At 31.9% G+C, this 115,343-nt stretch carries 125 protein-coding genes, 1 pseudogene and 2 riboswitches (2 of these 128 cut by a window edge); of the genes and pseudogenes, 42 read left to right on the forward strand and 84 right to left on the reverse strand.

What is annotated here, in order from left to right; translation table 11 throughout:
• Positions 1-528, reverse strand: partial view of an AAA family ATPase gene (locus C7U54_RS01830; protein WP_107029108.1) — the 5' portion only. Its footprint begins 84 nt before the window's first position; only the first 528 of its 612 coding nucleotides appear in the window; its start codon is at positions 526-528; its stop codon lies off the left edge, out of view.
• A gap of 51 nt (positions 529-579) precedes the next feature.
• On the opposite strand from C7U54_RS01830, the gene C7U54_RS01835 reads away from it, so the two are divergent.
• On the forward strand, positions 580-1,266 hold the full coding sequence (locus C7U54_RS01835; RefSeq protein WP_107029109.1) for a MurR/RpiR family transcriptional regulator: 687 nt from the start codon (positions 580-582) through the stop codon (positions 1,264-1,266).
• Positions 1,267-1,341: 75 nt separating this feature from the next.
• On the opposite strand, the gene C7U54_RS01840 is transcribed toward C7U54_RS01835, so the two are convergent.
• The 7 genes from C7U54_RS01840 to C7U54_RS01870 form a co-directional block, all read right to left on the reverse strand.
• Positions 1,342-1,956, reverse strand: coding sequence for a YczE/YyaS/YitT family protein (locus C7U54_RS01840; protein WP_107029110.1), 615 nt, complete (start codon positions 1,954-1,956; stop codon positions 1,342-1,344).
• A 2-nt stretch (positions 1,957-1,958) separates the two neighbouring features.
• Positions 1,959-3,290, reverse strand: a complete 1,332-nt coding sequence (locus C7U54_RS01845) for a 6-phospho-alpha-glucosidase (protein ID WP_107029111.1) — start codon at positions 3,288-3,290, stop codon at positions 1,959-1,961.
• A gap of 81 nt (positions 3,291-3,371) precedes the next feature.
• Positions 3,372-3,974, reverse strand: coding sequence for a hypothetical protein (locus C7U54_RS01850; RefSeq protein WP_107029112.1), 603 nt, complete (start codon positions 3,972-3,974; stop codon positions 3,372-3,374).
• A 14-nt stretch (positions 3,975-3,988) separates the two neighbouring features.
• A complete protein-coding gene (locus tag C7U54_RS01855; RefSeq protein ID WP_162297480.1) occupies positions 3,989-5,908 on the reverse strand; it encodes a BglG family transcription antiterminator in 1,920 nt (639 codons plus the stop codon).
• A 12-nt stretch (positions 5,909-5,920) separates the two neighbouring features.
• Entirely contained in the window at positions 5,921-7,183 is a 1,263-nt protein-coding gene (locus C7U54_RS01860; RefSeq protein WP_107029114.1) for a PTS sugar transporter subunit IIC, read from the reverse strand.
• Positions 7,184-7,353: 170 nt separating this feature from the next.
• Positions 7,354-8,772, reverse strand: coding sequence for an NAD(P)/FAD-dependent oxidoreductase (locus tag C7U54_RS01865; RefSeq protein WP_107029115.1), 1,419 nt, complete (start codon positions 8,770-8,772; stop codon positions 7,354-7,356).
• A gap of 104 nt (positions 8,773-8,876) precedes the next feature.
• Positions 8,877-9,701 carry a histidinol-phosphatase HisJ family protein gene (locus tag C7U54_RS01870; protein WP_107029116.1) on the reverse strand — a complete coding sequence of 275 codons (825 nt, stop codon included), beginning with the start codon at positions 9,699-9,701 and terminating at the stop codon, positions 8,877-8,879.
• Positions 9,702-9,957: 256 nt separating this feature from the next.
• On the opposite strand from C7U54_RS01870, the gene ahpC reads away from it, so the two are divergent.
• From ahpC to C7U54_RS01885, 3 genes are all read left to right on the forward strand, one after another.
• Positions 9,958-10,518, forward strand: coding sequence for an alkyl hydroperoxide reductase subunit C (gene ahpC, locus C7U54_RS01875; protein ID WP_107029117.1), 561 nt, complete (start codon positions 9,958-9,960; stop codon positions 10,516-10,518).
• A gap of 40 nt (positions 10,519-10,558) precedes the next feature.
• Positions 10,559-11,293 (forward strand): MurR/RpiR family transcriptional regulator, encoded by a 735-nt coding sequence (locus C7U54_RS01880; RefSeq protein WP_107029118.1) that lies wholly within the window; start codon positions 10,559-10,561, stop codon positions 11,291-11,293.
• An 84-nt stretch (positions 11,294-11,377) separates the two neighbouring features.
• Positions 11,378-12,802: a 6-phospho-beta-glucosidase gene (locus C7U54_RS01885; RefSeq protein WP_107029119.1), complete on the forward strand. Its 1,425-nt coding sequence runs from the start codon at positions 11,378-11,380 to the stop codon at positions 12,800-12,802.
• Between the two features lie 8 nt (positions 12,803-12,810).
• Here C7U54_RS01885 and C7U54_RS01890 read toward each other — a convergent pair whose 3' ends face one another.
• The 11 genes from C7U54_RS01890 to C7U54_RS01935 form a co-directional block, all read right to left on the reverse strand.
• Complete coding sequence (locus tag C7U54_RS01890) at positions 12,811-13,296, reverse strand: NAD(+) diphosphatase (RefSeq protein ID WP_107029120.1); 486 nt, start codon at positions 13,294-13,296, stop codon at positions 12,811-12,813.
• Positions 13,296-14,477 (reverse strand): MFS transporter, encoded by a 1,182-nt coding sequence (locus tag C7U54_RS01895; protein ID WP_107029121.1) that lies wholly within the window; start codon positions 14,475-14,477, stop codon positions 13,296-13,298. The genes C7U54_RS01890 and C7U54_RS01895 overlap by 1 nt, the downstream gene beginning before the upstream one ends.
• A 119-nt stretch (positions 14,478-14,596) precedes the next feature.
• Positions 14,597-15,361 carry a MurR/RpiR family transcriptional regulator gene (locus tag C7U54_RS01900; protein ID WP_107029122.1) on the reverse strand — a complete coding sequence of 255 codons (765 nt, stop codon included), beginning with the start codon at positions 15,359-15,361 and terminating at the stop codon, positions 14,597-14,599.
• An 8-nt stretch (positions 15,362-15,369) separates the two neighbouring features.
• Positions 15,370-15,921: a DJ-1 family glyoxalase III gene (locus C7U54_RS01905; RefSeq protein WP_107029123.1), complete on the reverse strand. Its 552-nt coding sequence runs from the start codon at positions 15,919-15,921 to the stop codon at positions 15,370-15,372.
• A 1-nt stretch (position 15,922) separates the two neighbouring features.
• The gene (locus C7U54_RS01910; protein ID WP_241522555.1) at positions 15,923-16,486 is read right to left on the reverse strand and encodes a DJ-1 family glyoxalase III; all 564 of its coding nucleotides are present in this window, start codon (positions 16,484-16,486) and stop codon (positions 15,923-15,925) included.
• A gap of 89 nt (positions 16,487-16,575) precedes the next feature.
• Positions 16,576-16,710 carry a hypothetical protein gene (locus C7U54_RS15355; RefSeq protein WP_267905636.1) on the reverse strand — a complete coding sequence of 45 codons (135 nt, stop codon included), beginning with the start codon at positions 16,708-16,710 and terminating at the stop codon, positions 16,576-16,578.
• Between the two features lie 214 nt (positions 16,711-16,924).
• Complete coding sequence (locus tag C7U54_RS01915; protein ID WP_107029125.1) at positions 16,925-17,440, reverse strand: hypothetical protein; 516 nt, start codon at positions 17,438-17,440, stop codon at positions 16,925-16,927.
• A gap of 166 nt (positions 17,441-17,606) precedes the next feature.
• Complete coding sequence (locus C7U54_RS01920) at positions 17,607-17,858, reverse strand: hypothetical protein (RefSeq protein ID WP_022000739.1); 252 nt, start codon at positions 17,856-17,858, stop codon at positions 17,607-17,609.
• Positions 17,859-18,174: 316 nt separating this feature from the next.
• Positions 18,175-19,707 (reverse strand): hypothetical protein, encoded by a 1,533-nt coding sequence (locus C7U54_RS01925; RefSeq protein ID WP_107029126.1) that lies wholly within the window; start codon positions 19,705-19,707, stop codon positions 18,175-18,177.
• Positions 19,697-20,149, reverse strand: coding sequence for an RNA polymerase sigma factor (locus C7U54_RS01930; protein WP_022000737.1), 453 nt, complete (start codon positions 20,147-20,149; stop codon positions 19,697-19,699). Before C7U54_RS01930 ends, C7U54_RS01925 begins: the two co-directional genes overlap by 11 nt.
• An 89-nt stretch (positions 20,150-20,238) precedes the next feature.
• Positions 20,239-20,976, reverse strand: coding sequence for a helix-turn-helix domain-containing protein (locus tag C7U54_RS01935; RefSeq protein WP_107029127.1), 738 nt, complete (start codon positions 20,974-20,976; stop codon positions 20,239-20,241).
• Positions 20,977-21,133: 157 nt separating this feature from the next.
• Between C7U54_RS01935 and C7U54_RS01940 the strand changes: the two genes are divergently transcribed.
• A complete protein-coding gene (locus C7U54_RS01940) occupies positions 21,134-21,814 on the forward strand; it encodes a DUF6198 family protein (protein ID WP_022002478.1) in 681 nt (226 codons plus the stop codon).
• 47 nt (positions 21,815-21,861) lie between these two features.
• Here the strand turns inward: C7U54_RS01940 and C7U54_RS01945 are convergent, their stop codons facing one another.
• Genes C7U54_RS01945 through C7U54_RS01965 form a run of 6 tightly spaced genes read right to left on the reverse strand, consistent with a single transcriptional unit; the run spans position 21,862 to position 25,343 of the window.
• Positions 21,862-22,278, reverse strand: coding sequence for a flavodoxin family protein (locus tag C7U54_RS01945; protein WP_107029128.1), 417 nt, complete (start codon positions 22,276-22,278; stop codon positions 21,862-21,864).
• A 2-nt stretch (positions 22,279-22,280) separates the two neighbouring features.
• Positions 22,281-22,502: a hypothetical protein gene (locus tag C7U54_RS01950; RefSeq protein WP_106987508.1), complete on the reverse strand. Its 222-nt coding sequence runs from the start codon at positions 22,500-22,502 to the stop codon at positions 22,281-22,283.
• Positions 22,503-22,515: 13 nt separating this feature from the next.
• Positions 22,516-23,199 carry an acetylxylan esterase gene (locus C7U54_RS01955; RefSeq protein WP_206603565.1) on the reverse strand — a complete coding sequence of 228 codons (684 nt, stop codon included), beginning with the start codon at positions 23,197-23,199 and terminating at the stop codon, positions 22,516-22,518.
• On the reverse strand, positions 23,163-23,519 hold the full coding sequence (locus C7U54_RS14815; protein ID WP_206603566.1) for an alpha/beta hydrolase family protein: 357 nt from the start codon (positions 23,517-23,519) through the stop codon (positions 23,163-23,165). The genes C7U54_RS01955 and C7U54_RS14815 overlap by 37 nt, the downstream gene beginning before the upstream one ends.
• Complete coding sequence (locus C7U54_RS01960; RefSeq protein WP_107029129.1) at positions 23,519-24,499, reverse strand: aldo/keto reductase; 981 nt, start codon at positions 24,497-24,499, stop codon at positions 23,519-23,521. Before C7U54_RS01960 ends, C7U54_RS14815 begins: the two co-directional genes overlap by 1 nt.
• 4 nt (positions 24,500-24,503) lie before the next feature.
• Positions 24,504-25,343: an oxidoreductase gene (locus C7U54_RS01965; RefSeq protein ID WP_107029130.1), complete on the reverse strand. Its 840-nt coding sequence runs from the start codon at positions 25,341-25,343 to the stop codon at positions 24,504-24,506.
• A gap of 108 nt (positions 25,344-25,451) precedes the next feature.
• On the opposite strand from C7U54_RS01965, the gene C7U54_RS01970 reads away from it, so the two are divergent.
• A complete protein-coding gene (locus C7U54_RS01970) occupies positions 25,452-26,309 on the forward strand; it encodes a LysR family transcriptional regulator (protein WP_107029131.1) in 858 nt (285 codons plus the stop codon).
• A 17-nt stretch (positions 26,310-26,326) separates the two neighbouring features.
• On the opposite strand, the gene C7U54_RS01975 is transcribed toward C7U54_RS01970, so the two are convergent.
• The 6 genes and pseudogenes from C7U54_RS01975 to C7U54_RS02000 all read right to left on the reverse strand — a co-directional run bounded on the left by C7U54_RS01975 (position 26,327) and on the right by C7U54_RS02000 (position 32,865).
• On the reverse strand, positions 26,327-26,632 hold the full coding sequence (locus C7U54_RS01975) for a PTS sugar transporter subunit IIB (protein WP_022002470.1): 306 nt from the start codon (positions 26,630-26,632) through the stop codon (positions 26,327-26,329).
• Positions 26,625-27,887, reverse strand: a complete 1,263-nt coding sequence (locus tag C7U54_RS01980) for an apiosidase-like domain-containing protein (RefSeq protein ID WP_022002469.1) — start codon at positions 27,885-27,887, stop codon at positions 26,625-26,627. Before C7U54_RS01980 ends, C7U54_RS01975 begins: the two co-directional genes overlap by 8 nt.
• A 33-nt stretch (positions 27,888-27,920) precedes the next feature.
• The gene (locus C7U54_RS01985; protein WP_022002468.1) at positions 27,921-29,186 is read right to left on the reverse strand and encodes a PTS sugar transporter subunit IIC; all 1,266 of its coding nucleotides are present in this window, start codon (positions 29,184-29,186) and stop codon (positions 27,921-27,923) included.
• A 136-nt stretch (positions 29,187-29,322) separates the two neighbouring features.
• Positions 29,323-30,315 (reverse strand): LacI family DNA-binding transcriptional regulator, encoded by a 993-nt coding sequence (locus C7U54_RS01990; RefSeq protein ID WP_022002467.1) that lies wholly within the window; start codon positions 30,313-30,315, stop codon positions 29,323-29,325.
• A 136-nt stretch (positions 30,316-30,451) separates the two neighbouring features.
• The gene (locus tag C7U54_RS01995) at positions 30,452-31,936 is read right to left on the reverse strand and encodes a glycoside hydrolase family 1 protein (protein ID WP_107029132.1); all 1,485 of its coding nucleotides are present in this window, start codon (positions 31,934-31,936) and stop codon (positions 30,452-30,454) included.
• Positions 31,937-32,019: 83 nt separating this feature from the next.
• Positions 32,020-32,865: pseudogene (locus C7U54_RS02000) on the reverse strand (aldo/keto reductase).
• 82 nt (positions 32,866-32,947) lie between these two features.
• Between C7U54_RS02000 and C7U54_RS02010 the strand changes: the two are divergent.
• Entirely contained in the window at positions 32,948-33,355 is a 408-nt protein-coding gene (locus C7U54_RS02010; protein WP_107029135.1) for a MerR family transcriptional regulator, read from the forward strand.
• 178 nt (positions 33,356-33,533) lie between these two features.
• Here C7U54_RS02010 and C7U54_RS02015 read toward each other — a convergent pair whose 3' ends face one another.
• Genes C7U54_RS02015 through C7U54_RS02030 form a run of 4 tightly spaced genes read right to left on the reverse strand, consistent with a single transcriptional unit; the run spans position 33,534 to position 36,575 of the window.
• Positions 33,534-33,872, reverse strand: a complete 339-nt coding sequence (locus C7U54_RS02015) for an MFS transporter (RefSeq protein ID WP_370807448.1) — start codon at positions 33,870-33,872, stop codon at positions 33,534-33,536.
• 59 nt (positions 33,873-33,931) lie between these two features.
• Positions 33,932-34,747: an aldo/keto reductase gene (locus tag C7U54_RS02020; RefSeq protein WP_107029137.1), complete on the reverse strand. Its 816-nt coding sequence runs from the start codon at positions 34,745-34,747 to the stop codon at positions 33,932-33,934.
• Entirely contained in the window at positions 34,740-35,459 is a 720-nt protein-coding gene (locus C7U54_RS02025; protein WP_107029138.1) for an SDR family oxidoreductase, read from the reverse strand. The genes C7U54_RS02020 and C7U54_RS02025 overlap by 8 nt, the downstream gene beginning before the upstream one ends.
• A 9-nt stretch (positions 35,460-35,468) precedes the next feature.
• Positions 35,469-36,575 carry an aldo/keto reductase gene (locus C7U54_RS02030; protein WP_107029139.1) on the reverse strand — a complete coding sequence of 369 codons (1,107 nt, stop codon included), beginning with the start codon at positions 36,573-36,575 and terminating at the stop codon, positions 35,469-35,471.
• Positions 36,576-36,904: 329 nt separating this feature from the next.
• On the opposite strand from C7U54_RS02030, the gene C7U54_RS02035 reads away from it, so the two are divergent.
• Positions 36,905-37,213 carry a transposase gene (locus C7U54_RS02035; RefSeq protein WP_107029140.1) on the forward strand — a complete coding sequence of 103 codons (309 nt, stop codon included), beginning with the start codon at positions 36,905-36,907 and terminating at the stop codon, positions 37,211-37,213.
• Positions 37,176-37,328 (forward strand): transposase, encoded by a 153-nt coding sequence (locus tag C7U54_RS15480; protein WP_107029141.1) that lies wholly within the window; start codon positions 37,176-37,178, stop codon positions 37,326-37,328. Before C7U54_RS02035 ends, C7U54_RS15480 begins: the two co-directional genes overlap by 38 nt.
• A gap of 162 nt (positions 37,329-37,490) precedes the next feature.
• Here the strand turns inward: C7U54_RS15480 and C7U54_RS02045 are convergent, their stop codons facing one another.
• Positions 37,491-38,615 carry an MFS transporter gene (locus tag C7U54_RS02045; protein WP_107029142.1) on the reverse strand — a complete coding sequence of 375 codons (1,125 nt, stop codon included), beginning with the start codon at positions 38,613-38,615 and terminating at the stop codon, positions 37,491-37,493.
• A 95-nt stretch (positions 38,616-38,710) separates the two neighbouring features.
• On the opposite strand from C7U54_RS02045, the gene C7U54_RS02050 reads away from it, so the two are divergent.
• Entirely contained in the window at positions 38,711-39,718 is a 1,008-nt protein-coding gene (locus tag C7U54_RS02050; RefSeq protein WP_241522556.1) for an AraC family transcriptional regulator, read from the forward strand.
• A 32-nt stretch (positions 39,719-39,750) separates the two neighbouring features.
• Here the strand turns inward: C7U54_RS02050 and C7U54_RS02055 are convergent, their stop codons facing one another.
• The 3 genes from C7U54_RS02055 to C7U54_RS02065 all read right to left on the reverse strand — a co-directional run bounded on the left by C7U54_RS02055 (position 39,751) and on the right by C7U54_RS02065 (position 41,287).
• Positions 39,751-40,125: a desulfoferrodoxin family protein gene (locus C7U54_RS02055; protein ID WP_107029143.1), complete on the reverse strand. Its 375-nt coding sequence runs from the start codon at positions 40,123-40,125 to the stop codon at positions 39,751-39,753.
• A gap of 109 nt (positions 40,126-40,234) precedes the next feature.
• Entirely contained in the window at positions 40,235-40,678 is a 444-nt protein-coding gene (locus C7U54_RS02060) for an Rrf2 family transcriptional regulator (protein WP_107029144.1), read from the reverse strand.
• Positions 40,679-40,771: 93 nt separating this feature from the next.
• Positions 40,772-41,287, reverse strand: a complete 516-nt coding sequence (locus C7U54_RS02065; RefSeq protein WP_107029145.1) for an SDR family NAD(P)-dependent oxidoreductase — start codon at positions 41,285-41,287, stop codon at positions 40,772-40,774.
• A gap of 708 nt (positions 41,288-41,995) precedes the next feature.
• On the opposite strand from C7U54_RS02065, the gene C7U54_RS15655 reads away from it, so the two are divergent.
• From C7U54_RS15655 to C7U54_RS02085, 5 genes are all read left to right on the forward strand, one after another.
• On the forward strand, positions 41,996-42,691 hold the full coding sequence (locus C7U54_RS15655) for a recombinase family protein (protein ID WP_455550745.1): 696 nt from the start codon (positions 41,996-41,998) through the stop codon (positions 42,689-42,691).
• A gap of 30 nt (positions 42,692-42,721) precedes the next feature.
• Positions 42,722-43,345, forward strand: a complete 624-nt coding sequence (locus tag C7U54_RS15660) for a zinc ribbon domain-containing protein (RefSeq protein WP_442345806.1) — start codon at positions 42,722-42,724, stop codon at positions 43,343-43,345.
• 98 nt (positions 43,346-43,443) lie between these two features.
• Positions 43,444-43,881, forward strand: coding sequence for a radical SAM mobile pair system MarR family transcriptional regulator (locus tag C7U54_RS02075; protein WP_107029146.1), 438 nt, complete (start codon positions 43,444-43,446; stop codon positions 43,879-43,881).
• Positions 43,866-44,567: a radical SAM mobile pair protein A gene (locus tag C7U54_RS02080; RefSeq protein WP_233550201.1), complete on the forward strand. Its 702-nt coding sequence runs from the start codon at positions 43,866-43,868 to the stop codon at positions 44,565-44,567. The genes C7U54_RS02075 and C7U54_RS02080 overlap by 16 nt, the downstream gene beginning before the upstream one ends.
• Positions 44,555-45,463 carry a radical SAM mobile pair protein B gene (locus C7U54_RS02085; protein WP_107029148.1) on the forward strand — a complete coding sequence of 303 codons (909 nt, stop codon included), beginning with the start codon at positions 44,555-44,557 and terminating at the stop codon, positions 45,461-45,463. Before C7U54_RS02080 ends, C7U54_RS02085 begins: the two co-directional genes overlap by 13 nt.
• A 166-nt stretch (positions 45,464-45,629) precedes the next feature.
• On the opposite strand, the gene C7U54_RS02090 is transcribed toward C7U54_RS02085, so the two are convergent.
• On the reverse strand, positions 45,630-45,983 hold the full coding sequence (locus C7U54_RS02090; RefSeq protein WP_107029149.1) for a cupin domain-containing protein: 354 nt from the start codon (positions 45,981-45,983) through the stop codon (positions 45,630-45,632).
• A gap of 142 nt (positions 45,984-46,125) precedes the next feature.
• On the opposite strand from C7U54_RS02090, the gene C7U54_RS02095 reads away from it, so the two are divergent.
• Positions 46,126-46,458 carry a winged helix-turn-helix transcriptional regulator gene (locus tag C7U54_RS02095; RefSeq protein ID WP_107029150.1) on the forward strand — a complete coding sequence of 111 codons (333 nt, stop codon included), beginning with the start codon at positions 46,126-46,128 and terminating at the stop codon, positions 46,456-46,458.
• Positions 46,459-46,624: 166 nt separating this feature from the next.
• Here the strand turns inward: C7U54_RS02095 and C7U54_RS02100 are convergent, their stop codons facing one another.
• Both C7U54_RS02100 and C7U54_RS02105 read right to left on the reverse strand, forming a co-directional pair.
• On the reverse strand, positions 46,625-47,920 hold the full coding sequence (locus C7U54_RS02100) for a tyrosine-type recombinase/integrase (protein WP_009321335.1): 1,296 nt from the start codon (positions 47,918-47,920) through the stop codon (positions 46,625-46,627).
• Between the two features lie 160 nt (positions 47,921-48,080).
• Positions 48,081-48,710: a helix-turn-helix domain-containing protein gene (locus C7U54_RS02105; RefSeq protein WP_009243739.1), complete on the reverse strand. Its 630-nt coding sequence runs from the start codon at positions 48,708-48,710 to the stop codon at positions 48,081-48,083.
• Positions 48,711-48,885: 175 nt separating this feature from the next.
• Here C7U54_RS02105 and C7U54_RS02110 point away from each other — a divergent pair, with 175 nt between their 5' ends.
• From C7U54_RS02110 to C7U54_RS02140, 6 genes are all read left to right on the forward strand, one after another.
• Complete coding sequence (locus C7U54_RS02110; protein WP_002578307.1) at positions 48,886-49,116, forward strand: helix-turn-helix domain-containing protein; 231 nt, start codon at positions 48,886-48,888, stop codon at positions 49,114-49,116.
• 144 nt (positions 49,117-49,260) lie between these two features.
• The gene (locus C7U54_RS02115) at positions 49,261-49,575 is read left to right on the forward strand and encodes a DUF3847 domain-containing protein (RefSeq protein ID WP_002578306.1); all 315 of its coding nucleotides are present in this window, start codon (positions 49,261-49,263) and stop codon (positions 49,573-49,575) included.
• Positions 49,576-49,903: 328 nt separating this feature from the next.
• Positions 49,904-51,625, forward strand: coding sequence for a MobA/MobL family protein (locus tag C7U54_RS02125; RefSeq protein ID WP_107029151.1), 1,722 nt, complete (start codon positions 49,904-49,906; stop codon positions 51,623-51,625).
• A complete protein-coding gene (locus C7U54_RS02130) occupies positions 51,564-52,313 on the forward strand; it encodes a DUF6040 family protein (protein WP_009243742.1) in 750 nt (249 codons plus the stop codon). The genes C7U54_RS02125 and C7U54_RS02130 overlap by 62 nt, the downstream gene beginning before the upstream one ends.
• A 155-nt stretch (positions 52,314-52,468) precedes the next feature.
• Positions 52,469-52,927: a MarR family transcriptional regulator gene (locus C7U54_RS02135; RefSeq protein WP_009243743.1), complete on the forward strand. Its 459-nt coding sequence runs from the start codon at positions 52,469-52,471 to the stop codon at positions 52,925-52,927.
• On the forward strand, positions 52,917-54,236 hold the full coding sequence (locus C7U54_RS02140; RefSeq protein ID WP_002595210.1) for an MATE family efflux transporter: 1,320 nt from the start codon (positions 52,917-52,919) through the stop codon (positions 54,234-54,236). The genes C7U54_RS02135 and C7U54_RS02140 overlap by 11 nt, the downstream gene beginning before the upstream one ends.
• Before the next feature lie 133 nt (positions 54,237-54,369).
• On the opposite strand, the gene C7U54_RS02145 is transcribed toward C7U54_RS02140, so the two are convergent.
• A complete protein-coding gene (locus C7U54_RS02145; RefSeq protein ID WP_002578301.1) occupies positions 54,370-54,606 on the reverse strand; it encodes a DUF6061 family protein in 237 nt (78 codons plus the stop codon).
• A gap of 638 nt (positions 54,607-55,244) precedes the next feature.
• Between C7U54_RS02145 and C7U54_RS02155 the strand changes: the two genes are divergently transcribed.
• The 6 genes from C7U54_RS02155 to C7U54_RS02180 all read left to right on the forward strand — a co-directional run bounded on the left by C7U54_RS02155 (position 55,245) and on the right by C7U54_RS02180 (position 61,356).
• Entirely contained in the window at positions 55,245-55,685 is a 441-nt protein-coding gene (locus C7U54_RS02155; protein WP_107029153.1) for a helix-turn-helix domain-containing protein, read from the forward strand.
• Between the two features lie 305 nt (positions 55,686-55,990).
• The gene (locus C7U54_RS02160) at positions 55,991-56,230 is read left to right on the forward strand and encodes a DUF6061 family protein (protein ID WP_006859036.1); all 240 of its coding nucleotides are present in this window, start codon (positions 55,991-55,993) and stop codon (positions 56,228-56,230) included.
• Positions 56,231-56,479: 249 nt separating this feature from the next.
• The gene (locus C7U54_RS02165; RefSeq protein WP_009265522.1) at positions 56,480-57,169 is read left to right on the forward strand and encodes a response regulator transcription factor; all 690 of its coding nucleotides are present in this window, start codon (positions 56,480-56,482) and stop codon (positions 57,167-57,169) included.
• A complete protein-coding gene (locus C7U54_RS02170) occupies positions 57,166-58,197 on the forward strand; it encodes a sensor histidine kinase (RefSeq protein ID WP_006859034.1) in 1,032 nt (343 codons plus the stop codon). Before C7U54_RS02165 ends, C7U54_RS02170 begins: the two co-directional genes overlap by 4 nt.
• 151 nt (positions 58,198-58,348) lie before the next feature.
• Positions 58,349-59,014 carry an ABC transporter ATP-binding protein gene (locus tag C7U54_RS02175; protein ID WP_006859033.1) on the forward strand — a complete coding sequence of 222 codons (666 nt, stop codon included), beginning with the start codon at positions 58,349-58,351 and terminating at the stop codon, positions 59,012-59,014.
• Positions 59,015-59,028: 14 nt separating this feature from the next.
• Entirely contained in the window at positions 59,029-61,356 is a 2,328-nt protein-coding gene (locus tag C7U54_RS02180) for an ABC transporter permease (RefSeq protein WP_006859032.1), read from the forward strand.
• 195 nt (positions 61,357-61,551) lie between these two features.
• On the opposite strand, the gene C7U54_RS02185 is transcribed toward C7U54_RS02180, so the two are convergent.
• From C7U54_RS02185 to C7U54_RS02205, 4 genes are all read right to left on the reverse strand, one after another.
• Positions 61,552-62,259, reverse strand: a complete 708-nt coding sequence (locus tag C7U54_RS02185) for a DUF6040 family protein (protein WP_008394183.1) — start codon at positions 62,257-62,259, stop codon at positions 61,552-61,554.
• Positions 62,237-63,958 (reverse strand): MobA/MobL family protein, encoded by a 1,722-nt coding sequence (locus C7U54_RS02190; RefSeq protein WP_107029154.1) that lies wholly within the window; start codon positions 63,956-63,958, stop codon positions 62,237-62,239. The genes C7U54_RS02185 and C7U54_RS02190 overlap by 23 nt, the downstream gene beginning before the upstream one ends.
• 327 nt (positions 63,959-64,285) lie before the next feature.
• A complete protein-coding gene (locus tag C7U54_RS02200) occupies positions 64,286-64,600 on the reverse strand; it encodes a relaxasome subunit MobC (RefSeq protein ID WP_072522126.1) in 315 nt (104 codons plus the stop codon).
• A 140-nt stretch (positions 64,601-64,740) separates the two neighbouring features.
• On the reverse strand, positions 64,741-64,971 hold the full coding sequence (locus tag C7U54_RS02205) for a helix-turn-helix domain-containing protein (RefSeq protein WP_004843519.1): 231 nt from the start codon (positions 64,969-64,971) through the stop codon (positions 64,741-64,743).
• 171 nt (positions 64,972-65,142) lie between these two features.
• Between C7U54_RS02205 and C7U54_RS02210 the strand changes: the two genes are divergently transcribed.
• From C7U54_RS02210 to C7U54_RS02220, 3 genes are all read left to right on the forward strand, one after another.
• On the forward strand, positions 65,143-65,772 hold the full coding sequence (locus C7U54_RS02210) for a helix-turn-helix domain-containing protein (RefSeq protein WP_008369918.1): 630 nt from the start codon (positions 65,143-65,145) through the stop codon (positions 65,770-65,772).
• 86 nt (positions 65,773-65,858) lie between these two features.
• Positions 65,859-67,154, forward strand: coding sequence for a tyrosine-type recombinase/integrase (locus C7U54_RS02215; protein WP_107029155.1), 1,296 nt, complete (start codon positions 65,859-65,861; stop codon positions 67,152-67,154).
• Positions 67,155-67,377: 223 nt separating this feature from the next.
• The gene (locus C7U54_RS02220) at positions 67,378-67,770 is read left to right on the forward strand and encodes a hypothetical protein (RefSeq protein WP_146137612.1); all 393 of its coding nucleotides are present in this window, start codon (positions 67,378-67,380) and stop codon (positions 67,768-67,770) included.
• 266 nt (positions 67,771-68,036) lie between these two features.
• On the opposite strand, the gene rpsR is transcribed toward C7U54_RS02220, so the two are convergent.
• Genes rpsR through rpsF form a run of 3 tightly spaced genes read right to left on the reverse strand, consistent with a single transcriptional unit; the run spans position 68,037 to position 69,066 of the window.
• Complete coding sequence (gene rpsR / locus C7U54_RS02225; protein ID WP_022001180.1) at positions 68,037-68,267, reverse strand: 30S ribosomal protein S18; 231 nt, start codon at positions 68,265-68,267, stop codon at positions 68,037-68,039.
• A 17-nt stretch (positions 68,268-68,284) separates the two neighbouring features.
• A complete protein-coding gene (gene ssb / locus C7U54_RS02230) occupies positions 68,285-68,767 on the reverse strand; it encodes a single-stranded DNA-binding protein (RefSeq protein WP_022001179.1) in 483 nt (160 codons plus the stop codon).
• A 17-nt stretch (positions 68,768-68,784) separates the two neighbouring features.
• Complete coding sequence (gene rpsF / locus C7U54_RS02235; RefSeq protein ID WP_022001178.1) at positions 68,785-69,066, reverse strand: 30S ribosomal protein S6; 282 nt, start codon at positions 69,064-69,066, stop codon at positions 68,785-68,787.
• A 179-nt stretch (positions 69,067-69,245) separates the two neighbouring features.
• Between rpsF and C7U54_RS02240 the strand changes: the two genes are divergently transcribed.
• Positions 69,246-69,590, forward strand: a complete 345-nt coding sequence (locus C7U54_RS02240; protein WP_022001177.1) for a hypothetical protein — start codon at positions 69,246-69,248, stop codon at positions 69,588-69,590.
• On the opposite strand, the gene C7U54_RS02245 is transcribed toward C7U54_RS02240, so the two are convergent.
• Both C7U54_RS02245 and ispD read right to left on the reverse strand, forming a co-directional pair.
• Positions 69,570-69,920: a hypothetical protein gene (locus C7U54_RS02245; protein ID WP_107029157.1), complete on the reverse strand. Its 351-nt coding sequence runs from the start codon at positions 69,918-69,920 to the stop codon at positions 69,570-69,572. The two genes, C7U54_RS02240 and C7U54_RS02245, sit on opposite strands and share 21 nt — an antisense overlap.
• Entirely contained in the window at positions 69,917-70,555 is a 639-nt protein-coding gene (gene ispD, locus C7U54_RS02250) for a 2-C-methyl-D-erythritol 4-phosphate cytidylyltransferase (RefSeq protein ID WP_107029158.1), read from the reverse strand. The genes C7U54_RS02245 and ispD overlap by 4 nt, the downstream gene beginning before the upstream one ends.
• 105 nt (positions 70,556-70,660) lie before the next feature.
• Between ispD and C7U54_RS02255 the strand changes: the two genes are divergently transcribed.
• Entirely contained in the window at positions 70,661-71,578 is a 918-nt protein-coding gene (locus C7U54_RS02255) for a nucleotidyltransferase family protein (RefSeq protein WP_107029159.1), read from the forward strand.
• A 16-nt stretch (positions 71,579-71,594) separates the two neighbouring features.
• Here C7U54_RS02255 and C7U54_RS02260 read toward each other — a convergent pair whose 3' ends face one another.
• From C7U54_RS02260 to C7U54_RS02285, 6 genes are all read right to left on the reverse strand, one after another.
• Complete coding sequence (locus tag C7U54_RS02260; protein ID WP_107029160.1) at positions 71,595-72,665, reverse strand: hypothetical protein; 1,071 nt, start codon at positions 72,663-72,665, stop codon at positions 71,595-71,597.
• Positions 72,666-72,866: 201 nt separating this feature from the next.
• On the reverse strand, positions 72,867-73,673 hold the full coding sequence (locus tag C7U54_RS02265; protein WP_107029161.1) for a Cof-type HAD-IIB family hydrolase: 807 nt from the start codon (positions 73,671-73,673) through the stop codon (positions 72,867-72,869).
• Between the two features lie 218 nt (positions 73,674-73,891).
• Complete coding sequence (locus tag C7U54_RS02270; protein WP_107029162.1) at positions 73,892-74,749, reverse strand: MurR/RpiR family transcriptional regulator; 858 nt, start codon at positions 74,747-74,749, stop codon at positions 73,892-73,894.
• 116 nt (positions 74,750-74,865) lie between these two features.
• Entirely contained in the window at positions 74,866-76,266 is a 1,401-nt protein-coding gene (locus C7U54_RS02275; protein ID WP_022000674.1) for a glycoside hydrolase family 1 protein, read from the reverse strand.
• A 140-nt stretch (positions 76,267-76,406) separates the two neighbouring features.
• Positions 76,407-78,332, reverse strand: coding sequence for an AAA family ATPase (locus C7U54_RS02280; RefSeq protein WP_162297481.1), 1,926 nt, complete (start codon positions 78,330-78,332; stop codon positions 76,407-76,409).
• Between the two features lie 60 nt (positions 78,333-78,392).
• Positions 78,393-78,755 (reverse strand): hypothetical protein, encoded by a 363-nt coding sequence (locus C7U54_RS02285; RefSeq protein WP_032091018.1) that lies wholly within the window; start codon positions 78,753-78,755, stop codon positions 78,393-78,395.
• Positions 78,756-78,818: 63 nt separating this feature from the next.
• Here C7U54_RS02285 and C7U54_RS02290 point away from each other — a divergent pair, with 63 nt between their 5' ends.
• Both C7U54_RS02290 and rhuM read left to right on the forward strand, forming a co-directional pair.
• On the forward strand, positions 78,819-79,499 hold the full coding sequence (locus C7U54_RS02290) for a GTP pyrophosphokinase (protein ID WP_022000677.1): 681 nt from the start codon (positions 78,819-78,821) through the stop codon (positions 79,497-79,499).
• Positions 79,500-79,718: 219 nt separating this feature from the next.
• Entirely contained in the window at positions 79,719-80,699 is a 981-nt protein-coding gene (rhuM, locus tag C7U54_RS02295) for a RhuM family protein (RefSeq protein ID WP_107029164.1), read from the forward strand.
• A 25-nt stretch (positions 80,700-80,724) separates the two neighbouring features.
• On the opposite strand, the gene C7U54_RS02300 is transcribed toward rhuM, so the two are convergent.
• From C7U54_RS02300 to C7U54_RS02355, 12 genes are all read right to left on the reverse strand, one after another.
• Positions 80,725-81,165, reverse strand: coding sequence for an Hsp20/alpha crystallin family protein (locus C7U54_RS02300; RefSeq protein WP_107029165.1), 441 nt, complete (start codon positions 81,163-81,165; stop codon positions 80,725-80,727).
• Positions 81,166-81,481: 316 nt separating this feature from the next.
• Complete coding sequence (locus C7U54_RS02305; protein WP_206603567.1) at positions 81,482-81,946, reverse strand: tyrosine-type recombinase/integrase; 465 nt, start codon at positions 81,944-81,946, stop codon at positions 81,482-81,484.
• 241 nt (positions 81,947-82,187) lie between these two features.
• Positions 82,188-82,469 carry a pyridoxamine 5'-phosphate oxidase family protein gene (locus tag C7U54_RS02310; RefSeq protein ID WP_230308199.1) on the reverse strand — a complete coding sequence of 94 codons (282 nt, stop codon included), beginning with the start codon at positions 82,467-82,469 and terminating at the stop codon, positions 82,188-82,190.
• A 228-nt stretch (positions 82,470-82,697) separates the two neighbouring features.
• Complete coding sequence (locus C7U54_RS02315) at positions 82,698-84,206, reverse strand: response regulator (RefSeq protein WP_200764977.1); 1,509 nt, start codon at positions 84,204-84,206, stop codon at positions 82,698-82,700.
• Complete coding sequence (locus tag C7U54_RS02320; RefSeq protein WP_206603568.1) at positions 84,206-86,362, reverse strand: ATP-binding response regulator; 2,157 nt, start codon at positions 86,360-86,362, stop codon at positions 84,206-84,208. Before C7U54_RS02320 ends, C7U54_RS02315 begins: the two co-directional genes overlap by 1 nt.
• Complete coding sequence (locus C7U54_RS02325) at positions 86,352-87,167, reverse strand: substrate-binding periplasmic protein (RefSeq protein ID WP_107029167.1); 816 nt, start codon at positions 87,165-87,167, stop codon at positions 86,352-86,354. The genes C7U54_RS02320 and C7U54_RS02325 overlap by 11 nt, the downstream gene beginning before the upstream one ends.
• 13 nt (positions 87,168-87,180) lie before the next feature.
• A complete protein-coding gene (locus C7U54_RS02330) occupies positions 87,181-89,370 on the reverse strand; it encodes an ATP-binding protein (RefSeq protein WP_107029266.1) in 2,190 nt (729 codons plus the stop codon).
• Positions 89,371-89,516: 146 nt separating this feature from the next.
• The gene (locus C7U54_RS02335) at positions 89,517-91,361 is read right to left on the reverse strand and encodes an ABC transporter substrate-binding protein (protein WP_107029168.1); all 1,845 of its coding nucleotides are present in this window, start codon (positions 91,359-91,361) and stop codon (positions 89,517-89,519) included.
• 99 nt (positions 91,362-91,460) lie between these two features.
• Positions 91,461-91,536: riboswitch (cyclic di-GMP riboswitch) on the reverse strand.
• A gap of 279 nt (positions 91,537-91,815) precedes the next feature.
• Entirely contained in the window at positions 91,816-92,091 is a 276-nt protein-coding gene (locus tag C7U54_RS02340) for a hypothetical protein (RefSeq protein ID WP_206603569.1), read from the reverse strand.
• The gene (locus tag C7U54_RS02345) at positions 92,091-92,489 is read right to left on the reverse strand and encodes a TnpV protein (RefSeq protein WP_206603570.1); all 399 of its coding nucleotides are present in this window, start codon (positions 92,487-92,489) and stop codon (positions 92,091-92,093) included. Before C7U54_RS02345 ends, C7U54_RS02340 begins: the two co-directional genes overlap by 1 nt.
• A gap of 217 nt (positions 92,490-92,706) precedes the next feature.
• Positions 92,707-94,170 (reverse strand): family 1 glycosylhydrolase, encoded by a 1,464-nt coding sequence (locus C7U54_RS02350; protein WP_107029169.1) that lies wholly within the window; start codon positions 94,168-94,170, stop codon positions 92,707-92,709.
• Positions 94,171-94,236: 66 nt separating this feature from the next.
• Positions 94,237-95,172, reverse strand: coding sequence for an AEC family transporter (locus C7U54_RS02355; RefSeq protein ID WP_107029170.1), 936 nt, complete (start codon positions 95,170-95,172; stop codon positions 94,237-94,239).
• 125 nt (positions 95,173-95,297) lie between these two features.
• Here C7U54_RS02355 and C7U54_RS02360 point away from each other — a divergent pair, with 125 nt between their 5' ends.
• Positions 95,298-96,185 (forward strand): LysR family transcriptional regulator, encoded by an 888-nt coding sequence (locus C7U54_RS02360; RefSeq protein WP_107029171.1) that lies wholly within the window; start codon positions 95,298-95,300, stop codon positions 96,183-96,185.
• Between the two features lie 15 nt (positions 96,186-96,200).
• Here C7U54_RS02360 and hypB (C7U54_RS02365) read toward each other — a convergent pair whose 3' ends face one another.
• The 5 genes from hypB (C7U54_RS02365) to C7U54_RS02385 form a co-directional block, all read right to left on the reverse strand.
• Positions 96,201-96,863, reverse strand: coding sequence for a hydrogenase nickel incorporation protein HypB (gene hypB, locus C7U54_RS02365; RefSeq protein ID WP_107029172.1), 663 nt, complete (start codon positions 96,861-96,863; stop codon positions 96,201-96,203).
• On the reverse strand, positions 96,856-97,518 hold the full coding sequence (gene hypB, locus C7U54_RS02370; protein WP_206603571.1) for a hydrogenase nickel incorporation protein HypB: 663 nt from the start codon (positions 97,516-97,518) through the stop codon (positions 96,856-96,858). The genes hypB (C7U54_RS02365) and hypB (C7U54_RS02370) overlap by 8 nt, the downstream gene beginning before the upstream one ends.
• Positions 97,505-97,858 carry a hydrogenase maturation nickel metallochaperone HypA gene (locus C7U54_RS02375; RefSeq protein WP_107029174.1) on the reverse strand — a complete coding sequence of 118 codons (354 nt, stop codon included), beginning with the start codon at positions 97,856-97,858 and terminating at the stop codon, positions 97,505-97,507. Before C7U54_RS02375 ends, hypB (C7U54_RS02370) begins: the two co-directional genes overlap by 14 nt.
• Before the next feature lies 1 nt (position 97,859).
• Complete coding sequence (locus tag C7U54_RS02380; protein ID WP_206603572.1) at positions 97,860-100,664, reverse strand: FAD-dependent oxidoreductase; 2,805 nt, start codon at positions 100,662-100,664, stop codon at positions 97,860-97,862.
• A 173-nt stretch (positions 100,665-100,837) separates the two neighbouring features.
• Positions 100,838-101,434, reverse strand: a complete 597-nt coding sequence (locus C7U54_RS02385) for a pyridoxamine 5'-phosphate oxidase family protein (protein ID WP_193448599.1) — start codon at positions 101,432-101,434, stop codon at positions 100,838-100,840.
• Between the two features lie 95 nt (positions 101,435-101,529).
• Here C7U54_RS02385 and C7U54_RS02390 point away from each other — a divergent pair, with 95 nt between their 5' ends.
• Positions 101,530-101,838, forward strand: coding sequence for a hypothetical protein (locus C7U54_RS02390; protein ID WP_107029175.1), 309 nt, complete (start codon positions 101,530-101,532; stop codon positions 101,836-101,838).
• A gap of 1 nt (position 101,839) precedes the next feature.
• A complete protein-coding gene (locus C7U54_RS02395) occupies positions 101,840-102,043 on the forward strand; it encodes a hypothetical protein (protein ID WP_107029176.1) in 204 nt (67 codons plus the stop codon).
• Positions 102,044-102,112: 69 nt separating this feature from the next.
• Here the strand turns inward: C7U54_RS02395 and C7U54_RS14820 are convergent, their stop codons facing one another.
• The 7 genes from C7U54_RS14820 to C7U54_RS02425 all read right to left on the reverse strand — a co-directional run bounded on the left by C7U54_RS14820 (position 102,113) and on the right by C7U54_RS02425 (position 110,306).
• Positions 102,113-103,000, reverse strand: a complete 888-nt coding sequence (locus tag C7U54_RS14820) for a phospholipase D-like domain-containing protein (protein ID WP_396129914.1) — start codon at positions 102,998-103,000, stop codon at positions 102,113-102,115.
• A complete protein-coding gene (locus C7U54_RS02400; RefSeq protein ID WP_206603574.1) occupies positions 102,984-105,050 on the reverse strand; it encodes a TOTE conflict system archaeo-eukaryotic primase domain-containing protein in 2,067 nt (688 codons plus the stop codon). The genes C7U54_RS14820 and C7U54_RS02400 overlap by 17 nt, the downstream gene beginning before the upstream one ends.
• A gap of 232 nt (positions 105,051-105,282) precedes the next feature.
• Positions 105,283-106,680, reverse strand: coding sequence for an ATP-binding protein (locus tag C7U54_RS02405; protein WP_022002438.1), 1,398 nt, complete (start codon positions 106,678-106,680; stop codon positions 105,283-105,285).
• Between the two features lie 198 nt (positions 106,681-106,878).
• Positions 106,879-108,177, reverse strand: a complete 1,299-nt coding sequence (gene lysA / locus C7U54_RS02410; protein ID WP_107029177.1) for a diaminopimelate decarboxylase — start codon at positions 108,175-108,177, stop codon at positions 106,879-106,881.
• Positions 108,178-108,188: 11 nt separating this feature from the next.
• Positions 108,189-108,932: a 4-hydroxy-tetrahydrodipicolinate reductase gene (dapB, locus tag C7U54_RS02415; RefSeq protein ID WP_107029178.1), complete on the reverse strand. Its 744-nt coding sequence runs from the start codon at positions 108,930-108,932 to the stop codon at positions 108,189-108,191.
• A 1-nt stretch (position 108,933) separates the two neighbouring features.
• Positions 108,934-109,827, reverse strand: coding sequence for a 4-hydroxy-tetrahydrodipicolinate synthase (gene dapA, locus C7U54_RS02420; RefSeq protein WP_107029179.1), 894 nt, complete (start codon positions 109,825-109,827; stop codon positions 108,934-108,936).
• A 2-nt stretch (positions 109,828-109,829) separates the two neighbouring features.
• Positions 109,830-110,306 (reverse strand): ACT domain-containing protein, encoded by a 477-nt coding sequence (locus C7U54_RS02425; RefSeq protein WP_022002442.1) that lies wholly within the window; start codon positions 110,304-110,306, stop codon positions 109,830-109,832.
• Between the two features lie 87 nt (positions 110,307-110,393).
• Positions 110,394-110,567, reverse strand: a riboswitch (Lysine riboswitch).
• 100 nt (positions 110,568-110,667) lie between these two features.
• Here C7U54_RS02425 and C7U54_RS02430 point away from each other — a divergent pair.
• A complete protein-coding gene (locus C7U54_RS02430; protein WP_107029180.1) occupies positions 110,668-111,015 on the forward strand; it encodes an arsenate reductase family protein in 348 nt (115 codons plus the stop codon).
• Complete coding sequence (locus C7U54_RS02435) at positions 111,015-111,779, forward strand: zinc dependent phospholipase C family protein (protein WP_107029181.1); 765 nt, start codon at positions 111,015-111,017, stop codon at positions 111,777-111,779. The genes C7U54_RS02430 and C7U54_RS02435 overlap by 1 nt, the downstream gene beginning before the upstream one ends.
• Positions 111,780-111,802: 23 nt before the next feature.
• Here C7U54_RS02435 and C7U54_RS02440 read toward each other — a convergent pair whose 3' ends face one another.
• A complete protein-coding gene (locus tag C7U54_RS02440; protein ID WP_022002445.1) occupies positions 111,803-112,348 on the reverse strand; it encodes a flavin reductase family protein in 546 nt (181 codons plus the stop codon).
• 53 nt (positions 112,349-112,401) lie between these two features.
• Positions 112,402-113,334, reverse strand: coding sequence for a PD-(D/E)XK nuclease family transposase (locus tag C7U54_RS02445; RefSeq protein ID WP_107029182.1), 933 nt, complete (start codon positions 113,332-113,334; stop codon positions 112,402-112,404).
• A gap of 188 nt (positions 113,335-113,522) precedes the next feature.
• Between C7U54_RS02445 and C7U54_RS02450 the strand changes: the two genes are divergently transcribed.
• Together C7U54_RS02450 and cas10 are read left to right on the forward strand one after the other, a co-directional pair.
• On the forward strand, positions 113,523-114,734 hold the full coding sequence (locus C7U54_RS02450) for a CRISPR-associated DxTHG motif protein (protein ID WP_022002447.1): 1,212 nt from the start codon (positions 113,523-113,525) through the stop codon (positions 114,732-114,734).
• Between the two features lies 1 nt (position 114,735).
• Positions 114,736-115,343 carry the beginning of a type III-A CRISPR-associated protein Cas10/Csm1 gene (gene cas10, locus C7U54_RS02455; RefSeq protein WP_022002448.1) on the forward strand. The gene runs 1,720 nt beyond the window's last position, so 608 of the gene's 2,328 nt are visible here — the first part of the coding sequence; its start codon is at positions 114,736-114,738; its stop codon lies off the right edge, out of view.

Genomic DNA, 115,343 nt, shown 5'->3' on the forward strand with positions numbered 1-115,343 from the left:
TTTATAATCGTTATCTACTTCCATTTGAGGAATAACTTTACTTGCTTCATGTAAGAAATGGAATGAATCACGTCCCATTGCTTTTCCTCTTACTGTATGTTTATCTAAAGCAACATCTGGAATTTCTGGGAATTTACCCATTGCAAATGATTTAATACAAATATTTTTTAATAAATCACTTGAACGATCTTTTTGACAACTGCATAAATAACGAATTGCATGAATGAAATACATTGGTTGATCTCCATCTGCATAATCAAAGTTTTTAGACATTTGATATAAGTTATTAACTAATACAGCAGCCATAGGATCTCCCATCCCAATATCTTCTACTGAAATAGTTAATAAACGTCTCCACATCTTTTCTAATAATTGTGGTGAAGAGATATACATTTCATATGCAAACATACATGCATCTTCTTCTTTTGCTCTTCTAATTGATTTTTGTAATGCAGAAATAACTTCATCTCCTGCATAACCGTTTTTTGTAACGATTTTTGACCATGGGTCATACATTGCTTTTGCCATTACTCTTGCTCCTTTATTTTTTCTGTGACATAATTGTGGCGAGGTGATTTTATGAACATTGATCATTTAAAAGATAAATTTGATTTAAATGAATTAGAAGTTTCTATATTAACTTATATTAAAAAAAATCAAAAAAATTTAAAAAATATTACCATTAGACAAATGGCAAAAGATAATTTTACATCAACTTCTGCCATCTATCGTTTATGTAATAAATTAGAATTTAGTGGTTATAGTGATATGATTTATCATCTATCTAGTAATACTCAGAATAATGCTCCTGCTCAAAAATACGAAAACTATTTACCTCATTTTATTCAATTATTAAATAAACATAAAAATAGTAAAATCGTTGTTTTTGGTATGGGATTTTCAGCTCCAATTGCTGATTACATTTGTCAAAGACTTACACTTAATGGCTTTTATGCCATGAGTGTCATTCATACCGAAATGCTTGATGAAAATTTCCAAGATGATACCTTATTGATTATCATTTCTAATTCAGGTATTACCAATAGATTAATTGATTTTGTTGAATTAGCACATAAGCAACATATTGATACACTTTGTTTTTTAGCTAATAAAAATTCTAAAACTTATCAATATGCAACTTTACCAATTATTGTTGGTACATATAATCCTTTTAGTCATGATAACCTTGTACCTAATACCTTTTTTGGACAAGTTCTCATTGTTTTTGAGTCACTTCTTTATTCATATTTATCCTCAAAAAAATAATATACTTCTTACAAATTTATTAAAATAATTTGTCGATATAAAAAAACATGTTTCTATTTTCGAAACATGTTTTTATTAATCTAATTTCATATTTATTCTATCAACTTCACAAAAAATTCTTTTTATCATGAATTCATTAGAGAATTGAATAATCTTTCCTACAAACAATACTGCCATAATAGTTGCTATACCAAAATGAGCATTCATCGTTAATCCGATAACAAGCGATAGCAAATCAAATAAGCTGCGTACAAAGAAAAGCTTTTTATTGAAGCGATGAGCAGTCCCAAATACTATAGCATCATATGCACCTTTTCCTAAATCACTTGAAGTATAAATACCTACTCCAATTGCCATAATAAACACTCCTAAAATAGACTGCATCATTTGGAGTCCTTCTATAGAAAACGGTCTTATTATTTGCATAAATAAATCAGTTGATATACTCATAACAAGAGGATTAATAATTGTACCTATTGATATTTGCTTTTTATCAACAAATAATGTCATTACAATAAATATAGATGAAACAATTAAATTAGCAATTCCTAACGATATAGGAAAGCGAATCGTTAGACCTTCCCATACCATTGATAACGGATCACATCCATAGCCACCCTTAACAGCTAATGTGACACCTAAAGCCATGATTACCGTTCCTATAACAAGTAAACTATATCTTTTTTTCATAATTATCTCAATTCAGGCCAATAATCTTTATTAACTTCTATAAAGTCATCTAAAATTTTTTTAGCAATTGTTGCACTCGGTACCGTTTTTGATAACGTTAACGCTTGCCATAATTTTTGGTAAGAATGTTCAGCCCATGCTTCTACAACTAATTTTTCTACTGCCAATTGTTGTTCAATTAAACCTTTTTGGAATAAAGGAATATTCCCAATCGATAACGGTTCATATCCATCTTTACCAACAATACATGGAATTTCAACCATTGCATCATCTTGTAAATTAGCTATTGCTCCATTATTTTCAACAATCAATAACATTCTTTCATGAGTGTTATAAGCAAGAGCTATAGCTAAATCAACAATAAATTCTGCATGAATACCAATTTTTAATGTAGTACCATTTGAATGACCTGCTTCAGCAATTTTTTTACATTCACTAAATACTTCTTTCTCTCTTGTATCCATTACTTCATTCGCTCTTGTATATTCAATGTTAGAATTATTTACAACATGATCTTGAAATAAATAGTATTTTAGATAACTGCTTGGTATAGTTGTTGGATCCGTTTTTATAATTTCTCTAGTAAATAAATTGGTTTCAAACCAACTGTCACGTTTTGCATGTTCATATTCATATTGACTAGGTACATAACCATATTGTTTTACATGTTCACTAATTTTTGGTAATAATTCATATCCTGATTTATCTTTAATTGACGTATACCAACCAAAATGATTTAAACCATAATATCTAACATCCATATCTTTTCGACTTGATAAACCTGCGATTTTAGCCATATTATTCTCCATACCAATTGGCATATCACAAATATTAATAATACGAGAGTGAGGACGGAATCTTCTTGTTGCTTCTGCAACAATAGCTGCTGGATTAGAATAATTCAACATCCAGCAATTAGGCGAATATTTTTCCATATAGTCAATATTTTCTAAAACTCCTGCAATAGAACGCATTCCATAAGCAATGCCTCCTGGACCACATGTTTCTTGTCCTACAACACTATATTTTAAAGGAATTTTTTCATCTAATTCACGCATCGGTAACTGTCCAACACGAATGTGTGCTAAACAAAAATCAACATCAGTATAAGCAATTTGGGGATTAGTTGTCGCAACAAATGAAATACTTGGATCTTTTTCTTTTATCAAAATTTCACAAGCTTTAGCTAATTTATTTTGTCGATTCTCATCGTTATCATAAAGTTTTATTGTTCTTAATGGAAATCTATCTAAGTTATCTAATAACATTAATATAATTTCTGGAGTATATGTGCTTCCTCCTCCAGCAATTACAATTGAAAATTTATTCTTCATTTTTTTGTCTCCTATTGTATATTATTTTTAAAATCATACATTGGTAGACTTATCTTTGATTATATGATTTAGTTATTTTAATTAAAATTGTTCACTACTATAAACAAATGCATTTTCAATAGCATTTTTTGGATCATATGTTTCTAAAATTTTTCCATATCTTTCTCTATAATCATTATCAATTTCTAATTGTGGAACAACAATTGTTGCTTCTTCAAAGAAGTGTTTTGATCCTCTTCCCATTTCTCTTCCACGTTTAGTGTGTTTATCTAAAGCTAAATCAATAATTGTTGGCGTTTTTCCCATGGCAAAACCTTTAATAATAATATTTTTTAAATAGTCACTTGATCTATCTTTTGTACTTTCACATAAAATTCTAATTGCATGAATGAAATACATTGGTTGATCACCATCATCATATGGAAAATTTTTTCTCATTTCATTTAAAGCATGCACATGATCTGCAGCGTTTAAATTTCCAAATCCAATATCTTCTACTGAAATTGTTAATAAACGACGCCATAATTTATCTAACATTTGTGGAGAAGTAATATACATTTCATACGCACATTCACATGCTTCTTCCACCTTACTTCTACGAATTGATTTTTGTAATGTCGAAATGATTTCATCAGCAGCAAAACCATTTCTTGTTTTTATTTCTGTCCAGTATGTATAAGCCATATTTCTATCCTCTTTTATTGTATATTTTTTGATAAATAAACAATTTTTTGTAAAAATTGTTTAGAATTATTAGAAGATGTTAATTCTATAGAATTTTCCTTATTTAAAGATATTCTTCTGATAAAATCTAATAAATAACACATTTCAATATCATCTTCTTTATTAAATGCAAGTAAAAATACAAGTTTTACATCTTTGTTATTAAGTGAAATTGGATTTTTTAATATACCAACAGCTACTCCTGATTTCTTTTCCTTATTTATAAGTGGATGTGGTAAAGCAATTTTACTATTAATAACTGTTGAATAGAGGGTTTCACGTTCAATCACTCTTTGTGAAAAATCCTCTACATTTTCAATATAGCCATTTTGATAGAGTTGTTTCGATAATTGTAATATAACATCATTAAAATCTTCATTATGATTAAAGTATTGAATTATTTCAGGTGAAAACAATTCTTTTACAATTTCTTCAAATTGATTATTGTCACTTATACGATGAACTAAGCTAGTTAATAGTTCAAAATCCCTTTTATTAGGAATTCCTTCAATAACATAATAAGGAATCTTCATAGATTGTGTAATTCTTCTTGATGATATAACAATATCTATATGATTATTTTTTATAAATGTATCAAGATCGTGAAGTGTCACAAATCCATAGAAGTTCATTCTATATGAAAAGTTGTTTTTTAACCAACTTTCAATCATATAATTGAGTCCTGGACGTGCTTCACTTACAATAACTACTCTTAATTTTCTATTATAATTGTGTAAAAAATTTTCAATATATAATGTAATATAAGATAATTCATCATCATTAGGATAACATTTGACATGTTTATAAATGACATCTGATAAAACGATTGCTATTTCATATGACACAGGATACATTTTTTTAATTTCGTATATGATTGGATTTTTTAGCTCGTATTTTGTTTCAATGCGTCTAATCATATATTCGATATGTGTACTTAAATATTGAATGGTTTCTGTTGATTCTAAAAAATATACGTGGAAACGATCTGCAACCTTTTGACAAAACTCACTCAATACTTCATAACATTGGGAGGAAATATTGATTTGATCATTCGCACAAGACATTTTAATTCCCCAACAAAAATCATTAAGCAATAAACCATCATTTTCATTAATTTCAAAATCACAATTACTTAATTCTTCAATCATCAAATCAACAAAAGAATAGGCTGCTTTATTTGAAATAGGGTTCTCTATATAGAACTGACTTCTATTTCTCACAATCATCATATAGAAAGCTAAAGCTATCATATCAAGGCTTTGTCCTTCAATCACCATATAAATTGATTCAGCTTTTTCTTTAATAATATTTAAGATTTTTTGATATTCATTGTCAAAAAAATTATCATTTAATAACAATTCAATTTGTATTAAATAATCACTACGTTTTGACATAATAAGCTCTATCGTCAATTGTAATAATAATTGTCTTACTTCCTCTTCTTTACAATTGATATCAATATATTCACTTTTAATAACAAAATAATTAAAATTGTATTGTCTTACAAAATAATTTTTTATTTTTTGACAAACTTTATATAAAGTTTGTTCACTTAAATCTAATTCCTCTGATAAATCTAAGAAATATTGTTTACCATCAAACAATACTCTTCCTACAATAGCATACATCCTATTTTTATCATCTAATGACTTAGATAAATAGGGTCTGATAAAAGAGCACATATCCTGATACTTTTCATTATCTATGTAATATCCTTTTTTACTAGAAGACTTAATCATAAAATCATATTCTTTCAAAATTGTATTAATCACTACAATATCACTTCTAATAGTGCGTGATGAAACAGATAATACTTCAGCCATTCTTGAGCCAGTAATGCCATAAGAATTTCTAATTATAAGTTCAAGTATTCTGAGTTGTCTTTTGGTAAACATATTTTTCATCTCTTATTCTTTATCTAAATTTTCTTTTTTTAATTCTTCTAATTCCATTATCTTAAAAAATGGGTAATAAATCAATGTCATTACAGCAAGGCAAACAAATACTACAATAATTGATCTATAATCTAAAGTTGCTAAGAAAGCACCTACACCTGGTGGTAAAAAACCTGGTGGATTTGTAATTGGTAATCCACATAATCCTAATTTCATTGATAAGTAAACAATTATAGTAGGAATTAAAGGTCCAAATACAAATGGAATAAACATAATCGGATTTAAAATGATTGGTGTTCCAAAAATAATTGGTTCATTAATTCCAAATAAAGAAGGAATAATTCCCAACTTACCAATCGAATTTAAACTTTTTGCTTTTGATCTCATCATTAAGATAACTAAACCAATTGTTAAACCTGAGCCTGTAACTTGTAACATGTTATAGTAAGCATCATATGTAAAAACGTGTGTTACTGTTTTTCCTGCTGCATAATTTGCTATGTTTTCTGCAGCATATTGAATTGCAAATGGAGCCCATACTGCAGAAGTAATTGCTGGTCCATGCAATCCAAAGAACCACAATAATTGTGTAATAAGAATCACTAATAACAACATTGGTAATGTATCCATAGAGGAAATTGCAGGAGCCAGTAAGCTCATAATAAGTGCTGGTAACAATTTTCCACTCATACCCAAACAAATATTAGCAATAGCTGTAAAAACAATTACATTAATAACAAATGGTAATAAACTTGAAAAACTCTTTCCTACCATTTCTGGAACACTACCTGGAAGTGTAATTGTGATATTATGTTCTACCATAAATCTTGAAATTTCCACTACTAGAATTGCTGTAACGATAGCTGTAAATAAGCCTTCAGCTCCTAAGTAAGTAGTGCTTATTCCATTTTCAATAGAAGAACCACAAACAATTAAATGACATACAGCTGCCATAATCCCAATAAATCCTAAATCGAGATTATATTTTTCTTTTAAGGCCTCTGCAATAAAATAAGCAGCATAAAGTGATAGTAATCCATTAGTAAATTTATCAGGATAAGTAAAAACACTAAGATTATTAGCAATAAAATCATGAATTGTACCTGAACCTAATAAGTTCATAATCCCCATCGGTAATATACATAACGAACCGATAATGATAATAGGTATAATAGCGATCATACCGTCTTTGATAGCCTGTAAGTGTTTTTGCTCTTCAACTTTATTGGCAATAGGCATCAACCATTTTGACAGTATATCTTGTAACTTAGACATATTCGTTTCTCCTTTTTTTATTTAATTTCTGCTAGCTAGTTGAAATACAACTGTATAATACCAATCGTTAAAATAAATTACTAATCACAAATTTCCTAGTCAATAGGAAACACATTAAAATTAACAAACAAAAAAGAGTTAGTCATGAAAACCAACTCTTTTCTATCTTTTTATTTAATATTTTCAACAATATGTCGTGCGACTAAAATACCATTTGCACCCGCTTGGGCAAGCCCTCTTGTAAGTCCTGCTCCATCCCCAGCAACATATAAATCATCAATTTCAGATTCAAAACCATCTCTTACTTTTGGTCTTGCTGAATAGAATTTTGCTTCTACACCATATAATAAAGTATGTTCATTCGCAATTCCTGGTGTTACATTATCTAACGCTTCAATCATTTCAATAATTGATTTCATTGTATTGTATGGTAACACAAGCCCTAAGTCTCCAGGTACTGCTTCTGGTAAAGTAGGATCTGTATATCCTTCTTTTAATCTCTTATATGTTGTTCTTCTTCCACGTTTGATATCTCCATATCTTTGAACAATAACTGAACCATTTGATAATTTATTCGCTAATCTTGATATTTCATGGGCAAATTCATTTGGTTCATTGAATGGTTCACTAAATGTATGAGATACAAGTAAAGCAAAGTTTGTATTTTTACTTCCAAGTTTTGGATCATGATAAGCATGACCATTAGCAAGCATTGTTCCACTATGGTTTTCAATAACAACATGACCACTAGGATTTGAACAGAAAGTTCTTACTTTTGTTCCTACTGAAGTATTGTAAACAAATTTACCTTCATATAAGTTCTTATTAATTTCTTCCATAACAATATTGCTTGTTTCTACACGAACACCAATATCTACTTGATTATTATAAAGTTTTAATCCTTGATTTGATAAAACTTTTGTAAGCCATGCTGAACCATCTCTACCTGGCGCTAAAACAACTTTTTTAGCGTGAATCGTTTGTCCATTTTCTAAAACAATTCCTGTTGCATGATGGTCTTCTACAAGAATATCTTGAACAGATGTTTTAAATTGTAAATCCATATGTTGTTTTAATTCATTAGACATTTCTGTCATAATTCTTAAGTTTTCTTCCGTACCTAAATGTCTTACTTTTGCTCTTAAAAGTTTTAACCCAACAGCATATCCACGGTGTTCAATTTCTTTAACTTTATCTGTAGTAGGATCTGTAATTTCTTTAGTAGCTCCATGTTTTAAATAAAGATTATCTACATAATGAATCACATCTTCAACTTCATCATTATTTAAATAGTCAGTTAACCAACCACCAAACTCACTTGTAATATTAAACTTACCATCAGAATAAGCTCCCGCTCCACCAAAACCATCAGTAATAGAACACGCTGGGATACATCCAGGTTCACGATCTTTATGAACTGGACATTGTTTGATCTTTTTATCTTTAATAGGACAATGTCTATTCATAACGTCATGTCCTTTATCTATAAGTAATACTTCTAATTCAGGATTTTTTAAATATAATTCGTAACATGTCATAATTCCTGCTGGACCTGCACCAACAACGATTACATCATAATTTTCTTTCACTTTTTTCTCCTTCAATTTCCAAAAATATCCAAACCTTTCACATTATAGACGACTCTTTCTTATATCGCAAGTATTTACATGTTTTTTTATTTTGCAAAATGTTTTTATAGTTGATGAAAGATTGGTTTCATTTTTTCAAATGTACAAAAAGAATCAAAACCTATTTCTTTTAATAATTCTTTTGCTTCATCAATATAAGCTCCTAAATGTTCTGGCTTATGACTATCACTACCAATCGTAATAATCTTTCCACCTAATTCTTTATAAAGCTTTAAAATATCTCTCGAAGGTGTTGAATCCTTTAAACCATAACGATGACTTGAAGTATTAATTTCAATACCTTTACCATCTTGAATCACAGTTTTTAATATTTCTGTAATTATTGATTTTACTTTTTCAAAAGGATAATTGCCAATTTCATCATAACGTGTCATCAAATCCAAATGACCTAACACACTATAATTTTTATACTTTTTAACCACATTCAACATTTCTTGATAATAACCTTCTATATATTCTTGTTGTGATTTTTCTTTTTGATAATCTTGTGTCCAAAATTCTTGATCATTGACTTGATGTATAGATAAAATGATAAAATCAAAATCATATTGTTCATAAAGTTTTTGATAACGTGGTATTGTATGAACTTGCACACCAAATTCCATACCTTGTCTAATTGTAATTTTAGGATATTTTTTTCTTAAACTTTCAATTTCTTTAAAATACTTTGGATAATCTACATTTACTTGCGGTTGTCCGTAAAGGTACTCTATCGGACCTTCATCCCAATCTTTTTTGATTCCATAATCCACATGATCTGTAAAACAAATCTCGTCCATCTTCATCTTAATCGCATCTTTAATGACATCTTCCATTAAATAAGTGCTATCATCACTATAATTTGTATGTACATGATAATCACTATACATTTTCATCACCCTATCTCATTTTATCAAGTTTATAAACACAAAAAAAGCCTCTCGGCTCTCTTTGATATATAATTGGGAAGGGAATATGAAAAACTATTCATATTGTAAAAGATTGTTTTATCTTTTACATGTTTAATATACCCAGCTTTTGTGAACTCTATGCAACTTTTTTGTGTCAAACATGTAAAGAATTATTGTGAATTATGTGATGATAATCTTAAGTTTTTATTCACATACTTTAGATGGAGGTGATTTTGTGTCTTTACTTTATAAAGAAGTAGATGATTTTGAAGCTTATGCTTATCATCAAAAACAATTTAAGAAAATCACAAAGAAGGATTTACTAGGAAAATGGACTTTATTTTTCTTTTATCCTGCTGACTTTACTTTTGTCTGTCCTACTGAATTAGAAGATCTACAAGAAAAATATCAAGAATTTAAGAAAGTGAACTGTGAAATTTATGCCATTTCTACAGATACCCATTTTGCTCATAAGACATGGCATGATATTTCTGAAAACATTTCTAAAATAGAATATCCAATGATTGGCGATCCTACACATTCACTTACCTATGATTTTGATGTCTTTGATGAAAATGATGGTTTAGCTCAAAGAGGAAGTTTTATTATTGATCCTGAAGGTAAAATCGTTGTCTATGAAGTCAATGCTGGAAATGTTGGTAGAAATGCTGATGAACTTTTAAGACGTTTACATGCCTGTCAATTTGTATATGAACACGGGGATAATGTTTGTCCTGCTAAATGGAAATTAGGTGAAAAGACAATTCAAACAACTATTGAAAATATTGGTAAATAGAAATAATATGATAAAATGATATTGAGGGGAGGAAATAAGGATGCTTATTGATAAGTTAAATATTATTTTAAATTCTAACGATGAATTTTCTCCTAAATATATTATTAGTTCATTTGTTAAAAATAACTTAAATGATATTCCAACTATGTCTATTGATGCAATTGCTCTTTCCTGTCATACATCGAAAAGTCAAATTTCTAAATATGTAAAATCTTTAGGTTATGAAACTATGAAAGATTTTAAAGATGCTTGTTTAGATAACATTTCTAGTATGGAAAGAACCAATAAAACCTTATTTTCATTACAGAATAGTATAGAAAAACAATTTTCATCTTTTACAAATCACATCATTGATGAATTACATTACACAATGAATCAAATTGATGAAATCAATTTATTAAAATTAGTAAATGATATAAAGAAAAGTAAACGTATCTTTGTTTATGGTCATGGTCATGCAAGAACTCTTTGTACCTATATTCAAAATGAACTTTCCGCAAAACAAAAAGAAACTATTATCTGTGATGTTGATTTTGAAAAAGAATATAATTTTCAAGATGGTGATCTTCTTTTACTCATTAGTATCAATGGAAATACGTTTTACTTTGATAAAAGAGTGGTGCATCATATTTTAAAGTGTTCAGTTAACACATGGCTGATTAGTTGTAAAGATAATATAAACTTTTCAAAGAACTATTTATATATTCCAACATTAAATGATAAATATAATGATTATTTATTAAGACATATTCTTGATTTTATCTTGATGTATTAAGTTTCCATTTTGGAAACTTTTTTATTTAATTTCTATATATTTTCTATAATACCTTTGTAATTAAAAGTAAAGGAGAAACAACAAATGGGATTTAGAAAAGATTTTTTATGGGGTGGTGCGACAGCTGCCAATCAATGTGAAGGTGGAGCAAATGAAGGAAACAGAGGTGTTGCTAATGTAGATCTTATGCCTTTAGGTGAAGATCGTTATTTAGTTGGTACTGGTAAAATGAAAATGTATGATTTTGATGATCAACATTTTTATCCAGCTTTAACTGCTGTTGATTTTTATCATCATTATAAAGAAGATATTGCTTTATTTGGTGAAATGGGATTTAAAACTTTTCGTTTATCTATTGCTTGGACACGTATTTTCCCAAATGGTAATGAAGAAAAACCAAATGAAGTAGGATTAAAATATTATGAAGATATTTTTAAAGAATGCCATAAATATGGTATTGAACCTCTTGTTACTATTAATCATTTTGATTGTCCAATGTATTTAATTAAAAAAATCGGTGGTTGGCGAAGTAGAGAAATGATTAATTATTTCTACAAGCTTTGTAAAACTTTATTTATTAGATACAAAGGATTAGTTAAATATTGGTTGACTTTTAATGAAATCAATATGATTTTACATTTTCCTTTTGTCGCTGCTGGTCTTTGTTTTGAAGAAGATGAAAATGAAACGCAAGCTATGATTACAGCTGTTCATCATCAACTTCTAGCAAGTGCCATGGCCACAAAACTTGCTCATGAAATAGATTCAAATAATCAAATTGGTTGTATGTTAGCTGCTGGTTCTTATTATCCTGAAACATGTAAACCAGAGGATTATTGGAAAGCAATTTGTGATAATCGAGAAGTCTATATGTTTGCAGATGTTCAAGCAAGAGGTTATTATCATAATTATGCATTAAAATGGCTTGAAGAAAGAAATGCATCTATTCCTTTTGTAAAAGGAGATAAAGAACTATTAAAAGAAAATACCGTGGATTTTGTAAGTTTCTCATATTATTCATCAAGAGTAAGTAGTAGTGATTTATCTAAAGGAAAACAATCAGAAAGTAATATTTTTTCTTCTGCTAAAAATCCTTATTTAAAAGAAAGTGATTGGGGTTGGGCTATTGATCCTTTAGGATTTAGAAGTACTCTTAATGAACTCTATGATCGTTATCAAAAACCATTATTTGTTGTAGAAAATGGTTTAGGGGCCAACGATGTTTTAGAAAATGGATCAATTCATGATGATTATAGAATAGATTATTTAAGACAACATATTCAAGCAATGAAAGATGCTGTAGAAAAAGATGGTGTTAATTTATTAGGTTATACAACTTGGGGATGTATCGATTTAGTTTCTAATGGTACAGGCGAAGTTAAGAAAAGATATGGTTTTATTTATGTAGATCGAGATAATTTAGGAAATGGAACGTATCAAAGAATTAAAAAAGATTCATTCTATTGGTATAAAAAAGTTATTGAAACAAATGGAGAAGATTTGTATTAAAAAAACAGCTACTGCTGTTTTTTTAAATATCTTTCTAAAAATGAATGTGCAAGCGATCCTTGTTTAATTTCTTTTCTTGATTCTTCAATTGAATACCAATGAGCTTCATCGACTTCATTTGTCAGTTTAAAATCTTCACTATCAACAATAACGGCATAATTATGCATTAATGTATTAGATGGTTGATAATATTCATTATCATTATATGTATAATCAATTACATTTAAATTAACTTCTTCTTTAATTTCTCTAATCAATGTTTCTTTCGCATTTTCACCTTTTGTAATATATCCAGCTACTAATACATTAAAATCTTTTCCATATTGTTTAATAAGCAAAATCTTATCTTTTGTAGGATTAAAGATAATTGTTGAAATAGCACTATTAAACATTGGAAAACGAAATTGTTTACAAGTTGGACAATAAGGTACAAGCCCATCTATCCCACATTCTTTTTCTATAAGTTTAGTTCCACATTCACTACAATATTTCATTATTTATCACCTACGCCATTATAACGTAAACAAATAATAACTAACAATATTAAATTTATAAGATGAAAACATAAAGCGATAATAAAAACAATTTGATAACTTTGTGTAAAATCATATAAATAACCAATTAATGTTAATGAACTGGCACTTCCTACATTTGTAAGAAAACCAATAAAAGAATAAGTTCTTGCATAATTTTCATTTCCAAAGAAATAACGTGTTAACATTGGAATTCCTACAGCACCAACTGAATAAATAGAACCAAACATGAATGAACCGATATAAAGTAACATGATTTCTTGATGAATTACACCTAAAAACAATAATCCTAAAGAAAAACAATTTGCTAGAATCATAATAATAACTGCTTTTATAGGATTTAATAAATCACTTAAAAAACCAATTAATAATTTTGTACTGATATTACCAATCATTGTAAGCGACATAAGTATTGCTCCGCTAGTAGCTGATAAATGAATACTCAAAGCAATACCTGATAAATGTTGAGAAATACCTGTAATGGATGTATGTAAAAGTGTGAATATACACATACATATAAAACTGATTGTTATTAAATTGACTTTTTTATTTTGTATTTTAATAGTATCTTTTTTTTCTTGATATCCATAAGGTAGCATTCCTTCTTCTTGAGGATTAATTTTCCAAGGAACAATTAATACTGGAAGAACTAAAATAAGGATACAACTAGCCATTAATCGATATGTCATTTGCCAACCATAACTTATAATCCATGAACTTAATAATGGGGAAAAGATAGCTCCTGCAAGACCACTAAAACTTAAAGCTAAGCTCGTTGCTAATCCGTGTTTTTCATCAAACCAATTTGTAATAATTACTGTAATAGGAACCATTCCTCCAATACCAACACCTATTCCTCGTAAAATACCTAATATATAAAATAAATACACTGATCGACTATAAGACATCATCCAAGTTGAAACACTTGATAAAAGAACTCCTATAAGAAGAATCTTTTTATAGTTATATTTTCTTATTAACTTTGACATTTTTAATGATGTCAAAGCCGTTATCAATGTGGATAATGTTGCATGCATTGCAAACGTTCCTTTTAAAACATGTAAACTTTTTGATACTGGTGTATAAAACATACCTATGGCATTTGTACATAAACCTATAGAACTTGCTGCTAAACAACACATCAAAAAAAACAATCATCCAATGTTTATAACCTTTATTAATCATCATTTTTACCTCCAATAAAAATATATATGATGTACTTCTATAAAACATTAGATTTCCTAAATTAAGAAAAGGAGGATTAACCCCTCCTTGCATACTCTTGTGCTATTAAACTTGCTATAAATTGTAATTGATAAGGGTGACTATTTTGATCTTGTTTAGAATCAAAGGTAATCACATGATCAATAAAATCTGGATAACTTTCTTGTTTACTTGAAATCAACCAAATCTGTGGTTTCTTTAATCTATTCTTTAAAGTTCTAATATCAGGATAATCAAAATAACTTCCTGTATAAGAAAAGATAATTAATAAATCATCTTCATTGGTTGATGAAATATATTGTAATTGTTGCTTATAGGAAATATTTGAATAAGTTTGTTTTCCTAACATCAATAAATCACTTTGTAAATTAAAAGCAACTGCTCCTGCTTTTAATAAACCAAAGATACCTACTTGTTCATATTTTTGGATTTCTTTGCATAATGCATCTATTTGTTGTATATCTATTGATTTTTCTACCATTGTAATACTTTCTTTTACTTTTGAACTATATTCTTTTAATCTATCTTTAGCTTTAGAAGATGTAGAATATTGTTCAAAAGTCATATTTGTAGTAATCAACAATTCTCTTAGTTCATTAAAATCATTTAACCCTATTTCCTTACAAAAACGAGATATAGAACTCATTGCTACAGAACATTCCTTAGCCATCTCTTGAATACCAATATCCTTAATATCATCTAAATGATTTAATAAATACGTTGCAATTTGACTATTCGTTGAATCTTTCTTTTCACTCGCTAAAGTACTTAAAAAAACAATCGGTAACTTTCCATAAGGCATATCATCATCTACTTTCCACCAGCAAAATTATACATTAATCCTTCTTTCATTTCAGTAACATCCTTACCAAAGACTTCTAAAATTTTAAAAGAAAAAGGATAAGGTGTTGCTGGTCCTTGACTCGTTACAATATTTTGATCAAAAACAGCGACTTCATTTACAAAATCTCCACTTACAAGTTTATCTTGATAACCTGTATATCCTGTTACTTTTTTACCTTTAATGACATTGGCTTTTTCTAAGACAACTGTTCCTGAACACATCGCTGCTATATATTGATGATGCTCATTAAAATATTGAACAAGTGAAATCACATCTTGATTTTCTAATAAATTTTGACCACCAGGTCTTCCTCCAGGTAAAACAAGCATATCATAGTTTTTAATTTCATCATTAAAATACTTATCTGCTTTAATATACATATCATGCATTCCTCTAACAAATTCATTATTAAAACTAAATGTCTGACATTCTAATCCCCCTCGACGAAGTAAATCCACAATTGTTAATGTTTCTCCTTCTTCATATCCTTCAGCCATTAATACTGCAACACGTCCCATTTTATTCATCCTCCTTGACATCAAATGCATTAAAATAAACCATTCTCTTTTTAACTGCTAAAGCATCTCCACCTAATAATTCTACAAGTTTATAAGCAAAAGCATAAGCTGTTGCTGGTCCTCTACTTGTAACAATATTGCCATCAATGACCACTTTATCATTTAAATAAGTCCCTTGTTTTATTTTTTGATCATAGCCTTGATAAGCTGTAAATTTTTTATCAACTAATAAATTTGCTTTTTCTAAAACAATAGGTGCTGCACACATAGCACAAACATATTTACCTTTTTCATTCATTTGTTGTAAATATGAAATAAGTGTTGGGTTATTTTTCATCGCTTCTGCTCCACCATAACCCCCTGGTAAAATAACCATGTCATAATCAAGAAGTGTCTCATTTAAGATGTGATCACTTCTTACAATGATTTCATGTCCTCCTTTAACCTCTTGTTCAAAACCTACTAAATCACATTGAAGATGTGCTCTTTTTATAATATCTGCAATTGTTAGAGCTTCACCTTCTTCAAAACCTGACGCTATTATAATTGCTGCTTTTTTCATCATTATTCCTCCATTTCATCTTTACAATAATCTTTACAATGAAATGAAACAATGGATTTCCTAAATTAAGAAAAAAGCCTAAGAATTTCTTCTTAAGCTTTAAGATATTCAATAACATCTTTAGCATCTTTGGCTTCTAATAAAACTTGCATGGCTTTTTTATTATCCATAACTGCATAAAGATCTTTTAAAGTATTTTTAGTTACTTGAGGTTCTTTCATATTCATAGCAATTATAAATCATTGTTTCTTTATCTCCTGTTAAATCTAGTAAGATAAGATCTTTATCAATCACCATTTTCTATTCATCCGTTCCTTACACCTATATATTAGCAAACCCCTCTATTCTTGAATATAACAAAGAATCGCAAAAAACATGCCTCTCTTGGTATACTATTTTTGCAAAAAAATTGCACATAAACCTGTAAAAAAAAAGACTTCACTACTCAGCAAATCCTTCTTCTAATAATTCTTTTTCAATCTTTTCTTCCTCAACACCATTTGTAGAAGAAAATAAAACTCTAAATAAATATTTCGCCATGGCTCCTACAATAAACAGTTGAACAGGTAAAGCCATCATAAAACTACGACAATATGTTATCAAATAATGAGGAATAAATTGACTATCAAAACCATAACTATGATATACACCTAAAATACTAGCAAGTGCCACTTGACTGATAACCGTAAATACTTGAATCATTAAAACAATAACAATTCCTCGATCTATTGGCTGCACAACTTTAAAAGCAAAATACTTAGCAACTTTACTTGAAATAAAATAAGCACATAAAAAAATAATCACAAACTCGATCCACATACTTTTTAAAACAATTAAAAAAGTACTATTGGTAAAAGATGATGTTGCAAGTACTGTATTGTAGAGTGTCATCACATAAACTATCATCCAAGCTGTAATAGCTGTAAAAACAATAGCTTCAAATTTTGTTTTGGGCATTTTTATTTTTTTTTCATAAATTTCCTCCTAAAAAAATAAATGCCACCTCGCCCTCTGACAGTAGCAAGGTGACATTTAGTGTCTAGGTGTATTTTGGAGATATTTTATTTTAAAGACAAGAAAAAATATTTTTCTTGTGCATCTATCACAAAAAAATAATCAAGCTTTATTTATGCTCTATGCACAACAGTGCCTTTTTTAATTGTTTCTTCAAAGAGATGATCTTTATAACTTTATAAACCAAAATTCCTAAAATAATCAAGCATAAACAACTTAATTGATTATATCCACCCAAATAATATTCATCAGTATTTCTAACAGGATAAATATCAATTTCTATACAAATCCAAATAAGTGCTAATACTCCTCCTGATAAATAATGCCAAAATAATTTATTTTCTATTTTCTCTTTCGTCATCATCTTTCTCCTTTATTTTAAATCTTCCAATTTATGAATTATTTCTTGGGAAATAATTTGTTAAAAAGGAATTATATTATTATACTGATTCATTTTTTCAAACTAAAATAACATAATAAATAATAAAAAACTTATTATCAAAATAACTATTTTTTCTATTTTATACTCTTCTATCAATGGATTATGTGAAAATTAATTTTTTTAATTATTTTGTTTTATTTATTCAATAAAATAGTTTATAATAACCATGTTGGAAGTGTAGTGTTTGTATAGAGATTGAGCATCCTTGATGGATGCTCATCTTTTTTATACCATTTTAATAACCATGATCTACATGTTTCCATTCACCCTGTTTATTTCTTACAAGTAACCAAATCCAATCTTTATAAGTACTATTAGGATTTAAAGAACCATCTCCACCACTTCCATCAACATCAAATGTTGATGTTAAAACAATAGCTTCATCTCCACCATATTGTTGTAGTATTTCTTTAAAATAATTTTCATTATCTCCCGCATAATAAATTTCTTTTAATGTACAGCCTTTAAAATTTTCATTAAAATACTCAATAACTGTATTAATTGCTGAAGTAATATCATCATAGCTATAAATATTTGAAGTGACTTCTTTTTCTACAATATCATTTTCTTCTCTTTTTTCTATACGAACAAGCATATTGATATCTGTTTGAATAACATATTGATAAAAATCATCAATATATGCTTTATAGTTTCCTCCACTATAATGACTAGGAAGGATGACTTCTGTAAGAGGAAGTTGTTGATTCATCAAAATATCTTGTGCATGTTTAATAATTTCTATTGGGTCTTTTTCAAGAGTTGATGTAATGCTATCTGTAAAACCATATTCTTTTGAAACATATTGAATGATTTTGTTATTTTTATCATAACTAACATCAAGTCTTAAAGTTGGTTCATCTTTATCATTACTGAAATTAAAATAATTTTCTTTTTTATCTTCATAAACATAACCATTTTTCATCAATTCATCTATAACTTCTTGAGGAAGGAGTTCTTTTAATTCTTTGATTGTTTCTGATTCACTTAAAGTACTAAAACGTAAGTATTTATGTTTTGATTGCTTTAATTCGGTATTGATTTCTGTACGTTTTGTTTTTCTTTTTTGAACAAACATTTGTCCTTTTTGATTAAAAGAAAGTTCTACTTCAAAAAGTTTACTTGCTTTTGATTTATAGTTCACTTCAATTCTAAAATTATCAGAAATATCTTTTATCTTAGAGTTAAAAAGATAATCTTCTGGTTTCCAAATAACTTTTAAACCTTTTTTTGTATGATAATATTTTTTATAAAGATCATAAGAAATCGTAGTATCACTTTGATAGACTTTTCCACCTAGATGAATCTCTAAAGGATTTCCTCCTTGAACAATACGAATTGATTCTATTTTGTCACTTTGTACATCTACTGTAAAATAACTTGTTGTAAGATACCCATCTAAATAATATTTTCCATCATAATTTTTTAAATCTAATTGCGATTGTTTAAAATCTGTTTTTTTAGAAAAATACTTTTCTTCATATTTCTTTTTCAATTGCACTTTATCCATTATATCGACCTGATCATGAATTAAATAATAATCCATAGGTGTTGCTTGAGTAGTAATAGAATTATAGGTTTGATTATAAGCAAGAATTTCAAATGTATCTTTTGTTTCTTTGTTTTGAATACCTAATACAAATAAAAGAACTACACAAGAAATAATCAAAATAGGTTTATAGTAATGATGTTTTTTTATAGGAATTTGTTGAAGAAGATTTTCATCAACTTGAATTTCATCATAATAATTTTTAAATGATTTATTTTTCATCAGCCTCTATCTCCTTTCTTAATTGATTTCTTGCTCGGTTTAATAAAACACGAACATTATTTTCTTTGATATGTAATAATTCTGCCATTTCTTTTGTTGAATATCCTTCATAATAAAATAAATAAAGAACTACATTATACTTTTTAGAAAGCTTATTTAAATAAGGGGTCAAATCAATTTCTTGCTTTTCAAAAATATAAGTTTGTTCATCGATTTCATCTACTTTATTATGCCAAAAAGACTTCAAAGATGTTTTACTACAATTAAGTGTTACCCTTATAAACCAAGCTTTTTCATGTTCTAAAGATTCAAAAACAGGTTTTCTTTTCATATAACGATACATCACATTTTGAAAGATATCATCTGCTTGATCTTTTTGATGACATTGGCTAAAAGCAAGACGATAAACCAGATCTTTTTCACGTTGAATGACTTCTTCCATATTTAAAACCTCCCTTCATTAGTAATACTTTTTAAAGGTATCATATGTTACAAAAATTATAACATTTTCATAAAAAAAATACCTTGGTATTACCAAGGTAAATGATCTATATTAAGTTTTTCATAATTTATATTTTGACTTTGATAATAATGAACTTGATGATTCTCATCATCAAGGATTTTAATGATATTATTTTTAAGTATGACAATCGTTACTTTTATATCACCTTTTTGACTCATAATATAAAATTCATATTGTTTTTCTTGATTATCTTGATTAATATAAGAAATTGTAGGATTATTTGAAAATTCTGTTTTAATTGTTTTAATCTTTTTAAAATCATTAATATTTAAATAATCACAAAATTGAATAACTTTCTTTTGTGTCAAACCACCAGAATACATAACCACTAACGAAGCAGGTTCACGATAAGCTAAAGCCAATTGGTCACCTACATAATAATCACTGCATAATCTTTGGATGATATTATTATAATTATTTTCATATTTTTGTTGTTTTTGGACTTTATACATACCAATTAATGTAATTGCAAAAATAAAACAAACAATACTGATGATAAAAATATCTTTTCTTTTTTTCTTTCTTTTTTGAATAATATATTCATTGCTTTGAAGAAGTTCTTCATAGTCTAGTTTTAAAATAGATGTTATCTTAGCAAGTAAGGTAATATCAGGATAACCTCTTCCTGTTTCCCATTTACTAATTGTTTTGTTGCTGACTTTTAGTAAATCAGCAAGTTGACTTTGAGTGTACCCTTTTTTAAGTCTTGCATTTTTTATTGTTCTAGCAAATCTATCATTATCCATATACCTTACCTCCTACTTTAACTATACATGAACCTCATTGAAATAGAAAGAAAATGACTATCTACCAATTGTAGACATGTTTAGAAATGTTTCCAATTTGGAAACATTTTTAATTTTATAGATAAATGCTTCTATAATGCGTGGTGAGGTGATTAAAATGAAAAAAAGAAGAATAAATAGTGAGATATTGTATTTAATTGCAATATTAGTTTTATCATTTTCAATAGACTTACTGACTATTGCAAACATGGGGTTATCTGCTATAAATGGACCCGCTTATATTTTAAGTGAAAAAGTTTATTCACTTACTTATGGGCAAGCAGAATATATTGTTGAAGGGATTATTTTTATCATTTTTTGTATTTTAATGAAGAAATTTAAAATGACATATTTGAGTTCTTTTATCACAGGTGTTTTATATGCAACAATGGCAGATATTTGGAAAATAATTATTCCTTTCTTTCAAACTCAAAATGAAATATGTTTTCAATTTCGTATTGTTTATTTTTTTATAGGTTTTATACTTTCAGCAATGGCTGTCGCTATGTTTTATAAATCTTATTTATATCCTCAAATCTATGATTTTTTTGTTCAAGAAATATCAAAAAAATATCATATTACTTTAAAAATATTTAAAACTTGCTTTGATTGTACATTCCTTATTTTATCTTTTATCATGTCTTTATTCTTATTTCATGGAATTGTTGGTATTGGTATAGGAACTATTATTGTTGCTTTGTTTAATGGAACATTCATCAGTTTTTTCAAGAATTTTCTTGATAAACATTTTATATGTATTCCAAAATTCACCAAACTTGAAAAATATTTAAAGCTATAAAAAAGGCTATAATGAAAACCTAAAAGCTAGGTTTCTTTATAGTCTTTTTATTCAGCAATCATCCCTTTATAGTTCATACCATAAAGTTTAGCAAAACGACTCATTGTATATTCACCAGCCGCTAATTGTTCCTTTGTAGGTGCATATCCTTGGAAAACAAAATACATATCTTTTCCTTGTAATAAACATTCATCTACATAACCATAAAAACGATCTAAAACATTACGAATAGCTCCTGACATACTATGCCAATAAAGTGGTGAACCAATAACAATTGTATCTGCTTGTTTCATTTGTTCAATAACTTCATCTAATTGATCATCTTCAAAGTTTTGACCATAACTGCAGATTTTATAATCAACTAGATTTAATGTTTTAAATTCTTGATCTTTTAAGAATTTTTTAGTAAGTCTTACAGTATTTCCATTTTTATTAGGACTTCCATTAATAAATAAAATACTCATTTTTATATCTCCCTATAACTTATATATAATTGTGTTTCATTTCTAATAATTTTATAGTGTTTAATAATATTAATTAATAAATTAATTTGATATTCTTCGATATCACCTATCAAATAAAGTTGTTCATTTGACAATAAGGGTTCAAAAGAATAATCATTAAGTTGTAATAGATTTATGATTTCATCTTTTTGTTTGCTTAGACAAACAATAATTGCTTTTTGCATTTTTTCACCAACTTTATTTATAAAATATATCTAATTTTTCAATTGCTTCTTTTACAACACTTTCTTTGTAATACGTTTGTATATGGGTTGCATCTTTAAGATAATAAAGTTCTTTTTCTTTTGTCGTAATCGCTAGTTCAAAAGCTTGTTCACTCATATAATTTGTATCAGCATGATCTCCAACCATCATTAATAATGGTTGATCAAGAAGATACATAAATTGAACTGGATCATAAACCATCAAATCCATCAAGTTTCTTTGTAAAAAACATGAATGACTATTAGGATGAAAATGTGTTTCTACATAATATTCATAACCTTCTCGATACATTTCAATTGGTAATTGATGCCCTACTTCTGGTTTCATCTCTGTCATATTCGCATTATAAATCAAAGTATCTTCATTTAATTCTTTTTCTCGAATAGAAGCAACCTCATGAAGTCTTTTTAACACGGTATCAACTTGACTGTTTTGAAAGCCTTCACGTCTAACCACTCCCATATTAAACATAGAGACAGTAGCTATTTTCTTTAAACGTTTATCCATTTGTCCACATGAAAGCAGATAGCCTCCACCACCGCAAATACCTAAACCATAGATACGTTGTGAATCAACACCAGGAAATGAGAAGATAACATCAATCATCCCTCTAATATCTTCTATGCGATAATAAGGAATATCTTGTTGTCTTGGCATTCCTTCACTTTCACCAAAAAAATAGGATCACTTACAATTGTTATATATCCTTTTTCTGCCAATCTTTGTGCATATAAGCCCGCAGTTTGTTCTTTGACTGCTCCATTAGGAACAGCGATAACAATAGCAGGATATCGTTTATCTTTACTATAGTTTTTTGGTGTATAGATATTAGAAGCAATTTTTATGCCATTTAATTGATAAGTAATTGGATATATTTGAACTTCATTTTCTTTATTTTCAGTTATAGCATTTTCATAAACCAATCCAAAAGGATTAGAAGAAAAGGGAAAAGCTTCCCTTTTATCTAATTGAATCATTAATGACCTCCAAACACTTTAAATTCCATTGTATTTAATTTATCATCAATTGTTTTAACTTCTTCTTGACTTAATTCAACATTACCTGCTTCAAAGTTAGATTGAAGTCTATCAAGTTTTCTTGATCCTGGAATTGGAATAATGAAATCATATTTATTAATCATCCAAGCAAGTGACATTTGTGCATTTGTAGCATGATGTTTTTCACCAATTTTAGATACGACTTCTAATAATTCATTTGTCTTTTTAATTCCTTCTTCGCTATATTGTGGCATATCAGGTCTAAAGTCTTGTTCCCCACTACCGAAATCTTTTTTTGATTGATAAGCTCCTGTAAGTGCTCCATTAGCTAAAGGAGAGAAAGCAACATAAGTAATACCTAATTCTTTACATACAGGCATTAAGTTTTCATGCCATCTTGCCATCATTGAATATCTATTTTCAATAACAGTTACTGGACATATAGCATGTGCTCTTCTTAAGTATTCTTCATTTACTTCTGAAATACCCCATGCTTTAATCTTTCCTTCTTCCATTAATTCTTTCATCACACCAGCAACAACTTCTGGTTCTACATTAGGATCAATTCTATGTTGATAGTAAATATCTACATAATCTGTTTGTAATCTTTTTAATGATCCTTCAATTGATTGTCTAATTTTTTCAGGTGTACTATCAAATTCAAGATGATCTCCTTTATGTGTTACTCCAAATTTAGTACATAAAACAACATCTTTTCTAAATGGTTTAATAGCTTCACCTACCACTTCTTCATTATAAGCAATGCTTCCATCAGGATTAATTCCTGTATAACATTCAGCTGTATCATAGAAATCATACCCCATTTCATGCGCTTTTCTTAAAATTTCTACAGCTTCATCTTTTGGTGTTGGTACACCACTAGCATGAGATAACCCCATACATCCTAGCCCAATCGCATTTACATACATATCTGTCTTTCCAAGTCTTACTCTTTTCATCTTTCTACTTTCCTTCCTCATAATCACATGAAGCTGATACTTCAGCCCATTTATCTAATTCTGCAATTTTTGCTTCTAATGTTGATTTAACAGCTGTTACAGCAGCTTTACCTAATGTTAAGATTTCAGGTAAATCATCATTATGAACCACTTCTACAATCACTTTACCTGCTTTATCTGGATCTCCAGCTTGTTGATGTTTATTTTCAAAGTTACCAGGTCTTGATTTACCTACTGTTGCTTCATAATCACCAATTTGAGCTTTTGTTCCTTGTAAAGATTTCCCATCATAGAATCTTGTTCTAAAAGCACCTGGTTGAACAACCATTGCTTTAATTCCTAATGGAGCAAGTTCTTTCATTAAACCATTTGTAAGTAATTCTAAGGCTGCTTTACTTGAAGCATAATATCCTGAACCTACAGCGGATCTTGCTGCTGCAATCGAAGTTACATTTAGAATATAGCCTGATTTTTGTTCTCTCATTTTAGGAAGAACGGCTTTAATTAATTCAATTGGTCCAAATAAATTAGTTTGATATAAAGTTTGAACTGCTTCGATTTCTCCTTCTTCTACAGCACTACGATAACCATATCCTGCATTATTAACAAGAACATCAATTGTTCCAAATTTATCGTATGCTTCTTTTACAGCGTTTTTAATACTATCTTGACTACATACATCTAAAGAAACAGCTAAAGCCGTTTCTGGATAAGCTTCTACAATATCCATCACTTTATCTTTATTTCTTGCCGTAACAATTGCTTGATCCCCACTTTCTAAAACAGCTTTCGCAATTCCTTTTCCAATACCACTTGAACATCCTGTAATTAACCATGTTTTCATTTTTTAGTTTCTCCTTTTTACACACATATTTTATTTTTTTATTACTTAAAAGTACAATACCAATAAAGAAATGTGCTATAATTTAAACGCATAGTAGGAGGTCATTATATGATAGAACTTAATCAACTTGAACAACTTATTTATATTGCTGAGAATAAAACAATTTCTAAAGCTGCCAAAGAATTATTAATTTCACAACCAGCCCTTTCACGCTCTATGCAAAGATTAGAAAGTGATTTAGGAGTAGAACTCTTTGATCATTATAAAAATAAAATTGTTCTTAATAAAAATGGTGAATTAGCTGTTAAGCATGCTCAAAAAATCATTAAAAGTATTCAAACAATGATAAATGATGTACAAGATTATGATCAATCATTTCATCGTATTTCTATTGCAACTTGTTCTCCTGCACCCATGTGGGATATTGAACCTTTAATTAAAGAACTTTATCCACAAATAACAATTCAAACAGCCGTTATTAACAAAAAAGATTTACTTACAAAATTAAAAGAAAAAGAGTATCACCTTGTGATTACTCCTGAATATATTGATGATTCTCAATATTTTTGTATTCCTTATGTTGAAGAAGATCTTTTATTATCATTACCATTAAATCATCCTCTTGCAAGTAAAAAAGAAATTAAATTTCATGATTTAGATGGTCAAACCATGCTTCTTTATTCAAATATTGGTTTTTGGCATGATTTACATATGCAAAAAACCCCAAAAACTAAATATCTCTTACAAGAAGAACGCCTTACTTTTAATGAAATTGTCAAAGCATCAACACTTCCTTCTTATACTTCTAATCTTTCTATTAAAAGAGAGGGTAAGATGTCTGATCGTGTAATTCTTCCCATTAATGAAGAAGAAGCCCATGTCACTTATTATGTTGTGATGCTTAAAAAAAATAAGAAAAAATATAAAGATCTCATTGATAAAATTGATCATTATTATGATTATTAAAAAAGAGCAGTGTATTTTTATTTCTTACACTGTTCTTTGCTTTCTATAATAACATCTAACAAATCATTTATATGATTAATTTGTTCATTTGTAATTACTTTTGTTTCAATAGGTTTCAATAATTTACTTATATTTTTAAAATTATATCTAATTTGCGGCATAAGTAAAACTAAGTCATAATTACCTATTACTTTACTACAATCTTCTGTATGAAATGCTTCAACTTCTATGTTCAACTGCTTTTTTTCAATTTCTTCTTGCAAAACATGACAGATATTTTTTGCTGAAATTGAAAACGAACAAATTATCGCAACTCTATACATCTTTTTCTAAAATATATAATGCATCTCTATTAAAATATGTCATTTTAATAATGCTTGTCTTTCCATTAATTGTTTGAAGTGGTGAAACATATCTTCTTGTTAAATCAATTGCAATTGCTTTATAGTTTGATAAATCTAAATTTAATTCAATGTCAATATTGTGTGGAACATATAACACAATTTTATCATCTTTTCTAGCAATTCTAATTTCTGGATTTTCTTTTACAAGTAGTTCTTGTATAGCTTTTAACCCATATAAATCATAAGTTTCAAATATATATTTTATATAACCATAATCCCAAGCACCATCAAAGCATAAAGCTTGTTGCCAACATTTAGGAGTCGCAAATCCTTCTCCCAACGAAGCTTCAAATCCTTTATTTGTAGTATGCCAACTATAGATTCCTGCCGCTCCATAAGTAATTCCAGCACTGGCTCCAGAAAGTAAAGACATCCATGCAGCTCTAATGATATCTTCTTTACTCCATCTTCCATACATTTGTCTAGAATATCCCATATCTTCATAACATGGTTCACTATTTATTACTGGTTTACCTTTATATTTATCTGCCATTTCTTCTGCAAGTAAGTAAGGCATTCCTAAGTTTTGAGCATTATGACCACTTTGATAAAAACATAAATCCAAATATGAATAAAGATTATCTGGTATATATGTATATCTTCCTTTTATGTGTGTTGTATATAAACAATTAGGTGCTAATTCTTTTATTTGTTTAGCACATTTAACATAATATTCAATACATTGTTCTGTATTAAAATCAGTATCTCCACTAATAATATAAAGTGGTTCATACTTTGTAAATGTTTCATGAATAATATTTATATAATTGTCAATACAATCTATTGGCATAATACCTTTTGAATAAAATTGACTTGCCCATGTATCAGGAACAAAATTACACCACATTATAACAAGCGCTAATTCAAAGCCTTTTTCTTTAGCACGTGCGCACATTTTATCTGCATGCTCAAAATAAGATAAATTTAATTTTTTATAATTATATTTTCCATCAATAACTTCAAAAGGTTCATAACATAAATCTGTGGCGGATGCGTCCCATTGAGGGAGGATGTTGATTTGTAATGTGTTAAAACCTTGTGATTTACGATAATCTAAATAATAATCCCAATCATTATCTTTAATATTTGTAAATGCAGACCAGCATGTATCTGCTAGGTAAAAAAATGGTTTCCCATTTTTCATTAGAATATTGTTTTCTATTGTAAGTGACATAATTTTCCTCCTATTTATTTTCTGTTGTAAATGCTATTCTACGGTAGCTTCTAAACTTTGTTCTTGTTCATATCTTTGTTTATCAGAAACTTTAAAGAATGGATACCAAATTAAACATCCAATGAAAATACATACAACTTGTAAAATTGCAGCTTGCCAACCCCCAGCAAGTAATGGTTTTAAGATAATTGGCATACACCATGGTACTTGTACACCTGTAAATCTTGGTACTAAACCTATGTACATACTGAAATAAGCAACTAATGTTTGTACAATTGGTGTTAGAATAAATGGTATTGCCATTAATGGGTTCATAATTAAAGGATAACCAAATACAACTGGTTCATTAATTGTGAATAACCCAGGAATAATACCTAATTTCCCCATTGTCTTATTTTGTTTTGATTTAGCAAATAATAAGATAACGATACATAATGATAAAGTACCTCCTGCACCACCAATTCCACTAAAAGTATCATAGAATGTATTACATAAAATATTTGGTAAAGCTTTACCAGCAGCATATGCTTCTAAGTTAGCTGTTGCCATAGGTAAATATACAGCAGTAATTACACCACTAATAACATTTGATCCATGAATTCCAAAGAACCATAAAAGCATTTGTACTAAAATTAAAACCACTAAAGACCATACACTTCCACCTAAAGAATTTAAAGGTGTCACAATAACTGTATAAACTAACTGTGTAAATGAACCATAAGGAGTAAATGAGAATATTGTAGCCACAGCAATGAAAATTAATCCTACTAAGATTGCTGGAATTAATGCTGTAAATGTATTAGCAATCATTGGTGGTACACCATCTGGCATTTTAATTTTTAATTTATCAACATTCATAAATGCACAATAGATTCTTGTAGCTATCAATGCAGCAATCATTGCACCGAATAAACCTTTAGCACCCATAAATTCCATCATCAATCCACTATCTTTTGTTAGTGGTGTAGTAATAAAAAATGCAAAAACTGAAATTAATCCTGCTGGAATTTGATCACATTTAAAACTTCCAGCTAAACGATATCCAATTAAGAATGCTGCATAAATTGATAAACAGCTTGTTGTTACTGTTGATGCAGCTAAGAAATAAGTTTTAACTCCTATTTTTTCAATAAATTGTAAATAAGGATCAAATGGGAATACCCCTAAAAGACATCCAATTGAACCAATAATCAAGATAGGTAATGTCCCCATCAATCCTTTAGAAATAGCATCTAGATAAACATTTGATGCAACCTTAGATGATAGTTCCAAAGCTTTATTAACATATTTGTTATCCATTTTATTTTTCCTTCCATCTCATACATATTCTAGTAGTGTTGCAACTCTCTACAACCAAAAGTATAATGAAAGTGGTTTCATCGGTCAATACTCAAACTAAATTTTTATTTAAGTTTTAACTAAATATTTTACTTATTTATTTAGTGCTATCACGTTCTATTATTTCAGTACTTACCATTATTTTTAATGTATTTTCATTTTCAGAAAATTTCTCTATCAATCTTTTTACTGCAACTTCCCCTAGATATCTTTTATTTACTCTGACAGTTGTTAATGATGGTGTTGAATAACTTGCAAATGAAATATCATCAAATCCTGTTATTGGGACATTGACATTAAGCTCTTGCATAGCTCTTATAGCCCCCAATGCAATATAATCATTAACTGCAGCGAAGGCATCTGGCATCTCATCTTCTCCATTTATAAGTTCTACTAAGTAGTCCTTAAAATCTCTATAACTATCATCTATCGTTGGTTGAACAAAGGCTTCTAATTCTGGAACTACATTTAATCCATTATCCATCATAGCTTGTAAATAACCCATTTTTCTTTCTTTAAAGTTATTTATTTGATTAATAGAATTAATCAATCCAATTCTTTTATACCCTTTTTTAACTAAATAATTTGTTATTTCATACATCCCATCTCTATTATTAATAGATAAAAAATCACATTTTTGATTTGTATAAGCATTATCGATAATAATATATGGTATTCTAAAATTTTCAAATCTTTCAACATCTTCTAACTGCATTTCTGTTCCTAAAAGAATTAATCCGTCACTTTTTGAAACATCATCAAGTTGTTGTATTTCTCCTATCTGATCACTATCTATATATATAATATTTAATCTATAATCTTGTTTCGTTGCCTCATTTTCTAAACCTCTAATCAATTCAGAAAAAAAAGGTGTGTCACCAACAACTCGCTCTTTTTTACTATAAATAACAAGTGTCAAAATACCTGTCCTTTTTCCAGTTTTAAAATATCCTAATTTTTCTGCCACTTCTATAATATGATCTCTTTTTTCTTTACTAATAGATCCTTTTCTATTATTAAGTGCATTGCTTACTGTTCCAGGAGAAACTCCTGCTTCTTTTGCAATTGCAGCTACTGTTACTTTTTTCAATATAATCACCTCTTCTTTGATTATATCACAATAAACAAATAACTAAATATTTATTATCTTTATTTACCTTTAAAATAAAAAAAGATATGATATTTTTAAGATTTCACTTTTTAAAAATTATCATATCCATTATTTCCTAATCTAAATCATTTCCATGAGATTCGATTACTTTTTTATACCAATAGAATGAATCTTTTCTTCTTCTTGATAAATCTCCAGTACCATCATCGTATTTATCAACATGGACAAATCCATAACGTTTTGCTGTTTCACCTGTAGATGCTGAAACTAAATCAATACATCCCCACATAGTGTATCCCATTAAGTCTACACCATCTTCATTGACAGCTGCATCCATAGCTTTAATATGATCTCTTAAATAATTAATTCGATAAGTGTCATGGATTGAACCATCTTCTTCAATTTTATCAAATGCTCCTAAACCATTTTCCACAACAAATAATGGCATTTGATAACGATCATATAATCTATTTAATGCATTTCTAAGTCCTGTTGGATCAATTTGCCATCCCCAATCAGAAGCACTTAAATAAGGATTCTTTAATCCAAGTGATAAGTTTCCTCCACCTGCTCCTTGATATTGTTCAGGATTATATGCTGCAACTTGTGACATATAATAAGAGAATGATAAGAAATCAACTGTTCCTTCTTTAATGATTTCTAAATCACCATCTTCAATTGGAAGAATAATTCCTTCTCTTTCAAATTCTTTTAATCTATAACTTGGATAGTATCCTCTACATTGTACATCTGTATAGAAAATATTATTATGAGTATTTTTCCATGCAGCTAATGTATCTTCTGGATGACATGTCATTGGATAAGTTAAAGTATAAGCTAACATACATCCAATTTTAAAATCAGGATTGATTTGATGTCCTAATTTAACAACTTTAGCACTTGCGACAAATTGATAGTGTGCCATATTGATCATTGTTTGTTTATCTTTTGTAAGCACACCACCTTCCATCCATGGTGACATTTCAATACAGTTAATTTCATTAAATGTAAGCCAATATTTAACTTTATCTTTATATCTATTAAAAACAACTTCACAATATCTTACATAACAATCAATTGTTCTTCTATCAGCCCATGAATTCCAAGCTTCAGTTAAAGCAAGTGGTGTTTCATAGTGTGATAATGTAACTAATGGTTCAATACCATATTTTAAACATTCATCAAAAACATTATCATAAAATTTTAATCCTTCTTCTAATGGTTGTTCACCTTCCGTACCTCCATTAGCGAAAATTCTAGACCAGGCAATAGATAATCTAAAACATTTAAATCCCATTTCTGCCATTAAAGCAATATCTTCTTTATAATGATGATAAAAATCAGTAGCTTCATGATTAGGATATAAACAATCATCAAAGCATTCAAAATGATCTACATCTTCATAATTAGCCCCAACAAACATAGGTGCTTTTACTTTTTCACCTGCTTTATTAACAAAAGTAATACAACGAGGTTCTGTATGTGTTCCATTAGTAATAACATCATCACTCGATTTACCACGTCCTCCTTCATTCCATCCACCTTCATATTGATTTGCAGCTGTTGCTCCACCCCATAAGAAATCTTTTGGTAAACTCATTAATATTTCCTCCTTTAGTTTGTATTTATACTATATCATAAGATAAATAATTATTGTTGTATGTTCATTATTAGAAAATACTTTTACATATTTTCTAACATACTTTTTGTTCTTTGATAATCCTGTGAAGGTTTTGTATTATACTCTAATAAGTCGAATGATGATAAATATGACATTTCTTCTTCATTTAATTGAAAGTCAAATAAATTTAAATTATCTTTCATATATTGTTTTTCCATCGGACGTGTAATAACACTTATTCTATTTTGTACAAGATATTTCATCGCAATTTGTCTTGTTGTTTTATTATACTTTAATGCTATACTTTTTACTTTATCATCTTCATAAATAGGCAAAGTTTCTTCTTTACCAAAGACTTGATATCCTTGTAAGACTGTTCCTTTTTCATTCATAACTTCTAACATTTGTTTTCTTTGACATCTTAAAGTAACCTTTATTTGATTAACAACCGGAATAATTTTATTAAAATGAACTAAATCAAGATATTGACTCTCTTGATAATTAGATATACCAATACTTTTAATGAATCCTTCTTCATACATCTTTTCAAGTTCACGATAAGCATGATATGTATTCCCATAAGGCCAATGAATAAAAACAAGATCAAAATAATCTGTTTGTAGTTTTCTCATTGATTCTAATAAAGACTTTCTAACTTATTCTCCTTCAAAGTTTGTAAACCATACTTTTGTCGTTAAAAAGATTTCATCTCTTGGAATTCCAGCTTTTCTTAAAGCACTGCCTACAATTTGTTCATTTCCATATATTTGAGCACAATCAAACAAACGATAACCTTCTTCATAAGCTTCTTTTAATATTTTTGTACACTCCTCTTCATCAAAAATATTCATTGTTCCAAAGCCTAATAATGGCATTTTTAAACCATTATTTAATATAATATAATCCATATAATTCTCCTTTACATCTATTATTTTTTTACTACAATAGAATTGTAATACCCTCGTGTAACTCGAGGTCAAGGAGAAAACAATGTATACATTAAAACAAGCATGTCAAATATTAAATTTAACTGAACATACTATCCGCTATTATACAGATATCGGTATTGTAGAAGTAAAAAGAGATAAAAATAATCATCGTTTATTTGATGAGCAAGCACTCGATTGGCTTAAAGGAACTAAATATCTAAGAGAACTTGGAATGTCTATTCAAGATATCAAACTTTTTCATGAATTATGTAAAAAAGAAGGCGATCAAGCAATTCAAGAGCGTCTTGATATTTTAATAAAACAAAAAGAAAAAGCTGAAGAAGAACTTGAAGCGGCAAAACAACGTCTCCAATTTTTGAATCATAAAATCGAAAAAGAAAAAAGGATTCTGAATCATCTTATTGATGATAATCAAAATCCAAGTAAAAAAATATATACTAAAGATTAATACTTACTTTACTTATGAACAATTGCGTTCCATTGTGAATAAAAAATTATTTCTTTATATATCTAGTTGCTGTACTTTTTCCTATCATTCCAAGTAATCCTTCTTTTCTCATTTTGCTTGTTTTTCTATTGTTTTTACATCTTTTGTACCAAATACTCCTAAAGCACATATAAGAATACTAACAACAAAGAATAAAACCATACTTATGTTTTGATACAGTTACCATTCTTTCAATAATTGGATTAATACCATTTAAAAGAGCTAAAACAACACTATAAACAATAGCAATCAAATAAATATTATGAACCAAAATAAAACTAAAACCAAAAATAGATGAAATAACTAATAAAATCATATTTACTTTCTTTTTATCATATCGATCACATAAATCACTAATAAATGGTCGGGTTATCATAGATAAAATATAAGAACATGATACAACAAAACTTACTTCACTTGCTTTATCTTTATCCATTAAATATACTGAAATAAGTCCAGAAAAAACAAAGCCATAGATAAATAATAAAACATATACATCAAAAAATAACTACCTTCGTATTTTTTTATGATTGTCTCCTAAAAATCAAAATTATCTGGATCAGGTCCTGTTCTTTTATGTTGATTTAATTGATTAATTAATTCAACATCTTCATTTTCTAGTACAAAATTAAAGAGATCTATATTTTCTTTAATTCTATTTTCATGAACTGATTTAGGTAATATAACAATACCTTTTTGTAATAACCATCTTAAAATAATTTGTGCCGATGATTTTTGATATTTATTAGCAATTTCTTGAATTTTTGGATTGTTTAAACAAGCTCCACTTCCTAGTGGTGACCATGCTTCAACACCAATTTTATTTTCTTTACAATATTGAATTGTTTCTTCATCAACCATTTGCGGATTAGTTTCTATTTGATTAATACTAGGAACAATGTGAACCTTTGATAATAGATTTTGAAGATGTGATTTTCTAAAGTTAGAAACTCCTATACTTCTAGTTAATCCTTCTTTTTGTAATTTTTCCATTTCTAAATATGCTTCTACATAACCTTCAGCTGGCCAATGAATCAAATAAAGATCAACATAATCTAATCCTAAGTTTTCCAAACTTTTCTTTAAAGCTTCTCTCGTGTTACCACTACGAACATCATCATTCCATAATTTTGTTGTAACAAAAATTTCATTTCTTGGTATACCACTTTCTTTGATTGCTTCACCAACAGCTTTTTCATTATGATAAACTGCAGCTGTATCGATATGGCGATAACCATTTTTTAATGCTGTCAAAACTGCATTTTTTGTACCTTCATGACTTTGCCACACACCTAACGCCACTACTGGCATTGTTAAACCATCATTTAATTTAATTCTTGTATTTTTATTCATAATCTTCATCTCCTAATTTCCATCCATAATCGTTGTGATATATCATTAATTTTGTCATTCCACCATCAACACAAATATTTTCACCTGTAATAAATCCAGCTTCTTCACTACATAAAAAAAGTACTAAATGAGCAATATCATCAACTTTACCCACTCTTTTTACAAGATGTTGATTAACATCACTTCCTTGATATTCTTTATTTTCTGTATCGATCCATCCAGGAGAAATACTATTAACTCTTGCCTTTTTAGAAAGCGAAACAGCCAAGGCATGAGTTAGTGCTGAAAGACCACCTTTAGCTGCACTATAGCTTTCACTTTGTGGTTGTGACATACGATCTCTCGTTGATGAGATATTAATGACGCATGCATCTTCATTTAAATAATCTTTTAATAATTTTACTAACATAAAAGGACCTGTAACTCCTACTTGTAATGCTTCATTGAATTCTTCATAGCTACAACTATCAATTCCTTTAAATATAGGCTTAGCATTATTAATAATATAATCTACATGTCCATAGTCTTTGATAACCTTATTTGTAAAACATATTAGATCCTCTTTATTCCCTATACTCCCTACAAAATAGCCATTATCTAAAACATCAATTATACAAACATGCGCCCCTTGTTTTTCAAACGTCTCTTTAATACACCTTCCAATTCCTTTTACACCACCAGTTAATACAACAACTTTATTTTCAAATTTCATTTTCATTCCTTATTTATCAAAAACATTTGATACTTCTTTTAATAAAGAAATAATTTTAAGATGTTGTGGACAAACACCTTCACATTGACCGCATTTAAGACATTGATTCGCCTTTGCATGATCATCACTTGTATGATCTTGATACCATGTTTGATAACGTGAACTTTCACCATAAAGTATTTGACTGTTATAAGCTGTAAATAGATCTGGAATTTGTATATTTAAAGGACATCCTGGTGTACAATAACGACATCCTGTACATGGAATAGTTGGTTTAGATAAAACTGTTTTTGTTACTTGATCTACAAGTTTATATTCTTCATTATTTAAGGGCACAAAGTTTGACATTGTTGCTAAATTATCATTCATTTGTTCAAGCGTTGACATTCCTGATAAAATCGTCATTACACCTTCCTTAGATGCTATAAATCTTAAGGCCCATGAGGCAATTGATTTTGAAGAATCATAATTTTTATAGATTTGTTCAATATCCTCACTAAAACTTGCAAGTGTTCCACCTTTAATTGGTTCCATGACCACAACTGGTTTATGATGTTTTCTAGCAATCTCTAAATTTTTTTTAGATTGAATAACCCCATTATTCCAGTCTAAATAATTGAGTTGTAATTGAACAAAGTCTACTTCTGGATGTTCTGTTAGTACTTGATCTAAAAATTCAGGTGTATCATGAAAAGAAAAACCAATATTTTTAATTTTGCCTTGCTTTTTCATTTCTTTAATAAAATCAAAACAATGATATTTTTCATAGGTAAGATAGTGTTTCTTTTCTATACTGTGTAATAAATAAAAATCAAAATAATCAACACCACTTAACGACAATGATTCTTCAAAGATTCTTTGAACATCATTTTCATCTTTTAATTTCCATGCAGGTAGCTTATCAGCTATCGTATATGCTTCTCTTGGATAGCGTTCAACTAAAGCTTTTTTCATAGCTTTTTCACTACCAGCATAAGCATAAGCTGTATCAAAATAAGTAAAGCCTGATTTCATAAAAGCATCTACCATAGTATTTACTTTTTCTTGAATAATTGTTCCATTTTTATCTTTTGGTAATCTCATTAAACCAAAACCTAATTTTGAATTTGATAACATTTTTCTCTCCTCTTTCCTTAATCCACTTATAGTTTAAAAAAGAACTCTTTTCCTTACAATATTTCATCATTCAATTAAAATGCCATTTTAGAAAACACATCTTAAAATTATTATTTTTGTAAATAAAATTTACATTTCCTAATTATGATAATGATTATTTTATAAATACCTTTTTAAACTTCTTATGATATCTTTTCTTCAAAATAAAAAAAGATATCATAGGAGTGAGGTGAAAAGATGAAACATATTTATTTGGAAACATTATTTAATAAAAGAAAAAAGATTCAAGGATGGTATAATTCTTAAAAAAATAGATTAAAAAAAACAAAATGAAAAGGACACAAGGAGAAAGAATTATCTATCCAGTGGGAGAGGAATTCGATGTAGAGAAAGTAGTAAAAGATACAAGAAGTGAATATGAACGTATCAATATAACATTTATAAATCATCATTGTGAAAGATGCTCACTGAGAGGAAAATATACAAAATCAAAATTTGGAAGAGAAATAACACATATTTTCCAGATGGAAGAATATCAAAAAGAAGCAAGAAGAAATGTGAAAAGCGGTGAAGAATTAAAGCTGATGTTTCAAAGAAACAATGAAACAGAAGGAACATTTGGAGACTGGAAAAGCTAACCAAAAATATGACAGATTGTATCGTCGAGGAGAAAATGGTGTAAAATTGGAGATATATCTGGTGGCAATAGGTCATAATATAAGGAAATATCATAGCCAAAAGAAAATAAAATGAATTAAAAAAGCGGTAGTTCTTTTTAAGTACATCAAAAAAACAAGTTCACATTGAAAAAAGTGAATACGATGATTTTGATATTTCTTTAAGAAAATAAAAAGAAAGGCTGTAACCTTTCGAAAGTTGTTAAAAATCTACTTACTCGTTACAACACCCCCCCCTTTATTTTTTTATTACTCTTTTCGAGATACCAAAAATAAGAATAAGAATAATATATAAAATCCCAGTAATAATAAATTGACTATTTAACGAAGAGGTAAAATGATTTAAAAGCACACCATAATAAGGTGTAATAAAAGACCCTAAACTTTGTAATATTAAAAGTGCTGTTGTTCCAACACTACCATAGATTGCTACTTTTTCCTGTAAAAAGGGAACAAAAGCCATATAACCATAACCAAGCAAGAATGCTGATATATAAACAATCCATAAATTATGAATACATCCTGCTAAAATAAATGATACTGCACAAATAATATAGAATAAAATAAGGGAATGATCTTTTAATCTATTATAAATAGTGCCATACATAGCGCCTGCAAGAAGTGATCCAATAGAAATCAACATAATAACAGTAGAGCCATCTCTAACACTTCCATAATGATTAATTGTAATTAAAGAAGAGCCTTTAATTACAAAGAAAGTTGCAAAATTAACAGACATAAAAGACAAGATTGAATAAAAAATTATTCTTTTATAATTCACTTCTTGCTGAACTTCTTTTGAATTTTGGCTATCTTTTGCATTAGGAACATATTTTAAAACAAAAAAGAAAATCAAAAATGCAATAACATATACCAGAAAAGAAACATGCCACCCATAAGCAAGTAACATTCCTGCTACATAAGTCGTTAAAAAACTACCTAATCCTCCAATTGATCCTTGTAGTCCAATCATTTGACTTCTTTCTTTTCCATCAAATAAACTTGCAATCATAATTAATAAATTAGAATTAATCATTCCTACCCCAAAACCAAAAATAGCTCTTGAAATAAGCATGATATATACTTCTTTAATAAAATAAGGAATAATTCCACCTATTCCACAAATAAGCAATCCTATTAAAAGTGATGTCTTATGATTCATTCTTTTTGCTAAAAAACCATTTAATAAAATAGCAAGCATTACAAATAACGAAGGAATTGTTGTCATTAGCTCAATCGTAGATAAAGCAACATTTTTAAAATTATCTGCTATAGCTGGAATATTTCCAGCAATTGCATTTTGACTTGCTGTTACTAAGCAACAACTCAATATAGCTATTTTTAATATCATTTTTTTATTCATATTTTCACCTCACTAGCATTATATCAAGAACCTAATGATTAAAATTAATCATTTAAATAGACTATTTTTAATATATAATAGATATGGTGATAAAAATGATAAATAAACTAATACAATTTGATTTAGATGAAAAACTCTTTAGAGAATATTACTATTTAGATAAAACATCTAAAAACATTCAAGACTTCAAACTAAAGTATCAAGATGATGCTTATAATTTAAATATTGTTCTAAATCCTGAAATTCTTCAAACCCATAGTTTAGAAGAAGATTATTTTGAAAAAAATCAAGATATAATTATTTTAAAACATCCCCGTTACATTCCTTTTTTTATTCATGATCATGATTATTTTGAAATCATATATATCCTAAAAGGAAATGCCATTCAAACGATAGAAGATAAAGTAGTTGAATTACAAGCTGGTCATCTTTTCTTACTAGCCCCTCAAATAAAACACGGTATTAAAGTTTTTAATGATGAAACAGTCCTATTAAATATTTTAATTAGAAAAAGTACATTTCTAGATACATTTTCTGATTACATGAAAGAATATGATATAACTTTTGATTTCTTTTTAAGTCATTACTATGCAAAAGATAAAATCAGTTATCTTCATTTTCATAGTAAGCAAGATATACAAATACAAAATATTATTTTACAAATGTACGAAGAAAATAACATGCAAGATTCTTATTCGAATACAATTTTATGCCATTTATTTTCTTTATTGCTTGCTTACATACAAAGAAAAACTCAAGAAAACACTGAAATCACAACAAATATCGAAAAGAATGAAAACTTAAAAATCATTCAATATATAAACGATCATTATAAAACAATTTCTTTAGAAAAAATAAGTCAACATTTTCATTATTCAATTCCTTATTGTTCTAAATGGATAAAAGAAAAGACTGGTTATTCTTATTATGAATTATTAACACACATTAAATTACAAAAAGGCAAACAATTATTACTTAATACAACTTTATCAATTTCTCAAATTTCTAAACAACTCAGTTACAAAAATCCCGAATCTTTTATTCGTACCTTTAAAAAATACGAAGCCATAACTCCTCAAGCATATAGAAAAAATGAACAATAAAACCTATTGTTCATTTTTTCAAACATCGAATATTAAGCTTTCCATAATCCATGTAGATTACAATATGCATAAACTTCTTCCACTGTTTCATTATCACAAAGTTTAAAATCAACCGCTGGTTTTTCACCAGGTTTTAAATATTTTCTTTGAATGCCTTGATCTGTTTTTAAAGAAATCCATTCAATCCAATGTTCTGCAAACATTGGATGTTCAACTTCTCCTACTTCAACATGTACAAGATCACCTTCTACTGTATAAACTGGTACATGTTTTTCAACAGCTCCATCTTCAATACCAGCTTGGAGTTCTTGCATCACTTCACCACAACATACAACTGGTACTCCTTTGTCTTCAACTTTTTCAATAATGTTTCCACAATGTTTACAAATATAAAATTTTTGTTCCATAGCCTTTTCCTTCTTTCATTATCTAGTAATTATTCCTATTTATAATATACTCCATTATTCACTAAATAACAAGAAAAGTACATATTTTTACAAAAAAAAGTAGTTTGCACTACTTCATTTCCTGTTGAACATAAAATCTTGTATCTTCAATAACATCTTTTAAAGTAATGGAAGATAATTCATCTTCCATTGCTTTTTGTACTCTCATTAATTTATTATCTAAGATATTATGTATATTCTTTCCTACTGGACAATTATTATTGGGATTTTCATGAAAATGGAATAATTCACCATTTTCTACACATTCTACTGATTGATAAATATCAAATAACGTAATTTGATCTAATGGTTTAGCAATCGTAGTACCTCCTGTTCCTCTTTGAACATTTAATAAATGACTTTTCTTTAAAGAAGAAAGTATTTTTCTAATGATTACTGGATTGACATTAATACTTGTAGAAAGAAAATCACTTGTTATCTTTTGATCTTTTCCAAAGGTATCGATACACGCAAATATATGAACAGCTATTGTAAATCTACTTGAAATTTGCATAACATATTCCCCTTTCGTTTTTATCTTACAAAACACAAATTGTAATGTCAATCATTACATTTGAATCTTATTCATCAAAGTTTGTTTGATCACTTATATCTTTCCATTTTTTATTTCATTAATTTGATCAGATAAAATTTTTACTACTAAATTTGTTGTACCTTTACCTAAAAGAATCATTTTAGGATAATCTTCTTTTTCAATTGTTGAAACAATGACTTGAGCTGCTTTATAAGGATCTCCTTTTTGACCAAATGGATCTTGAGCTAATCTTTGACGTGCTTCCTTAATTTTCGCATAATCATCTATACCTCTATCTTCACTAGGAATATGTGAAACCCTAAAATTTGTTCTAAAAGGGCCTGGTTCAACAATCATTACCTTTATTTCTAAAGATTCTACTTCATCCCTTAAAGAAATACTCATCTTTTCTAATGCCGATTTGCTTGCTGAATAATAACCACTTCCACCATTACATGTCAATGCTCCTAATGATGAAATATTGATAATTGCGCTAGATTTTCGTTTTCTCATTTCTGATAAAACTTCTTTAATTAGACAAACTGGTCCTAAAAAATTAGTATTAAATAATTCTTTTACACCCTCCAATTCGCCCTCTTAATGATCTTTATCAGTTAATTAATCAAGAATTTTCTAATATTCATTATGAATCAAAAGTCTGTTCATCTGAAGAAGACTTAATAAAAGGATTATATAATGAGGCGTTTCAACTCATTATTCTCGATGAAAATGTTATTTGCCACTCATGGTGTAGTAAGTTTGAAGAGACTTCTTAATCACTCAATTTTAGAGAATGGGAGCTCCAAATTGATTAAAAAGTCTCTTGAGGCTTATTTTTTTACCTCAAAGGGCAAAATTGTACTTTTTTAAAAACATTTCAAAGCAATACGACTTTTTGTGTATAGTGTAAGAAACTTTTTTACCGACACGAAATCCAGGAAAATGAGAAAAGTTATGTTGCGATCCTGTAAAAAGGCGTCTGAGCAATGGGTTATGTGTAAGGAATTTTTTTCGGTTTCTTACACGAACCTTGGAAACAGAATAGCCTGCCCATAGGGATACCAGATTTTTTCTGGAAATACGTCCCGGAAACATCAGAACCCGGTACAGGAACGGATATGGGGTGAGAACAGGAGCCAAATTAGAGAAAGGGGGGGCGTCAGAGGATGGCACAGACACAGGGATTCATGACAGCGTTGTATGAGCGTCTTAGTCGTGATGACGAATTAAACGGAGAGTCCCAATCAGAAAAAGCTTCTGGAGCAGTATGCAAAGGAACATGGCTTTACAAATCTGATTCATTTTACGGATGATGGAATTTGCGGCACAAGATTTGACCGCCCCGGCTTTCTTGCCATGATGAAAGAAGTGGAGTCCGGGAAAGTTGGGACGATCCTGATTAAAGATATGAGCCGAATGGGAAGGGATTATCTGAAGGTTGGGCAATATATGGAACTGCTTAGACAGAAGAATGTGCGTCTGATTGCAATGAATGAGAATGTAGATAGTTTTCGGAAGGATGATGATTTCACCCCATTCCGAAATATTATGAATGAATGGTATGCAAGGGATACCAGCAAGAAGATTAAATTAACCTTTAAGGCAAAGGGAAAATCCGGCAAGCATGTAGCCAGCACAACACCATACGGTTACTTAAAATATCCGGAGAACCCTGACCACTGGATTGTTGATGAAGAAGCAGCGAAGATTGTACAGCGAATTTTTCATATGACCATGGACGGGCGTGGACCGTATCAGATTGCAAGGATTCTGAAAGAGGAACAGGTGGAGATTCCGGCAGTGCATATGGCGAAAAAGGATGCAGGGTTATGGAAAGGCAGGGTGGATGAAATCAAAGATCCTTATGGATGGGGTTCCTCCACTGTTGTAGGGATTTTGAAGAAACGAGAGTACCTTGGTCATACGGTGAACTTTAAAACCAGAAAACATTTCAAGGATAAGAAAAGTCATTATGTCGGGGAAGATCGGTGAACAGTATTCGAGGACACACAGGAACCTATCATGGATCAGGAAACCTTTGATAACGTCCAGAGGATCAGAAGCAATGTAAGAAGATACCCAGATGGATGGAGAGAAGCACATCCTTTGACCGGACTGATGTATTGTGCGGATTGTGGAGCGAAAATGTATGTTCACCGGGTAAACAATGGAAAGAGAGTTCCACAGTATACCTGTTCAGCATACTCAAAGATTCCGGTTGGAACACTCTGCCCGACACAGCACAGGATCAACGCTGATGTGGTCATGGAGCTTATCAAGGAGCTTTTAAAAGCGATTGCAGAATATTCCCAGCTGAACCGGGAAGAGTTCATAGAGACGGTGAGAAAGGCACAGACCTCACAGCAGTCCAGTGAGATTACAAGGCTGAAAAGCAGGCTGTCAGAAGCACAGAAGCGTGTACAGGATCTGGAAAAACTGCTCTGCCGGATTTATGAAGATAACATTCTTGGCAAGTTGCCGGATGAACGTTATGCAGTTCTGGACGGGCAGTATTCTAAAGAGCAGAAAGAACTGTCAGCAGAGATTGCAGAGATGGAAGCAGAATTATCCGGTTATGAGGAAGAAAAGCAGTGGCTTAAAAAACAGAATTTCAAAAATACTGCTGAAGATGCATATACGGGATAAATACAAATCGGAATTTACTTCTACTTAGACATACAAACTGTTGACAGTAAAACTCCTATATAGTATTATTTGATAAAATACTATATAGGAGTTTTTGTATGAAAATGAATGGCGGATTTCTTGTTACCAAAATAAAACAACTTGGAGATCGAATCTTTGAGAAGATTCTCAGCGAAAAGAATATTGATGCGTTTAACGGAGCCCAGGGGCGTATTCTTTATGTACTGTGGCAGGAAGATGGAATCTCAATCAGGTCACTCTCGATTAAATGTGGATTAGCGATAACTTCTCTTACTACGATGCTGGAAAGAATGGAAAATCGAGGGCTGATAAGACGCGTTCAGTCTGAAACAGACAAAAGGAAAACACTCCTGTTTCTGACTGAAAAAGCACATGCCTTAAAGGACGAATACGATTCTGTATCTGATAAAATGGGCAGTATTTACTACAAAGGTTTTTCGAAGGAAGAAATTACCCAGTTTGAGGAATACCTCGACCGTATCAGAAAGAATCTTGAGGAGTGGCAGAAATCATGAGTATTTGTATCAAAGATCAGATTCAAAACATGAATATCGTCATCGGATGTACAGTGGGGTGTGCATATTGCTATGCCCGCAATAATGTGAAACGCTGGCATATGATTGATGACTTTGCTAACCCTGAATTCTTTCCGGGTAAGCTCAAGATGATGGAAAAAAAACGTCCGCAGAACTTTCTTCTTACCGGCATGAGCGATCTTTCCGGCTGGAAGTCAGAATGGAGAGACGAGGTATTTGAAAAAATCCGTGAAAATCCACAGCATCAGTTCCTGTTCCTTACAAAGCGACCAGATCTGCTGGATTTTGATACAGATTTAGAAAACGCATGGTTTGGTGTTACGGTGACGAGAAAAGCAGAACTGTGGCGTATTGACGCACTACGGGAAAATGTCAGAGCAAAACACTATCATGTTACCTTTGAGCCGCTATTCAACAATCCAGGTTCAGTTGATCTTTCCGGGATCAACTGGATCGTTGTCGGCACCATGACTGGAGTTCAGAGCAGAAAGGTTCATACGGAGCAGGAGTGGGCATGGTCTCTGACAGATCAGGCGCATATGCTTGACATTCCGGTATTTATGAAGGAAGATCTTGCCCCTATCATAGGGAATGAAAATATGATTCAGGAAATGCCGGATGAATTCAATAAAGTGTTGGAGGTACAGAGATCATGGCAGAAGTAATAAATGGAATCCTCATTAATGAGGCGGAAACAAAGAACATCATGACCAAGTCCAGTCTGCCTGTAGGCGGTTACTCGGTCAATCCATATGTAGGCTGTACACACGCCTGCAAGTATTGCTATGCTTCTTTTATGAAGCGCTTTACCGGACACAAGGAGGAATGGGGCACTTTCCTTGATGTGAAACATTGGCCGGAAATTAAGAATCCGAAGAAATATGCCAGACAGCGGGTGGTCATCGGTTCTGTGACAGATGGCTACAATCCACAGGAGGAGCAATTCGGGAATACCAGAAAACTTCTGGAGCAGCTGATCGGCAGTGACGCAGATATTCTAATCTGCACAAAGTCGGATCTTGTGGTACGAGATATTGATCTGCTGAAGAAGCTTGGACGAGTAACCGTTTCATGGTCGATCAACACACTAGATGAAAATTTCAAGAACGATATGGACTCTGCTTCTAGCATTGAGCGCCGTATCGCTGCTATGAAGCAGGTATATGAAGCAGGTATCCGTACAGTCTGTTTCGTATCTCCGGTATTCCCCGGTATCACGAATTTTGAAGCAATCTTTGAGCGGGTAAAGGATCAGTGCGATCTGTTCTGGCTCGAAAATCTCAATCTTCGAGGCGGTTTCAAAAAGACAATTATGGATTATATCGCCGGAAAATATCCTGATCTTGTACCACTTTACGACGAGATCTATAACAAGCATAACCGCAGCTACTTTGAAGCACTTGAAGTAAAAGCTGAGGAAATGGCTAAGAAGTATGATTGCCCATTTGTGGATAATGAAATGCCTTATGGTAGAGTCCCGCAGGGACATCCGGTGATCGTAGATTATTTCTATCATGAGGAAATCCGAGGGACAGAGAATACAGGAAAAAGAAATCGTTAATCTAAATGAAAATTAAACTGATGATGGTGGAGAGATTTATTTATCGCCATTTGAAATCGAAAAGTTCTTGTTTGAAAAATAGAGAAATTGTAAAATTGAAGAAAAAAGAAATGCACAGTTCTTAGCTTATCGAGAGCTGTGCATTTTTGTAAATAAATACTTTTAATTAGCCGATTACGGCGTCCTCTGCTGTAAAATGTTCCAGAGAATTTTCTTTTACCTGAATGCAGATATAAGTAATTCCGGAAATATCGGATGCAAAAAACTGACGCTTTGCAGCAGGTGCGATTTTTAGCCAGTCTCCAGTTGAAAGGCTGATTTCTTCTCCATCAATTATTGCTTTGCCGTTACCTGAAAGAATTCCATAGATTTCTTCATTTTCTTTATGAGAATGAACAAATGGGACATTTGCTCCTGCAGGTAGTTCGTTTAAACTGATTTCTGAACCTGTTAAAGACAACTTTTCATGCAGCTCAATTCGGTTTTCCTTTCCAATAGTTGTTTTTGTGTAATTTGTCATAATAATACCTCCATAGTTGATTTGTAGTTTCTAATTACATGGCATTAGTATAGTGTGAGACACATACAAAAACAAGTACGCACCTTTTTGTAACTGCACACTCAAAATTGAATGTGTTACAATAGACTCGGAGGTGAGAATTATGCGAGCAAAAGAAGAATTACCGGAATGCCCAGTTGCAACAGCAGTATCTCTCATCGGAGGAAAATGGAAACTGCTGATTTTGCGTAACTTGAAAGAGCGCCCATGGAGATTCAATGAGCTACAACGAAGTATAGATGGTATTTCACAAAAGGTTTTGACAGATAGTTTAAGACAAATGATGAGTGATGGACTGGCATATCGCCACGATTACCATGAGCAGCCACCGAGAGTTGAATACGGATTAACGGAACTCGGAACAAAAATGCTTCCAATTGTTAATTCACTTGCTGACTTTGGTAACTACTATAAATCACTTTTTGAACAAAATTAAGTACGTTAGTATTTGAAAAGCTCGAACAATCGGAATTTGTGGAGAGATTTCCTGAACTTTCCTTATTTTACAGGCTTTTCAGCCCATTAAATAGTGAAATGATATGTATTTTCCCTTATTTTTGCCCTTATGCGGAATCCGCAAGGGAAATAAGGGAAATTTTTAGTTAAGCATTGCTCGCTACTTTATCAAGAAGTCTTGCGGAATCCCGTTTTGCTTTTCTTGTTGAGTGAGCGTAAATATTCATTGTGGTACTGACATCAGAGTGTCCTAACAGTTCCTGTACATCTTTCGGTGCAGCTCCATTGGAAAGCAGATTGCTGGTATAAGTGTGACGCAACTGGTGAAAATGGAAATCTTCAAATCCTTCCAGCTTCTTTGCCACTGATCTGCATACAATGCTGAGTGTACTCGGCAGTTCCAAAGAGCCATCTGGTCGCAGGCAGACAAAGGAGATTTCTTTGTAATCTGTCGGGACTTCCTGTGTTCCGTCAAGATGATAGTATTCATAATATACCCTGTTTTTCACATGCACTTCTTTGTAGTAATTGCGGTGATATAATTCGCCATACTGCATCCGGTTTTTGAGCTGTTCTTTTCTGGCAGCTTTCAGTATTTCAGTCAGCGTATCTCCAAAATCAACAATCCTTACTTTTTTCCGTTTCGTTGGTCCGATAATATTTTTGTGTTTCATGCCGTCGTAGCGGATACTGCGTTTTATGGTCAGGCATTGTTCCTCAAGGTTAATGTCCTGCCATGTAAGACCACAGGTTTCCCCGATACGGAGCCCGGCATAATACGCAATTTGAATCGGAAGAATAGCAGGTGGATTTTTCTTTTCCAGATATTGGATAAGCCGTTCATAATCCTCATGTGAAATCGGCTGTGTACCTTCTTCCACTTCATCATCGGAAAAGAGGTCAACTTCCTCTGCCTGCTTTTTCAGCTTAATATACTGCATCGGATTGAAACTGATTAACTGTTTTGGAAATACTGCAAAACGGAATGACTGCTGTAACACTGCGGAAAAAGAATGGATATAATCTTTGCTGTATCCCTTTTTTACTTTCCCGTCTGGAAACTCACCACCGAATGTAAGCAGATCAAGAAATGCCTGTAAATGTTCGGCAGTAACTGTTTTCAGTTTGCGGTCTGCAATCGGGTGTTTTTTGATACATCGGATTGCACCAAGATAATTTTCCACTGTACCGTTGCTGAGTGTCCCAGTTTTCAGTTCTTCTTCTGCCCACATATCCAGAAGTTCCCCTACGGTAAGATTATCTGCCTTTGCAACAAACTTCTTATCTTCGTAGTCTTCCAGTGCCTTGCGGAGAAGCTTTTCCGTCTCACTTTTACTTTCGGTTCCGGCGTATTCTTTCTGAACCATTTTACCGCTTGCATCTTCTACATAGAAACGATAGTACCATTTTTTTCCTTTTTTTCTAACAGATCCTTTTGCCATAATCGTATGTCTCCTTTCGATATCAGACAATCGGAACTGCTGAAATGCTTCTTGCGTGTAGGCATCTTATGGACAAGTCCATAAGCCAATTCGCCGCTCGTCAAATCTGTAAACAGCTTGACTCGCTTGCGCTCATTGTATCATAACTCCGATTATCTTACTATACCGATTCAGAATCGTCATACATAACTTCGGATAAAAGATTTGCAAGCCTTTGTTCTGCCGCTTCCGGTTTCTTTGAATAGAGCCTTACAACATCTGCCATATCATTAAATGCGTTGACAGTATGTGTGATCTCCCTGAGAAACATAATCTCATTATATTCATCTTTCGATTCAAATCCCATTACTTTGGCAATGTCCGCATCTTTGGTACTGCCTTTGTAATTTTTACAGGCGAACTGAAACGAATCCAGAAACAGTTCATATTGCTTTAACATTAACAGCAGTAAGTCTTTAGAAAAAGCGTCTTCTGTTTTATTGAGGTCAAGAGGAAACTGTTTGAGAATGTCGCCCATCGCATCACGAATCTGCAATTCTTTCTTATCCGTAATATCAGTTTCATATTCATCGGTTTCCCCTTTGAGCCATTCAATCGATACATGAAGTGCTTCCGAAAGACCTTCCAGTACCATCTTTTTGGTATTGTCAATCGAACCATTCTCATAACGCAGGATTGTGGAAGCGGTAACTCCCATCTTCTCTGCGACATAAGGCTGTGTCAGATTTAATTCCAGACGGCGCTGTTTTGCCCTGCTGCCGATCAGCTTGCGTAGTTCTTTATCTTTCATGCTGATGTGCCTCCTTTTTCGGTATGTCATTACTATACCACGCAACAAAATATATTGCAATATGCAATTTTAAGAAAAGCAGCAAAATTTCATAATGCTTGACAAAGCAATATAAACACGCTATACTGACAGCACAAATAAAATTGCATAATGCAATTCGAAAGGAGGTGGTCATATGACGCAAAGAAAGATTGCCTTATCTATTGAGGAAGCTGCTGATTATACGGGAATTGGCAGGAACACCCTGCGAAAGTTGGTAGAGTGGAAGAAACTTCCGGTATTGAAGGTTGGGAGAAAAGTCCTGATCAAAACGGATATGCTGGAACTTTTTATGGAAGCCAACGAGGGCAGGGACTTGAGGGATAAGGGAAATGTGAAAGCAGTCACAAGAAACGGTTCAACTTAAAAAAGCGGTTCCCGAAGAAACCGCCAAAGGTTCTATCAGACCGGAGTCATGATATACCTACACGCAAGCAGATTATACCATGTACTTCGTCTGACAGACAACAGGAAACTTATGTTTGGAAAAAAAGAAAGGACGATGATATTTATGGCAAGATCAACAAAGAGTTATGAGGAGCGTATGCTCCAGTTGGAAAAGAAAGAACAGGAAAGCCTTGAGAAAGCAAAACAGTATGCAGCACAGAAACGGGAACTGAAGAAACGTCAGAAAGATGTGGAAACCAAAAAACGGACACACAGGCTCTGCCAGATTGGCGGTGCAGTGGAATCGGTACTGGGTTCTGCGATTGAGGAAGATGATATCCCAAAGCTGATCGGCTTCTTAAAAAGGCAGGAAGCAAATGGGAAATTCTTCTCAAAGGCAATGCAGAAAGAGCCAGTTGCAAATACGGAGGAAGTGTAATGCCGGAGGGAGTGGAGTTTCCATTCCCTTCATTGCTTTTTTATGAAGGGCGCACTTATGGACAACCAGAGGTCGTCCGTATAAGTTTGCCACAGGTGGCAACCGGTCTGCGCTTACGCTTGCCGGGCTCGTTCCGTCGGCGGGGCTTTCAGCCAGACCTGCTCATGCCGCAGGAGGCACTCTTCGCCAGAGGGGCACATTCCATGCAGGCTGTTATGCACAGGGCACTCTTACGCAGAGGGTGCTCCGGCAGATACCATTTTCTTTTAGGAAAAACGTTACCTGCCGGAAATCAAAGCCGGATACGGCAGAATGGGGGAAACGGAGCATGGCGATTTTTCATTATACAGTAAAGATTGTTGGACGCAGCAAAGGAAAATCCATCATATCGGCGTCTGCTTATCTCAATGGCGATGTGATGAAAAATGAAGAAACAGGCAGGATCAGCTACTATACTTCAAAAAAAGAAGTCGTTTATACCAGCCTGCTGATGTGTGAAAATGCACCACAGGAATGGCAGAATGTACCTGCTGAAAATATCAGACGGTTCCAGAAATCTGTCCGATATAAAAGGGCAGATAACCAAAATGCTGCACTGGAAAAATTCAAACTTACTTTTCAGAAGCAGCGTTTATGGAATGAAGTCTTGAGGATAGAAAAAAGTTCAGATGCACAACTCGGCAGGTCATTTGAGTTCTCACTTCCGAAAGAATGGAGCCGACAGGAACAGATTGATTATACAACTGAATATATTCAAAAGACCTTTGTAGATAAGGGAATGTGTGCGGATTGGAGTATCCACGATAAAGGAGATGGTAATCCCCATGTGCATTTACTGGTGACGATGCGACCATTCAATTCAGACCACTCATGGGGTAACAAAGAAATCAAGGATTGGGAGTTTGTCAGAGATGAAAATGGAAATATTGTGGTGGATGAATCCCATCCGGACTGGTGGCAGGATAAAAAGAACCCTGACCGTCATGGAATCCGAATCCCCGTACTTGATGAAAATGGAGTCCAGAAAGTCGGGACAAGGAACCGCAAACAGTGGAAACGTGTATTAACCGATGCTACCGGGTGGAACAATCCGAAAAATTGTGAGCTATGGCGGAGCGAATGGGCAAACGTCTGTAATGCACATTTGAAAACGGAAAATCACATTGACCATCGTTCTTATGCAAGGCAGGGAAAATTAGAGATACCGACGATCCATGAGGGCGCAGATGCCAGAAAAATTGACGAGAAATTTCAAAACGGACAGACATCCTCTACTTCATGGAAAGTAGAGGAAAACCAGATCATAAAAAGACAAAATGCACTGCTGGATAAAATACAGATTTCTTTTGGAAAAGTATCCAGTGCATTAACACAATGGAAGGAGCGATTGCGTGACATTAGAAGAAAGCCGGGAAGTCATTTCCATGATGGAGACAATGATAAACCAGATCGAGGAACAGCAGAATCTTATGGCAGAGATGGTACAGGAATTGCAGGAACGGGACAGGCAGCTCCTGTCTTTTCAGGAGCAGAACCAGAGTTTAAAAAGCTTAAACAGCGAATTATCCAGGCTGCTAAATCTTTTGCCAGATACAGAAGAACTGCTCTCACAGATCGAGCAACAGAAAACCAGAATCGAACAGTTGGAAAACGAGAATCAGCAATGGCAGGAATTAACGCAGAAGCTGAACAACGAGAACAGCTTATTGCAGAAACAGAACAGCGAATTGCTGACCTTAAACAGCAGATAGAGAAAGCGAGGGAGATCGATGAGCGAATGCAGAAACTTAGAGAACGTCGGGCAGGTGGAAGAACTTCTGCTGATGACCGAACAGATGCAGGACGAACTGGATCAGAAAGACCAGACAATCCAGGAACTAAACAGGCAGCTAAGCGAATCGCTGACCTTGAACGAGAAATTGAACAGCGAAAACAGAGCCGAGAATATCGAAGCATTGCGGACAAGATTAAGGCAAACAGAGGAACGATTGACCAGCGAGACAGACAGCAGGAAAAGAGCCGACGCAGAAGCCGTGGCATGGAAATTTAAGTATGAAAAAGCAGAGCAGGAAAAACTTTATGCACAGACACACCAAAAGACGGTAGAGGTAGCTGTTGAGAAAAAAGTGCCTTATGAGAAATGTGAAAAATGTGACCGTACTGCTTACCGGAAAGCAAAAGAAAAATGCGATAGCCGTAAAAGCCAGTTAGAAAAGAAATATAAAAATATGACGATTGGTTATGAAAGTATCTTGTTTCTACTGGCATGGTACAGCATAACAACAACACTGTTTACTGCGATTCTTTCGCCGGTTTTCCTTAACGACTGTATCGTCTTTTTCGGTGCGTTAGGAAAAGGAATGGGAAGTTTATTTCGGGAGTTTGTGACAGGTGCAGACTCTTTCGGACAGTTAAGCAGTGGAATACCTAACAGTATTCTTTCCGGGATTGTGTACTGGCTGATTGCCGGTACTGTCATGGCAATTTTATTCGTAATAACCGGGTGGCTGATAATCGGGATTGGTTATCAGGTAGGAAAAATCTACCGGAAATATTGTTGGGATATCATCAGTATCGTGGTAGCGATAACGAGTACAGCTGTTGTAATTTACTTTGGAGAATGGATTAAAAACGCTAATCCGATAAATCTTATTGTATTGCTATTACTGTCGCATATTATTTATATTGGAATCAGATGTTATGTGAAAGACTGGATGGAAGAACGAGGATATTATTAAAAGAGGACAGGGAAATTTCATAATCTTCCTGTCCTTAGTAAGGGACTATTGATTGTTTATATAAAGAAAAAGTATATAAATAAATCTTGACAATTAGTACGAACTTGGACTATAATACAAAAGTCCGGATTCGTACTAATTTAAGGAGGAAAAAGATGAGAAAAGATAATAATATGATAATACAGTTGCAACGATATTATGCTTTATGGAAAGAATGTACAGCAATGTATGAGGAATGGTCAAAGGATCAGGGACTGTCTTCAAATGGAGTTTTTGCTTTGCATTCATTTTATGAAAGTAATGGAAGATGCACGCAGAAAATGATAAGTGAAAAATGGAATATACCTAAGCAAACGGTAAATACGATACTAAAAGATTTTCAGAAAAAAGGATACATCAATATGGTATCTGATGATTCAGACAAGAGAAATAAGCTGATATGCCTCACAGAATCAGGAATGGAATATACGAAAGATATCATAGAAAAACTGCACTCAAAAGAAATATATGTAATCGAAAAAATGGGATTAGAGAATATAGAAAGTCTTAATGATAATACAGAGCTGTTTATCAGACTTTTCAAGGAAGGAGATTGTAAGAAAAATGAATCATAAATCATTATTTTTTAAATATGTTATTCCATCTATTATAGCATTTGCATTATCAGGAATATATGCGATAGTGGATGGATATTTTGTAGGCAATACCATAGGAGATGCTGGACTTTCGGCTATTAATATTGCATATCCGATTGAGGCTTTGATTCAGGCTCTTGGAACAGGAATTGGTATGGGAGGAGCTGTTTATTACTCAATTAATGCAGCAGAAAAGAAAGGAAAACGGGCAGAAGAATTTATTGCTACAAGCTGGTGGCTTCTTGTAATAGTAAGTGTTATCAGTACCATAATTATTTACTCCTTTTCGTCTAAAATTTTAGGATTGCTTGGAGCAGATGGAATTATATTAACAAATGCGACAGATTATATCAAAATTATAGCACTTGGAGCAATATTGCAGATTCTTGGAACTGGAATGATGCCATTCATTAGAAATTATGGAAACTCTTTCTGGTCAATGTTTGCGATGGTTGGTGGATTCATAACCAATATTGTTCTGGATTTTATCTTTGTATGGATATATGAAATGGGCATGAAAGGTGCAGCCACAGCTACAATAGCCGGACAGGGTGTGACTGCAGCAATTGCAATCATATACGCATTATATAATAAAAAGTTTTATGTGTATGTATCCTTAAAAAATGTAAAAGAAATGTGTGGCGCTATATTCAGAGTAGGTCTTGCACCATTTGGGCTAGCATTGACTCCTAATATTTCATTGGTGTTTATAAACCGATTCTCCGCTTCTTATGGGGGAGAAAAAGCTATTGCAACTTATGCATGTGTATCCTATATTATCTGTATCATATATCTCATATTGCAGGGCGTAGGTGATGGAAGTCAACCTTTAATGAGCCGTTTTTATGGTGAGAAGGATCAAGAAAGCCTGAGAGGAGTTCAGAGAATGGCATACATTTTTGCAATAATTCTTGCTGTTTGTGGTGGAATTATCATGTATGTAAACAGAGCAAATATTGGAGGGGTTTTCGGAGCTTCTTATGAAGTAAGTATTGAGATTTCTAAAATTGTACCTATATTTTTAGTGTCATTACCATTTGTTGCGATTACCAGAATAGCGACAGCTGGATTTTATGCTACTGAAAAAAGTGGATTGTCATACATTCTTACATTCATTGAACCAGTATTGATGCTGATATTTATGCTTGTTTTACCACCTTTATTTGGTGGACAGATTATGATATGGTGGAGTACGGTATTGGCACGTGTTTTTTCAGCGATTCTGGCATTCATACTAATAAAATATTGCGAAAAGGGAGATTTGCAATATGGAATACAGAAAATTTAACAATCAGATAGTAGCAAGAATAATCTAGGTTTATCTATTGTATTTTTAAGGACAGCCTCATAGCAATAGGGCTGTCCTTTTAAAATTATGAAGCTAATTTTTAATAAATTCTAGTAGATTTTGATTGGAATAATCATAACTCTAATGAATCTTCAGCATCTACCCACATCTGTAAATTCCCATCAAGATATAACCTTGCATATTCTAATGGCTCATCGATTGCAAGCGATGTCAAAGCACAATCAGATCCAGGTGTGGTTCTTAAATTTTTTTCTGCTTCCCAACAATCAATACGGAGTATATAGCCCGTATTAGTATATACATCAATGCTGTTGCACTGTGGATTGTATTCTGCAAATATTGTTCTCATCGTATCCCATCTCCTTATCATTTAATCAATCAGTAGTAGCAAAAATTAAGAAGCATTTCAATCAGTTCACCATGTCACTTTTATTTTGTGTTATACTGTCTTATAGATTTTTCTTGCCCTTGTATTTGCCCTTATCAGAGTGCATAAACACTGATGGGACGATATAACACAAGGGAAATAATAAGGGAAAGCTCACCTGCGACAAATCCAGTGTTTTCAAGGGGTTGCGAAGAATTTAATAATAAAATATAACAGTTATTAAATTTCTTAAAACAGGTGAAATCTCAATCGGGATTTATGGAGAAGACAATGATGGATAAAAAGACACAAAAAATAGGAGTGATTTGTTCAATTGTACAGATTATATTAAGCATAATATGCTTGATTTATAGTGCGATAAATCAAGAAAATATTATAATGTGGGTATTATTTTTATGCTCTGGAATTTTATCGTTAAGCTCGAATATTAGTAGAAACAATAAAAAAGAAGACGAGTGAGGAAGTGCAAATTCCGATTTTGTAGAGGACTCGATGAATCCTTGTAATATTGGGTGTTGCATGAATGTTAATTTGCGTTGCTTGATGTATTGAGGGCTAATCAGTATACTAGTTTTATCAAACGAAAGGAGCAACTAGAGATGCTTGGTGAAAATATAAAAACTTATCGACAGAAAAAAGGATATACACAGGAAGAGGTTGCCAACAGACTTCATGTGACAAGACAGACTATTTCAAAATGGGAAAAAAACTATTCGGTTCCAGATGCTGAAGTACTTGTAAAATTAGCAGATGTATTAGAGGTTCAAACAAGTCAGTTACTTGGAGTAAAGGCAGATAGTGATGCGCAAACAACTGAAGAAAAACAGAATGCTTATGCAGAGCAACTAGTACATATTGCCGAGCAGATGGCAGTCAAAAATCGTCAAAGTAAGAGAATATGGAAAACGATAGGAATAGCGTTTGCAGTAATCATTGCCGTATGTATTATTCTTATAGTTATGAATATTGCATTTTTTTCTGTTTATCCGACCACAGAGGATGTTCGGACACACGAAGAGACTATTATGTTGGAACAATAGAGTTACAAATTCCAGTTGATATTTCACATATTTTAGGAAATTTAATAACTGTTATATTTGATTATCAAATTCTTCGCAAACCCTTGAAAATACTAAGTTTGTAGCAAGTGAACTTTCCCTTACTCTTTCCCTTGTGTTACATTTTCCCATTGCTTTTCATGAACCTTAATATGGGAAAAATTAAGGGAAAGAAAATTTCATAACACAATATAACATATAACAATAACGACATGGTGAACTGATTGAAATGTTTTCGATATTTAACTCTGTAACTGATTATCAAAAGAAAATGGAGATAAGATACGATGAGAACAATTTATGCAGAATATAATATAAACCACGATAGTATTGATGTTTACACAAGTGCTGGATATATGCTTCGCATTGATTGCTGGGAAGCTGAAAAAAATTTAAAAACCACATATGGATCAGAATGTGCGCTTACTTCATTGGCTGTGGATGAGCCTTTGGAATATGCAAGATTATATCTTGATGGCAATTTACAGATGTGGGTGGATACAGAAGATTCATTAGAACTTTATTAAGCAAGAAGTGAGATAGTGTTGTAGGGAGTTTCCTGTAGTTAAAGATACCACACCCGATATGATGAACCCACGCTTATACACTACCAGCTATGATAAAAGAAAGGACAGCAATTTGACACTGCTGTCCTTTCTTTTATAAAATTGCAGTACACAGAAAAAAGCTGTAAAATGAAAAATATATTTGTCCTTGTAACAATTCTCGGACATTTGCCTGTTATACTATCTGCAAAAAGAAAAGGAAGTGATAATATGAAGCATATTTTAATTGTCGAAGATGATAATCTTTTGAATAAAACGCTTACTTATAATTTGGAATTGGACGGTTACACAATAACTTCTGTTCTGAATGCAAGGACAGCCGCTGAATCATTAAAAACAAACATTTTTGATTTGGTATTGCTGGATATAAATTTACCAGACGGAAATGGTTATGACCTATGCCGTCTTATCAAGCCAGAGCATCCTGATACAGTAGTTATATTTCTAACTGCCAACGATCAGGAAAGCAATCAGATACGGGGATATGAAGCTGGTGCAGTGGATTATATCACGAAACCTTTTTCGATTAGTGCTTTGCAGCGAAAAATCAAAGCCATGTTCGCTATGTTGGAGCATCACAAACCAGCTAAGGATATTTACGAGGATGGTAGCTTGTTTCTGGATTTTTCGGAACAATTTGCAAGTTTGAACGGGAAACCATTAGCACTTTCTGCGATGGAATATAAAATGTTGAACCTATTTCTTAAAAATCCGAAGCAGGTACTTACTCGCCAACAATTTTTAGAAAAACTGTGGGATGTTGATGAAAAATATGTAGATGAACATACCCTTACTACTTCTATCAGCCGTATTCGCAGTAAGATTGAAGCGGATGGCGACACATATATCAAAACGGTTTATGGTATGGGGTATCAATGGACAGGAGGCGAAAAGAAATGAATCTGAATAACCTTTCTGCTAAGAAAATTTGTAGACTGGTTAGTGCTGGCATGGTTTTCTCTATGCTGGTAATTACCGGTATTTTCGGCGGTATAATGCAGGATATACGAATTTTTATAGTGGGTGGAACATTGACACTCTGTGCGTTTTTCTGGATTTGGCTATTGGTGCTGATTTTTGGAAAACGCCTTTCTCATTTTACTTCTAATTTGTGCCGGACGCTGGACAACATGATTGATGGAAACGAGGAATTACAAAAGTCAAATGATAGTGAAACTCTTTTTGCCCGTATCAACCACCGCTTAATTCGGTTGTATGAGATTATGCAGAAAAACCGGCACAAGGTAGACATGGAACGACAGGAGCTTCAAATGCTGATTTCTGATATTTCACATCAAGTTAAAACGCCTGTCAGCAATTTGCAAATGGTAACGGACACACTTTTAACAAAGCCTGTTTCAGAAGAAGAACGGATGGACTTTTTACAAGGCATACGTAGTCAGACTGATAAACTGGATTTTCTGTTCCAAGCACTGGTTAAAACGTCCCGGTTGGAAACCGGAGCAATACGATTAGAAAAGAAAGACAGCAGCTTATTCCATACGCTTGCACAAGCCATGAGCAGTATTGTATATGCCGCAGAGAAAAAAGAAATTGCTGTATCCGTGGATTGCCCGGAAAATTTGATAATCTCCCATGACAGCAAGTGGACAAGCGAAGCCCTTTTCAATCTGCTGGACAATGCAGTAAAATACACTCCGTCAGGTGGAAAGATTTCTGTATCAGTGGTTCAGTGGGAAATGTACGTAGAGGTCAAAGTGACCGACACCGGCAAGGGCATTTCAGAAAGCAATCAGGCTGCCATCTTCCGGCGCTTCTATCGTGAGGAAGAAGTACACGATCAACAGGGTGTGGGAATAGGTTTGTATTTGGCTCGTGAGATTGTAACAAGGCAAGGGGGCTATATCAAGGTTGTTTCAGAGCTGAGGCAAGGCTCAGAATTTTCTATTATGCTTCCTGTAAGGTAAGATATAACCACTTTTTTTGAAATGTCCGAGCGTTGTAACATTTCACTCTGATTTTCGATAAAAATTTTTTCTATCTCGGACATTTGTGTAACATTTGTGGTTTACAATGGCTTTATCAACAGATAGAAAGCCTTGAAAGGAGCATTTGAATATGAGCATTTTACAAACAATCGACTTAAAGAAGTATTACGGCACAGAACCAAATATTACTCGTGCCCTTAATGGTGTAAATTTTACTGTGGAACAGGGAGAATTTGTTGCCGTAGTTGGAACTTCCGGCAGCGGTAAGTCTACATTGCTTCACATGATGGGAGGACTTGATACCCCCACTTCCGGCAGCGTGATTGTACGGGGAGAAGAACTCGCAAAAAAGAATGATGATGAATTGACAATTTTCCGCCGTCGTAACATCGGATTTATCTTCCAAAATTATAATCTGGTTCCGATTTTGAATGTATATGAAAATATCGTCCTGCCTGTGGAACTGGATGGCGATACAGTAGACCAGAAATTTATGGACGAAGTTGTGTATATGTTGGCTTTAGAAGATAAACTGGAAAATATGCCGAACAATCTTTCAGGCGGTCAACAGCAACGTGTAGCGATTGCACGAGCTTTAATTACGAAGCCTGCGATTATCCTTGCTGATGAACCGACCGGAAATCTTGATAGCAAGACCAGTGCAGATGTGTTAGGGCTTTTGAAGCATACCAGCGGAGAATTTAATCAGACCATTGTAATGATTACTCACAACAACGAGATCGCTCAACTCGCAGACCGCATTGTACGGATTGAAGATGGTAAAATTGTTGGCTAAAGGAGGTGGGAATTATGAATTATCCTTTTGAAAATGATACCAGTGCAGTAATTAAAAAATTAGCACGAAAAAGTGTGCGTTTTGATAAGAAGAAAAACTTATTTTGCCTTTCGGCAATTATTGTAGCCGTTGCTATGATAATGATGTCGTTGCTCACAGTGCAAAATATCATTTATCAAAATCAGAAAGAAATCGAAGGATTACATCAAGGGATTTTCTTTGACATTACGCAGGACAGTAAAGAAAAGTTGTTAGCAAACGAAGAAGTAAAAAGTGTAGGACTTTCCTGTAATATCAAAACAGTGAAAGAAAATTCTAAAGAACTGTCTCTGATTTATTATGATGATGACATGCTTAGTTTGATTCCTGCCTTTGACGGAAAATATCCAGAGAAAGCAAGTGAAATTGCTGTTACAGATGCCTTTTTTGCCAGTGAAAATAAGTCTCCGGAAATCAACGCCATAGTTCAGTTGAATCTGGATGGTACTTTGAAGAATTATACTATTGTTGGTATTTATCATGATAAAACTTCTACCGCTTATCCTGTTTTTGTTTCACTTGAAAAATGCCGGGAATTACGTGGAAATAACCTGCTTAATGGATATGTTTGGCTTGAAAATGCAGATACCCTTACAAAAGACGAAGCAACAGAAATATTATCTCAAATTTCAGAGGAGACTGGACTGAATAATTGGACAGTCAGCAGTTACTATGATTATGTAAATACAACTTTGTCCTTCAGTAATTATGCGGTATATGGTGTAGTTGCTGCCATTTTGTTTTTAGCTGCCGCACTTGTAATTTACAGCATTTTCTATATTTCGGTTGGACAAAAAGTTGCTGAGTTCGGACAGCTTCGGACAATAGGGGCAAGTAAAAAGCAAATTTATAAAATAGTTCTTAAACAGGGTTATATGCTTGCAGTTCCGGGGATTTTAATTGGTAGTATCATGGGAACGATCATCAGCTATTGTCTGCAATCAAAAGGCTGGTCAGTATTTGCATTTATTGTTTCTCTATGTGGCGCATGCCTTTTTGGAATACTGCTTGTTTATATTAGTGTTCGTAAACCAGCAAAAATTGCAGCGAATACTTCTCCAATTTCCGCCCTGAAAAATCCAGTGGGAATTGTAAATTACCGCACTCACAAAAGACATCGTATTACGCCTGTATATTTAGCGAAAATCAGCTTTTCCAGAAACAGAAAAAAATCTCTATTGACCATTTTATCATTGGGACTGTGCGGAGTTATATTTTTCCTTGCAGCAAGTTATCAGAGTTCTTTTAATGCCGAGAGTATGGCTCGTTATTGGGATATGAAGTACGGAGATTTCAAAATCAGCATTGATTTAGAAAACGAAAGTGAAAATTTGGATGCTCTCTTGCAGAAAGAATATTTTTCTGATTATGTAAAGCGTGTTGGAGATATAGAGGGAGTTAGCAATATATTTACTTATGCTACCGTACCAGTTGATTTCTCAACAGACAATGATATTTCAGATAGCACCTTGATGCTCGGCTATAATGAAAAGGATTTGGCGTCGCTAAATGCAGCGGTTTTGTCTGGAAATATTACTGATGATACAGAATTAGTTGTAAGTGATCCCGAACGTATTTATGATGTTTACCATTGGAAACCTCAAATTGGGGATACTGTGACCTTTAATTTCAAAAATCATAGTGGTAAAACAATAACAAAAGCATTCAAAATTGGTGCAATCACTTCCAGCAATGATGGAATGGGTGGCTATATTTTCAGAATGCCGGAAAATATGCTCAAAGAACTTGCAGGTTATGACTGTACATACGCAATCGAAATACAAGCAGAAGCTGAATATCAGGAGATAATCGAGCAAGAACTCAAATTACTCGTTTCTGACAATAGGGATGTTCGCTTACAAACCCTTCAAGATTTTATTGTAGAACACCAATCAGACAATCGTGCAGGTTTTACATTAGCTTATGCGATTGCAGCCATCTTGTGGATATTTGCGGTCATCAATCAAATCAATCTTACTGTGACAAATCTTTTATCACAGAAACAGGAAATGGGCACACTAAAATCTATTGGTATGACAAATAAGCAGTTGAAGCAAGCATTTATGATGGAAGGTCTTTTTACTACTTTGATTGCATTGCTTATAACTGCTGTTGTTGGAATCCCCGGCGGATATGCAATCGGTATATTTTTGAAAAATGCAGGCATGTCTACGGGATTTGTATTTCCGGTTGTTGCTTTTACTCTTTTTGCTGTTGCTATGTTTATGCTTGAAAGTTTGATGACAATATTGCTTATTCATTCATGGAAGAAGCAATCTGTTATTGCAATAATGCGAAATTGATGATAGAAAGCTTTTCATATCTCGGTCAGCTCCACAATTACATTACTCTGCTGATACAGCCAGTCCGTAAATTCTTTCGGGCTGGCTGTTCCTGTTTTTACAGCCTTTTTTCTCTGTAATACTTCTTTTCATACAGTAAATTTTCACTAGGCTGGTATGGAGTAATTTTACTGTCTATACAGTAAGTTGAAAATACTAATATGGTCTTTTTTCTAACCAAACTTTAAGATAACATCTAATTCCAACATATGCGCCCTGCGAAAGTACGAAAAGCAATAGAAGATTTACTGACAGTACTTTTTTGATTGATTCTCCAAAATAAATGACAATAGCAACACTTGTCAGTATCATTAGTAGAGTAATAACATCCCAACAGTTTTTCTTATATAATTCTATAACCTTTATTTCTATCAGTATCGCCAGCATCCCTGTTCCTGCCATACATATTCCTACAATCAATATTAGCAATAACCAATATACCATTCCGGCTATAAAAGCATTTGGAATTTTTGTACTAATCTGTGCCGCAGAATGCCCGGCATCAATCGTCCATCCGACAAAGGTTTGTATGAATGATGCTAAATCATTGAAGAATGATTTACAATCGACAAGGAACATATCTGACTGTACTGCCTGAAAAAGAGTGGTTGTCAATGAATACCATGCAAGAAGGAACAAGGTTGTTTGGAACATTACCGTTTTTGCTTTATACTGTCCTGCAAGTCGCTCTTTTTGTGTTTCGTATTTTGCTTTTGCATTCTGATAGGCTGTCCGGTTACAGGCTTCACATTTTTCATAGAGTACCGGCTTTTCTACCGGTATTTCTACGATTTTCTGATGTGTCCGGGCATAATCCCGTTCCTGTGTTAAATAGCATATTTTATCTTGACATTCCTCTATCATGACGTTTGCGCTTCGCAACTTCTCTTTCTCGATCCGCAATGCTCTGTCTGCCAGCTTCAAGTCGTTCTTTAATGCTTGAATATTCCCGACTCTGTTCTCTTTGTTTAATTTCTCGTTCAAGGTCAGAGATTCGCTGAGCTGCGTCTTCAGTTCCACGATAAGCTGTTCTTTCTGTTCTAGTTCTTCTTGTATCTCCTCGGTCAAGAGCAGAAGTTCTTCCAACTGTTCGGCGTTCTTTGATTCTCTGGATTCGTTCATCTATATCACGTCCTTTCTCTATCTGCTGTTCCAGTTCAGCAATTCGGTGTTCTGTTTCAGTAATAAACTGTTTTCGCTGTTCAGCTTCTGTGCCAATTTCTGCCATTGCTGATTTTCGTTTTCCAAAAGCTCTATCTTCGTTTTCTGTTCTTCCATCTTGGAAAGCAGTTCCTCGGTATTTGGCAAAATGTTGAGCAGCTCGGTTAACTCGTTGTTTAATTTTTGTAATTTCTGATTCTGTTTTTGCATAAGAGAGAGTTGAGTGTCCCGGTTCTGCATTTCCAGAATCATTTCTGCCATTAGGTTCTGCTGTTCTTCGATTTGACCAATCATGGATTCCATTAAGGGTATAATTTCCCGGCTTTCTTCTAATGTCATTTAATCGCTCCTTCCATAATGATAATGCACCCGATACTTTCCCAAAGGTGTTTAGTATCTTTTGCAATAACGTGTTTTGTTGTTTTATGATTTGATTTTCCGCTACTTTCCACGAGCCTTTTATTTCCTGCCCGGCAAAAAACTTTTGTTCAATCTTTCTTGCGTCAGCTCCTTCATGGATGGTAGGAATCTGGAGTTTTCCCTGCTTTTCATAAGAACGATGATCAACTTGATTATGCAAAGGCAGATGTTCATTACATACCTTTGCCCATTCACTCCGCCACAGTTCACAATTTTTTGGATTGTTCCATCCAGTAGCATCGGTCAGCACCCGTTTCCATTGCAGGCGGTTTCTTGCTCCAATCTTCTGAATTCCGTTTTCGTCTAATACAGGGATACGGATTCCATGACGGTCAGGGTTTTTCTTATCCTGCCACCAGTTCGGATGGGATTCATCAATCACGATATTTCCGTTTTTATCTCTGACAAAATCCCAATCCTTGACTTCTTTCTTTCCCCAAGAATGATCCGGGTTAAAAGGACGCATAGTTAGAAGCAGATGGACATGGGGGTTGCCATCCCCTTTGTCGTGGATACTCCAATCAGCGCACATTCCTCTATCTACAAAAGTTTTTTGGATATAGTCGGTTGTATATTGAATTTGTTCCTGTCTGCTCCATTCTTTGGGGAGGGCAAATTCAAATGACCTGCCAAGTTGGGCATCTGCATTTTTTTCAATCTTCAATACCTCATTCCATAACCTCTGTTTTTGAAATGTGATTTTAAATTTTTTTATAGCAGCTTCTTTATCTTCTGACCTTTTGTATCGGACAGACTTTTGAAAGCGTTTTATATTTTCCTCTGGTACTATCTGCCATTCAGAAGGTGCGTTTTCGCACATCATCAGACTGGTGTAGACCACTTCTTTTTTAGAAGTGTAATAACTGATACTCCCGGTTTCTTCGTTTTTCATCACATCCCCATTGAGATATGCAGAAGCGGAGATAACAGATTTTCCTTTACTTCGTCCGACTATTTTGATTGTGTAATGAAAAATCGCCATGTCTGGATTCCTCCTTTCTGCACATCCGGCATAGATTTCCGGCAACATTGCTTTCAATTTTAGAAAAAGCAGCATTGCCGGAACGCCCTCTGCGTAAGAGTGCCCTGCGCATAGCAGTCTGCATGGAATGCGCCCCTCTGGCGAAGAGTGCCTCCTGCGGCATGAGCAGGTCTGGCTGAAAGCCCCGCCGACGGAACGAGCCCGGCAAGCGTGAGCGCAGACCGGTTGCCACTTGTGGCAAACTTATTGGGACGACCTCTGGTTGTCCATAAGTGCGCCCTTCATGAAAAAGCAATGAAGGGAATGAAAAACTCATCCCCTCCGCCATTACACTTCCTCCATATCGGTATTGGCTTCTTTCTGCATTGCCTTTGAGAAAAACTTCCCATTGGCTTCCTGCCTTTTCAGAAAACCAATCAGCTTTGGGATGTCTTCCTCCTCAATAGGTGCACCAAGAACGGATTCCACTGCACCGCCAATCTGACAGAGCCTATGGGTTCGTTTTTTACTTTCTTCGGCTTTCTTTCGTTTCAGAAGTTCTTTCTTCTGTGTTGCATATCTTTTCGCCTTTTCAAGGCTTTCCTGTTCCTTCTTTTCCATTTCAAGCATTCGTTCTTCATAACTTTTTGTTGATTTTGCCATGATTACATTCCCCTTTCTTTTGCAAACATAAGTTCTCGGTTGCGTATCAGAAGAAGCACATGGTATAATCTTCTTGCGTGTAGGTATATCATGGCTTCGGTCTGATAGAACCTTTGGCGGTTTCTTTGGAAGCCGCCTTTTTAATTTGCCGCAGTTCTTGTTACGGCTTTTACATTTCCTCTATCCCTCAAATCACGACCTTCATTCGCTTCCATAAACATTTCCAGAATATCGGTTTTAATCAGGACTTTGCGACCAACCTTTAATACTGGAAGTTTCTTCCATTCTACAAGCTGTCTTAAGGTATTTCTGCCGATTCCCGTATAATCAGCAGCTTCTTCGATGGATAATGCAATTTTTCTTTGCGTCATATAATCACCTCCTTATAAATTGCATTATGCAATTCTTGTGATGTAAGTATATCCTTTCCAAATCTTTTTGTCAAGCGTTACGAAATATTAAAAATAATTTTTATATTGCATATTGCAATTTCAGAAAAACAATGCTATAATTCATACATACCGAAAAAGGAGGCAGTCAGCATGAAAGATAAAGAACTACGCAAGCTGATAGGCAGCAGAATAAAACAGCGCCGTCTGGAATTGAATCTGACACAGCCTTATGTCGCAGAAAAGATGGGTGTTACCGCTTCTACAATCCTGCGTTATGAGAATGGTTCGATTGACAATACGAAAAAAATGGTGCTGGAAGGTCTTTCGGAAGCACTCCATGTATCCGTGGAATGGCTCAAAGGGGAAACAGATGAATATGAAACCGACATTACGGATAAGAGAGAATTACAGATTCGTGATGCGATGGGAGATATTCTGGAACAGTTACCGCTTGCCCTTACCAAAGAAGAAGATGCTTTTTCAAAAGATTTATTACTGCTGATGTTAAAACAATATGGTCTGTTTTTGGATTCCTTCCAGTTCGCCTGCAAAAACTTCAAGGGAAATGCTGGTCAGACGGATATTGCCAAAACAATAGGGTTTGAATCGAATGATGAATATAATGAGATTATGTTCTTAAGGGAAATCACTCCTACCATCAATGCTTTTAATGAGATGGCAGACATTGTAAGGCTCTATTCCAAGAAACAAAAAACAGCAGAACAAAGGCTTGCAAATCTTTTATCAGAAGTCTTATACGAAGATTCCGAATCGGTATAGTAAGACAACCGGAGTTATGATATACTTACACGCACGAAGCATTTCATCAGTTCCGATTGTCTAATATCGAAAGGAGACATACGATTATGGCAAAAGGATCTGTAAGAAAAAAAGGAAAGAAATGGTACTACCGCTTCTATGTAGAGGACGCAAGCGGCAATCTTGTTCAGAAAGAATGCGTTGGAACAGAAAGCAAAAGTGGAACTGAAAAGCTGCTCCGTCAGGCAATGGATGATTATGAGAAAAAGAAATTTGTTGCCAAAGCGGAAAATCTCACAGTCGGACAACTTCTGGATGTGTGGGCAGAGGAGGAATTAAAAACAGGTACGCTCAGCAATGGTACGGTGGAGAATTACCTCGGAACAATCCGAAATATTAAGAAACACCCATTGGCAGAACGGAAACTGAAAAATGTAACCTCTGAACATTCGCAATCCTTTTTTGATTTGCTTTCCTTCGGGGGAGTTCATCCCGACGGAAAAGAGAGAAAGGGTTACAGCAAAGATTACATCCATTCTTTTTCCGCAGTCATGCAGCAGTCCTTCCGCTTTGCAGTATTTCCAAAACAGTATATTACGTTTAATCCCATGCAGTATATTAAACTGCGGTATCAGACGGATGAAGTTGATTTGTTTTCAGACGAGGACATGGACGGAAATATCCAACCAATTTCACGAGAAGATTATGAAAGATTGCTTGCTTATCTGAAAAAAAAGAACCCAGCCGCAATACTTCCAATCCAGATAGCCTATTATGCCGGGCTTCGTATTGGAGAAGCCTGCGGTTTGGCGTGGCAGGACGTAAATCTGGAAGAACAATGCCTTACCATAAGACGTAGCATCCGATACGATGGCTCAAAGCGCAAATATATCATCGGACCAACCAAGCGGAAAAAAGTGAGGATTGTTGATTTTGGAGATACGCTGGTAGAGATTTTCCGTAATGCCCGGAAAGAGCAGTTAAAAAATCGAATGCAGTACGGAGAACTTTATCACACGAACTACTACAAAGCGGTCAAAGAGAAAAACAGAGTGTACTACGAATATTATTGCTTAGACAGAACAGAGGAAGTCCCGGCAGATTATAAAGAAATTTCTTTCGTCTGTTTAAGACCGGATGGTTGTCTGGAACTTCCAACTACTTTGGGGACTGTTTGCAGAAAGGTGGCAAAAACATTAGAGGGATTTGAAGGCTTTCATTTCCACCAGTTACGTCACACCTATACAAGCAACCTTTTAGCAAATGGAGCTGCCCCAAAAGATGTGCAGGAACTGTTAGGACACTCAGATGTAAGTACCACAATGAATGTCTATGCTCACTCCACAAGAGATGCTAAACGAAAATCAGTTAGGCTTCTTGATAAAGTGGTAGGCAATGATTAAAAAAATTCCCTTATTTCCCTTGTGATTATCTCATAAGGGTAAAAATAAGGGAAACTACATATCATTTCACTAATGGACAGGCGGGAAAGCCTATAAAATGGGGAAAGTTAGAGAGATAATTATATAAATTCCAGTTTGTCGAACTCAAAAATATTATTAAATGAAAAGGTAGAGTGTATAGAGAAATCTATATGCTCTATTTTTTTGCTCATTTTTAGAAAAAGTGATTAAAAAACTATTGACATTTTGTTACTGGGAAAGTGAAGAACTCTATTTTTCTCTTCCAAGCAATAATCTTTTAATAAATAAAAAAGAACTTTCTTTTAAAGATCTTGATGGTCAAACAATGCTACTTTATAAAAATATTGGTTTTTGGAAAGAAAGAGTATTAAAACATATGCCTCATACACATTTCATTATAGAAAATAATCGTCATGATTTTCTTAAACTCTTAGATCATTCTGATTTTGTTTGCTTTACAACCGACCTAGCAATAGAAGAAGGTATCTTAAAAAATCGTGTTATTAAAGAAATAAGTAATCCAGAAGCATTAGTTCCATTTTATATCTGTTGCTTAGAAAAAAATAATAAAAAATATCAATACCTATTTAAATAAAATCGTTTCTTTCGTTCCACTCATTTTGCAACGAAATACTTTTCGTTGCAAAACATTGCAAACAATTTTTTCATTTTAATAAAAATAGTCCATAAACACTAGATGTTCTAGTATCTATGGACTTTATTTTTTGTCGATCCTTATACATTTTATTCATCGTTTCCATCTATTATTTATATTTCAATAATTTTTTGATGTCAAAATGATGTCAATATATTTTAAAAAAACAAAAAAACCTTGAATTTATCAAGGTTTTTTAATAGTTATTATTCACCAACGTATGGTAATAATCCCATTTGTCTAGCACGTTTGATAGCTACTGCTAATTGTCTTTGATATTTAGCAGAAGTTCCAGTTACACGTCTAGGAATGATTTTACCGTTAGCTGAAACAAATCTTTTTAATAAATCAACATCTTTATAATCGATGTAAGTAATTTTGTTTTTTGTAAAATAACAAACTTTTCTTCTACCCATTCTTTGTCTTTTAAAAGCCATGTTCTTATACTCCTTTTCTAAAATTGAATATCGTCTTCCATGATATTAAATGAATTATCAAAATCTTTTTCTAATTCAACTGTTTGCATATCTTGGAAATTATCTGTTTGTGGTTGAGCAGGTTGAGAATATTGATTATTCATCATACCTTGGTTCATAGAACTTTGGTTTCTTTCTCTTTGAGCTCTTGTTTCTAAGAATTGAACAGAGTCACAAACAACTTCTGTAACGTATACGCGTTGTCCTTGAGCATTATCATAAGATCTAGAACGAAGTCTACCTTCAACTCCTACTAAAGATCCTTTTGCACAATATTGTGCAACATTTTCAGCGACTTTATTCCATACAACGCATGAAATATAATCAGCTTGTTGCCCATCTGCAGAATTATAGTTACGATTTAACGCTAACGTAAAACTTGTAACTGCAGCCCCGTTTCCAGTTCTTCTAAGTTCTGGATCACGAGTCATTCTACCAACCATAACAACTCTATTAATCATCGTCAAATGCCTCCTAATTATTTACGAAGAGTTAAGTGACGTAATACTGAAGCGTTGATTCTTGATAAACGTTCGAATTCAGCGATTTCAGCTGGTGCACAAGTTACATCTACTACAACATAGTAACCTTTTGTGTAATCTTTAATTTCATAAGCGAAATCACGTAATCCCCATTCGTTGACATTATCAACTGAACCACCGTTAGCAGTTAAGATTGATTTGAAGTTTTCAATTAAAGTATTTCTAGCTTCTTCTTCAACATCTGGTTTTACAATAAACATAATTTCATATTTATTCATCTCTTTTACCTCCTATGGTCTTTTGGCTTACTTTTTAGTAAGCAGGCAGTAAAATAATCTTTACATGCTCGTCCATTATATCTTATTGTTTACTTTTATGCAATAATAAAATGATTATTTTATGTAATTTTACCCCTTTATAGGCATGTTTTTTTCATATTCTATATTGAGGTGATATTATGAATTATCTATTATTTTTATTTTGGATATTTTTTATGATTTTATTTCATTATTTAATCAAAAATGATTTTTCTTTTATTCAAAAATATCTTAATAAACTTTTTAAATATTCTCCCTTATTTAAAGAATATTTAAAAAAGTATTTAAAAACTATTTTATATACATTTTTTACTTTTATTGTGGGTAAGACTTTTGAACATCTTGATATGTGGGTAGATTTGTTTTTTGTTTCTATATGGATGTTAGTAGATGAAAAAGAAAATATAAATATTGAAAATAAAAAAGAAACAATACCTTCTTTAATAGGTATTGTTCTAGGTTTATTACTCCAATACTTTATATGATTTTACTTTTACATTTTGAATATCTTTATTATTAATATCTAATTGACCATCATAATAAATATATATCCTATTTCCTTTTTTTAATCCTTTATTAGATTCTACTGCTCCCGCAATAGAAATTAAATACTTTTGATGATCATTTGTTTCTATCAATAATGTTTCATCACCCACATTTTTAATTGTTCCTACAATTGTTTTATATTGACTTAAATTTTCTTGATCATCAGATTTAAAATGAAAATATCCAAAAATAACTCCTATTAAAACAAATAAAGTAATTAAAATCCAAACTATACTCTTTTTCTCTTTTCTAATATGCTTACCTTTCATTTTAAATCTTCCTGTGTTGTAATTTTTAAATTACTATAATCTCCTAATACTGCCTTAATATCCTTATCTATATATCTTTCAAATAATTGACTATCATCAGTCGCAACATATCCTTCATCTTTTGCCTTTTGATAAGCCACCTTAATATCTTCACTTTTAAATACTTGTGGTGTTTGAGCCTGCATCAAAGTTTCTCTTTTTAAAGTTTTAACAACAATACCCTCTTTCACTTCTTTAATAGTATCTTTACAAGGAACCATTAATAACCCAGCATCATATGTTTTTAAACATTCAACTAAATCATTAATACTTTGTTTACTTACATAAGGTCTTGCTCCATCATGAATAAAAACATAATCCTCTGTTACTTTTTGTAAACCTTCATAAACACTATCTTGTCTTTCTTTACCACCAAAAACATACTCAATTCTTGAATCATTAACTAATGTTCTTATATCATCTATTTCATTTTCTTTCGTTACAACAATAATTTGTTTACATCTATTATCCTCTAAAAAATGAGAAATATTCATTTCATAAACTGTTTGATGATTGATTTTATAAAAGATCTTATTATATTTTAAACCAGTTCTTTTTCCACTTCCTGCACATAAAAGAATTAAACTATAGTTCATACTTTTCACCTCATGATTATTTTATCACACTGTGATAAAATAATAAAATTTACATAGATATTTCTAGAAATATGATATAATCTAACTTAGAAAAAGGAGAATTTTATGAATACAACACTTATTATTATGGCGGCTGGAATTGGTTCACGCTATGGAAAAGGAATTAAACAACTAGCGAAAATCGGTCCTCATGACGAAATCATTATGGATTATTCCATTTATGATGCTCTTGAAGCTGGTTTTAATAAAGTCGTTTTTATTATTAGAAAAGACATCGAAAAAGAATTTAAAGAAGTTATTGGTAATCGTATTGAAAAACACATTCAAGTTGAATATGTTTTCCAAGAAATTAATAATATTCCTGAAGGGTGTACAGTACCCGAAGGTAGAATCAAACCTTGGGGAACTGGACAAGCTATTTTATCTTGTAAAGGAATCGTTAATGAACCATTTGTCATTATCAATGCTGATGATTATTATGGAAAAGTTGCTTTTAAAAAGCTCCATGATTTTTTAATTGAAGATAGTCATAGAAATAGTGAGTTTACCATGGCCATGGCTGGTTTTATCTTAAAAAATACTTTAAGTGATAACGGTACAGTCACTCGTGGTATTTGTGTAGAAGATGAAGAAGGTTATTTACATAGAGTTATTGAAACAAAGGGTATTATTAGAAATAATCAAGGAACAATTGATTGTGATACAGAAGAAAGCAAAGATATTATTCAAGAAAACAATCGTGTTTCTATGAATATGTGGGCTGGTTATCCTTGTTTTATTGATTATCTTGAAAATGGTTTTAAAGAATTCTTATTAGATGATAGTGGAGATGAACTTACTAAAGAATATTTATTACCTATTATTGTTGATCAATTAATTAAAACAAATAGAGCTTCAGTAAAAGTATTAGAAACAACAGATAAATGGTTTGGGGTTACTTATCCTGAAGATAAACAAGCAGTTCAAGATTCTATTAAAGAACTTATTGAAAAAGGAATTTATCCAGAAAAATTATGGAAATAAAAAGTCTAGCTTAAAGTTAGACTTTTTCATTGTCATAAATCATTGGTACAACACGACTATTACCTAAAAAGACAGAAAGTACATCTTCTTTCATATCTAATCCACTATAAATAAAATCCACAAGTTTCTCTATATCCACTTGTAAAATAGCAATCTTTTGACTTTGATGATAATCAAATTCAATAACAGCACATTGTCTTATAATTCCCCATTTCGTATCTTTGGTATCTCCTAAATAATCAGGTAACACAAGAAAATTATATACACCTATATTTGATTCATTTTCTTTTTCATAAATACGTTGAAATTGTTCTTGATAGAAAAACTGTTTATAAATATCTAGGTTCCTTGGTAAATAATAAGCTTCTTTTTCATAATCCCAGCCATAATATTTAGCATCAAGTATACAACAACTCTTTTGTGGTCTTTCATATTTAGGATTTTCTAGGATTCTTTCACAAACAATATCTGGGATATTCTTTTTATTTTGATTGATAAAAACACTTTCTCTTTCTTGAACAATTTGTTTTTGTTTATGATCTTTTGTCTGTTTTCCTATTGCATTCCAATGATAAGTATTATATTTTGTATCATTAATATCTATTTCTTTATCTAATAATTGACTATTAAAGAGAACATCACCTTTTTGAATACTGATTTGATTTTGAAAAAATTCTCCTATCATCCATTCAAAAACCATTTCAAATTTAAAAGTAATGATTTCTTGACAACTAGAACTTGTTTTATTTTCTTCTATAGTTTTTTTGCACCAATTTTCAATAGATTCATACTTATTTATCAAATCACACTTTTTTTCATTAACTACAAAATATAAATCAAATAATCTTGCATATTTATATAATAATATTTCTTTATCAATGCTATCTTTAATAATAACTGATTTTGGTAAAGATAAAATTAATCTATCTTTATCTAAAAGAATGCCTACAAAATTACTTATATACATCCATTCTTTTGTTTCTTTATCCATATTTCTTCTAAAAAGTGATTCTTTAACATTCTCTATTACTTCTTGATATTTATTATAATCAACGGCTTTACCATCTTGAATTAACTCTATTTCCATTCTTTTATCCTCTACCTAACATATCTATGATATCTCTATTTAAGAAAAACTGTCAAATAGAAAAAAAGCTTTTGCTTATGCAAAAACTTCTAAAAACAAATCAATACAAAATAAACAAATATCTCAATCAACAGCATCAGTTGTAAAACAATACTAATTATTCATATTTTCTTTGATAATAGATTTTAATTCTTTTTACTCTTAAAGAATATATTTTTCAATATAATTTCCTATTCCATCATGATCATTATCATCGGTAATATAATCAGCTACACTCTTTGTTTTTTCACTACCATTAGCCATAACGACACCAATACCAGCATTTAATGTCATATCATAGTCGTTATCTGCATCTCCAAATGTAACAATATCTTTAATATCAATATGATGTAATTTTAATATTTCTTTAAGTCCTGCAGTTTTTGATATTCTTGGATCCATGTATTCGTACAATACACTCGCTGTTTTAAGTGATGATGATTTATAATCATCACTATGAAATGTTTTAGATCTTTCAATGATTTGATCCATATATTCAGGTTTACAAATAATAATAAGCTTAGCTTTAGGTGACGTTAAATATTCATCATAATCAACAACCTTATAAGGAACACGGTCTCCTTTAGAAAGATCTTGAATATATTCATCATCCTTTGGTGAATAAAAAATACCATCTTCAGGAATCGCAAAATTACAATCCATATCTTCATAATGCTTTACAATTTCTTTAATCAACTCTCCATCTAATGGATATTGAGCTTTAGAAATATCAAACGTATAATCATAAATTTCCGCTCCACCAGTACCAACAATCATATCTACCAAACCTTCAATACCCCAAGTACCAAGTAATGTTTGAATACTATTAACATCTCTACCTGTTGATAAACCAAAAAGAATTCCTTTTTCTCTAGACTTTTTAATCATTTCAACTGTCTTCTTTGTAACTACACCTTCACTTGAAAGAAGTGTTCCATCTATATCACACATAATTGCTTTTACGTTCATAAAAATACCTCCTACTCAAATCATAAATAATCTTTTCAATTGAAACAATTAGAGTACAAAAAAAAGAATTTTTTTCTCAAATTCTTTTTTCTCTTAATTATAAATTAGAATTATTTTCTCATTATTTTTCATTGTTTTTTCAAAATTTAGTGATTTTGTATATAGAAAACTCATTGTTTTTTTGTTGAATTGATAACAAAATTATCATTTATTGAAATTTATTTAATAGTCCCTTCTACAATATTATTATAATAAGCCAATTTCTTTTCAATATTCTCTTGATAATCCAATTTAAAATAACATGTATATAAAACATCTAAAATATAAAGAATAGAAAGTCGTGTTGAAAAAGATGAAATCTTTTTATAATGATTTTCATAAGGTGATATATAGAGTTGATAATCTGGATCAAAATCTTTAAATGTATAGTCATACGATGAAATTAAAACGATTGGTGTTTTTACCTTATGCAATATACGAGGTAAAATATCAGATAATATACCTCTTCCTCCAAAAGTAATAATAATTGCTAGATGATTTTCATCACTACTTGCAGCTATAAGTCTTTGTTGGTATTCATCAACAGGAACATTTACTTGGATACCTATTTCCTGCATTTGAAATTGAAAATTTAAAGCAAAATTAATATTTCCTGCAGAAGTATACACATCTATGATTTGTGCTTTTTCCATTGCTGAAGCAATAAGACGTAATTGGTCTAGACTAAAAAGATTAGCTGTTAGATTAAGGGTTTGTTCATAATCTTCTTTGATTTTTTGAATAATTTCATAATGTGTTTGAAATTGATTAACAGGAAAATCAAAATTAAAATCTTCATTACTTTTTCTATAGTCATCAAGAGAACTTGTTATTTTTATTTTTAAGTCAGAAAATCCTGATAGTCCTAATTTATCACATAAACGATAGACTGTTGCTGTTGAAACAAAACATTCTTTTCCTAAATCTTTAGATGACATTTTTAAAACATCTTCTGGATGTTTTAAGATATAATCTGCCAAGATTCTTTCATTTTTTGATAGTTCTTTGTTTTCTTTTAAATTTATAAATAGATTCATATCATCACCATCCTTATTTTAATGCATTTATACCCATAAATGCATTTTTTTCATATACTAAAAAAATTTCAATTTTCCAAAATAAAAGTGCCTACACTTGGTAGACACCTTCTCTTTTACTCAAATTCATTAGTTCTAGCAACTTCTCTAATCCATGAAGCTGATTTCTTTTCTTTACGCTTATAACCATCATCTAAACATACACGAACAAATCCATATCTGTTTTTAAAAGCATTACACCATGACCAGTTATCAATAACACCCCAATAATGATATCCTAAACAGTTTGCTCCATCTTCAATTGCTTTTGCAATCCATTCTAAATGATCTCTTACAAATTCAATACGATAATCATCTTGAACAGTTCCATTTTCATCCATATATTTTTCTTCACCTTCAACACCCATTCCATTTTCAGAAATAAAGAAAGGTAAATCTGGACATTCTTTTTTAATTTTCATACCAAAATCATAAATACCTTTTGGATAAATTTCCCATCCACGATAAACATTCATTTTTCTTTCAGGCCAAATATATGGTTTAGAAATACATGGTAAACCATTTTCATCAAATTTACTATCTGGTGCTTGAACACGTGTTGGTTGATAATAGTTAAATCCTAACCAATCTACTTTACCTTGAGCTAAAATAGCTTCATCTCCAGGACGACGATTGATTTCTACTTTCCAATCATTTTCTACTGTATCTAAAACATCTTGTGGTAAATGTCCATGAGCAACGACATCTAACCACCATCTGTTGTGTAATCCATCTGTCATACGTACTGCTTCTAAATCTTCAGGAGTTGGATTTTCTTTTGTATAAGGTGGAGCAAAACAGTTGATCATACCGATTTTTGCACCTTCACAAAGTTTTCCTTCTGCTTTTAATTTTCTAAAGTTTGCGACAGCTAAACAATGCGCTAAAGTAATATTATATTGTACATTGATTGATTGTTTGAAATCTTTTTGATATGGATACCAAACACCATGTAAGAATTGTTGTTCTGGTTCTACAATAGGTTCATTGAAAGTAAACCAATATTTTACTTTATCTCCAAATTCTTCCATTGCAATCTTTACAAAGTTCGCATAAGCTTCAACAACTTCTCTATTTTGCCATCCACCACGTTTAACTAAATATTCAGGCATATCAAAGTGATACATATTCATAAAAATATCAATACCATTTTCATTTGCACAATCAATTAATTTATGATACCAAGCAGCACCTTCTGGATTTAATTTACCATCTTGATCTAATAAACGAGTCCATTGCATAGAAGTTCTAAATGATTTAAAATTTAAACTTTTTAATAATTTAATATCTTCTTCATATTTATGGTACATATCATTTCCAACATATGATCCCACATTATTAAAGAAAGCATTAATTTCTTGATCAGAATACATATCCCAATAAGAACGTAATCTTCCACCTACATTCCAGGCACCTTCTGTTTGAGGTCCTGACATTGCTGCACCAAAAAAGAAATCTTTAGGTAATTTAATCGTCATCTTTTCTTCCTCCGTTATTTTCATGATTATTATACTGTCATTATATCATGAAACTAGAGTTGTTAGAGGAAATGTATTCTATTTTCTTACTTATTTCTTTTTCTTTATAATCATGTAAATAAAATACAAAAATGCCCCTATTAGGACATTTGTTTAATTTGTTTCATCATTTTAGATAGATTAATCGGAACATGTTCCTCTTTTAATAAATTGTGTATTTTCTCAATAGAAATATGTTCACGTAAATGAATAATTTTTTCTATTATTTCTTTAGATAAAGGTTGATATTCAATTATTTGATCAACCTTATCAAACAATTCATGCCTTAAATACTTAGTTTGTCTACTCTTTTTAAATCCCATACAACAACGTGACGTACCTGTTTGACTCATTATAAAAACAACATTTTCAAAACTAATCTTTCTTTTAGCTTGATCTTCATAATATCCATCATCTAAGATTTGTGAAAATAAATGAATAATTTCTTCACATGCTTGATCAATATGATCTAATAATAAAACAGTATGTGGATAACTTTGTAAAGTTGATAAAAGAAGACTTGGTTGTTCATGATATGTTTCTAGAAGTTTATAAAGGGAATGGCTTTCTTGATATTGATTCATATCTAATTTTAAATAATGATAATTTAGATATTTAGCTAAGGATTTAGCCGTTAATGTTTTACCACAACTTGTTGGTCCATAAATAAAAAAGGAGATAGGTAATTGTTTATGTTGAAATGTTTCAATCATTTGATGAATTCCTTTTTCTTGACCTAAAATATCTTTATTTAATTGTTTTTCTAATTTTTGGTAATCCATTTGATGATGAATTGTAATATTTAAATACTTTTCAATTGTTTCTACAATTCTATTCTTTGTAAGTTCTTTTTCATGATAAAATTTAGCTTTAACACATGATAAATCTAAGATATCAATCGCTTTATCAGGATAAGTTCTATTTTTAATATGACAATCTACTAATTCTATTAATTCTTTTAAAAGTACATTATCTATTTTAATTTGATGATAACTTTCATAATAACCTTTAATTCCTTTTAATATCTCTAATGTTTCCTCTTTTGTATTTTCTTTTAAAGTGACAATAGAAAACCTTCTATTCATTGCATGATCTTTTTCAAAATGTTTATAATATTCATCAATAGTTGTAGCACCAATAACCGTCATATCTTTTCTAGCAAGATAAGGCTTTAAAATATTAGAAGCATCAATTGCCCCTTCAGCTCCACCAGCCCCAATGACATTATGAATTTCATCAATAAAAATAATCACATTATCCAAGTCTTTTACTTTATCAATAATCTTTTTAAACTTCTCTTCAAATTCACCACGATACTTTGTACCCGCAACCAGTGAAGATAAAGAAAGTTCATAAATAATCTTATTCTTCAAAGAATCTACTACTTTTCCTTGATTGATCATCATTGCTAATTTTTCTACTAAAGCTGACTTACCTACACCCGCTTCACCAATAATCAAAACATTATTTTTTTCTTTTTTAGATAAAATAGTACATACTTGATCAATTTCATTTTCTCTACCAATAATTTTATATTTTTTAGTCTTCACTTTTTTATTAATATTGACAAGTGTTGGTATTTGATCCAATGGTGTTTCAAAAGCAGATTTTTCCTGCAACAAATAAACAACTTCTTCTACATCTACATGATATTTTTGTAATATTTCATAAGCAACTGATTCTTTTTCTTTTAATAAAGAAATAATTAAGATATTTAAAGTCACTTGATCTTGATTTTTATCTTTAGCGTATTCAATACTTCTCTCTAATATTCTTTTTACACTTTGACTATATTCCATATAAAAAGGTTGATCATCATTTGTGCCAAACAACCTTTTTATATCTTCTTCTACAACTGCATCATTGACATCATATTTTTGTAATAATCTTTTTAATTGATTATCATGAATCTTTAATAATGAAAGCAATAAATGTTCACTTCCAACATTTTGATGACCAAAATCAAAAGATAAACTTTCAGCTACCACAATCGCCTTTTGTGCTTGTTCATCAAATTCTCTCAACAATGACTTCACCTCTTTCCTTATAATAGTATGTACAAACTGAATAATTATTAGTACACACCATTAAGAAAACATCTTAATCAACCAAGATTTCTTTTTAATTTCTTTACTTGATGTACAATAAGAAACTTGTAACTTTCCTTCTAAAGATTTACCTTTACCTTCACCTAATACAATCGTATAAAGACCATTATAATATTTTGCATTAAAATCATCTTGATGATCTGCTAAAACTTGATAAACATCATCAACACCTTTGACCCATTTTTTATAATTTAAAAGAAGTTGATCTTTTACTTTGTACATTTCATCAATATCTTCTTGTTGATAAGAAGAACCAATGATCTTATATCTTGGTGTTTCATTTACTGCACAGACGCTTGTTAAATTCATCATAATTAAAAGAAAAATAATGATTTTTTTCATAAACTTCACCTCAAGTTCATTATGTTCGTTTATAATAAAAATAAACATAAGGAGTGAACTTTTATGAGTCGTATCATGCAAAAAGAAATAAAAAGTGAAATGAATGATTTTTTCTTTGCGAAAGATCATTTAGATTTTTATCATGAATATGTCAACGTTGAACAAAAGTATTTAGCAGGTATTAAGGAAGTAAGAACAAAATTAGAAATTTTAGATGATGAATTTCATCATCGTTTTGATCATAATCCTATTCATCATATGGAATGGCGTTTAAAATCTCCCCATAGTGTTGTTGAAAAAATGAAAAGAAGAAATCTTCCTGTAGAAGTTTCATCAATCAAAGGAAATATTGAAGATATTGCGGGAATACGTGTGATTTGTCATTATATTAAAGATATTTATCGTATGTCTGATCTTCTTTTAAGACAAGATGATATTCATTTATTAAAGATTAAAGATTATATTAAAAATCCTAAAGAAAATGGTTATCGTAGTTTACATCTTGTTGTAGAAGTTCCTGTTTATTTAGCGAATGAAAAAGTAATGGTTCCTGTAGAAATACAAATTCGTACTATTGCGATGGATTTTTGGGCAACATTAGAACATCATTTACGTTATAAAAATGATAAAGAAATTTCTGATGATATTCGTAATCGTTTATCAGATTGTGCTAAAAGCATTACAGATATTGATTATGAAATGGAAGATATACATAATGAAGTCTTTGGGCATCATAAAATCTAAAAGCTAACGCAAAACCGTTAGCTTTTATCATATAATTATTTAATTAAAATAATAGCAAATTCCTGCTCTTTCACTTTTTCTACCTTTATCATATCATTTTCATCAGCATCATTATGTCAAAAAAATCGACCTCTTTATAGTGGACTATCTGTCCAATGACAACCTTTATATACCATGCTACTATCATTTAAAGAAACAAAAGGAAAGGATGGTATTTTTATGGTTGATTTGATTGAAAAAAATGAAGTTGTGCAGTTCAAAGATGGAAATTTTGTATTAGATATAAATGTCTCTTCTAATGGTGAAACAGTATGGTTAACATTAGATCAAATGAGTAAGCTTTTTAACAAAAATAAGTCTACTATTTCTAGACACATAGCTAATATTTTTAATGAAAAAGAATTAGACGAAAAGAGTTCTGTTGCAAAAAATGCAACTCAACTAAAAAGATATGACCCTCGTACTAAGAAAGACAGAATCGCTGTAGTCGATGTTAATTATTACAATTTAGATGTTATTATCTCTGTAGGTTATATAGTTAAATCTAAACAAGGAATTCTTTTTAGAAAATGGGCTAATAGTATATTAAAAGAATATCTTTTAAAAGGTTATGCTGTTAATGATCGTCATTTTCAAGATATTGATTACGTAACAACAATGCTTGATCAATATAGAAATGCAGGTGGACAATTACCGAGTAGTATTTCTATGTTAGAATTTCTAAAAGCTTATCAAAGAGGCTTTAAGATTCTTGATGATTATGATCATCATCATTTAGAGGTTCCTGTTGGCCAAAAAGATACTTATGTTCTTCGTTATGATGAGTGTATAAATCTTATACATAATACGATGTTTGAAAATAGAGGAGATTTATTTTCTATTGAAAGAGATGATTCTTTTAAAAGTAGTATTTCAACGATTTATCAAAGTTTTGGAGAGATTGATTTATATCCAACTTTAGAAGATAAAGCAAGTGCTTTACTGTATTTTATTGTTAAAAATCATAGTTTTATTGATGGGAATAAAAGAATTGGAGCAACTATTTTTCTTTACTTCTTAAATCAGAACAATGCTCTTTATAAAAATGGTAAAGAAAGAATTAATAATGATGCTCTTGCTACTCTTACTATCCTTGTCGCAAGTTCTAGACCTGAAGATAAAGAAATTATGATACAACTTATCAAAACTATTATTAAATAAAAAAAATAAGGAATCGCTAGATTCCTTATTCAATATAGATAGTAGAACTATTTTCTACTTGTTTCATATCTGCTTTTGGAACAGATAAACGAAGAACGCCACCTTCATATTTAGCTTTGATATCTTCTTTTGGAATATCTCCTAAATAGAAGCTTCTTGACATATTTCCAACATATCTTTCTTGTCGGATATAATGTCCTTGTTCATCCTTTTCATCTTTATCCAATCCCTTACTTGTTGAAATTGTTAAATAACCATTTTCATAATTGATATTGATATCTTCTTTTTTAAAGCCTGGAAGATCAATATCTACTTCATAGGTATTATCTGTTTCCCTTACATCTGTTTTCATCATATTTCTTCCATGTTTTCCATATAATGGATTTTTCTTTCCAAAAAAATCTTTATCCATTTCATCAAAGAAATCATCAAATAAATTTTCTGTAAATAGACTAGGCATCATCATAAGTCATTACCCCTTTCAATCTTGATACTTAGTTTTGCATCGTTGTTTCAAGCGGTGTTAACTTTGAAACTAGGTTCTTTATTAATCCCTTTCCTAATTTCTAAATACATTATAGTTCTTACTTTTAGCACTGTCAATAGGCGAGTGCTAATTTTTTGTAAAAATTTTGTGAAGCCTTGATTTTACGGGCTTCACAGGAATTTTTCACTTGCTTTCGCACTCAATTTTCTTGATTTGACCACATTTTTACGACAAATTCTTGGAAAAATATATTCGTCTGATTTTCTTACCACATTTTACGACAACGACTTATGGTTTATACCACAGCAGGTACAGTTTCTGGCAGGTTCATTTTAGACATCTCATTCTCCACATGAGACTTCTCTGCAATATGATTGTAGACATTCATTGTGATCTGTGCATCTGAATGACCCATCACATACTGCATAACTTTGGGATTGACATTGTTCTCACCCAATCTGGCACATCCCGTATGACGAAGGGTATGCGATGAAATAGGAGACATCAGCTCCGGCTCTCGGTTCTCTTCTTCTGCCAGTTTGCTTTCTTTCTTATTATAGGTATTGACAATATTTTTCAGAAAGCTGTTCACTCCCGCCGGCATGATTGGACGTCCATGCTTTGTATTGAAGATGAATCCACTGCGTCCACCAATCTCCACATTACTCTGTAAACCAAGCATCAGGTTCAGCTCTCTCTGTTTACGGAACGCATCATATACCATCTGTGTCATAGGAATGTCTCTGATTCCTGCATCCATTTTGGTTTCTGAATCATGGAAACAATATCCTTCATCACCTTGAGATTACTAAACTTCTTGTTCATCTGTAAAAGCTGACCATCTATCTTTTTATGGATTTTTGTCTTCTTACTTTTCGCCATCTTATGTTATCCTTAGAACTTCACTACTTCCGGTTTATGTGTAAATGCTGAAAATGTAGCTGTCGTATTCTTAAAATAGAATACCTCTGTATTTCCATCATATGCTGAGTACATGTTCTTTAAAGATGGATAAGCATCAAGGACTGTCTTGCTTCTCTTCTATCATCTTCTACAAGTTCGCCTGCTACACGAAGCCACTCTCCATTCTTAAATGCACAGATTTCCACCTTTGGATTTGCATGAATCTGTTTTGAAACATCCTTCACCTTTCCGGTTTGAATATACAGTTTTCCTTCAAAAATATGTGCTGTTCCAAAAGGCCTTACCCTTGGTTGATCTCCTTCCACTGTTGCCAAATAATATGTTTCCGCTTCTTTTAAAAAATTTACTACTCGTTCCATGGTATAAGCCTCCTGTTATTAAAATCTATCAATAAGAGAATTATACCACTATTCCCCCCCCTCCTTTTTTACCAAACACAGTACCATGCCTTCTACCTGTCTTCCTTTGGAAAATCTATCCTTCCCAATTGCATATTGTTACTCTCCCCACTTAACTGTTTATACTTATTTCAAGAAAAAGAGCATATGGATTTGATTCCATACACTCTATGATTGTAATCTTCATACTTATTTTACAGTGTCAAAATATCCAATGATTCCAATGTATCCATCCTTCTTTAAAGGCGACCACAATGTATGCAATTTTATTCTATACATCTGACTGTTATTTTCCACCGTCGCTTTTATCGTGGCAGATATTTCTTTATTTTGTACAGATGTCTGATGTAATAAAACACGAATACATTGAACATCTTCTTCATTTACTCCAAATTCTTTAAACAAATTGAAATTCGGGTTATCTCTCTGACATAATATCTGATGTTCTCCATTTAATATAGTTAATTGACCTGAAACCGCATTGTAATCAATCGAATTCTTGCCACTGTTCGATTTGAAGAAATCGATTTTTTCCTGCATGACCTTGACAAGACTCTGTGAATAAATCTGGTTCGGTAAGAATTTATCGCTGAGTATTTCATTCGAAAGTCTCTGTATTTCATGATAATGTTTATTATCATCCATCTCTTTACCAGACATTTTTGAAAGCTGAATACTCAGTTCTTTCAAACACTTAAGGAGGATGGGATTAAATTGTCCGCATTGCCCATCCAGGATCATTTGAATCGCTGTGTCATGATCAAATGCTTTCTTATAACATCTTTCACTGGTAAGTGCATCATAAACATCAACAATCGATACCACCTGCGCACAGATTGGTATTTCTTCTCCTTTCAGGCCATCCGGATAGCCTTTTCCATCCCATCTTTCATGATGCCATCTGCAGATTTCCCATGCGGTATGTACCAGTCGATGATCTTGTGGAAAGTCCATATCCTTAATTATAGCTGCGCCAAGCTCACTATGTTTTTTCATAATCTTAAATTCTTCATCAGTGAGTCTGCCTGGTTTATTCAATATTTCTTCCGGAATACGAATCTTACCAATATCATGAAGGGAAGAAGCAGTTGTAATCAAAGCAATATCTGCCTCTGTCAAAGGATAAGCATCTGTTACTTTTACCAGCTGTCTCAGCATCATCTCCGTTGCTGTTTTAATATGCAGAATGTGTTCTCTGCTCTCGCTATTACGAGATCCCAATATATTACTCATAATCTGGATCATGATATTATTATTTTCTTCTTTTTCGTAAACCTGATCATAAACCACATTTATCAGATGCTTTTGGTTCATATAGAGGCCTAAGGTATTCTGAACTCTTTTCTTTACAATCACAGAATCAAACGGTCGTGTGATATAATCTGTGATTCCCAGCTCATATGCCTTACGCATAGTATCAACAGCATCTTCAGAAGATATCATAATTACAGGAGTTTCAGCAATACATTGGCTTCTTTTCATTATTTCCAAGACTTCAAAGCCATTCATCTGTGGCATATTGATATCTAAAAGCATCAGATCAATTCCAATATTTTCTCCTATCATCTGGATTGCCTGATTTCCATTTTCAGCTTCCAGATAATTATAAGTATCTCCAAGAATCTCCTTCAATATGTCTCTGTTTAAGTTTGAATCATCTACAATCAGAATTTTTTGTCTTTTATCCATATTTTTCATCATCCCACCAATTTATGAATTACTTTTATCAGTAATTCCACATCAACAGGCTTAGCAACATGTTCATCCATCCCTGCTTCTTTTGCTTTTATTCTGTCCTCCGTGAACGCATTTGCTGTCATTGCAATGATCGGTATCTCCTTTGCATCCTCTCTGTCCAGAGACCTGATCATCTTTGCGGCTTCATAACCATCCATGACTGGCATCATAATGTCCATAAGAATGACATCAAATTCACCAGGTTCACTATTTCTGAACAGTTCAACAGCTTCCTGACCATCCCAGGCTTTTGTCAAGTCAGCACCTTCATTCTGAAGCACAAATTCGGTGATTTCCATATTCAGCTCATTATCTTCTGCCAGAAGAATATGCAGTCCCTTTATAGATTTTTCGGATGCATCCGTCTGTTCTTCACGTTTATCCGCATCCAGATCTATTTTAAATGGAACCCGAATCACAAATGTCGTCCCTACGCCTTTTTCACTTTCAAAAGTAACGGTACCACCCATTTTCTCGACCAGTTTCTTTGTAATCGGCATTCCCAGACCTGTTCCTGTAAATTTCGTGCGGCTTCCGGTATGCTCCTGTGCAAATGGTTCAAAAATATGCTTCTGAAACTCATCTGTCATTCCGATTCCGGTATCCCGGCAGACAAATTCCATTATCGTCATTTCCGGCTGTTCGGATGGAATTTCCCTGCAGCTGATATAAATCTGTCCGTTTTCTCTGTTATATTTCACCGCATTCGACAGGATATTCATCATCACACGTTTCACATACATCGGGCTTCCAATAAGATCACGGTGTATGATTTCTTTTTTCTCCCATACAATCCGGATATTCTGTTCTGCAGCCATCTGCTCGATCACATTAAATACTTCCCTGAAAATACTGCTCAGATTAAATGGACTCTCTTCCAGAACAACTTCACCTGACTCAAGCTTACTCATATCCAGAACATCATTTACCAGTTCCAGCAACAGATTGGAAGCCTCTTTCACCTTTGTCCTGTATTCCGTCTGCTTCTCCATATCATCTGCATAATGGTCTGCCATATTGACCATGCCTCGGATTCCATTGATCGGAGTCCGGATATCATGGCTCATACGTTGGAGGAACTCTGTTTTTGCCTCGTTGGCGGCTTCTGCCTTTTTTGCAGCTATTAATAGTTCTGCTTTATATTTTTCATCTTTTTCCTGTTCCAGTTTCTGATGTGCCCTCTTGGTTCTGTATGTCCAGAACCAGAATATACTGAACATCAGGAAATAAAGAAAAATGACACCTGCTACACTTAATGGAAGATCATGAAACACTTCTGTATCCGGAAGATATGCATAAATATAATAATCCCGCTGTTTCAGCATGATTCCGTAACATCCGCTTCCTTCATTCTTCAAGTGATAAATGTGCTGACTGTCTGTATGCTTTTTCATTGCCTGAACAACTTTGTTGTCAACCGTATTCTGCCCCAACAGGCTCTCATCGTTGCTGGCAACAACGATTCCCTCGTCTGCAACAATAATCGTTCCATCTTTCTGAGTACTATAACCATTTAAAAGACCCTGTATCGTCAAAGTATAGTTTCTGGCAAATTCCGGAGGTGTATAATAATAAACTGCAATGATACCCGGTGCATCTTTTCTGGCACAGGCTGCAATGTCGATATGTGACCCGTCTTCTCTGGTAAACCGTTCCGAATAGCTTCTTTCTTCATATCCGGTAAAATCCATGATAATATCTTTTTGCAGATACTCTGTAATCTCATTAGCCAGAGACTCATCCGTGCTGTATTCACAGTCCGTCTTTCCTTCTGCATCCAGTACAAGGATACCATCCACCCAGAGAGTCTGAAGATTTTCTTTCAGGAACTCCTGACTTAGCTGACCGCCGTTTTCTATTTCCATGTCGATATTCGTACTCATCTGTCTGACACTTTCAATGGCACGGAGAAGACTTTTGGATTCCGAAGATTCATTATAATGGGTGTAGGTGGAACACTGCACTTTGACATAATTTACAATCTCTACCATTCTTTTCTCTGCTTCCGCTTTCTCCGCATGAAAGAAATAAAACAGAGAGACTGCTGCCACACAGATTCCAATCAGACCACCGATCAGCTGGATTCGTTTTTCTCTTTTCTTTCTCTTAATATCCAAGATCATCCACCTCCAGATACTTCTGGGAATCATCCAGATATTTTTCAATAATTTTCAGGGATGTGCCATCCTGCCGCATTTCTTCCAGCGTCTGGCTCATCTGCTCACAGATTCCTCTGTCATCATCTTTTGCAAAAGCGACACCTATTCCGGTGATCATCAGAGGCTCTTCCAGAATACGGAAGCTTACATCATAATCCTTCATATACTGAACAATAGATTCCTCGTGTGCTGCAACTGCATCTACATATCCTTTTCCCAGAAATGTATAGATCAGCTCCCTGTGTCCCAGGCTGATCAGATTGCCCAGTTTTGGGATTCTTTCATCCGTCCGGTTCAGAAAGATACCTTCCGGTTTGGTTGTTGACTGAACAGCCAGGTTCTTTCCCTCCAGGTCACTCAGTTTATAGATATCACTATTCTCATTTACAGCGACCACCTGACGGCTTGCTATATATGGTCCCGCCCAGCGATAATCATCAAGACGCCCTTCCATGGAAAAACAGCCCATGATACAGTCAATCTCTCCGCTTTCCACCAGTTCTTTTTTCTTCTCCCAGTTGATCTGGACAACCTCCACCTGATATCCCATTCTTTTAAATGCTTCCGTAGCCAGTTCTACATCTATGCCCGTCGGTACACCATCCTCATTCAGATAATTGTATGGTGGATAGTTGTCGCTGCCAAGCGTAATGACAGGCTTTTCGGTTTCTTCTTTCGTGTTATCTGTGTTTTTACACCCTGCCAGGGTGACTGCTAAAATTCCCGCAAGCAGAATGCCTGCAATCACTCTTTTTCCTTTCATTTTTCTTCTATCCCTAACTATCCTTTTCGATTCTTTTATGTATGGTTACTTTCCATTTATCACTGTTCAATGCCCTGCGGTTCGGTACCCCCCCCCCGGATTTTATACTTCTTATTGTCTTTTCCAGCACCTTCATCTCAACCGGTTTTGAAACATGTGCATTCATACCGGCTGCCAGAGAATGCTGAATATCCTCTGAGAATGCATTCGCAGTCATGGCAATGATCGGAATCGTCTTTGCCAGTTTATGGGAACTTCTGCGGATTGCTTTCGTTGCCTCATAACCATTCAAAACAGGCATCTGTATGTCCATCAGGATCATATCATAATCACCTGGAGCAGACTGTTCAAATGCTTTCAAAATCTCTTCGCCATTTTCACAGATGGTACATTCCGCACCTTCAATCTTTAACAGTTCCGTCAGGATCTCTGCGTTCAGCTCATTATCCTCTGCACACAGGAATCTCATGCCCTGCAGAATATTTCCATCCCGCTCATCTTCTTGTGCCGCCAGAGCAACCGTTCGATTCTCTGCAATTTTCAAATCTATGAGAACCTCAAAACAGCTTCCCTGTCCCGGTTCACTCTCCACATCAATGGTACCTCCCATTGCTTCAACCAGGTTCCTGGTAATCGCCATTCCAAGTCCGGTTCCCTGGATCTTATTCGTCACAGAACTTTCCGCACGGGTAAACGGATCAAAGATTGTCTCTTTGAAATCTGCCGACATTCCCATACCGTTGTCACTGACTAAAAAGCGGTACTTTGCATAGACAGATGACTTTGTCTCACATTCTTCTACTAGAAACTGAATTTTTCCACCTTCCTGCGTATATTTTATGGCATTCGACAGCAGATTACTGAAAATCTGCATCAAATGAACCTGATCCCCATTCACCCACTCATGACGGATGCTTTCTTTTATAATTGTAAGCGTCTGCTTCTTTTCATATATTTGAGAATGAAATATAGTGTCAAGCTCCTGTACAAAATCCAGAATAGAAAAGTCAGAATACTTGAAGACTGTTTTTCCTGCCTCAATCTTGCTCATATCCAGAACGTCATTGATAATTCCTAACAGATGTTGTGATGAAATATCTATTTTATCTGCATACTCTATAACTTTTGCTTTATTACCTGCATCATGTCTGATCAAAGATGTGATACCAATGATTGCATTCATAGGTGTACGAATATCATGTGACATATTAGACAGGAAATCCGTTTTCGCCTTATTTGCATTTTCCGCTGTCTGTAAAGCCTCTGTTGTAACATTCTTTGCCTTTTTCAGTTTTTGATTGACTATTTCCATTTCCTTCATTGTCTGTAAATGAAGTTCATTATTTCTTTTTTCATATTCTGCTTTTTGATCTGCAAGACTAAGTCTGGAAATACTGTAGAATAATCCGGCAAAAAGTAAAAGTATAAAACCTGCCATGAGTGTTGTTGTACACAGCACCGTTTTCTGGTAATCCATCAGCACATTGTCCACAACTCCCTTTGCCACAATGCATACCAAAATGGTGTTGTTGCTTTCTATCGGGCAATACCCCAGATAATAGGGGTTCTGTTTTCCCAAAAGTGCAACTCCGGATTCTCTGTTATCAAACTTCTTTTTGAACAAATCAGCCTCTTCTTCTGTAATAGCCTGTTCCCCTTTTAAATGTTTTAACAAAGAATAATTACGGAAGTATTTATCACCACTCAGGTTCGTATACGTTATATTTCCGTCATCATCCAGCATGAAAAAATATGCTTTCCCATCATAACCTTTCAGTTTTAACATGGAATCCAGTTTCGAATGATCATACACAGTTCCAATTGCCGTATATGTTTCCCCATTGATAGTGTATTCCTGACATGGAATCGCAACCAGATAACCGTCTTTTTTCTTCTGATCATAATCAAGACACACCAGTTTTCCAATATTGTATCCATTCTTTAAGTCCAGCAGAAATTTACTTGGCATATCAATCCGCATTTTTGTTCCACATGCTGATATCGCCTGACCATTTTCCTGAAGGAATATAAGTGTACTTTCCGATTCTTTTTCCCATGCTTCAAAGAAACTTTTGTTCGTATCCGTTTCAAGAGACAGCTCCCTCTCATGAAGTAAAAATTCCTCAACCAACTGCAGCTGGCTGTAGTATCCACTCACCTGAAGATCATAGGTCTGCTGTATCTGGTCAATAACAGCTCCCATACTGCTTTTTCCATTTTCGCTGATATACTTATTAGACTTACTTATAAGATACTTTATACAAACTAAGCTTAAAAGAATAATAAGTAGTATAAGCAACAGCCTTGTTATTTTTTTTCTTTTGTTTACCTTTTGTTCTATCTCCACTTTTACTGTTCAACCTCTATATAGTCTTCCGGTGCTGACGGCTGCTGTCCTTTTGACATTGCTTTGGTCCATGCACTTGATAATGTGGTATCTTTAAGCTGCTCAATCTCACATTTCGGATTTATTTTTTTCAAAACAGACATTGTGGTGTCTGTAAGAAGAATCGAGTATTCCTTTTCTTTGTCTATTTTCTTATCATTAACTGTTAAGTCCTTTAATGAAAATCCACTTTCCGCTTGATTGACGATCATTTTCATACCGGATGCAATTGGTAATTCGTATTTATTGGTTACGTAAAAATTCTCATCAGCATCAGCAAGATAATTTTCCACGAGTTCATAAACCTGTTTACCATTGATTTTTGCATAATATAATGCTGTATCTGAACTCTTCGCTGTCATCATGCCAACCCGGCTGCTGGTGCATTCTCCTTTGTACATAGAGGAAGTGAAATAATAATATGGCGCCAGAGCCAGCTGTGCCTCATTTTCTTCTCTGATCGTAGTTAAAATGGAAGATGCTGCATCACGGCCATTTCTATCGTTCAGTGAGATGGAATATTCATTTTTAAAATTCACCGTTGCTTTTTCTTCTGGATCTTTACGATTCATTACACTGCGCAAAGTATCATAAGCCTGTATTTCATCCATCTCCCCTGACAGTAATCCTTGAACAGCCTCAAGGCTTGCATCAAATGACTTTTGAGCGGAATATCGGATATAAACAGCATTATTGTTAATTTCCTCTTCCAGTCCAGGCACATCCTGCATCATGGTTGGAACATCTGTATTCAATGAAATAACACCGCTTCCATCCGCAATCAGCTTTTGCCCCTCTTCTGAAATCATACAATCCAGCACATCCAGTGCAGTATCCAGTTTCTCCCGGTCTTTTTCCAGGTTTTTGTTAAATGCAATGTTTAAGGACGGAGTCATGTACACATAGGATTCATCCGATGTCTGTGAAAAATAAGGAATACGGATCAGCTCCGCATCCATCTGTTTCTGCAGCTGCTGCATAACCGTCGGATGTCCATGAAACATTGCTGATTTTCCTGCGGCAAACATCTGGATTCCTGTATCGACATCAATATTGATATCTTCTTTACCAAAGTGCGAGTCTTTCAGAAACTGACTGGTTTCTGAAAAAATACGTTTCCATAATGCATCATCAAACTTTACTTCATCCGATGCAGTCTCTGCACCGTTTCGCCATTCAATACCATCCAGGCTTGTGAACTCACCGATTGCCGCCGCCTGGATGATCTCATTATTTGACCAGTCTTCACCAAGATCCATGGAATACGGTTTTATACCATTATCATAAAACTGCTGACAGGCCTGTACATATTCCTCATAATTTTCTGGAATCTTTACGCCATACTGATCAAACAGTGTTTTGTTGGCAATGATCGTCTGCGGAATACCACAGATTGGCAGCCACTGGATTTCATCATCCGCATTCTTATAATATTGCACCGCATAAGAATAATACTTAGAAACAACATCATAAGAAGCAAAATCCATAAGATAAGGCTGTAAGTCCTGTGCATCCGTTCCAGAAAATCGACGTACTGTTATGATATCCGGTAATTCATCATGTTCTTTAAAATAACTGTATAAATCGGTATCATTGTTACCAATAATAAATTCAATATCCTGATCAGGAAACTGTTCATGGATATAGGGTGCAATATTTTTCATCAAACGATTTTCCCACAGATAAACGGTAAGATGATCATCGTTTTTAGATACTTCTTTCTTTGACTGTCCACATCCAGACAAGACAGCAGTTGCTACAAGTACACCTGACACCACTGCTATCAGACAACGTTTTGCCTTTTTCATACTTTTATTTTCCTCATTCTTTCCTGATAAAATCATTATTGTTACGTCTGTGAAATAACACCGTAAAAAAGCACCGTCAGACAGACAGTGCACCTCATTTCATGCAACTGGCTGCCATTTTACAGGCCCTGTAGCTTTGCGTCCCAGACTTTCATCTGGTTTGCCGATTTCCTTATTATAGATATAGCTTTTAAACTTATACCAAAAAAACTAATTTTATTATACTTTAACGTTCTACTATGCACAAGAAAAAAACTACCGTTTTAACGTTCAAAAACAAAAAAAGAACAGCCGATACATATACTCGAACTGTTCTCCTACTTCCGAAGTCCACGCAGCATTGACATTACTGTTTCCTGCTCATTTGTACTCAGATCGTTCCATATCCCTAGAACTTCTTTCTATTTTTCTGTCAGATTCTCTGAATTACCTTCCTGAAAAAACTGCGATAATGTCACGCCCAAAGCTGTACATATTTTTTCAAGTGTTCATGGATCGATAGTTTCTTCTCTTTTCCTATCATTGTCTTTTTCTCTGTTATTGCCTTTCTTTCAGCTTTCCCCGCATCCTTAACTACTGTATTTGCTTCAACGCCAGTTCTTGGCACAGCTTCTCTGCTCTCATTCTTTTCTGCTATCTGCTGTTCTTCTTTATTAGGAAGAGACAATGCAAGATACTTTTTGATATTTTCTCCGCCTTGTAACACCTGCTCACAATATTCTATTTTCATTAGTTATCTGCTAAATTGTTTACTAGCAACATTAATACATAAATCAATTCCTTGAGAATAATCTCTTCCGCAATCGCTCTATGCTGATTAGCAGCTCTTACCCATGCCATCTGATCTTTCTCTTTATCCGGTAATGGTTCTTTTTCTTCCAACTGTTTCAGGATCACTCCTTCCCGTTCTCTTGCTGCCTTATCTACTTCCAGAAGGTATTCTCCAATTGTATCCTGTAAAAGCATCACCTGATAGGTTGAATTTCGATGGTTTTTCAGATAATCTCTGCGAAGAAAACCATACTTGCCAAGTTGCTCCATCTGTTCACCGGATTTATAGGTGAGATTCGGGATTAGATATCCGTTTACATTCGTATACGTTAATTTCATTTTATTAGCACTCTCCATTTCTCATCCTTTTTTTGACCACAAATTTACGACATTTACGACAAATCTGACACTGCTTTACAATACCAGACAAAATGACTGATGCCTCGGAAAGCCCGTAAAACAGGCACTTCTAGGATACACAAGACAGAACAAAAATCAACTTCCATTATCAAGAGGTGAGTGCTAAAAATAATAAAAAAGAAGTTTAACCCAAAAAGTTAAACTTCTAATATATTTAATCTAAATCTTCTCCTTGTGAAGCAATGACTTTTTTATACCAATAGAAAGAATCTTTTCTACTTCTTTTCATTGTTCCGCTACCATCATCATGTTTATCAACGTAAATGAAACCATAACGTTTTCTCATTTCTCCAGTTCCTGCAGAAACTAAATCAATACATCCCCAAGTCGTATAACCAATAAGGTCTACACCATCTTCAATGGCTTTTGCCATTTCTTCAATATGAGCACGATAGTATTCAATACGATAATTATCATGAATACTTCCATCTTCTTCTACTGTATCATAAGCACCTAAACCATTTTCTACAACCATTAATGGTTTTTCATAACGATCATAGATCATTTCTAAGTAGTATCTTAATCCTTTAGGATCTAATGCCCATCCCCAATCAGAATATTCTAAATATGGGTTACGTACACCAAATGACATATTTCCACTTACAGCATCATCATTTTCATGAGTAGTTACTGCTTGAGACATGTAGTATGAGAAAGTATACATATCTACTGTACCTTTTTTTAGTTCTTCTAAATCTTGTTCAGTAATATCTAATTTAACATTATGTTCTTTCCATAAACGTTTCGCATATGTTGGATATTTACCTTTACATTGAACATCTCCACAATAGAAGATACCTTTTTCCCATTTAGAACGATTAAATAAAATATCTTCTGGATCAGATGTTAATGGATAATAAGTAATGCCACAAATCATACATCCAATTTTATTTTCAGGATCAATTTGATGTCCAATTTGTACAGCTCTTGCACTTGCTACAAATTGATAATGTAAATGTTGATATGCTTCTTGATAAACTTCATCACTTGCATCATCAGGAATAAAGTTAACTGTGTTATTGATTTCATTAAATGTTAACCAATATTTAACGAGTCCTTTATATTCATTAAAAATAGTAGTGACATATTTTTCATATAAAGAAATATATTTACGATCTAACCAATCTCCATATTTTTCTTCTAAAGCAAGTGGTGTATCAAAATGCCAAATAGAAACTAATGGTTCAATACCCGCATTTCTAAGTTCAGTAAATACATTTCTATAGAAATCTAATCCTGCTTGATTAGGTTTATCTTCTTCTCCTGTTGGATAAATTCTTGACCAAGAGATAGATAATCTAAACATCTTGAATCCCATTTCTTTAAGTAAAGCAATATCTTCTTTATAATGATGATAGAAATCAATACCATCATGATTTGGATAAAGTTCATCATCAAAGACAGCAAAATGAGCTCCTTCTGGTAATTTAAATCCATGATTTGGTAACTTTTGTTTATTTCCATCTTTATCAATAAAAGTAACCATACGTGGTGTATTTACTGTTCCACCTGTCGTTACATCTGTACGTGTCATTCCACGTCCGTCTACATTCCATGCACCTTCACATTGGTTAGCAGCTACTGCTCCACCCCAATAAAAATCTTCACTAAATTTCATCTTTTTTTCCTCCTCAATTATCTTTATTATAAAATATATTTATGTCAAAAATATGAAATTTTCAAACTATGCAACAAATAAAACGACACATGTATAAACAATTAACGTAATAACCATAAATAATGAAATAAAGGCAGCAACAAAATCTTCATCTTCTTCACCTTTATAAAGTGGTGAAATCAACATCGGCATTGCAAATCCTGTTGGACACATAAAATAAATCAATACACCCATCATATAGATCTTATCTGCCATTAAATTTGGGAAGAAGACAAAGAATCCTGCAATAACAAGCATATAAAAGATAATTCTAACTCCTACAAGTTTTAATAATGAACCAATAGTATCTTTATTAATTTTTAAATTATAACCGATAATTAATAAAATAAGACTCACAATAGGAGCTGTTGCTTGTTGAATTGTATTTGTATAAAGATCAATAAAAGCAGTTTGACTTAACAAGTCATATACACCTAAAACATTTAAAATGATTCCTAACATAACCGCAATCACAAATGAATTTGTGAAAATTGTTTTCAATAATTCCTTAGTACTTGTATTTCCGGATGTCTTTTTAGCAACAAGTACAGGAATAATAATAAAAGCAATCACTGTTCCAGCAATATCATAAATAACTGTATTGCTTGCATAAGCTACACCTACAATGGATGTATAAAGTGGTAATGCAACATTTTCTCCTTCACAAGTTGTTAAAAGATAGGGTGAAATATGTTCCATTTCTTTTCCTGTAAACTTAGCAATAAATTTACCTAAAACCATAGCTAATGTAAAAGCAACTAAAACATATAGCACAATCAATATTGCTGAAGCTTCTATTTTAGCAGTAAATAAAACATTAAAAATTAAGATAGGAAACAATACATTGAAAACAATATGATTGGCCCCTTCTTTTTGTTTAGGACTAATAAAGTTTTTAATACGCGCGATCATTCCTAAAATGATCATAAAAAATACTGGGAATAAAGTTGATAATGCATTCATAATTTTCCTCCTTGTTTTTCAAGAATATTGTAAAAAAGAAGATTTATAATTACAAATACTTATATATTATAGATATTTATTATTTTTAATTATAAATAATGATATACTTATGTTGAGGTGATTTAATGGAATTACGTGTCTTAAAATACTTTATAACAGTTGCACAGGAACAAAGTTTCTCCAAGGCCGCTAAAGTACTCAATGTCTCTCAACCTGCACTTTCTAAACAAATTAAAGATTTAGAAGATGAATACAAAACAACACTTTTTAATCGTACAACGCGAACTGTTTCTTTAACCGAAGAAGGACGGTTATTTAAGGAACAAGCTATTGAGATTTTAAATCTTGTAGACAGAAGTGAGGATTATCTTAGAAATAATAAAAAATATATTAGTGGAAATATTCATATTGGATGTAGTGAAAGTATATGTAATCGTGTTATTATGAAAGCTATTGCTAAAACTCAAAAACAATATCCCCATATTAAATTTCATCTTTATAGTGGAAATGCTCAATATGTTGAGGAAAAGATTGATCAAAGTATTTTTGATTTAGGGATTGTTGTGGAACCTGCAAATTTTTCTAAATATGATTATTTAAAGCTTCCTGGTTATGACCTTGAAGGAATTCTTATGAAAAAGGATTCTAATCTTGCGAATAGAGATTTCATTACACCTAAGGATCTAATGAATCAGCCAATTATTATATCTAATCAAGAGATGGTTAAAAATAATATTGCAGGATGGTTAGGAGGTAATCAAAGAGCACTTAATGTGGTAGCTACTTATAATCTTTTTTATAATGCCCAATTGATGTGTGAAGAGGATGTTGGTTATGTTTTAACTTTTGAACATCTTTATCATGAAACAACTGAAGGTTCTTTGTGTTTTAAACCACTAAATCCACCACTTATGATTAAAAGTAATCTTATTTGGAAAAAGTATCGTTTGTTTTCTAAAGCTGAAGAAGCTTTTCTAGAAATTTTAAATAAAGAACTAAATGAAAAGGCATAGCCTAACTATGCCTTTTTAATTATTTTTATTTTCTTTGATCCATTGAATGAATTCATTCATACCTTCACCTGTTTTTGCACTTAAACAAATAATTTTTGCATTTGGATTTAAATTTAAAATATTAACTTTTGCTTGATCAATATCAAAATCAAAATAATCAAGCGTATCAATCTTAGAAATAATAACCAAATCACATACACTAAACATTAAAGGATACTTTAATGGTTTATCATCTCCTTCAGGAACTGATAAAATCATCATATTTTTATGTGCACCTGTATCAAATTCTGCAGGACAAACAAGATTTCCAATATTTTCTAAAAAGAGAAGATCAAAATCATCTACGCCAAATTCATCAACTGCTCTTGTTGTCATTTCTGCATCAATATGGCATAATCCCCCATTATGAATTTGAATAGAAGGAACTCCTGTAAAATCTGCTACCTTTTGTGCATCAAGTGATGTTTCAATATCAACATCCATCACTCCTACTTTATAATCCTCTTTAATTTCATTAATTACATGAGAAAGAAGTGTTGTTTTTCCAGAACCAGGAGAAGACATTACATTGATCATTGTCACTTTTTTGTCCTTTAGTCTTTTGCGAAGAGCATCTGCTTCTTGATTATTCGTATTAAAAATATTTTCATGAACTTCGATTACTCTTACTTTAGCCATGGTTTACTTCCTCCATTTTTTCTTTTAGATAATTGATCCAAGGTTCAAAACCTTCATCTTTTTTAGATGAAATATAGAAGATTTGAGCGTTAGGATTTAATTCATGGATTCTTTGTTCTACTAATTCTTTATTAAAATCAAAGACAGGTAATGTATCAGTTTTATTAATTAAAACAACATCACTGACAGTATAAACCAATGGATACTTAGCTGGTTTATCATCCCCTTCAGGAACTGATAAAATCGTAATATTAATACTTGCACCGGTATCAAATTCTGCAGGACAAACAAGATTTCCAACATTTTCAATGAAAATAAGATCTACATCATCCATTCCCATTTCATTAAGTCCTTGTTGAGTCATAGTTGCATCCATATGACACATACCACCTGTATGTAATTGAATGGCTTTTGCTCCACCATTTTCGATCGTAACAGCATCAACACTAGCATCAATGTCACATTCCATAACACCTATACGAGTGGTATCTTGTAATCTTTCAATCGTACGAAGTAATGTGGTTGTCTTCCCCGAACCTGGAGAAGACATCACATTAATCATTAATTTTTTTTGTTTTTTTAATTCATCACGAATTTTATCTGCAGTTACTTCATTTTCTTTAAATATATTTTGTTTAAGTTCAAGAATCTTCATAAATACCAATCTCCTTAATATTAAACTCATTACCTCTTAATAAATAAGTATTTTCACTATGACAATAAGGACATGTTTTACCATAATCAATCGTACGATATTGTCCATGACAATCTTCACAATAAGTAATTGCTTCTAATGTTTCTATATACATTTTTGCATGTTCTGTCACTGCTTCTTTTTTTCTTGCCCAATTCCAACAATCAATCAATTGATCATGAATAACACCAGAAACTTCACCAATTTCTAACTTCACATAATCAATTTTATCAACTTTATTTTCTTGCGCAACTTTTTTTACATCTTTAACAACATAAAATGTAACACCTAATTCATGCATCTTAATGTTCTACCTTTTTCTTTAAAATAATATTTTTAACACGTTTTAATTGATAAGGAATAATTGCTTTAAACTTATCTTCTGCCACAACCATATTAGAACATTCTGGATGATCACGATGAAGTTTGATAGCATCAAATTCACATTTAGTTGTACATACCCCACAACCAATACATTTATTCGTATCAACGATTGTTGCTCCGCATCCTAAACATCTTGCTGTTTCCTTTTTAATTTGTTCTTCTGTAAGAATTTGTGTATTATCTTTGAATCGATCTTTAACTTCTAGGTTAATACCTTCAACTTGTTTAGGTCCACGATCATAGCTTTCTACTAAAATATCATCTGTATCAAGTTGTTTAAACTCCCAACGGTTACGTCCTGTTTCCATATGTCCATTATGAACATAACGATGTAATGATTCAGCAGCAATCTTACCTTGGGCAATGGCATCAATTGCGAATTTAGGTCCAGTATAAACATCTCCTCCAGCAAAGATATCTTCTTTACTTGATTGGAAAGTCACTTGATTTAATTCAATAGCTGGTCCATTGAATTTAACATCTTCACCTTTTAATAAATCTTTCCATACACTTTGTTGTCCAATCGCAAAGATTAAACGACCACATTCAACTGTCATAGTTTCATTTTCATCATAAACTGGCGCAAATTTACCATCATTAATGACAGATAAACATTTTTTGAAAACAATACCTGTCACTTTACCATTTTCTGCAAGAATTTCTTTTGGTCCCCAACCACAATTGATTGTAACACCATCTTCTCTTGCTTCTTTGATTTCTTCAACTGAAGCTGGCATATCTGGTTCTTGTTCTAAGCTAAATTGGAATACTGAACTTGCTGCATTTCTTGCAGATACACGAGAAGCATCAATGGCTACATTTCCACCACCGACGACAACAACTTTTCCAGCAAATGGTGCATTACCACAGTTTGCATCATGTAAATAATCAATAGCTGTCATAACACCTTCTGCGTTTTCATTTTCAAGTCCTGGTAAACGACCAGCAGCGCATCCAATAGCAATATAGAAAGCTTTATAACCTTGTTCTCTTAATTGTTGAATTGTTACATCTTTTCCAACTTCAATTCCTGTTTTAATTTCAACACCCATCGCTTTTGCGACATCGATTTCAGCATCTAATAAATCTTTTTCTAGTTTATAAGATGGAATCCCATAACGTAACATTCCTCCCGGATGTTCGCTTTTTTCAAACACTGTAGGACGATAACCTGTCTCAGCTAAATAGAAAGCAGCTGTTAAACCAGCAGGTCCTGCTCCAATAATCGCAATTTTTTCATCAAAATGATCCATATGAATACTTGCAGGAATCACAACTTTTGGAATATGTCTCGTTTTGGCATTTAGATCTTGTTCAGCAATAAATCTTTTAATTGCATCGATTGATAAAGCTTCATCGACTTTACCACGTGTACAAGCATCTTCACATCTTCTATTACAAATCGCTCCACAGACAGCTGGGAATGGATTTTGTTTTTTAATGAGCGCTAAAGCATCTTGATATCTTCCTTGAGATGCCATTTTAATATAACCTTGTACTGCAATATGAGCAGGACAAGCACTTTTACAAGGAGCTGTTCCTGTTTCATGAGTATTAATTCTATTATTATCACGATAATTAAAATCGTATTTTTCTGGTCCCCATTTTGTAGCATCTGGTAATTCTTGTTTTGGATACTTAATTTCAGAACCATCTTTTTTACATAATTTTTGTCCTAAACGTACAGCACCTGCTGGGCAATATTCCACACATCTTCCACAAGCCACACATTTGTCTTTTTCTACATGAGCTACATAAGCAGAACGTGACATATTTGGTGTATTAAATAATTGTGATGTTCTTAAAGCGTTACAAATTTCAACATTACAGTTACAAATACCAAAAATTTTATTTTCGCCATCAATATTTGTTATTTGGTGAACAAAACCATTATCTTCTGCACGTTTTAAAATAGCTAAAGCTTCTTCTTTAGTAATATCATGTCCTTTACCTGTTTCACGACAATAATCGGCAAAATCACCAACACCGATACACCAACCGAAATCATCATCAGCACATCCATCACCAATTGCTTTTCTTGAAGCACGGCATGAACATCTTCCTACACCAATTTTACCTTCATATTTATCTAACCAATAAGATAATTTTTCAATATCAATCGCTTCATTTTCCATAGAAATCGCTTTTTCAACAGGAATAACATGCATTCCAATTCCTCCACCACCTGGTGGTACCATTTGTGTAATTCCAGCAAGTGGAATATAAGTCATACGTTCAAAGAAAGCAGCTACATCTGGATGATTTGTTATACGTGGATTTGATCTATCTGGTAACTCTTCCATATTAAATAACTCTGCACTTCCAGGTACAAACATTGGTAAAATATATCTTCTTTCACTTTGTGGTGCAGTGCGACCATTATGATCATAGTGATAACCATAATCATATTCAAGTAAACCAATATAACTCATTTCATTTAATAATTTTTGAAATGCTTCTTCTTGATTTGTTTCAATCTTACATAACTTACACATTTCTTTAAAAGTATAAGGTGTACGTTTTTTCATTTGTAAAGCAATGTCAGCCATTTCATCACTTATAATTTCAGCAAGTCCCCAATATTCTGGATCTTCTACTTTTACGCCACCAAAAATATGATCTGCCACATCAGTAATCTTTCTACCTAACTTAACAATTTTCTCTCTTGGAGGATTGTCATGCTTGTGATTTGCATCCCACTCCTCGTTTTTTTTCATACTCATTAAATTTTTCCTTCCTCCCTTAATTGTTCTTTAATTAAAACAATTACGTCCAATTTATTATACATGAAACCCCTCTATTAAGTAATTGTTTATTAAATATTTGTTGATTTTTTCACATAAATTTAGACATATCATTTAATTTGTTTAAAAAAAGAAGAATCAAAATGATTCTCCTACTTCATTCTAGCCTTTCTATCAGCAATAATATCCGATATATCGAAAGGAATTTCATCATCCTCTTGTTCATAAACATTCAAAAAAGGAACATCTTCAACTGTCCTTAAAGGAAACTCAGATTTAGCCGTAACATCCTTTAAATCACATTCAATAACACCAATATAAATACCAGGTACAACCTTTCTTTCACTTAATGGTTTAATCTCACGATGATTACATGTATAAAGCAAATTGTATCCCTTTTCCCAAGTTTCAGGATCATCTTTATAATCTAACATCTTCATCTTTCCTTTAGCGATAACACTACGATAATCATGATAATGCCCTTTATATTTCTTATCAGGAAAATCATTAAAAATACTAAACTCAACACATACGCGAGGATCTTTCTTTAATAAATCAACCTTTTTTCCTACCTTCATAAAATGAGTATAAATATTTAAATGTGTATCTGTCATTTCAAAACCAAAATTAGTTGGAACAACATAAGGATACCCATCTTCATCATTCATACCAATATTTGCAATATTCATTTCCTTCAACATTGCTTTTATTAATTCATAATCTATTACTTCTCTTTCAAATCTACGCATTCTTCCACCTCGTTTACACTATACTTCCTTTTTTTCTTTTTTTAAAAATCTTTCAGTTTTTGAAAAATATCTTATAATATTTTTTGAGGTGGCTTATGAATACATTAAAAATACAAATTAAACCTTTTTATAAAAATAATCCTTTTCATCTAAAAGATGATCAAATACATATCCTATCTACAAATAAAAATGAAGAAGAAATAAAACAGCTCCTCTTACAAATGAATTATGAAAATTATTCTATTTTCATTCAACTTGAATTAGAAAATTATAACTATGGTTATCTCTTTATAGATCATAAAGAATATGAACTTTATTATTATAATGATTTTGATGATTATGAAGATGAAATTGAATTTGCCAGCAAAAACTGGATAAAAATGATAAAAAATAGTGAGGGGTAATATGAAAAAAATAAATGAAACACAAAGAAAAATAATTCATATGCTTAAGGATTTTGGTATTGATCATATTAGTATGGCTGGCATTCTAGGAACTTTAGAACAAGATAATCTAAATGAAAATGATTTTTTAGACTTTATTAAAAACAAAGAAACACTTTCTATTAAGGACTGTACTGAACAAATATGGCATATGAGAGGATATTAAAAACAAGCGTATGAGGCTTGTTTTTAATCTATATTATTCACGCGCGCTCTTATCATTATCATATTGATCTTATTCATCCTTATCTAACGTTAACAACTCCGATGCAACATCAACGGATTTTAATCTAATTAAATTATCATAAATATCTGGTCTACCTAATAAATTAATTCCCCCATGCCATACAATTTCTTGGTCAATAATAGCATAATGATTATCTAGGTTTTCACATAATTCAACAATTATACCTGCCAATTTTAAATGATATATTAAGTAATTTGCATAATCAGGATTATCAAACTGCAAATTATTAGGATCTCTTGTAATAACAATGACCGTAACTCCTTTTTCTTGTTTATTCTTCACCAAATCAATGAATTCAAATATTTTCTTTTCATCTAATTGTGGACTACATACAATTATTTCCTTATTTGACTCATGAATGTCCTGAGCAAATATTTCAGAGTAATCATTATAATTATAAATATGATGAGCTTCTTGTTTATTATTCACTACATTTGTAATAACGTCGAAACCAATTTTTCTATAAGCTCTTAGCCTCTTTTTATACATATTGTTAAAAAAGCTAATATGTAAATCTACATAATCATATACGATAGCACTTTCCTTAAATTCATAATCTCTATTAATTCTTCCTAAAAATTGTTCTACTAATGGTTCTCCTGAAACTGGTGTTGTAAGAAAAAGTGTATCTAATCTTGGAACATTAAACCCTTCACCTACAGATTGTGAAGTAGCAACCAAAATAAACGATTCATTTTGGTTTATTTCTAACAATTGTTTTCTTACTTCGTTATTTTTCTTTTGAGTATTATCACCATAAATCAAGAAAGTATTATCAAGCACATCTTTCTTTAAAACATCATATAAATATTTAGCGTGTTCCTTATAACGAATTAAAACAATAGGACTTCTTTTATTTTTAATACATTCTTTTATTTTTAATACATTCTTTTATATCTGAAATTATCATTTCATTTCTAATTGTACTTTTTGCTATTAATGAATACGCACTATTTATATCTTGTTTACTATCACCTAAATTAATAACTCGTGTAAATCGCGGATAAATAAAATGATCAATGTTTTGTTGTTCTATCCTTTGTCTACTTGTGAATTGATGTCTTATAGATCCTATCAACATATAAACTTTCTTTTCTAATTGATCGATTCTCTTATCATTTGCTGAAACACCATAAACGTATTTTGAATTCACTTTATTTAATACATTTTCAAATACAGATGATGCACTATGATGGCATTCATCAACTATCACCATACCATAAGAATCTTTTAACTTACTTTTTCCATTTTTATCGTAAATTGAATTGACAGATACAACATCTATTATCCCAGTTAACGTGTTTTTATTTCCATAAAGAACCCCTATAACATCATTCCTTGTTTTAATTATTCCCGTTTTAGTTTGATAGGTTGGTAATTCTTCATTTATATCTAAAAATTTATGTAACTCTTCTACCCATTGATTAATTAAACTAACACTTTGCATAACAATCAATGTACTTACTTTTCTTTTTGAAATAAGGTAACTTGCAACAACCGTTTTTCCAAACGCTGTTGTTGCATTTAAAATACCATTATCATATTTTAATAATTCATTTGCTGCTGTATTCTGATTATCTTTTAATTGTCCTTTAAATTCTACATTGACTGGTTTTCCTCTTTCTCTTTTATCAATAATCTCATATGGAATGTTTGCCTGTGAGCACTTATCACTAATCTTTTCCATTAATCCTCTAGGAATTTTAATATAGTCATTAATATCACTTCCCATATAAACAACCATTGGTTGATTCCAATTCGAGTACCCTAATCTATTATTCTTATAAAATATTGGATTATCAAAAGCAACTAAACTCCTTATTTGATTTTGAATTCTAGGGCTTAAATTCAAAGTATCAATATAAATACCATCAGCAAGCACAATTGTCATTTTTTCTACAACATCTTCTTTATAAAAAGGCTCATCTTTTTTCCATGGCTTAATTCTCGCTTCTCGATTAGGATTTATCAATAATCCTTTACCTTCTGCTAATTCGATCTTCCATTTATCAATATACCTTTCAACATCTTTTTTGGTTAATCTATTAATTTTATTAAGAACCAACCATTGATCATAATAAGCATTCCAATTTTCATCAACAAAAGCACTATTACCATTTTTTAACGCTTTACCTTGTAATGGAAGTGCTATAACATTTCCAAGCCCTTGATTATGATCTTGTGTAGGAAACATTCGATCATAATATCTAAATGATTTTAAGTTAATTGATGCAGCTCCTTTTTCTATTAGTAAATAGCCAAAGTCTCTTGCTAAAGATGCTGATATAAATTCTTTGAATACTATCCAAGCATGTGCCCCATTTCCAGAACGAGACCTTTCTATTAAAACATCAATATTACTTTCTTCACAAATTTTTCTTAACGCATTTACTTCATCTTTCCAATCATTATTATCTATACTCTCTTCATCATGATTATCAAAATCAAAAACAATAAACTTACATGTATCATTTTCTAAAAGAGGATAAATACCTATTACATCTGTGCAATTATCTTTATGACCAAGCAAATGATTTAATCCTACATTTCTGTTTAATTCTTTCCATTGCTTATACGGACAATCTGTACATGATGTTTTTACATTGTTTTGTTTAGGACACATACTATTCCATCTATTATTACATTGCGGAAAATAACCACCTCGTGAACCTCTTAATGCATAGACGTCTCTCCTACCTTGAAATATTGTTAAAAAAATAGCAGCCATTTCACCTGTAATATATTGATCTTTTATACAAGCACCTTGATCTTCATTATATTCAGTTAAATTATTTGTTATATTATTTGTTTGTTCATCAAATATTATATTTGATTTTTTTAATAATTCTTTTAATTTGTTATTTTCTTCTTGTAAATCCCTTATTTTTTTCCTCAATGTTTCTAAGTTATATCCTGTAATATTCATAGAAGAATCTCCTTAAACAATTTATTACATATATTTTACAATGTATCAAATAATAAATATATAAAAAGAGAATACTAATTTTGTATTCCCTTTAAAAATTTTTTATCTCGGTGGTCATCTCGGTGGTCATCTCGGTGGTCATCTCGGTGGTCATCTCGGTGGTCATCTCGGTGGTCATCTCGGTGGTCATCTCGGTGGTCATCTCGGTGGTCATCTCGGGTATATTATAAAATTATTTTTTTATAATATACCCACCATTTCTGGTTGTTCCTTCATATTCAATTATTTCCTTTTTTCTTAATCCTTTAATAGCAGTTTCTATACTACTCTTTTTTAATGTCAACATTTCTGAAATTTGTTTTGCATTTAATCCTGGATGACTAGATATAATACCATAAACCAATAATTGTTTTTCAGGTAAAGTAGTTGGGTCAAAAATAGTATTCCTATTTTCTTCGATTCTTGCTTTTCTAGAAACAATACTGTTTTCTAGTGTTAATAAAACTGACGAAGAATTAGGCTCTGTGTATATTGGATCTTTTAGAAATGATTCCTGCATTTCATCATATATACGCTTTACTCCTTCATTTAATTCTTTAACATAGCCAAATTCTGTTAACACCCTTGCAATTCGAGGATTTCTAGAATATCTAGTATATTTCATATTTTCAAGTGTCACTATATTTGGTAATTTCCCTGGACTAAAAATTTCTAAATGATCATCATATAATGAAATTCTAATGCAATCTCCTTGTAATGAATAATTTCTATGTGTTATCGCATTAACAATTCCTTCAAACCATGGAAATTCAGGATATTCTGGAATTGTTTTAAATACACCATCTTCTGCTAAATATTGAAAATCTCTTAATTGAGAATGCATTTCTCTCTTTATATCTTCTATAATTCTAGGAATAGCATTTTCATAATTAATTTCTTTAATAATATTTAACCTTTTCCCTGTCTCCATTCTATTTCCTTCAAACTTTAATAATCTAACACGTGCATTAGGCAAATACTTTGTAGGAAATTTTCCAAACAATAATATACCAGCATAGGTTAAATGCCCTTTTTTCATAAGTGCCCTTGCTTCAAGAATTTCTTCTAATGATAAATTAGTATTTAAAATTTCTTTATATTTAGAAAGCAACTTGATATCAACATCTTCAAATGTAGATTCTTCTACTACTAGGTCCTCGAATCTTCTTTCACCTTTATCATATTCTAATTGAATTATTTGCTCATGATTCAATAATTTAGATTTATCACCAACTCTTAAATACACTTTGGAATCCTTAGTTTTTATCACATAATTTTCACTAGGTTCTATTTCAAACAAAAGAACTTTTTTATTTTTTATCACTCTTTCTTCATAATTAATTTTTACGTTTCCATCAACTAAGTAAGGTGCCTCTAAAAATTCATTTACTTTATGTGCATTCATACCATCAAATCCAGTGATTTCGCCATTATCTTCTATACCAATAGCTAAAACTCCACCATTTGCATTTGCAAAGGCAACAATATGTCTAAGTATATCTGCTGGTTTTATTCTTGCACTTTTACGATCAAAATACTGATTTTCTTCACTTTCAATAAGATATTGATTAGTAATATTTTTTATTATCATTCCTAAAGCTCCTTTCTTAAAAAAAGATTATATATTGATACCCTATTTTACCATTGTACAGTATTAATTTCATTGCTTTTTATTCTAAAAATTATAATTATATTTTTTCACATTTAATAATATTCATTCTATAAAATTTTATTTATTACAAATTAAAAACCCCTTGGTAAATTCAACCTTGGGGTATATTTCTATTTTTTAATCTACATCATATGCAACCAAATCATCAAAAGTTTGTCTACGAATGACTTCTTTAGATTTACCTTGGTATGTAAAGACTACTGCTGGTTTAGGTAATTGGTTGTAGTTAGAAGACATTGAATAGTGATAAGCTCCTGTCGAGAACATTGCTAGAATATCACCTGGTTGAGGATCTTGTAACATAATATCTCTAATTAAAATATCTCCTGATTCACAGTTTTTACCAGCTACTGTTACTAAATGATTTGCTTCTTGTCCAGCTTTATTAGCGATAACAGCATCATATTTAGCGTTATATAATGATGAACGGATGTTATCTGTCATTCCTCCATCTACACTAATATAATCTCTAATATCTCTAATGTATTTATATGAACCTACTGTATATAAAGTAATACCTGCATTACCTACACAATAACGTCCTGGTTCTACTAAGACCATTGGTCGTTTCATATCTCTTTTGTCGAATCCTTTGTAGATGATATCCATGATTGTAGAAACAACATCATCAAATTCTAGTGGATGATCACTTGCTGTATATTGGATACCAAAACCACCACCAGCATTTAATTTATTAATAACGATTCCAAAGATATCATAGATTTCATAAGCAATATCTACAAATTTATTCATTGCAAGTACATAAGCTTGAATTTCTTCAATTTGACTACCTACGTGACAATGAATTCCATCAAAATTGATATGTGGTGCATCAATAACTTTTTTAATTGCTTTTAAGTATGTATTATCATGACTTGAAAAACCAAATTTTGTATCTTTGGCTCCAACACGAATATAATCATGTCCACCTGCATAGACACCTGGTGTGATTCTGACAAGTCCATTGACTTTAACATTTAATTTTGAAGCAATTTCTTCAACAAGTTCAATTTCATAGAAGTTATCAATGACAAAGTTTTCTACACCATTTTCTAAAGCGTATTGAATTTCTGAAGGTAATTTATTATTCCCATGGAAATAAACCTTTTTAGGATCAAATCCTGCTTTTAACGCAACACTGATTTCTCCTGCAGAAACGCAATCAATTCCTACGCCATATTCCATTGCTAATTTATAGATTGCTTTACACGAAAATGATTTTGATGCAAATAATGGTAATGTATTTTCATATTTATCAATCATTTTTGTTTTTAATGTATTAAATTGTTTTCTAATATGTCCTTCAGACATAACATAGAGTGGTGTTCCATATTGTTTAACTAAATCAGTTGCTTTCACATCATCTATGTATAAATCATTTCCCTTAATTTGTGCAAATTCAGTTTGTAAAACCATTTCTTTTCTCCCTAATAAAGTGTTTTTAATGTAAACAACCCATGATCCTTATCTTGTAAGGCTTTAGCTGCAGCTAACGCACCTTGAACAAAGACATCTTTCGATAAAGCTGTATGTTTAATTTCAATAATTTCATCTAATCCCGCAAACATAATTTCATGTTCACCAAAAATTGTTCCACCACGAAGTGCTTGAATTCCAATTTCTTGTTTCTTTCTTTTTTCATGAAGTGCACTACGATCATATACAGGTGTTGTTTCTTTAATTTCATCTTCCATTACTTCATATAAAAGCTTTGCTGTACCTGATGGTGCATCAATCTTTTGATTATGATGTTTTTCTAAGATTTCAATATCATAACCATTATCATAGAATTCTTTAGCTACTTGTCTTAAGATCTTAGTGACCATTTGAATTCCAAAGCTTGTATTATAAGATTGGAAAATAGCTATTTCTTTAGAAGCTTCTTCAATCTTATCTAATTGTTCCTTAGAAAAACCAGTTGTTGCAAAAACAACTTTTGTTTTATTCTTTTTAACGTAAGCTAAAATATCATCAAGATTGTTTGGATGTGAAAAATCAATAATCACATCCGCACGATCTTGGACTTCTGTTAAGTTACTATACATTGCTTCTGGTGCTTTTTCATCAAATTCATAAGAAACCACACCAATTAAATCAAATTCATCTTTTTCTCTTAATTGATGAGCAACTTTCTTACCCATCAAACCATATCCATATAATAATACTTTCATCCTAATACCCCAATTTTTCAAATTCATCCATTGCACCAAATAATGCTTTTTTATTTTCTTCTGTAGTTTCAATTAATGGTAATCTTAAATGTTCTCCACATACTCCCATTTTAGCAAGAGCTGCTTTAGGCATAATTGGATTAACATCAATAAATAATAAACGTGAAATAGGATCTAAAGCATAAGCTAATGGTTGTGCTTCTTTAATATTTCCTTTTAAAATTAATTGTGTTAATTTTTCTACCGCTTCTGGATATAAGTTAGAAGTAACAGAAATAACTCCTTTTCCTCCAGCTGCCATAAATGGAAGAATATTATCATCACATCCTGAATATAAATCAAAGTCTAAATCAGCTGTTTTAGCTAACACTTCCATCGCATAAGCAATATTGTCTGTAGCATCTTTCATTGCTTGAATGTTTTTGTGTTTAGCAAGTTCAACAACAGTATCAACCGAAATATTTAATCCTGTTCTTCCTGGTACATTGTATAAAATCATTGGAATATCAACGGCATCCGCAATTGTTGTATAATGTTGAATTAAACCTCTTTGGCTTGTTTTATTGTAGTAAGGTGTTACGACAAGAATCGCATCTGCCCCTTTTTCTTTAGCATAACGTGCTTTCTTTAAAGCTGTTTGTGTATCATTTGAACCAGCTCCACAAATAACTTTAACACCTGTTCCTTTCGCAAGTTCTAGTGTTAGATCTAATAATTTAAATTCATCTTCAATTGTAATGGTTGCTGTTTCACCTGTTGTTCCATTTACAAGTAAAGCTTGTACACCACCATCGATCATTCTTTGAACTTGTCTTTTAAATCCTTCAAAATCAATGTCTCCATTATCAAACATTGGTAATACAAGTGCGACTGCACTTCCTTCAAAAATTGTCATATTTATTTATCCTCCTCAATATGAAATCTTTCTTTTAATAATTGAATTGCTTGATCTAAATTCTCTTTATCAATAACTAAAGAAATTGTTCTTTTACTTGTCGTAATTTGATAAAAGTGAATATTAGCTTGTCCTAAGACATCAAATACTTCAGCTGCTAAACCTGGTGTTGTTTCCACCAATTTTCCCCCAACCGCAACTTTAGCGTATTTTCTAATTTGATAAATTTGAATTTGTTTAAATTCATCTTTTAATTTCATGATTGCTTGATTTAGTTTTAATTGGAATTCTTGATCTAATGTAATTTCAATTTGTACAAAATCATCAACAGTAACTTGTGAAATCATGTCTACATTAATTTCTTCATCTTTTAATATAGAAAAGATTTTCGCAATCATTTTAGGATGTTTTGGTACATTTAATAACTTAAGTTGAATAATTTCTTTTTCACAACTTATAGCTTCAATAATATCGTTCATAATTTCCTCCCTATATTTTATTCATCCTCTTATAAAAAGTGACAAATAAAAAATTGCAATGAGTATCATTGCAACAAAAAATTCGTTATCAATGATAGCTCCCCATTACCTTTAGATAATGACAGTTGAATAGGTCTTTCCTAGACACCCAAGATTATACCTCATGCAATAGATACAATCTTTCGGCAAGTGCTCCTCCTTCATTACCTTGTTGCATCAAATAATAATAATCTCATAACATCTTGCGCCTCTATCTTTATTTGAGTAAATTCTATCACATCTTGAAATAGTATACAATAATAAGCCTTATTATTTTTCATTTAGTAGTAATTTTGATATGATAGTTTCAGGAGGGATATTTATGTTATTTATTTGTTATCCAAAATGTTCGACATGTAAAAAAGCAAAGAAGTTTTTATTAGATCATCAAATTGAATTTGATGAAAGACATATCGTTGAAGAAAAACTAAATAAAGATGAATTAAAAGCACTTTATTTAAAAAGTGGTTTACCACTTAAAAGATTCTTTAATACATCAGGTAATCTTTATAAAGAAAAACATTTAAAAGATGTTTTACCGACTTTAAGTGAAGATGAACAATTAGAACTACTTTCTACTAATGGTATGCTTGTTAAAAGACCTATACTTGAAACAAAAGACAAAGTTCTTGTTGGTTTTAAAGAAGATCAATATAAGGAACTTCTCTAATGCCTGCTGGATATACACATTATTGTTTTGGTAAAGATGTTTATAAACATCTTGATGATCAAAATATTAAAGATTTATTACTTAGAAATGAAAATTGTTTTTTAATTGGTCTTCATGGTCCAGATATTTTCTTTTATGAAAGATGGAATAAAATAGCAAGAAAGATGCATCAAGATAAAGCCAATACTTTCTTTGAAAAGGCACAAGATATTATTCAAAGTGAAGCACAACTTGCTTATATTCTTGGTTTTATTTGTCATTATTTATTAGATAGTCAAATGCACCCTTATATTAAAAAGATGATTAAAAATACAAATATGGATCATTTTGAAATAGAATCTGATTATGATCGTCTTCTTTTAAAAAGACATCATCAAGATCCTTTGCATAAAGAAATCTATGAACATATTCGCTTTAAAGAAAAAGAAATATGTACTATTCAATCCTTTTTTCCTGAACTATCTTATTTAGATATTGAAAAAGCTCTTAAAGGATTAAAAAGAATTGATCATTTATTAAAAGCCCCTAGCTTTTTAAAAAGGGGGCTTATTTATGGATGTTTCCATCTCACATTCAATTTTCATAAACTCCAAGGTTTAATTATTAACTACCATCATAATAAAGAAATGGAAAAATATAATGATATTCTTGATAAAATCTACCAACAAACCTTAAAAGAAGCTCTTATTTATCTTCCTTTATATATTCAAAACTATAAAAAACACGCTCCTTTACCAGAACGCTACTATCACAACTACAAATAGTGCATCAAACGATGCACTATTTTTTATAAATCAAAACCATCTTTGAAAGCTTTACCAACATTTTCCCCTAAAACACGATACGTATTATTGACCATATCAAAAGCAATAATTTCCATTTTATCTACATCTATCTTACCATTTTCATCTAAATAATCTTCATCAATAGAAACATTCACAACATTTCCAATTAAGTTTCCATCTTCAAAAGATTCTACAGTACATTCTAAAGTAAGTGGATATTCTTCAATAATTGGTGCATCAACATGTTTTGAAGGTGTTACATGGACACCACTTTTAGCAATCTTATCTTCTTTATTTCCTGAAACAACACCGAAATAATCAGAAATTTTTTCAGTTTTCTTTGTCGCAAATGATAAAGTAAAAGCTTTCTTTAATTCTAAATTATCTGTTGTTTTATGTTTAGAAAGTGATACATAAACTTGATTATAATCATAAACACCACCCCAAGCAGCATTCATGACATTGGCTTTACCATCTTGATCATATGTTGCAAGCATTAAAACAGGTAAAGGCATAAATTGCATTTTATTTCCTAAATCTTTTCTCATATATATGTTTCTCCTGATTCTTATATTATACCATAGATAAAAGCCAAGCTTTATTAATCTCGACTTATAATTTCTTTAATTCTCTCTAAATCCTGATCATTGATTAATGCATCAAAAATTAGATTGTATTTTTCAAGTGTCAAATTTTCTAATATTTCATCATGTTCTTGGGAAAATTTACTTTTAAAAAGCGCAATAGTATTTTCTTTAGCTTTTAATAATTCTCCTTCAGCTTTTCCTTCTTTTAATGATTCTTTACGAATTCTTTGTTCTTCTTGGTAATGTTGAATTTTAACGAGTTGTCTTTTCTCTGCTGCTAAAACAAGTCCTTCATCTTCATTGAATTGTTCAAGTTTATCTTTCATGATTGTTACCACCTCATTATCTAAGGTCATTATATCATGGGTAAGTCCTTGATATAAGATGTAGATTAAGATTTCTGATTTACTAAAGCTTTTAATTCCTCTTTCTTTTTCAATGACTTTAATAAAAGGAAGTTGTACAAAGTAGCTTTCTATTAAATTAAACCTTCTTACATATCCATGTCTATTTCTAGGCATATAAGCATCTATCAATTCAAGATTGTCTTTATCAATATCATCGATAAAAAGAATAGTTACTACTTTATGTAGATTTTCACTATATTTCTTATCTCCTCGATTGACTTGATGATCAAGCATGCGAGATTCATAAGCTTGAAAACGATGATAGATTTCTCTAGAAAACTTTGTATTCTGCATTTCTATATCAATCAGTTCCCCATCTTCTGTTTTTACCTGAACATCCAAAATCATATCTTTATCACTTATATGACTGGGATTAAGTTCAGAGTTTAAGACTGTAATTTCTTGAGTTTTGATATGTGCAATCTCTTCGATGATGAGTTTTAATAGATAGTAACACTGAACATCTTTCATATTGGATAATAGATACTTAAATACAAGATCATTTTTAAAATCGGCAATTCTAGGTCTTATCTTTTCCATTATAAAATTCTCCTTTCAGTATATATATAGACACTAAAAGTCAAAATTTCTTTTAAAAAATGAATTTTTTTATTTTTAATTGTTTAATTCAGTATTTTATTAAAAATATCACTATAGAATTTATATGAAAGTGTTTTCAATATACAGTTTTATATATGGTATAATAATATATAAGGAGGCGATTAATTATGCAATACTTTACTTTTTTAGGAGTTGGTACTCTTCCGGAAGGCTATGAAGAGGCGCTTTATTCTTTTGAAGATAACAAAGAAGAAATTCATGCTTCTAAGTACGTTCAGAGCGCTATCATTGAAAAATTTCAATCAGATATTTCTGAAGTATTTGTATTTTGTACCGAGAAGTCATATAGTCTAGGTGCTAGAAACATTAAAAATGAAATAAAAACTAAATTTAATATAGATATTAAATTTATAACTATAAATGAATTCGTAAAAATTGAAGAAATTCTACAAAAAATGAATGAAGTATTAAAAGAAGATTTTATTATTGATGTTACACATAGTTTTAGAAATATTCCAATTTCAGTGACAATGATATCTAATTATTTAGAAGTATCAACTAAAAAACAATTAAAGCATCTATTCTATGGTAATTATAATCGTGAAACTAATGAAGGATTAATTATTGATTTAATTAACCAATATGAAAATTCAAAAATTGCTTCATCATTAATGGCATTCGATCAATTTTTAAAGATATCAGATACATATTTATACAATTTAAATGATAATAAAATAAATAATTTGATGAAAGGCATTTATCAATTTAATCACATGCTAGATTATTGTGAATTTGATAGCTGTGTTCATTCTATTTCTCAAATTTATAATTTCTGCCAATCCATATTAAAAGAAAAAGATAAATATATTCTTCTTACACCATATCTCAAAAGTATACAAAAGAAATTATCAAATATTTATATAGAAAAAAATGATGCTATTAAAAAAATCAAATTTATTAAACTTTTATTAGCTCATAATTCTTTACAAATTGCTATTACGTTTACAGATCAACTAATTAGGGAAGAACTTGTGCATTATTATTATTTTCCAGATAGTAAATCGTTTAAAGAAGAATTATTAAATAAAATTGCTAAAGAATCTGATTTTTATGACTTATCAACAGATCTTTTATTCTTTTTAAATATACGAAATTCATCTAAGAATATAAATTCAAAAGATTATATAGTAAAAATTCGTAATAAAAATAATAATCTCTCAAAAAACACTGACATTCTTGATAAAGATAGCATAAATGATTTTTATTTAAAAATAAGAAATGTTGTTAATCACGGTGGTAAAATTAAACAAAATGTAGATGTGAATAAGATAATTTTAAAATGCCTTGATAGTGTAGAAAAATTTATAAAGGAGGGCTAAAATGAATAATTTAAATATTGCTTATGCAGCTTTGCTTCATGATATTGGGAAATTTTATCAAAGAACTACAAAGATTTCTTTACTAAACTCACAAGAAATTGCATCTACTCCAATACATGCAAATGGCTATCATACACATATTCATAGTGGATATACTGCAAAATTTTTTCATGATTATCTTCATTTGAATGATCAGCTAGAAAAAGCATCTAGTGGACATCATATTAATGAGGTTGATGAATTTGATAGTATTATTCGTGATGCTGATCGAATTGCTTCTAAAATTGATAGAAATGATGAAAACTTTGATTTTGAGGAAAATCATAAAAAAACTAGATATCAATACATTACGTCTAGACTATCATCTATTATGGGAAATATAGATTTTGGACAAACAATTTATGATTCAAAGTTCAAATTAACTAGCATAGATCAATGTATGAACCCGTGTAGAAATAATATTGAACAAAATACAATTGAAAGTATTGAGGAATATAAAAAACTATTCGCTCAATTTATTGAAGAAATAAAATTCGATAATTTATTAATTGGTAAACCAACGCCCTATAAATATCATCGTATGTATTCTTTACTTTATAAATATACAAC

This window comes from Faecalibacillus intestinalis (assembly GCF_003024685.1).
Classification (GTDB): domain Bacteria; phylum Bacillota_I; class Bacilli_A; order Erysipelotrichales; family Coprobacillaceae; genus Faecalibacillus; species Faecalibacillus intestinalis.

Excerpts from the sequence above, each read along its gene's own strand:
- C7U54_RS01835 (WP_107029109.1), top strand. The coding sequence starts at position 580 with ATGAACATTGATCATTTAAAAGATAAATTTGATTTAAATGAATTAGAA.
- C7U54_RS01840 (WP_107029110.1), bottom strand. The coding sequence starts at position 1,956 with ATGAAAAAAAGATATAGTTTACTTGTTATAGGAACGGTAATCATGGCT.
- C7U54_RS01845 (WP_107029111.1), bottom strand. The coding sequence starts at position 3,290 with ATGAAGAATAAATTTTCAATTGTAATTGCTGGAGGAGGAAGCACATAT.
- C7U54_RS01850 (WP_107029112.1), bottom strand. The coding sequence starts at position 3,974 with ATGGCTTATACATACTGGACAGAAATAAAAACAAGAAATGGTTTTGCT.
- C7U54_RS01855 (WP_162297480.1), bottom strand. The coding sequence starts at position 5,908 with ATGTTTACCAAAAGACAACTCAGAATACTTGAACTTATAATTAGAAAT.
- C7U54_RS01860 (WP_107029114.1), bottom strand. The coding sequence starts at position 7,183 with ATGTCTAAGTTACAAGATATACTGTCAAAATGGTTGATGCCTATTGCC.
- C7U54_RS01870 (WP_107029116.1), bottom strand. The coding sequence starts at position 9,701 with ATGTATAGTGATTATCATGTACATACAAATTATAGTGATGATAGCACT.
- C7U54_RS01880 (WP_107029118.1), top strand. The coding sequence starts at position 10,559 with ATGCTTATTGATAAGTTAAATATTATTTTAAATTCTAACGATGAATTT.
- C7U54_RS01885 (WP_107029119.1), top strand. The coding sequence starts at position 11,378 with ATGGGATTTAGAAAAGATTTTTTATGGGGTGGTGCGACAGCTGCCAAT.
- C7U54_RS01890 (WP_107029120.1), bottom strand. The coding sequence starts at position 13,296 with ATGAAATATTGTAGTGAATGTGGAACTAAACTTATAGAAAAAGAATGT.
- C7U54_RS01895 (WP_107029121.1), bottom strand. The coding sequence starts at position 14,477 with ATGTGTTGTTTAGCAGCAAGTTCTATAGGTTTATGTACAAATGCCATA.
- C7U54_RS01900 (WP_107029122.1), bottom strand. The coding sequence starts at position 15,361 with ATGCCTTATGGAAAGTTACCGATTGTTTTTTTAAGTACTTTAGCGAGT.
- C7U54_RS01905 (WP_107029123.1), bottom strand. The coding sequence starts at position 15,921 with ATGGGACGTGTTGCAGTATTAATGGCTGAAGGATATGAAGAAGGAGAA.
- C7U54_RS01910 (WP_241522555.1), bottom strand. The coding sequence starts at position 16,486 with ATGATGAAAAAAGCAGCAATTATAATAGCGTCAGGTTTTGAAGAAGGT.
- C7U54_RS15355 (WP_267905636.1), bottom strand. The coding sequence starts at position 16,710 with ATGAATATGAAAGAACCTCAAGTAACTAAAAATACTTTAAAAGATCTT.
- C7U54_RS01915 (WP_107029125.1), bottom strand. The coding sequence starts at position 17,440 with ATGCCCAAAACAAAATTTGAAGCTATTGTTTTTACAGCTATTACAGCT.
- C7U54_RS01920 (WP_022000739.1), bottom strand. The coding sequence starts at position 17,858 with ATGACGAAAGAGAAAATAGAAAATAAATTATTTTGGCATTATTTATCA.
- C7U54_RS01925 (WP_107029126.1), bottom strand. The coding sequence starts at position 19,707 with ATGAAAAATAAATCATTTAAAAATTATTATGATGAAATTCAAGTTGAT.
- C7U54_RS01930 (WP_022000737.1), bottom strand. The coding sequence starts at position 20,149 with ATGGAAGAAGTCATTCAACGTGAAAAAGATCTGGTTTATCGTCTTGCT.
- C7U54_RS01935 (WP_107029127.1), bottom strand. The coding sequence starts at position 20,976 with ATGGATAATGATAGATTTGCTAGAACAATAAAAAATGCAAGACTTAAA.
- C7U54_RS01940 (WP_022002478.1), top strand. The coding sequence starts at position 21,134 with ATGAAAAAAAGAAGAATAAATAGTGAGATATTGTATTTAATTGCAATA.
- C7U54_RS01945 (WP_107029128.1), bottom strand. The coding sequence starts at position 22,278 with ATGAGTATTTTATTTATTAATGGAAGTCCTAATAAAAATGGAAATACT.
- C7U54_RS01950 (WP_106987508.1), bottom strand. The coding sequence starts at position 22,502 with ATGCAAAAAGCAATTATTGTTTGTCTAAGCAAACAAAAAGATGAAATC.
- C7U54_RS01955 (WP_206603565.1), bottom strand. The coding sequence starts at position 23,199 with ATGCCAAGACAACAAGATATTCCTTATTATCGCATAGAAGATATTAGA.
- C7U54_RS14815 (WP_206603566.1), bottom strand. The coding sequence starts at position 23,519 with ATGATTCAATTAGATAAAAGGGAAGCTTTTCCCTTTTCTTCTAATCCT.
- C7U54_RS01960 (WP_107029129.1), bottom strand. The coding sequence starts at position 24,499 with ATGAAAAGAGTAAGACTTGGAAAGACAGATATGTATGTAAATGCGATT.
- C7U54_RS01965 (WP_107029130.1), bottom strand. The coding sequence starts at position 25,343 with ATGAAAACATGGTTAATTACAGGATGTTCAAGTGGTATTGGAAAAGGA.
- C7U54_RS01970 (WP_107029131.1), top strand. The coding sequence starts at position 25,452 with ATGATAGAACTTAATCAACTTGAACAACTTATTTATATTGCTGAGAAT.
- C7U54_RS01975 (WP_022002470.1), bottom strand. The coding sequence starts at position 26,632 with ATGTATAGAGTTGCGATAATTTGTTCGTTTTCAATTTCAGCAAAAAAT.
- C7U54_RS01980 (WP_022002469.1), bottom strand. The coding sequence starts at position 27,887 with ATGTCACTTACAATAGAAAACAATATTCTAATGAAAAATGGGAAACCA.
- C7U54_RS01985 (WP_022002468.1), bottom strand. The coding sequence starts at position 29,186 with ATGGATAACAAATATGTTAATAAAGCTTTGGAACTATCATCTAAGGTT.
- C7U54_RS01995 (WP_107029132.1), bottom strand. The coding sequence starts at position 31,936 with ATGAGTTTACCAAAAGATTTCTTATGGGGTGGAGCAACAGCTGCAAAT.
- C7U54_RS02010 (WP_107029135.1), top strand. The coding sequence starts at position 32,948 with ATGTATACATTAAAACAAGCATGTCAAATATTAAATTTAACTGAACAT.
- C7U54_RS02020 (WP_107029137.1), bottom strand. The coding sequence starts at position 34,747 with ATGAATAAAAATACAAGAATTAAATTAAATGATGGTTTAACAATGCCA.
- C7U54_RS02025 (WP_107029138.1), bottom strand. The coding sequence starts at position 35,459 with ATGAAATTTGAAAATAAAGTTGTTGTATTAACTGGTGGTGTAAAAGGA.
- C7U54_RS02030 (WP_107029139.1), bottom strand. The coding sequence starts at position 36,575 with ATGTTATCAAATTCAAAATTAGGTTTTGGTTTAATGAGATTACCAAAA.
- C7U54_RS02035 (WP_107029140.1), top strand. The coding sequence starts at position 36,905 with ATGAAAAGGACACAAGGAGAAAGAATTATCTATCCAGTGGGAGAGGAA.
- C7U54_RS15480 (WP_107029141.1), top strand. The coding sequence starts at position 37,176 with ATGAAACAGAAGGAACATTTGGAGACTGGAAAAGCTAACCAAAAATAT.
- C7U54_RS02045 (WP_107029142.1), bottom strand. The coding sequence starts at position 38,615 with ATGAATAAAAAAATGATATTAAAAATAGCTATATTGAGTTGTTGCTTA.
- C7U54_RS02050 (WP_241522556.1), top strand. The coding sequence starts at position 38,711 with ATGATAAATAAACTAATACAATTTGATTTAGATGAAAAACTCTTTAGA.
- C7U54_RS02055 (WP_107029143.1), bottom strand. The coding sequence starts at position 40,125 with ATGGAACAAAAATTTTATATTTGTAAACATTGTGGAAACATTATTGAA.
- C7U54_RS02060 (WP_107029144.1), bottom strand. The coding sequence starts at position 40,678 with ATGCAAATTTCAAGTAGATTTACAATAGCTGTTCATATATTTGCGTGT.
- C7U54_RS15660 (WP_442345806.1), top strand. The coding sequence starts at position 42,722 with ATGGATCAGGAAACCTTTGATAACGTCCAGAGGATCAGAAGCAATGTA.
- C7U54_RS02075 (WP_107029146.1), top strand. The coding sequence starts at position 43,444 with ATGAAAATGAATGGCGGATTTCTTGTTACCAAAATAAAACAACTTGGA.
- C7U54_RS02085 (WP_107029148.1), top strand. The coding sequence starts at position 44,555 with ATGGCAGAAGTAATAAATGGAATCCTCATTAATGAGGCGGAAACAAAG.
- C7U54_RS02090 (WP_107029149.1), bottom strand. The coding sequence starts at position 45,983 with ATGACAAATTACACAAAAACAACTATTGGAAAGGAAAACCGAATTGAG.
- C7U54_RS02095 (WP_107029150.1), top strand. The coding sequence starts at position 46,126 with ATGCGAGCAAAAGAAGAATTACCGGAATGCCCAGTTGCAACAGCAGTA.
- C7U54_RS02100 (WP_009321335.1), bottom strand. The coding sequence starts at position 47,920 with ATGGCAAAAGGATCTGTTAGAAAAAAAGGAAAAAAATGGTACTATCGT.
- C7U54_RS02105 (WP_009243739.1), bottom strand. The coding sequence starts at position 48,710 with ATGAAAGATAAAGAACTACGCAAGCTGATCGGCAGCAGGGCAAAACAG.
- C7U54_RS02110 (WP_002578307.1), top strand. The coding sequence starts at position 48,886 with ATGACGCAAAGAAAGATTGCCTTATCTATTGAGGAAGCTGCTGATTAT.
- C7U54_RS02115 (WP_002578306.1), top strand. The coding sequence starts at position 49,261 with ATGGCAAGATCAACAAAGAGTTATGAGGAGCGTATGCTCCAGTTGGAA.
- C7U54_RS02125 (WP_107029151.1), top strand. The coding sequence starts at position 49,904 with ATGGCGATTTTTCATTATACAGTAAAGATTGTTGGACGCAGCAAAGGA.
- C7U54_RS02135 (WP_009243743.1), top strand. The coding sequence starts at position 52,469 with ATGAGAAAAGATAATAATATGATAATACAGTTGCAACGATATTATGCT.
- C7U54_RS02140 (WP_002595210.1), top strand. The coding sequence starts at position 52,917 with ATGAATCATAAATCATTATTTTTTAAATATGTTATTCCATCTATTATA.
- C7U54_RS02145 (WP_002578301.1), bottom strand. The coding sequence starts at position 54,606 with ATGAGAACAATATTTGCAGAATACAATCCACAGTGCAACAGCATTGAT.
- C7U54_RS02155 (WP_107029153.1), top strand. The coding sequence starts at position 55,245 with ATGCTTGGTGAAAATATAAAAACTTATCGACAGAAAAAAGGATATACA.
- C7U54_RS02160 (WP_006859036.1), top strand. The coding sequence starts at position 55,991 with ATGAGAACAATTTATGCAGAATATAATATAAACCACGATAGTATTGAT.
- C7U54_RS02165 (WP_009265522.1), top strand. The coding sequence starts at position 56,480 with ATGAAGCATATTTTAATTGTCGAAGATGATAATCTTTTGAATAAAACG.
- C7U54_RS02170 (WP_006859034.1), top strand. The coding sequence starts at position 57,166 with ATGAATCTGAATAACCTTTCTGCTAAGAAAATTTGTAGACTGGTTAGT.
- C7U54_RS02175 (WP_006859033.1), top strand. The coding sequence starts at position 58,349 with ATGAGCATTTTACAAACAATCGACTTAAAGAAGTATTACGGCACAGAA.
- C7U54_RS02180 (WP_006859032.1), top strand. The coding sequence starts at position 59,029 with ATGAATTATCCTTTTGAAAATGATACCAGTGCAGTAATTAAAAAATTA.
- C7U54_RS02185 (WP_008394183.1), bottom strand. The coding sequence starts at position 62,259 with ATGATAGAGGAATGTCAAGATAAAATATGCTATTTAACACAGGAACGG.
- C7U54_RS02190 (WP_107029154.1), bottom strand. The coding sequence starts at position 63,958 with ATGGCGATTTTTCATTACACAATCAAAATAGTCGGACGAAGTAAAGGA.
- C7U54_RS02200 (WP_072522126.1), bottom strand. The coding sequence starts at position 64,600 with ATGGCAAAATCAACAAAAAGTTATGAAGAACGAATGCTTGAAATGGAA.
- C7U54_RS02205 (WP_004843519.1), bottom strand. The coding sequence starts at position 64,971 with ATGACGCAAAGAAAAATTGCATTATCCATCGAAGAAGCTGCTGATTAT.
- C7U54_RS02210 (WP_008369918.1), top strand. The coding sequence starts at position 65,143 with ATGAAAGATAAAGAACTACGCAAGCTGATAGGCAGCAGAATAAAACAG.
- C7U54_RS02215 (WP_107029155.1), top strand. The coding sequence starts at position 65,859 with ATGGCAAAAGGATCTGTAAGAAAAAAAGGAAAGAAATGGTACTACCGC.
- rpsR (WP_022001180.1), bottom strand. The coding sequence starts at position 68,267 with ATGGCTTTTAAAAGACAAAGAATGGGTAGAAGAAAAGTTTGTTATTTT.
- ssb (WP_022001179.1), bottom strand. The coding sequence starts at position 68,767 with ATGATTAATAGAGTTGTTATGGTTGGTAGAATGACTCGTGATCCAGAA.
- rpsF (WP_022001178.1), bottom strand. The coding sequence starts at position 69,066 with ATGAATAAATATGAAATTATGTTTATTGTAAAACCAGATGTTGAAGAA.
- C7U54_RS02240 (WP_022001177.1), top strand. The coding sequence starts at position 69,246 with ATGAATTATCTATTATTTTTATTTTGGATATTTTTTATGATTTTATTT.
- C7U54_RS02245 (WP_107029157.1), bottom strand. The coding sequence starts at position 69,920 with ATGAAAGGTAAGCATATTAGAAAAGAGAAAAAGAGTATAGTTTGGATT.
- ispD (WP_107029158.1), bottom strand. The coding sequence starts at position 70,555 with ATGAACTATAGTTTAATTCTTTTATGTGCAGGAAGTGGAAAAAGAACT.
- C7U54_RS02255 (WP_107029159.1), top strand. The coding sequence starts at position 70,661 with ATGAATACAACACTTATTATTATGGCGGCTGGAATTGGTTCACGCTAT.
- C7U54_RS02260 (WP_107029160.1), bottom strand. The coding sequence starts at position 72,665 with ATGGAAATAGAGTTAATTCAAGATGGTAAAGCCGTTGATTATAATAAA.
- C7U54_RS02265 (WP_107029161.1), bottom strand. The coding sequence starts at position 73,673 with ATGAACGTAAAAGCAATTATGTGTGATATAGATGGAACACTTCTTTCA.
- C7U54_RS02270 (WP_107029162.1), bottom strand. The coding sequence starts at position 74,749 with ATGAATCTATTTATAAATTTAAAAGAAAACAAAGAACTATCAAAAAAT.
- C7U54_RS02275 (WP_022000674.1), bottom strand. The coding sequence starts at position 76,266 with ATGACGATTAAATTACCTAAAGATTTCTTTTTTGGTGCAGCAATGTCA.
- C7U54_RS02285 (WP_032091018.1), bottom strand. The coding sequence starts at position 78,755 with ATGAAAAAAATCATTATTTTTCTTTTAATTATGATGAATTTAACAAGC.
- C7U54_RS02290 (WP_022000677.1), top strand. The coding sequence starts at position 78,819 with ATGAGTCGTATCATGCAAAAAGAAATAAAAAGTGAAATGAATGATTTT.
- rhuM (WP_107029164.1), top strand. The coding sequence starts at position 79,719 with ATGGTTGATTTGATTGAAAAAAATGAAGTTGTGCAGTTCAAAGATGGA.
- C7U54_RS02300 (WP_107029165.1), bottom strand. The coding sequence starts at position 81,165 with ATGATGATGCCTAGTCTATTTACAGAAAATTTATTTGATGATTTCTTT.
- C7U54_RS02305 (WP_206603567.1), bottom strand. The coding sequence starts at position 81,946 with ATGGATGCAGGAATCAGAGACATTCCTATGACACAGATGGTATATGAT.
- C7U54_RS02310 (WP_230308199.1), bottom strand. The coding sequence starts at position 82,469 with ATGGAACGAGTAGTAAATTTTTTAAAAGAAGCGGAAACATATTATTTG.
- C7U54_RS02315 (WP_200764977.1), bottom strand. The coding sequence starts at position 84,206 with ATGAAAAATATGGATAAAAGACAAAAAATTCTGATTGTAGATGATTCA.
- C7U54_RS02325 (WP_107029167.1), bottom strand. The coding sequence starts at position 87,167 with ATGAAAGGAAAAAGAGTGATTGCAGGCATTCTGCTTGCGGGAATTTTA.
- C7U54_RS02330 (WP_107029266.1), bottom strand. The coding sequence starts at position 89,370 with ATGGGAGCTGTTATTGACCAGATACAGCAGACCTATGATCTTCAGGTG.
- C7U54_RS02335 (WP_107029168.1), bottom strand. The coding sequence starts at position 91,361 with ATGAAAAAGGCAAAACGTTGTCTGATAGCAGTGGTGTCAGGTGTACTT.
- C7U54_RS02340 (WP_206603569.1), bottom strand. The coding sequence starts at position 92,091 with ATGAAAATAGAATATTGTGAGCAGGTGTTACAAGGCGGAGAAAATATC.
- C7U54_RS02345 (WP_206603570.1), bottom strand. The coding sequence starts at position 92,489 with ATGGAGAGTGCTAATAAAATGAAATTAACGTATACGAATGTAAACGGA.
- C7U54_RS02350 (WP_107029169.1), bottom strand. The coding sequence starts at position 94,170 with ATGAAATTTAGTGAAGATTTTTATTGGGGTGGAGCAGTAGCTGCTAAC.
- C7U54_RS02355 (WP_107029170.1), bottom strand. The coding sequence starts at position 95,172 with ATGAATGCATTATCAACTTTATTCCCAGTATTTTTTATGATCATTTTA.
- C7U54_RS02360 (WP_107029171.1), top strand. The coding sequence starts at position 95,298 with ATGGAATTACGTGTCTTAAAATACTTTATAACAGTTGCACAGGAACAA.
- hypB (WP_107029172.1), bottom strand. The coding sequence starts at position 96,863 with ATGGCTAAAGTAAGAGTAATCGAAGTTCATGAAAATATTTTTAATACG.
- hypB (WP_206603571.1), bottom strand. The coding sequence starts at position 97,518 with ATGAAGATTCTTGAACTTAAACAAAATATATTTAAAGAAAATGAAGTA.
- C7U54_RS02375 (WP_107029174.1), bottom strand. The coding sequence starts at position 97,858 with ATGCATGAATTAGGTGTTACATTTTATGTTGTTAAAGATGTAAAAAAA.
- C7U54_RS02380 (WP_206603572.1), bottom strand. The coding sequence starts at position 100,664 with ATGAGTATGAAAAAAAACGAGGAGTGGGATGCAAATCACAAGCATGAC.
- C7U54_RS02385 (WP_193448599.1), bottom strand. The coding sequence starts at position 101,434 with ATGCGTAGATTTGAAAGAGAAGTAATAGATTATGAATTAATAAAAGCA.
- C7U54_RS02390 (WP_107029175.1), top strand. The coding sequence starts at position 101,530 with ATGAATACATTAAAAATACAAATTAAACCTTTTTATAAAAATAATCCT.
- C7U54_RS02395 (WP_107029176.1), top strand. The coding sequence starts at position 101,840 with ATGAAAAAAATAAATGAAACACAAAGAAAAATAATTCATATGCTTAAG.
- C7U54_RS02400 (WP_206603574.1), bottom strand. The coding sequence starts at position 105,050 with ATGAATATTACAGGATATAACTTAGAAACATTGAGGAAAAAAATAAGG.
- C7U54_RS02405 (WP_022002438.1), bottom strand. The coding sequence starts at position 106,680 with ATGATAATAAAAAATATTACTAATCAATATCTTATTGAAAGTGAAGAA.
- lysA (WP_107029177.1), bottom strand. The coding sequence starts at position 108,177 with ATGGTTTTACAAACTGAATTTGCACAAATTAAGGGAAATGATTTATAC.
- dapB (WP_107029178.1), bottom strand. The coding sequence starts at position 108,932 with ATGAAAGTATTATTATATGGATATGGTTTGATGGGTAAGAAAGTTGCT.
- dapA (WP_107029179.1), bottom strand. The coding sequence starts at position 109,827 with ATGACAATTTTTGAAGGAAGTGCAGTCGCACTTGTATTACCAATGTTT.
- C7U54_RS02425 (WP_022002442.1), bottom strand. The coding sequence starts at position 110,306 with ATGAACGATATTATTGAAGCTATAAGTTGTGAAAAAGAAATTATTCAA.
- C7U54_RS02430 (WP_107029180.1), top strand. The coding sequence starts at position 110,668 with ATGTTATTTATTTGTTATCCAAAATGTTCGACATGTAAAAAAGCAAAG.
- C7U54_RS02435 (WP_107029181.1), top strand. The coding sequence starts at position 111,015 with ATGCCTGCTGGATATACACATTATTGTTTTGGTAAAGATGTTTATAAA.
- C7U54_RS02440 (WP_022002445.1), bottom strand. The coding sequence starts at position 112,348 with ATGAGAAAAGATTTAGGAAATAAAATGCAATTTATGCCTTTACCTGTT.
- C7U54_RS02445 (WP_107029182.1), bottom strand. The coding sequence starts at position 113,334 with ATGGAAAAGATAAGACCTAGAATTGCCGATTTTAAAAATGATCTTGTA.
- C7U54_RS02450 (WP_022002447.1), top strand. The coding sequence starts at position 113,523 with ATGCAATACTTTACTTTTTTAGGAGTTGGTACTCTTCCGGAAGGCTAT.